Source organism: Streptosporangium sp. NPDC049078 (genome assembly GCF_040648855.1).
Taxonomy (GTDB): domain Bacteria; phylum Actinomycetota; class Actinomycetes; order Streptosporangiales; family Streptosporangiaceae; genus Streptosporangium.
This window is the reverse complement of record NZ_JBEZEL010000014.1, coordinates 158,527-244,377: the sequence shown is the minus strand read 5'-3', so window position 1 is coordinate 244,377 and position 85,851 is coordinate 158,527. Positions and strand designations below refer to the sequence as shown.

The window sequence follows — 85,851 nt, the reverse complement described above, 5'->3', positions numbered from 1 at the left end:
GCCCCCTGGGGTCACCCCCCCTCGCGGCGCCCCCCGCCGGGGGGCCGCCCCTCATCGGGCCCCCCGCCGGATGTTCTGCCGGGACTCTCTCACCAGGCGCACTCAGGAGTCGGGCCGCTCGGAACCGGCCGACCGGGCGGCGGGGCGGTCGGGAGAGGTCGGCTGCGCTGGGATCCGGTGCTCTGCGGTGCCGGGCCGCGCCGGCTCGGCACCCTCCTCGGCGTGCGACGGCGCGGGGGACGTGGGAGCCGGGTCGTCCGCGGGCGCGGGGTGGTCCGCGGTGGCCGGTCGCGCGGCGCGCCCGGGGATGACCGGCTGCGGCGGCAGGTCGGAGGTGACCGGACGGCCGGAGAGGTCGGGGGCGGACGGCTGCGGGGGGATGTCGGTGGCGAGCGTCTGTGCGGGGGTGGCGTGGGTGGGGGAGGTGGCCCCGGTGGCGGCCGGGTCGTACATGCCGGCGGACGGGGGAACCTCCACGACCATGGTGTTGGCGGGGCCGGGGGTCGACTCCAGGACGGCCCGCGCGTGGTCCAGGTGGGAGGCCGCGACCAGCACGTCGTAGCGGCCGGCGACGATCGCGCTGCGCGAGGCGAAGTCCCGCTTGCCGCCGGTGAAGAGGTGGTTGATGAACCCGAACGCGGCTCCCATCACGGCACCCCACAGGGCCGCCCAGAGCACGAGGACGAAGAACGACATCGTGGTCGAGGTGAACAGGCCGAGGAACATTCCCACCACGGCGCCGAAGGCCGCGCCGCTTCCGGCTCCGGTGAGCGCGGCCCGCCCGTTGGTCATCCTGCCGGTGACGGTCTCCTCGAGTTTCAGGTCGCTGCCGACGATCGCCACGTTCTCGACGGGGAAGCCCGCGTCGGAGAGCCCGTCCACGGTTCGCTGTGCCGCGAGGTAGTTGTCGTAGCCTGCCAGGACCCTCCGGTCCACGACGACCTGCGTGTCCAGGCCGGTGGGCGTTCCATTCATGTCCGCTCGCCTTTCGGTGGTGGAAGATGGCTCGACGAGCCGACTACCCCGTGGCGGTAGGAGGATGCGTGTCCTCTCCCGGGATCTCGCCGGTTACGGCGAGATCCCGGGGGAACGGTGGGACGGATCACCAACTCTGGTGGAGCGGCATTCCCTCGGTGTAGCCGGACGAGCTCTGGACGCCGATCACCGCGCGCTCGTGGAACTCCTCCAGGGTGGAGGCCCCCGCGTAGGTGCACGAGGAGCGCAGACCGGCCACGATGGCGTCGATCTGGTCCTCGACGCTGGGCATGGCCGGGTCGAGATACATCCTGGAGGTCGAGATGCCCTCCTCGAACAGGGCCTTGCGCGCCCGGTCGAAGGGGGAGTCCTCCGCCGTGCGCAGTCTCACCGCGCGGGCCGAGGCCATGCCGAAGTTCTCCTTGTACTTGCGCCCGTCGGCGGCGGTACGGGTGTCGCCCGGCGATTCGTAGGTGCCCGCGAACCACGAGCCGATCATCACGTTGGACGCCCCCGCGGCCAGGGCGAGGGCGACGTCGCGGGGATGGCGGACGCCGCCGTCGGCCCACACGTGGCGGCCCAGCCCGTGGGCCTCGGCGGAGCACTCCAGCACGGCGGAGAACTGCGGGCGGCCCACGCCGGTCATCATCCGGGTGGTGCACATCGCCCCGGGGCCGACGCCGACCTTCACGATGTCGGCCCCCGCCTCGACGAGATCCCGCACGCCCGCGGCGGTGACGACGTTGCCCGCCGCGACGGGCACGTCGGGGCCGAGCGCGCGGACCGCCCTCAGGGCGCTGATCATCTTCTCCTGGTGTCCGTGGGCGGTGTCCACGACCAGGCAGTCCACCCCGGCGTCGAGGATCTCCTTGGCCTTGGCGGCCACGTCGCCGTTGACTCCGACGGCCGCCGCGACGCGGAGCCTGCCCGAGTCGTCGACGGCGGGCCGGTACAGGGTGGCGCGCAGCGCGCCCGTCCTGGTCAGGATGCCGACCAGCCGGCCGTCCGCGTCCACGACGGGGGCGAGCCGGTGACGGCCCTCGTGGAGGCGGTCGAAGGCCTCGCGCGGGTCGAGCCCGGCGGGCAGCGTGAGCAGGTGGTCGGACATCACCTGGGAGAGCTGGGTGTACATGTCCACGCCCGAGCAGTCGCTCTCGGTGACCACGCCGGCCGGGCGGTTGTCCCAGTCGACGATGATGATCGCGCCGTGGGCTCGCTTGGGCAGCAGGTTGAGCGCCTCTCCGACGGTGTCGTGCGGGGTGAGCGTGAGCGGTGTGTCGTGGACGAGGTCGCGTTTCTTGACCCAGTCGACGACGTCGGCGACCACGTCGATCGGGATGTCCTGCGGGATCACGGTGATCCCGCCCCGCCGCGCGACGGTCTCCGCCATCCGCCGTCCCGCCACCGCCGTCATGTTGGCGACCACGATGGGGATGGTGGTTCCGGTGCCGTCCCGGCTGGAGAGGTCGACGGCGAGCCGCGAGCCGACGGAGGAGAGCGACGGAACCATGAAGACGTCGCTGTAGGTCAGGTCGTAGGCCGGTGCCATCTCATTGAGGAATCTCACGTTGCTCCACCTTATGCCGTGAATTGCCGGATATGAGCGTTCCCCTTTTCCCGGCCTTCGAAGAGGACTGGCAGCTCGGAGCGGGGACTAGGATCCGGTTTGCGTGAATAAGTGGATGGCCATGAGGAGGCATTGTGATCGTGGTTGATCGGCCCGAGATGCTCGTCGTAGGTCATGCCGTACGGACGTCGAACGCCGACGAGACGGAGCCCGGCCGGGGGAGGCTCGGCGCGCTCTGGGCGCGGGCGGGGTCCCCGGGGGCCTTCGCTCATGTGCCGGGACGGGTCGACGAGAACATCTACGCGGTGCTCACCGACTACGAGAGTGACCACCACGGTGCCTACACCCAGATCGTCGGGGTCGCCGTGCGCAGTGCCGCGGCGCTGCCCGAGGGGATGGTGGCGGTACGGGTGCCGGGAGTGCCGTCGCTGAAGGTCGAGGTCCGCGGGCCGATGCCGGGTGTCCTGCTGGAGGGGTGGCAGCAGCTGTGGAAGCACACCGAGTCGGGTGGCACCCCGCCGAGGGCCTTCACCACCGACCTGGAGGTGCACCACCCTCAGGGAGCCGACATCTACGCGGCGGTCCTGTCCCCGATGCGCTGAGTGTGGTCGGCTCCGGTCGGCTCGCGGTGACGCGTCCGACCGGGCGGCTCGGTGCTTTCGGCGCCCTCGGTGCCCTCGGTGTTCAGCCTTCCTGCCCCCACAGGGGCTCGGGGATCTCGAAGCCCACGTCCTGGCCCCATTGGTTGCGGTAGCTCACCTCGTGCGCGGGACGTCGGGGCGCGACACCCCAGCGCCCGGTGGGGTAGCCGAAGGTGACCGTGCAGGCCAGGGCCCAGCCCTTTCCCTCGGGCACGCCGAGCACCCGCAGCGTCTCCTCGGCGTGAAAGATGCCGAGCACGCTGGTCAGCGCGCTGCCCACTCCGTGGGCGCGGGCGGCGAGCTGCGCGCTCCACACCGAGGGGAAGATCGAGCCGCCGGACGGGTCGTTGCGGACGAACGCGAACAGCAGCAGCGGATAGCCCTCGAAGTGGTCGGCCAGGTACTGGGCCGACTTCAGGACGCTGAGCGTCCGGGTGTCGCCCTCGGCCTCGGCCTTCTCGCGCATCGGCCGGTAGTGGCCCTCGAAGAGCTGTCCGAGCGCGTCCCTGTAGAGGGGGCCGAGCCGTTCCTTCACCGCGAGGTCGTCGACGAGCAGGAAGCGCCAGCTCTGCACGTTGCCGCCGCTGGGCGCGCGGACCGCGGCGTCCAGGATGCTTCGCTGGACCTCCTCGGGGATCGGGTCCGGCCTGACCCTGCGCATCGCCCTGGTGGTGTAGAGGGCCTCGAAGACGTCCATCAGGCCAGCACCCCCGCTTCGCGCAGCCGTGCCGCGGTCTCGTCGGCCAGGCCCCAGGAGGAGAGGTCGTCCAGCCGGGTGGAGGGGGAGAGGTCCTGCTCGGGCGCGCCGAGCAGGCGTGGCGTGGGCACGGGCTGTCTGATCCCGCCGATGTCGACGAACGTGCCTCTCGCCTTGTGGTGCGGGTGATCCGCGGCCTCGCCCATCTCCAGCACCGGGGAGACGCAGGCGTCCGTACCGTCGAAAACCGCCTCCCACTCGGCGCGGGTCCTGGATCGGAACGCCTCGGCGAGCCGCTCGCGGAGCGCGGGCCACCGTGACCTGTCGTCTCGGTCGGGCAGGTCCTCCAGGCCCATCAAGGTGATCATCTCCGTCCAGAACTGCGGCTCCAGCGCGCCGACGGCCATGTATCCGCCGTCGGCCGTCTCGTAGGTGTCGTACATCGGAGCGCCGGTGTCCAGCAGGTTCGTGCCGCGCGGGCCCCAGCCGCCGGTCTGCACGCCGTGGTAGAACATCGCGAACAGCGTCGCCGCGCCGTCCACCATGGCGGCGTCGATCACCTGTCCCTCGCCGGTCCGCTCCCGCTCGATCAGCGCCAGCAGCACGCCGTACGCGAGCATGAGGCCGCCTCCGGCGAAGTCGCCGAGGATGTTGATCGGCGGGGTGGGGCGCTCGCCCGCGCGGCCCAGCATCGACAGCGCGCCGGAGACGGCGATGTAGTCGATGTCGTGCCCCGCGGTCGGGGCGAGCGGGCCGTCCTGGCCCCAGCCGGTCATCCGGCCGTAGATGAGGCGCGGGTTGACCGCGTGCAGGTCGGCCGGGCCGATGCCGAGGCGCTCGGCGACCCCCGGCCGGAAGACGTCGACGACCACGTCGGCCCGGCGGGCCAGTTCCTTGAACGCGGCGACCCCCTCGGGGGACTTGAGATCCAGGCCGACCGTCCGCTTGCCCCGGTCCATCACGCCGGCGCGCGGCCTGTCCCCGGCCTTGGCGACGACGCTCACGCGATCGACGCGCAGCACCTCGGCCCCGTGGTCGGCCAGCATCATCCCGGCGAACGGTCCGGGGGCCAGTCCCGCCAGTTCGAGCACGCGGACTCCGGCCAGCGGGCCCTTCCTGGTCACGCGCTCCATCGACATTCTCCTCGGGTGTCGCCGGTTCTCTTCGGGTACGGCATCGGCAAGCAATCACTTGGTCGTGACCGCTGCCGTCTCCCGCCACAGTAGAACAACATTCGACTTTCGATGGCAAGACACATCGCCAGGAGCCACATGAGGCCCGCGCGTGTATGGGAAACTTGCGCCCTCTCCGAATGGTACCTAGGGGTCTTACGATGACATATCCGCACAGTGAACGGGTGGTCGCTGGGCGCTATCGGTTGCTGCGAGAGCTCGGCCGGGGCGGGATGGGCGTGGTGTGGGAAGGCCACGACACCCTTCTCGACCGCTCGGTCGCCGTCAAGGAGGTGCTCCTACCGCCCAACCTCTCCCCGGCCGAGCACCAGGTCCAGCTGACCCGCACCTCCCGCGAGGCCAGGACCGCGGCGAGGCTCAACCACCGGGGCATCGTGGCGATCTACGACGTGGCGGAGCAGGACGGCCGCCCCTGGATCGTGATGGAGCTGGTCAGGGCGCGCGGGCTGGACGAGGTCGGCCCGCTGCCGGTGCGCCAGATCGCCGACATCGGCCGCCAGGTCCTGTCGGCCCTGCGCGCGGCCCACGAGGCCGGGATCCTGCACCGCGACGTCAAGCCGAGCAACATCCTGCTGGACGCCGAGGGACGCGCGGTGCTCTCCGACTTCGGCATCGCCACTGTCGAGGGCGACACGTCGCTCACCCAGACGGGCATGGTGACGGGCTCGCCCAGCTTCCTGCCGCCCGAGCGCGCCACCGGCGTCGACGCCGGCCCCTGGTCGGACCTGTGGGCACTCGGCGCCACCCTTTACGCGGCCCTGGTCGGCCGGGGGCCCTTCGAACGCCGCGACGCCATCTCCACCCTCAGTGCGCTCCTCACCGAGGAGCCCGACTTCGGTCCGGTACCCCCGGAGATGCGCGCGGTGCTCATGGGCATGCTCCAGCGGGAGCCCGCCCACCGGCTGACCGTGCGGCAGGCCGACGCGATGCTGGCGGAGGTGATCGACAACCCGTCGGCCGCGGCCCGCCGCACCGGGGAGACCGCCGTCCGCCCCGCACCGGCAGGCCGGGGGCACCGCACGGATGGTCGGGGACACCGTACGGAGGAGAGCTTCGGCCACACCGGCAGGACCGCCCAGAACAGGCACGAGACCGGGACCTCGGCCGCCTCCGGTCGTCGCGGGGGAGGGCGGCTCCCGCTGATCCTGGGTGCCGTCGTGGTCCTGGCCGCGGGTGGCGCCGCGGCGGCCGTGGCGATGTCGGGGTCCGACCAGCAGCCGGTGGCACGTTCCGTGCCCACGGTCGCCCAGACCGAGCCGACGCCGGTGGAGCAGAGCACGTCGCCGACGCCCACCCCGACCCCGACCCCCACCCAGACTCCGACCCCGACCAGAACGACGGCGCCCGCCGGCGGGCTGAAGCTGTGGCGGGCACGTGCCCCGGAGAACTGGTCGATCAGCTACCCGGCCGGATGGAGCGGCGACTGGGCGGCCGAGACGGGATACACCCAGTGGCTGCGTCGCGACGGGGCCGCCCACATGTCGGTGGAGCCGCTGGAGGGAGACGCCGACGGACTGGAGGCACTCCAGGAGGTCGTGAGGGAGAACGCGGCCCAGTGGAGTGAGATCCACTCCGAGGACACGCTCAGCATCCCCCTCGCCTACGGGTCCGGGCTCCAGTGGGAGTTCACCTGGAGTATGAAGGACGGCGGGGGAGCACCCTGGGCCAAGTCCGGGGTGACCTATCACGAGGTGCGGCGGTTCATCGCGGTGGGCAACTCGGTGCTGGTGCTCAGCTGGACCACCCACGAGGCCGACTGGGACACCCAGCGTGCCCTCATGACCCGCGTGTTCAACAGCTTCCACCCCCGCGGGGGTGAGTGACATGCCCTGGAAGGTGCTCGCGCTGCCGCCGCTGCCCGAGGATGCGGTGCGCAACCTGCTCGGCTCGCTCGGCGACCGGGTCGCCGTCTCGGTCCCCGCGACCCGAGACAGAAAGTCGCTGCTCGCCGCACTCGGCGACGCCGAGATCGTGGTCGGCGACTGGAGCGGCGGCCTCACCCTGGACGCCGAGGCCGTCCGGGCCGCGCCGGACCTGGCGTTCGTGCAACAGCCCTCCGTGGGGGTGGACGGTCACGATCTCGCCGCGCTCGCCGCGGCGGGCGTGCCGCTGGCCAACACCGCGGGGGTGAGCGCGATCGGGGTGGCCGAGTGGTGCCTCGCCGCCGCCCTCGCGCTGTCGCGGCGGCTGCTCGACGCCGACGCGGCGGTCCGCGCGGGGCGCTGGCCGCAGCTGGACCTCGGCCCCGCCGAGCTGTGCGGATCACACGTCGGCATCGTCGGGTTCGGCCCGATCGGCGAGGCCGCCGCCCGGATGTTCGCCGCCCACGGGTGCGAGGTCTCCTACTGGACCCGTACGCCGCGCGAGGTGCCCTACACCTACCGGGAGCTCGGTGATCTCGTCGCGAGCTCCCGGGTGCTCGTTCTGGTCGTCCCGCTGACGCAGGAGACCAGGGGGATGATCGACCCCTCCCTGATGCCCGCGGGCTCGCTGCTGGTGAACGCGGCGAGGGGACAGGTGGTCGACTCGGCGGCGCTGCTGGAGGCCCTGGAGTCCGGGCACCTGGGCGGCGCCGCGCTCGACGTGTTCGACACCGAGCCGCTGCCGCAGGACGACCCGCTGCGCACCGCTCCCCGGGTCCTGCTCTCGCCGCACGTGGCCGGGGTGACCCCTCAGTCGACCGGCCGCCTGATCCGCTGCGTGCTGGACAACCTGGAGGCCGCGATCGAGGGCCGCCCTGTGACGAATGTGGTCAACGGGGTTGATGCGGTGGTCGGTCGAAGATCATTGGAAGAGCGGTCGTAGAGTTTTCTCGTGTTTAACGCGTCCCACCTGGTTCCGGAGACATCCGAGATATAGCGTGCCTAGGGGCGATCTTTCTGATGAGGTCATGGGGGTGATTACCGTGCGACAGACGACAGGGATGCCGGCGCACCGGCAGGCGGTGGAACAGATCAGGGCGTCCTACGCCGCCATCCCGCAGGACGCGGCGCCCCGGCTCTCCAAGGCCACCACGAACCTGTTCCGGTTCAGGGACGGCGCCCGCTCGGCGAAGCTGTCGGCCAAGGACCTGGACCAGGTGATCGAGGTCGACCCGGTGGCGATGACCGCCGAGGTCCAGGGGATGACCACCTACGAGAACCTGGTGGACGCCACGCTCGCCCACGGGTTCATGCCGCACGTCGTGCCACAGTTGAAGACGATCACACTGGGCGGGGCGGTGACGGGGCTCGGCATCGAGTCCACCAGCTTCAGGGACGGGCTGCCGCACGAGTCGGTGGAGGAGCTGGAGATCCTCACCGGTGACGGACGGATCGTCGTGGCCCGTGACGACAACGAGCACCGCGACCTGTTCCGCGCGTTTCCCAACTCCTACGGCACGCTCGGCTACGCCCTGCGGATCCGGATCAAACTCAAGCGTGTCCAGCCCTACGTCAGGCTGACCCACATCCCGTTCGGCGACGCAGACAAGTGCATGCTCGCGATGCGGGAGATCTGCGAGCGCGGCGAGTACGAGGGCGAGCGCGTCGACTTCGTGGACGGCACGTTCTTCGAGCCCGGCGAGCTCTACATCACGGTGGGCCGCTTCGCCGACCGTGCCCCCTACCTCTCCGACTACACCGGGATGCGCATCTACTACCGGTCGATCCAGACCAGGACCCGTGACTGGCTCACCGTGCGCGACTACCTGTGGCGCTGGGACACCGACTGGTTCTGGTGCTCACGTGCCTTCGGCGTGCAGACCGCGCTGGTGCGGTCCCTGATGCCGCGCAAGTGGATGCGCTCGGACGTCTACCGCAGGCTCGTCGGTCTCGACCGCAAGTACGGGGTGATCGCCAGGGTCGATCGCTGGCGCGACCTGCCGGTACAGGAGTCGGTCATCCAGGACATCGAGGTGCCCGTCGAGCGCGGTGCCGAGTTCCTGGATTTCTTCCACAGCAAGGTCGGGATGGCGCCGGTCTGGATGTGCCCGCTGAGGTCCACGGGCGAGTGGCCGCTCTACCCGCTGGAGCCGGGACGGCTTTACGTCAACTTCGGCTTCTGGGGAACGGTGCCGCTCCCCAGGGGGCAGTTCGACGGCTATCACAACCGTCTGATCGAGAATCGGGTCCACGAGCTGGAGGGGCATAAATCGCTGTACTCCACTTCGTTTTACCCAGAAGATGAATTCTGGCGGTTTTATAACGGAACCGCCTACTGGCCGGTCAAGCGGGCATACGACGGGGGTGGCCGGTTGCTCGATCTCTACGACAAGTGTGTTCGGGGGCGTTAGTAGGAGAGGTTGTTTCTGTGTCGCTCGCAGAGATCTTCGAGAAGGTCATGGGGCCCGAGGCGGACGTGCGCTTCGTCGCCTACGACGGAAGCAAGGCCGGACCGGACGGTGCCGACATCAGCGTCGAGGTGAAAACCCCGGCGGCCGTCGCCTACCTGGCGCAGGCACCCGGAGAGCTGGGTCTGGCGAGGGCGTACGTGTCAGGACATCTCGACGTCCACGGGGACATGTACACCCTGCTGTCCCGCATGTGGTCGCTCACCGTCAACGACATCCCGGTCGGGCAGAAACTCTCGGCCATTCGAGCCATCGGGGTCCGTCCGCTGCTGACGCGAATGCCGCCGCCTCCGCAGGAGGTGCGGCGCAGCGTGCTCGCCCGGATGGGCAGCAGGCACGCCAAGCAGCGTGACGCCGAAGCCATCCACCACCACTACGACGTCTCCAACAAGTTCTACTCGTGGGTGCTCGGCCCTTCCATGGCCTACACCTGCGCGGTCTTCCCCGAGCAGGACTCCACGCTGGAGGAGGCGCAGCGCGCCAAGTTCGAGCTCGTCGCCCGCAAACTGGCACTCAAGCCCGGCATGAGGCTGCTGGACGTCGGCTGCGGCTGGGGCGGCATGGTCATCCACGCCGCCCGCGAGTACGGCGTGAAGGCGCTGGGTGTCACGCTCTCGCGTCAGCAGGCCGAGTGGGCGCAGAAGGCCATCGCCGAGGCCGGTCTCGGTGAGCTCGCCGAGGTCCGCCACATGGACTACCGCGACGTGTCGGAGACCGGCTTCGACGCCGTCAGCTCGATCGGCCTGACCGAGCACATCGGCAAGGAGCAGCTGCCCTTCTACTTCCGTTTCCTTTACGACAAGCTCGTCCCCGGCGGACGGTTGCTCAACCACTGCATCACCCGCCCGACGGGCACGGAGAAGACGCTCAACGCCGGCGGGTTCATCAACCGCTACGTCTTTCCCGACGGAGAGCTGGAGTCGGTCGGCTACCTGGCCCGCCAGATCGAGGACACCGGCTTCGAGATCCGCCACGAGGAGAACCTGCGCGAGCACTACGCGCAGACCCTCCGCTTCTGGTGCGCCAACCTCGACGACCACTGGGACGAGGCGGTCCGGGAGGTCGGCGAGGGCACGGCACGGGTCTGGCGCCTCTACATGGCGGCCTGCGTGGTCGGCTTCGAACGCAACAAGATCCAGCTTCACCAGGTCCTCGGGGTGAGGCTCCACGACGACGGCAGGGCCGGCGTCCCGCTCCGCCCCTCGACCGACTGGCCCTGATCTCCGGGACACCCGCTCACGCGCGGGTTCCGGGAGGCACGTCGCGTGCCTCCCGGAACCGGCGGCGCCGCCGTGCTCTCACCGGCCGCGGACCTCTCGTCTCTCAGCGGAGCTCGCGCTTGAGGATCTTCCCGGTCGCGGTCATCGGCAGGGTGTCACGGAACTCGATGATCCGCGGATACTTGTACGCGGCCATGTTCTCCCTGCTCCAGGCGACGAGCTCGTCCTCGGTGATCGTCGCGCCGGGGGTGCGGATGACGTACGCCTTGACCTCCTCGCCGTGCGAGTCGTGGGCGATCCCGACCACCGCCGCGAGGGAGACCTCGGGGTGGGTGATCAGGACCTCCTCCAGTTCGCGCGGGTAGACGTTGAAGCCACCCCGAATGATCATGTCCTTCACCCGGTCGATGATGGCGTAGTAGCCGTCGGCGTCGCGGGTGGCGATGTCGCCGGTGCGGAACCAGCCGTCCCGCATGACCTCGGCGGTCGCCTCGGGCCGGTTGTAGTAGCCCTTCATGACGTTGTGACCGCGGATCGCGATCTCGCCGGGCCCCTCACCCTCGATCGTCTTCCAGTCGGCGTCGATCAGCTTCATCTCCACCCCCCAGATCGGGGTGCCGATCGAGCCGGGCTTGCTGGGCCTGCCCGGCTGGTTGAAGCTGGCCACCGGGGAGGTCTCCGACAGGCCGTAGCCCTCCAGGATCCCGATCCCGAAGGTCCTCTCGAAGTCCTTGAGCACCTCGACGGGGGAGGAGGCGCCACCGGCGGCCGCGACCTTGAGCGAGGTGGGCACCTCGTCGCCGTCCGCGTGGATCTTCGACAGCATGGCCCAGTACATGGTCGGCACGCCCGCGAACAGCGTGACGTTCTCGGCGCGCATCAACTCCAGGGCCGGGCCCGGCTCGAAGCGCGGCAGGAGCACGATGGTCGCCTGGCGCCGGAACCCGGCGTTCATGACGACGGTCTGCCCGAAGGAGTGGAACAGCGGCAGCACCGCGAGATAGGCGTCGCCGCCCTCGCTCCTGGGGAACATCTCATCGGCGACCATGGCGTTGAGCAGCATGTTCTGGTGGCTGAGCTCGGCGCCCTTGGGCTGGCCCGTCGTGCCGCTGGTGTACAGGATCACCGCGGTGTCGTCGGGTGAGGTCTGCACGGTCTCGAACTCGCCGGACACGCCGTCCAGCGCCGCCCACAACGTCTCCCCGTACTCGGACTCGGTGGCGAACGCGGTGGCGGGCAGGATGAGGAGGTGTTCCGCCGAGGACTCCTCGAAGCCCGCCCTCCCGCGCTCGCCCAGTGGCAACTCGGGGGTGCCCTCGAAGCAGAACAGCGCCTTGGCCTGCGAGTCCTCCAGGTGGTAGGCGATCTCCCTGGACTGCAGCAGCACGTTGAGCGGCACGACCGTCGCGCCGGCCTTGAGGATCCCGTAGTAGACGAAGGGGAAGTAGGGCAGGTTGGGGCAGGCCAGCGCCACCTTGTCGCCCTTACCGATCCCCCGGGAGACCAGTAGGTTGGCAACCTGGTTCGCGATGGTGTCGACCAGGGAGTACGGCAGCCGCAGGTCACCGAAGACCAGTGCGGTGCGGTCGGGGGCCTCCCGGGCGCTGTCCTCCAGGGCGATCGACAGGTTGAGCATCGTTGCGTCCTCCTCCGAGTGGGCTCTGACTTGCTCATACTGGCAGCCGGAGATACCGACCGGTAGGTAGCGCGGCTACGAATTGACCGGCGAAGCGTGGGGGAGTAAGCAGATGAGAGCGCGCTTACGGGGAGACGGGCCGGTCGTCTGTGCGATGAGAGGTCATTGAGCGTGGAGTACGACGTGGAGTATGACTACGTCATCGTGGGTGCGGGGTCGGCCGGATGCGTACTGGCCAACCGTCTTTCCGCCGACCCTCATACGAGGGTCGCCCTCATCGAGGCGGGTGGTTCCGACCGGAGACTCGAAGTCCGGATGCCCGCCGGTTTCGCCAGGCTCTTCAAGACCGAGTGCGACTGGGACTTCACCACCGTCGGGCAGCCCGAGCTGTCCGGCAGGGAACTCTACTGGCCGCGCGGCCGGATGCTCGGCGGGTCCTCCTCGATGAACGCACAGATGTGGGTGCGCGGGCACCGCGCGGACTACGACGGATGGAACGTGCCAGGCTGGTCTTATGAGGAGGTCCTTCCGTACTTCCGCAGGGCCGAGCGCCGCACGGGCTCCAACCACGGAGACGTGTACGGCACGAGGGGCCCGATTCACATCTCGGAGCTGCGCTCCCCGAACCCCGCCACCGCGCTCTTCCTGCGGGCCTGCGAGGAGTTGGGCATCGCCCGCCTGGACGAGCTCAACGGCCCCTCCAACGAGGGCTGCTCGCCGACACCCGTCACTCAGCACAGGGGCCGCCGCTGGAGCTCCGTCGACGCCTACCTCGCCCCCGCGGCCGGGCGTCCCAACCTCACCGTGCTGACCTCCTCGCGGGTACGCCGGGTGCTCGTCGAGGACGGGCGGGCGACCGGGGTGGAGTACGGCGACGGCGACGGCGACGCGGCGGTGGCCCGGGCGCGGGGAGAGGTCATCCTGTCGGCCGGGGCGATCGGCTCGCCGCACCTGCTCATGTTGTCGGGCATCGGCCCGGTGGACGAGTTGCTGGCCGCGGGCGTCGGGCCGGTCCACGAACTGCCCGAGGTCGGCGCCAACCTCCAGGACCATCTCGCCTCGGGCGTCTTCCTGCACTGTCTCAAGCCGATCACCCTCGCCGGTGCCGAGTCGCCCGGCAACCTGCTCCGCTTCCTGGCCGGAGGCCGGGGCATGCTCACCTCCAACGTCGGTGAGGCCGTGGCGTTCATCCGCACCTCGGACGAGGAGCCCGCCCCCGACATCGAGCTGATCTTCGCTCCCGGGTCGTTCATCGGCCACGGCCTCACCCCGCCGCCCGGCCACGGTCTGACCATCGCCTCGATCCTGCTCCGGCCGGAGAGCCGAGGCCGCCTCTCGCTGGACGGCGAGGACGTCGTGATCGACCCCGGCTACCTGACGGCGCGGGCCGACGTCCGCCGTCAGGTGGCCGGGCTGCGCAAGGCCGGGGAGCTGTTCGCCACGGAGGCGCTCCGGCCCCTCGCGGGAGCACCGATGGACCCGTACTGGGGTCCGAGGACCGAGGAGGGGCTCGTCCGCTGGATCCGCGAACGCAGCGAGACCCTCTACCATCCGGTCGGCACCTGCCGGATGGGTGAGGATCCCGGATCGGTGGTGGATCCCGCCCTGAGGGTGCGGGGGATCGCCGGTCTGAGGGTGGCCGACGCCTCGATCATGCCGGTCATTCCCCGGGGGCACACCCACGCGCCCACCGTAATGATCGCCGAAAGAGCCGCCGACCTCGTCGCCGAGGACTCGCCGAGGCGTTGAGGCGCGAGATGCCGGGGTGTCGGGGTGCCCGGGTGTCGGGGTGCGGGGCGTTGTGACGTCGGTCACCGGGGAGTCTCCCGCGTACCGGTCGCGCGGGAGGACCGGCTTGGCCGGGCTCCGGCCTTCCTTTCGCGGGGTCGCAGGGGGGAGCATGTTCTCCAGGCCGGGCGCTTCCCACATCGGGAGTGCTCCGGGAAAGGCGACGACCTCGTTCTGCGCTGGTTGAGGTGAGGGTCCTGTGGCAGGATCCAAGAAACAGAACGCGGTTCTAGTGGAGGCTGGCGTGACGGTTTCACTCGCGGACATCGACCTGTCGGACATCTCCTTCTGGGAGCGGCCGATGGCGGAGCGGGAGGCCGCTTTCGCGGTGCTTCGCGCGCAGCCGGGCCCCGTCCTCTTCGCCGAGCCCGAGATCCCCTTCGCCCCGCCGGGTCCCGGCTACTACGCCCTCGTACGGCACGCGGACATCATCGAGGCGAGCCGCCACCCCGACGTCTTCTCCTCCGGCCGGGGGGCGACGTCCATCCAGGACCTCGGCCCCGACTTCGGTGAGTACTTCGGCTCGATGATCAATATGGACGACCCCCGGCACGCGAGACTGCGCAGGATCGTCTCCCGGGCGTTCACGCCAAAGATGATCAAGCAGTTCGAGGTCGACGTCGAGGCCGCCGCCGTGCGGATCGTGGACGATCTGATCGCGAAGGGCCCCGGCTGCGACTTCGTGACCGAGGTGGCGGCGAAACTGCCCTTGAAGATCATCTGCGACATGATGGGCATCGGACCCGAGCACTACCAGGCGGTCTTCGACGCCACGAGCATCATCCTGTCGGGCGGAGATCCTGAGTTCATCGCCGACGTCAGCCGCGCCGCCGAACTGCTCCTCGGCGCGGGGCAAGGGCTCCAGGACCTCGTCGTCTCCCTGGCCGCCGAGGGCGGGGACAACCTCACCACCGCACTGACCAGCGCCAACATCGACGGCGAGAAGCTGACGATGCAGGAGCTCGGCTCGTTCTTCATCCTGCTGGTGGTGGCGGGCAACGAGACCACCCGCAACGCCATCTCGCACGGTCTGCACCTGTTCAGCGAGAACCCCGACCAGCGAGCACTGCTGCTCGAAGACTTCGAAGGACGCCTGCCCGGTGCCGTCGAGGAGATCGTCCGCCTCGCCTCGCCCGTCGCCTGGATGCGCCGCAGCCTCACCCGCGACCACGAGATGAACGGCCACCTCTACCGGGAGGGCGAGAAGGTCCTGCTGTACTACTGGGCCGCCAACCGCGACGAGAGCGTCTTCACCGATCCGCACCGCTTCGACATCCAGCGCACCGAGGGCCCGCACATCGGCTTCGGCGGGCCAGGGCCGCACTTCTGCCTCGGCGCCCACCTGGCCCGTCGCGAGATCACCGTGATGTTCCGCGAGCTGTTCACCCGCCTGCCCGACATCCGTTCCGAGGGGGAGCCCGACCGTCTGCGCTCCAGCTTCATCAACGGCATCAAGCGGATGAGGTGCACCTTCTAGCCTTCCGTGACCTTCCGGTGCTCCCCGCCCCTCAGAACGGGAGCGGTGCTCACCGCTCCAGCGCGCGGATCGACTTGAAGACGGTGTTGATGTCGGGGAGCAACTCCTTCTTGCTGTCCGGCACCGACATGTAGACGATCGCGGGCAGGTCGGCGCCGGTGCTCACGGCGGCCACGACCATGGTCGTCTTCGAGTCGCCCGAGGTGATCTCATACGCGGCGAGCTGGCCGGGCAGGCCGTTCACCGACAGGGTCTGCTGGGCGGTCTTGCGGGCGGTGTTGCCCTCGGGGAAGAACTTGTTGCGCCCGCTGGAGGCGACCGCGTTGATCACCGGCGCGAGGTTCTCCGGCGAGGTGTACTTCGCCTTCAAACGCGGGGAGAGCGGTCCCGACATCAGCTGGGCGAACTGGGTCTTGCCCATGGAGTCCGGGCCCGCGGGGAGATACTGGCGGGTCGTGAAGCCGTAGCTGGCGGGCATGCCGGGACGCTGGTCCTGCCGCCAGGGGGCACCGAGCTGTGCCAGGGTGATCCCCGCCTGCTGGTCGGTGAGCGTACCGGCCACCGGTGAGGCGTCGCCGGTGAAGCGCGGCAGACGGCCGATGGCGGCGGGCTTGGTCGACTTCTGGGTCGCCGCGGGCTTGGGATCGGCGGGGGTCTCCTCGTCGGCCGAGGCGAGCGGCCCGGCCAGGAAGGCCCAGAGCACCGCGCCGAGCAGCGCGATGACCACGGATCCTGCGAGCGCGAAGATCCAGACCGGTCGGCCCCGCTCCCCGTCCTCCTCGTCCTCGATGGCCTGATAGTTGTCGCCGAAGACCGTGTTCCACAACTCCTGCTGGCGCTCCGGCGGAGGGGTCTTCGGGCCGCTGATCTGACCCGCGGTGACGAACGGCTTGTTCGGGTCGGACGGGTCACGACTCAGATGATGGCCGGGCTGGCCAGGCTGGTTCACCTGACCAGGCTGAGGCTGGCCTGGCTGGGACTGCCCCTGCTGGGGTCCGCCCTGTCGCGGGTCGGCTCCGGGGTGAACAGGGGGTGCTCCCAGAGCCGAGGACGCGTTGGGGGCCGCCGCGTTCGCCGCGGCCAGGGCCCACATGGCGGGGTTGTCGGGCACGCCGTAACCGCGCCGGGCGTTTTCGCCGCCGGAGTCGCCGCCGTTCTGGGGACCGTTCGGGTGGCCGCCATCGGGTGAGCTGCCGCCGAAGGGGGTGGCGCCGGGTTGGGAACCCTGAGCGGTGCCGGGGAGGGCGCCGCCGGAGCGAGCGGCCGGAGCATCACCGTTCGCCCAGGCGGGGGAGAACGTCGAGGTGGGGGCCTCGGCGAATCCCGCGTTTCCCGGGGAGGCCGGGGGCCAGGTGTCACCGCCCCCCGGAGAGGTGGGCGGCCAAGCGGTGTTCTCCGCCTGCGCCGGCGGCCACGCGTTGTTCTCCGCCGAGGGGCGACCGGAGGGCTGCCCCGGTGCGGTGGCCTGCCACGCCTCACCCGCGGCGCCGGAACCCTGCCGCTGGGCGTTCCCCTGCGGGCTGGTCGCCTGCGCCCAGCCGTCGGCCTGTGAACCGGATGCCTGCGCCCAGCCGTCGGCCTGAGGAGTGGTCGCCTGTGCCCAGCCGTCGGCCTGTGAACCGGATCCTTGCGCCCAGCCGTCTGCTTGAGAACCGGACCCCTGTGCCCAGCCGTCGTTGTTCTGCGGAGCCGAGGCCTGTGCCCAGCCGCCTGCCTGCGGGCTGGTCGCCTGTGCCCAGCTGTCGGCCTGCGGGTTCTGGGTGCGGTCGCCGTGGGGTGGGGTGGGGGGCCAGGTGTCGTCGGGAGTGGCTGCTTGGGGCCGGCCGCCGGGGGAGTCCGTCTGGGGGGCCTGGCGCTGGTCGCCGTTGTGGGACTGGGGGGAGGTGGGCTGCGGCCATCCGTTGCCGTTGCCGGGTGGGGTCTGGTGCCGGTTGTCGGTGCCCCGCGGGCCCGACGCCTGCGCCCAGCCGTCGGGCTGTGCGGCGGATCCTTGCGCCCAGCCGTCGTTGTTCTGCGGGGCCGAGGCCTGTGCCCAGCCGTCGGCCTGTGAACCGGATGCCTGTGCCCAGCCGTCTGCTTGAGAACCGGACCCCTGTGCCCAGCCGTCGTTGTTCTGCGGGGCAGAGGCTTGCGCCCAGCCGTCGTTGCGTGGACTGAAGGCATCAGGCCAGCTGTTGACCTGAGGGTTGGTCGCCTGTGCCCAGCCGTCGTTGTTCTGCGGGGCAGAGGCTTGCGCCCAGCCGTCGGCCTGCGGGCTCTGCGGGCGGCCGTCGCTCTGGGGCGGGGTGCTCTGGGACCGGCCGCCGCCGGGGAGGTCGGCCTGGGATGTGGAGGCGCGCTGTCCTTCGCCGGGTGAGGTCTGCCAGGAGGGGCCGTTGCCGCTCTGCCGCTCGTCCTGCGGGAGGGGCAGCCGGGGTCCGGTGCCAAGCGAATCGTTCGACCACGAGGGCGACGGCTCGGCAGCCTCCGGCCATGCCGAAGGCAGGTGGGACTGGCTGGACTGCTCCGAGGCCATGCTTTCCTTACCTCCCGCGCGGGTGCCCGAATTAGGCGTATTGGGCATGGTCTCACGTGAGACGGGGGGGCTCGCAGGGAAACTGGAGAACGCCCCCCTGAACTGGAGTCCGGTGGGGTCGGTCGGCGGATCCTGCATGGGCAGGCCGACCTCCATCGGATCCGGGCCCTGCCCCGACTCTGCTGAATGTGCCACGGTTAGAAGAGTAAACGCGAGAGACATACGAGGTCACAACAGGCGTATAGCCATCGGGTCTCGTTGCCCCCGGGAGAACGGGAGCCTCCATTCTGCTGACCTGGCCGGATCCTGTCTCCTGTTTGCCGTGATCGGTCCTGTTCTCGCCGGCCACGAATACGCCTTGCGGGCTGCGATAGTCTTGCCCTATGCGTGCCGCGACCCTGCTTATCGGGCCGCATCGGCCTTCCCGTCCCTGAGCGCCCTGCCGATGCGGCTGCCCTCCGCGTGAGCGGGGGGTTTTTGCATTGGGCCGGACGGGTCGGACCATCCACGCAGGCATACCCCGAGGAAGATCGACGTGAGCGAGCGAGCCGACATGCAGAGCGACGAGCAGCACTATGACCCGCAGGTCCTGCAGGTCAAGTGGCAGCGCAGGTGGGAGGAACTGGATCCCTTCCGGGCCTCCGACGACCCCGCCGACCCGCGCGAGCGGCGCTACATGCTCGACATGTTCTCCTATCCCTCGGGCGACCTGCACATGGGGCACGCCGAGGTGTTCGCCCTGGGCGACGTCATCTCCCGCTACTGGGTCCAGCGCGGCTACAACGTGCTGCACCCCGTCGGCTGGGATTCCTTCGGCCTGCCCGCCGAGAACGCCGCGATCAAGCACAACGCGCACCCGGCGGAGTGGACCTACGCCAACATCGAGACCCAGGCCAACTCCTACCGGCGCTACGCGATCTCCTTCGACTGGTCCCGCCGTCTGCACACCAGCGACACCTCGTACTACAAATGGACCCAGTGGCTCTTCAACCGCTTCTTCGAGCGTGGCCTGGCCTACCGCAAGGGTGGCCTGGTCAACTGGTGCCCGAACGACCAGACCGTGCTCGCCAACGAGCAGGTCAAGGACGGCAGGTGCGAGCGCTGTGGCGCCGAGATCGTCCGTCGCGAGCTGACCCAGTGGTATTTCAAGATCACTGATTACGCCGACCGGCTGCTGGACGACATGTCCCTGCTGGAAGGCGGCTGGTCCGAGCGCGTGCTGACGATGCAGCGCAACTGGATCGGCCGCTCCGAGGGTGCCGACGTCGACTTCGTGATCGAGGGCCGGGACGAGCCGGTCACCGTCTACACCACCCGTCCCGACACCCTGTACGGCGCCACCTTCTTCGTGGTCGCCCCGGACGCGCCGCTGGCCGAGGAGATCGTCACCGACGACCGGCGTGAGGCGTTCGAGGCATACCGGGTCGAGGTGTCCAAGCTGTCCGACATCGACCGGCTGTCCACCGAGAAGGAGAAGACCGGCGTCTTCCTGGGCCGGTACGCGATCAACCCGGTCAACGGTGAGCGCATGCCGGTCTGGGCGGCCGACTACGTGCTGTCCGACTACGGCCACGGCGCCATCATGGCCGTGCCCGCCCACGACCAGCGCGACCTGGACTTCGCCCGTACCTTCGACCTGCCGGTACGGGTGGTCGTGCACACCGGTCTGGCCGATCCCGGCGAGACCGGTGTCGCCACCACCGGTGACGGCGCGATGGTCAACTCCGGCCCGCTGGACGGCCTGGCCAAGGCCGAGGCGATCCGGAAGATCATCGAGGTGCTGAGCGAGCGGGGCACCGGTCACTTCACGGTCAACTTCCGGCTGCGCGACTGGCTGCTGTCCCGCCAGCGCTTCTGGGGCTGCCCGATCCCGATCATCCACTGCGCCGACTGCGGCGAGGTCCCCGTCCCCGACGACCAGCTGCCCGTCACCCTGCCCGACATGCGTGGCGAGGCCCTGGCGCCCAAGGGCATCTCCCCGCTCGCCTCGGCCGAAGACTGGGTCAACGTCTCCTGCCCCAAGTGCGGCGGCCCGGCGAAGCGCGACACCGACACGATGGACACCTTCGTCGACTCCTCGTGGTACTTCCTGCGCTACGTCGACCCGGCCTACGACGAGGGGCCGTTCGACGTCGAGCGCGTGCGCAGGTGGGGTCCGATCGACCAGTACATCGGCGGCGTCGAGCACGCCGTGCTGCACCTGCTGTACGCCAGGTTCTTCACCAAGGTCCTGCACGACATGGGAATGGTCGACTTCGTCGAGCCCTTCACCCGTCTGCTGAACCAGGGGCAGGTCATCAACCAGGGCAAGGCGATGTCCAAGTCGCTGGGCAACGGCGTCGACCTGGGCCAGCAGATCGACGCCTACGGTGTCGACGCGGTCAGGCTGACCGTCGTCTTCGCCGGACCGCCCGAGGACGACATCGACTGGTCCGACGTCTCCCCGGCGGCCTCGCAGAAGTTCCTCGCCCGCGCGTTCCGCGTGATGGCGGAGGCCGGCGCGGCCTCCGCGCCCGGCGTCGACGTCACCGCGGGAGACCTGAACCTGCGCAAGGTCGTCCACCACACCATCGACGAGGTCACCAAGCTGGTCGAGTCGCACCGCTTCAACGTCGCGGTGGCCCGCATGATGGAGCTGACGAGCGCGGCACGCAAGGCCATCGACTCCGGCCCCGGAGCCGCCGACCCGGCGGTCAGGGAGGCCGCCGAGACCCTCGCGGTCATGCTGTCCCTGGTCGCGCCGTACGCGGCGGAGGAGGGCTGGGAGCGGCTGGGACACGCCGCCTCGGTCGCCACCGCGGGCTGGCCGGTGGCCGACCCGGCGCTGCTGGTCCAGGAGTCGGTCACCTGCGTCGTCCAGGTCGCGGGCAAGGTGCGCGACCGGCTGGAGGTCTCCCCGGAGATCTCCGAGGCGGACCTGGAGTCGCTGGCCCTGCGGTCGGAGAAGGTTCAGCCCTTCCTGTCCGGCACGCCGCGCAAGGTGATCGTCCGCGCGCCCAAGCTGGTCAACATCGTGCCGTAGTCGTCCCGCGTGCCCTCGGGCCGCGGACGACTGAGTGACCGTCGTGGCCGCGGACGTCTCGCGGGGTCGCTACGGACTCGGGGTGCCCTTGCGAGGGCACCCCGGGTGTCGCGCGTCAACTCGGCCGGCGTGTCCCCGTGACCACTTCGGGGGAGAACCCGTGCCGCTTCAAGCGGCGGGCCTCCATCTCGGCCTCGCCGGGTGGGTTTCCGTGCCCGCCGGCGAGAGATCTTCCCGGGGATGTCCCATCACCTGAGAACGCCGGATGGGGCCCGACATCAGATGTCGGGCCCCATCCGGCGTGTCGTTCTATGGCGTGTCGCACAGAAAGCCGGAGGCGCGTGATGCCGAGCTCGCGTAACCACGGTGTGGCTCGGTCCGGACCCGCGTGCCGGGTGACGCTCTCAGACGGCGACGCCTCCACGGGCCGGAGCCCGTGGAGAGCGGTGAGGAGCCTGCGTGGGACGCTCGCGTCAGAGCTTGCGGAGGACCGCGACGACCTTGCCGAGCACGGTGGCCTCGTCGCCGGGGATCGGGTCGTAGTTGGGGTTGTGCGGGACCAGCCAGACGTGGCCGTCTCTGCGCTTGAAGGTCTTGACCGTGGCCTCGCCGTCGATCATCGCGGCGACCACGTCGCCGTTGTCGGCGACCGGCTGCTGGCGCACGACCACCCAGTCACCGTTGGCGATGGCGGCCTCGATCATCGAGTCGCCGGTCACCTGGAGGAGGAAGAGCGTGCCCTCACCGACAAGCTGCCTGGGCAGGGCGAAGACGTCTTCGATGCTCTCCTCGGCGAGGATGGGGCCACCGGCGGCGATCTGACCGACGAGGGGCACATAGGCGGCGGTCGGACGGCTGACCGGAGTCTCGTCCTCGCCGGAGTCGGGGTCAACCCACAGCACGGGCTCGCCGGGAAGGCGGACCTCCAAGGCGCGGGGGCGGTGCGGATCACGCCGCAGGTAGCCCTTGCGCTGCAAAGCCGTCAACTGGTGCGACACGCTGGAGGTGCTGGTGAGCTGCACCGCTTCGCCGATCTCCCGCATGGACGGCGGATAGCCGCGCTGCTGCACGGAATCGCGGATCACCTCAAGGATCTTCCGCTGCCTGGGGGTGAGGCCAAGGGAGTCACGCCTTCGCACCGCCAGGTCGCTGGCGGCCGAACCGTTCTCGTTGTGCTGGCTCATACGAACTCCTCGCCTCCCGGTCTGTATTTAAGACGTCGCACACAGCGACCATACCTCGGCCGAAGATCATACTCAAACAATTGTTCGAATGTCCTCGAAATCGGCGACGCCGTGGTGTACAACATCGTACGGGAGTTCGATCGACATCGTGTTCGATTCACCGATCTTTCTTCGACATGTGTTCGGCCAGGTCGAGGGGATGGGGGGCCACCGTGAAACCGACCGCGACGACACCACGATCCAGGATCGCGCCGAGGTCCCGGGCGGCGCAGCGATCACCGGGAGCGCCGCGCCTGCGGCTCGTGCCGCCCCCGAGACCGGAGCCGGAGCCCGGTCCCGCGCCGGAGCCAGGGCGGAGGTCCGAGGCGAAGCAGGGGTGGGAGGCCGTGTGGGACTCGGTGCCGGTGTCGGGACCTGTGCCGAGGGCGCGCCTCGGCCGTGAGCCGGGGCGAAGGTCCGGGGGGGAGCCCGAGCGGGTCTTCGAGCGTGAGCCCGGGCGAGGATCCGGCCGTGAGGCTGCGCGAAGGTCCGGCCGCGAGATGAGACGGGAATCCGCTCGGGAGTCCGGGCGAAAGCGTGGGCGGGAGCCGGGGCGGGCCTCGCGTGAGTCCGAGCGAAAGCCCGGCGGGGCGTCCGGGCGTGAGCCTGGGCGGAGTCCCGGACGCGAGGCGAGGCGGTCGCTCGGGCGTGGGCGGGGATGGAGCCCCGGCCGTGAGCGGGGACGGTGGTCCGGGCGTGATCCGGAACGGGGGGCCGGACGCGGGGCCGGGCCGAGGAGGGCGCCGCGATCGGCGACGGCATCCTCGGCGGGCACCCGTCGGCCGGGTGTCGGCCGGAAGGGAGCGGTTCGGCGGCCTCTTCGACTCACCCGGCGTGGAAGGATCGTCGTGGTGGCGGTGCTCGCACTGTTCAGCCTGGCGGTGCTCTGGATCGGCGGACGCATCGACATGGTCGCGGCGGACGAGCGGGCGGGCCTTGAGGGGCTGCCGCGGATCACGGTGCACGCGGACGACACGCTGTGGGAGATCGCGGACGCGTTGACGAAGGAGGCGGACACCGGCTCGGCGGTCCGTCGCATCATGGACCTCAACGGGCTGTCCGGCTCGGAGGTCCGGCCGGGGACCCGGCTCTATCTCCCGGAGGGCCTCGTCTCCGTGAGGTGAGGCCGGTCCGGGCTCCGGCGATCGGGCCGGGGCTCGTGGGACCGCTGCGGCGCCCGGCCGGCCTCCGGCGGGGCGGCCGGCGAGACGGGCGGGCCTCGTTCCGGCGGGGTGAGGCGGGTCGGCGGCGCGGGTGGGGCGAGGGGTGTGAGAGGGGATGCGAGGGACTCGTCCGACGGGTCGCCTGGGGCGACTGTGAGACGAGAGGCGTCCGGGGCGAGAGGGGTCTCGCATGGGTGGCGACACGCCGGGATGTGCGGGCTGATCAGCGACTTCGTGCCGCAAGGTCGTTTCAACTTGCGTTCATGGTCGAGCACTTCTACGGTTGGACCACAACATCTAGTGGCTGCATCGCAACACTTCACCACAGCTTGTGTTTCCATTACCGCATCTCGACTCTTCGAGATGTGTGCGCGGGCGTCTGGCCGTGCGTGTCGTGGGTAGGTGAGGTGGGTCGGCCGCTTCGGTAGGTCAAGGAGGCGACACGCGTGCATTGTCCGTTCTGTCGCCATCTGGACACGCGAGTCATCGACAGCCGGGCCACCGAGGACGGCGGGGCGATCCGCCGCAGGCGCACGTGCTCGGAATGCGGGCGCAGGTTCACCACGCAGGAGACCGTTCTGCTCATGGTGAGCAAGCGCAGCGGTGTGACGGAGCCGTTTTTCAGGGACAAGGTGATCGCCGGGGTCCGGCGGGCGTGCCAGGGGCGGTCCGTCAGTGAGGATTCCCTGGCGCAACTGGGCCAGCGGGTCGAGGAGAGCATACGGGCCACCGGATGCGCCGAGATCGCGGCCCACGAGGTCGGGCTGGCCATCCTGGGCCCGCTCCGCGAACTGGACGAGGTGGCGTACCTACGGTTCGCCTCCGTCTATCGCGGTTTCGAGACGCTGGCCGACTTCGAGGCGGAGATCGAGCGGCTCCGGGCGGAGCGCTCCACCAAGCAGGACTGATACAGACCCCGGGCGCCGGGGGTGATGCGGCGCGTTGGTGTGGTCCGATTCGAGGGTTCCACGGAGCCCCAGGAGGGGGAAGTCATGACGGAGACCGCCGGTGCGGTGACACGTGGAGGCAAGAGGCCACGTAAGGGTCTGAAGATGAAGCGCATCTTCACCACGCCAGGCGTGCATCCCTATGACGAGCTGGTCTGGGAGCGCCGTGACGTCGTCATGACCAACTGGCGCGACGGCTCGATCAACTTCGAGCAGCGCGGTGTCGAGTTCCCCCGGTCGTGGTCGGTCAACGCCGCCAACATCGTGACCACCAAGTACTTCCGCGGCGCGGTCGGCACCCCGCAGCGGGAGTGGAGCCTCAAGCAGCTGATCGACCGGGTGGTGGGCGTCTACACGCGTACGGCGGTCGAGCACGGTTACTTCGCCACCGACGAGGACGCCGAGATCTTCGACCACGAGCTCAAGCACGCTCTGGTCAACCAGGTCTTCAGCTTCAACTCGCCCGTCTGGTTCAACGTCGGCACCGCGTCGCCGCAGCAGGTCAGCGCGTGCTTCATCCTGGCCGTCGACGACCAGATGGAGTCGATCCTCGACTGGTACAAGGAAGAGGGTGTGATCTTCAAGGGGGGTTCCGGCTCCGGCGTCAACCTCTCCAGGATCCGTTCCTCCAAGGAACTGCTCTCCAGCGGGGGCACCGCCAGCGGCCCGGTCTCCTTCATGCGCGGCGCGGACGCCTCCGCGGGCACCATCAAGTCCGGGGGCGCCACCCGCCGCGCCGCCAAGATGGTCGTCCTCGACGTCGACCACCCCGACATCGAGGAGTTCGTCGAGACCAAGGCGCGCGAGGAGGACAAGATCCGCGCCCTCCGTGACGCCGGGTTCGACATGGACCTGGGCGGCAAGGACATCGTCTCCGTCCAGTACCAGAACGCCAACAACTCGGTGCGCGTCTCCGACGAGTTCATGCGCGCGGTGGAGAACGGTGAGGAGTTCGGCCTGCGTGCCCGCCTCACCGGCGAGGTCATCGAGAAGATCGACGCCAGAGAGCTGTTCCGCAAGATGGGCAAGGCCGCCTGGGAGTGCGCCGACCCCGGGGTCCAGTACGACGACACGATCAACGACTGGCACACCAGCCCGGAGACGGGTCGCATCACCGCCAGCAACCCCTGCTCGGAATACCTGCACCTGGACAACTCCTCGTGCAACCTGGCGAGCATCAACCTGCTGAAGTTCCTGAAGGACGACGACACCTTCGACATCGCGAACTTCGTGAAGATCACCGAGCTGGTCATCACCGCGATGGACGTCTCCATCACCTTCGCCGACTTCCCGACCGAGAAGATCGACCAGACCACCCGCGCCTACCGCCAGCTGGGCATCGGCTACGCCAACCTCGGCGCACTCCTCATGGCCACCGGCCACGCCTACGACTCCGACGGCGGCCGGGCGGTCGCCGGGGCCATCACCTCGCTGATGACCGGCGTCTCCTACCGCCGCAGCGCCGAACTCGCCGCGGTCGTGGGCCCCTACGACGGCTACGCCCGCAACGCCGACGCGCACAAGCGGGTCATGCGCAAGCACAACGACGCGAACGAGGCCCTGCGCACGGTCGACGAGATCGACGGTGCCATCCACCGCGAGGCCTCCAGCCAGTGGAGCGAGTGCCTCAGGCTCGGTGAGAAGAACGGTTACCGCAACGCCCAGGCATCGCTCCTCGCTCCGACCGGGACCATCGGCCTGATGATGGACTGCGACACCACCGGCATCGAGCCCGACCTCGCCCTGGTCAAGTTCAAGAAGCTCGTCGGCGGCGGCTCCATGCAGATCGTCAACCAGACGATTCCCCGCGCGCTGCGGCGGCTCGGCTACCAGGAGGAGCAGGTCGAGGCGATCGTCGAGTTCATCGCCGAGCACGGTCATGTCGTCGACGCCCCCGGCCTGCGGCGCGAGCACTACGAGGTGTTCGACTGCGCGATGGGCGAGCGTGCGATCGCGCCCATGGGCCACGTGCGCATGATGGCCGCGGCCCAGCCGTTCCTGTCCGGAGCCATCTCCAAGACGGTCAACCTTCCCGAGTCCGCGACGATCGAGGACATCGAGCAGGTCTACATGGAGGGCTGGAAGCTCGGTCTGAAGGCCCTGGCGGTCTACCGCGACAACTGCAAGGTCGGCCAGCCCCTCTCGGCCTCGGGCAAGAAGACCGAGGAGAAGGAGGAGCCCGCCGAGCCGGCGATCCAGGTCGTGGAGATCAGCCGCCCGACCCGCCGCCGGATGCCCAACCAGCGCCCCAGCACCACCACCCGCTTCACCGTGGGAGGCGCCAAGGGCTACATGACCGCCTCGTCCTATCCCGACGACGGCCTCGGTGAGGTCTTCCTGAAGATGTCCAAGCAGGGATCGACCCTCGCGGGCGTCATGGACGCGTTCTCGGTGGCCATCTCCATCGGCCTGCAGTACGGGGTGCCGCTGGAGACGTACGTCGGCAAGTTCGTCAACATGCGCTTCGACCCGGCCGGTATGACCGACGACCCGGATGTCCGTATCGCCGCCTCGGTGATGGACTACATCTTCCGCCGTCTGGCCCTGGACCACCTGCCCTACGACGACCGCGCCGCCCTCGGGATCTTCTCCGCCTCCGAGCGCGCCGCGCAGCAGCGCGGTGAGGACCCGGCCCCGATCCACAGCGACGAGGTCATCGCCGAGCTCGCCACCTCGGCTCCCATCGAGGAGCCGCAGTCCCGCCCCGAGGCGGCACCCGCGGAGACCCCGCGCCGCACCGGCTCCCTGGAATCCCACCAGGGCCGCACCGCCGACGCGCCTCTCTGTATGACCTGCGGCACCAAGATGCGTCCCGCCGGCAGCTGCTACGTCTGCGAGGGCTGCGGCTCCACCAGCGGTTGCAGCTGATTCCGGGCAGAAAAGCAGCGTTGGGTACGGAAGCCAAACCTGCGTAATGCTCGCCAGGAAGGAGGGCCGGAATTGATTCCGGCCCTCCTTTCGGCGTTTTCAGAAGGTCGTAGCGACGAAAGCAGGGGCAGGCGATGGCCGATGTGGACGGTCGGAGAGAAGCGCGAACGGTCGAGCAGGTGCGAGAATACCTGTTGACTCATATCAATTTTGCTCTTTGTCGGCCAGGCGTGTTCGGTGGAGAGATCGCCCTAAGAATTTACTTCGACGCAATGGCGTTCACGGACGATCGTGAACAAGTCTGGAATGAGAAACAAGATTCTCTTCGTGCTCGGAGGGCTTTTCTCTCCACGGGAGTTCGGGGAGCCTTCGAGTCTCTCTGGGGTGCCGGAACCTATGACATGGCCGCGTCCGTCTATGCCGAGTTCGCCCATCGTCACGGATGGCTCCGGCCGGACCGTATCCTGTCGCGGGACGGGTACGACAAGCTGATCGGTGCCAAGAAGGCTTGGTGTGAGCGCGATCGAACCCTCGAACAGACCCTCGATATGTTCGGGCCGCCGTCTGTCTACTGCGGTGGCACGAGCCCATACTTTCCCAAGACCTTGGTATACGCGACGGGGCACCCTCAGGATTCTTTGCTCTGCTTCCATTTCTGGAACGAGTTCCTTCATTTGCGTACGGATCAGACCGCATTGTACGGCGAGCCCATGCTTCTGGCCGTCCGGGGAGAGGGTTCCGACTTCGCCGACAGCTTCACTTTCACGCCTGTCGGTACGAGCCGGTGCCAGGGAGCCCGGAGGAGCGATCAGCTTTCCGAATAGGTGTCCTGCACTCCAGCGGACAGGCGGTAGTCGTCGAGGAGGGCGACACGACATGAGACGGCTATCTATGGCGAGTGTGGTCGAACGACGGATCCTGGTGAACTACCGGGTCGATCCAGAAATCGCCGCACGTTTGCTGCCGATGCCACTGCGGCCTCAGCAGGTCGGAGGATGGGCGGTCGCCGGAATCTGCCTGATCCGCCTCGGGCGGGTCCGACCCACGTGGCTCCCGAATGGTCTGGGGCTGCGCAGCGAGAACGCCGCGCATCGCATCGCCGTGGAGTGGGACGGGCCGCGAGGTCCTGAGACGGGGGTGTACATCCCGCGCCGGGACAGCGGATCGATGGTCACGGTGCTGGTCGGCGGCCGGTTGTTCCCCGGTGTGCACCACCGGGCGTCGTTCGATGTGCAGGAGACTGCGGAGGACCTCCGCGTGGCCTTCGGCGGCCGTGACGGCCTGGTCAGCGTGAGCGTGCACGTTCGCACGGCAGAGCTGTTCCAGGGCAGCGAACTGTTCGCCGACCTGGGTGAGGCATCGGAGTTTTTCCGTCACGGCTCGACAGGTTTTTCCGCTACCCACGATGAAGGGCGTCTTGACGGGCTCAAACTCGGGACCGGCTCATGGCGTGTGCGGCCCGTCGATGTCCACGCTGTCCGGTCCAGCTATTTCGACAACCAGGATCGGTTCCCGCGAGGCAGCGCGAAGCTCGACTGCGCGCTGCTGATGCGCGAGGTGCCGGCAACATGGATCCCGGTGCAGCCAATGCGGGTTACGACGCCGGACCGCAGGCACGCCGGAAACACCGAACCTTCCGAATAAGCGCACTCCCTCAGTACCCTCGGCGCTGCCGAGGAATGAAATACCTGGTCAAACGGGACCTGTTGGGTTCCACTCCTGGCTTCGGCCGATATGACCTCCCATTGTTAATGTGATTGATGCAGCTGGTGCTTGCCTGGTGAAATCGGCAGATGATTGGAAAGACGCTGTGGGAGCGGCAGCTTCATCAGAGGGGGTCCGCTTCGGCGTTGGCGGTGACGGAAGACCGCGTCGTTCTCCATGAGCGCCACACTCGGCTTGTCTGCCTGGACCGCCACGACTGCTCGGTCCGTTGGGACGTCCCGATAGGAACCTGGCCGCGTGCGGTCGTGGTCGCCGGTGATCGTTGCCTGGTTCTGCCGCAGGACACCGATCAACTGTTCTGTCTCGATCTCACTGCGGGATCTGTGGTGTGGCGCGCCGGGTTGCCGCAATACTCGGGGCATGTCGTGGCTACCGCGGAGACGGTCGTCGTCGGCGGCTGGCGTGGTTACACGCCCATGTCTGCTTTCGACCTGAAGGACGGACGGCCTCTGTGGCGGACACGGCGGCGCATGGCCACGGTGCTTCCTCTGCCCTGGGATGGCGGCGTGCTGTTGGGAGACGGCTCGGAAGCGTGGCTGATCGATCCACGAGATGGCAGGGAACTGGACCGCTGGCGGTTGCCGGAGTCGCTGGTCGAAACCGACGGTCATCCGGCGTTCACCATGATCGGCCCTGACCGTTGCCTGGTGCCGTGCGGCCTGCGATCCGTTGTAAGCATTCGATTGTCATCGGGTCTCGTCGAGCGCTTCTTCCGTCACGATGCCGACCTCTCGTCCTCGGCCGCCCAGTTCACCGGTGGTGTGGTGTGGTTGCGAGAACGAGGTGCCGGCTATCTCGCCATCGACCCCGAAGACGGATCGGTGTTGTGGAACGTGGACGTCAGGCAGCCACTCGTCGGTGAGGTGGTCCGAGACAGCGAGGGGTTCGTAGTGGCCGGCGCGGGCGGCCTGCTCTTCCGCCTGCGGTCTGATGGGCACGTCCTGGAGCGGTCCTCATCGGTTACCAGGGTGGCTGCACTGCGAGACCTTGGAGCAGGGGAGATGCTCATGGTGACCAAGGGAACCTTGAGGATGATCGCCATCGACCCGTACCGGCGAGGTGAATGACGCAGGAATACCGCAGCCCACGAATAAGTGCTCTGCCCCGATATTCAGAGCTGATTCAGAGCAGAAAAGCAGCGCTGGGTAAGAAAGCCGAACCCGCGTAACGCCCACCGGAAAAAGGGAGGCCGGAGTCGACTCCGGCCCCCTTCTCTGTTCTCGGACGCTCTGGGACTGTGCAGTGAGAACACCGTGATCGCCCGTCGTTTTCCCGGCCGGTAGGGTCGCCGGGGACATCTTGCGGTTGAAGGGAACGTCTCATCGTGGATGCGGGCATCATCGGGCAGGCGATGGGGTTGTTCGCTGTAACCAACATCGACGACATTTTGATCTTGGCGTTGTTCTTCGCCCAGGGCGCCGGACGGCGCGGAGCCGCCGCGCGGGTGGTGGCCGGTCAGTATCTCGGCTTCCTGGGCATCTTGGCCGTGGCGGTGGCCGCGGCTTTCGGTGCCACCTTCCTCCCCGAGCCGGTCCTGCCCTACCTGGGCCTGCTCCCGCTGGTCTTGGGCGTCAAGGCGGGTCGGCAGGCGTGGAAGGCCCACCGCGATGGGCGCGACGGAGCCGGGGAGACGGCGGAGGAGCATGCCGGTGGGCCGAAGGTCCTGGAAGTGGCCGCGGTCACCTTCGCGAACGGCGGCGACAACATCGGCGTGTACGTCCCCGTCTTCGCCACCGCGGGCGTCGGCTCGATGGCCGTCTACGTCACCGTCTTTCTGACCTTGGTGGCCGTGTGGTGCCTTGCCGGGCGGTTCTTCGCCACTCGACCGATCGTCGCCAGGGCACTGAGCCGGTGGGGACACATTCTGCTGCCGGTCGTGCTGGTCGGGATCGGCCTGCTCATCCTGATCGAGGGCGGCGCCTTCGGCCTGTAGAGCTTCGTCACGAAGCGGCGCCTGTGGAGCGGCTGGGCACCGAAGGGAGATCGAGGCCGGTCCCCCTTCGGCGTTCTCAGGACGTCGCCCGCGAGGTTGACGGCGAACGAATCGCCTGATTTCTGCATCTCACCCATCGGATGACAGTCGCTATCAAGGCCGGTCCCGGTGATGGGGGACGGCCGATGGCGGGTACGTCTGAGCCGGGTGCTCACCGCCGACGGCCGAGTGACGGCACCGGCCTCTCACAGGCGGTAGACCCGGCGGGCGGTGGCGGCGAACACGTTCTGGACGGTCTGGGGGGACCGGCGGGCGAGGACCTCCTGCCAGGTGGAGACCAGGGTGGGAAGGTCGGTCCAGATCTTCTCGATCGGGAAGTTGCTGCCCCACATGCAGCGGTGGGAGCCGAAGGCCTCCAGGCAGGTGTCCGCGACCATCTCGATCAGCGAGCGGTCCACGCGGTGCACGAACGTGCCCTGACCGGTGAGCTTCACCACGACGTTGGGGCGCTCGGCCAGCAGCCTCAGGCCGCGTTTCCACTCCGCCACCCGGGACGCCCCGGACTCTTCGAGCATCCCCGCGTGGACCAGCACGAACGTGACGTCGGGGAAGTCGTCCACGAAACTCGCGGCGTCGGCCATCTGGTCGGTGAACACCTGGAGCTCGAACAGCCAGCCGAGATCGGCGAGCGAGGCGATGTTGCGCCGGAAGACGGGATCCTTCATGCGGTCGGGGGCGGAGGCGAAACGGAACTCGGGCCGCTCGTGCCAGTGCAGTTGCAGACGGGTTCCCCTCATGAGAGGGGTGAGCGCGGCCTGGCGGCGCATCACGTCGGCCGCGCCCTCGTCGAAGAGGTCCGCCGAGCCGATCACGGCCATCGGCCAGCCGGTCTCCGCGTGGGTGTCGCGCAACCAGCGCACCTCGTCCAGGCAGCGGTCGAGAGACCAGTTGGCCTGGACGTAGACCGAGGAGGTGATACCGCAGCCGGTGGCCTCCTCGACGTACTCCGACACCGGGTAGTCGCGGCGGATCGACTCGTAGGGACCGAAGATGCGCGGGATCATCTCCCCCTGGAGCCAGGGCAGGTCGGCGGCGCGCCAGATGTGGTGGTGCGCGTCGACGATCCCGGCGAGAGCCGGACTGGCGGTGGTGTCGTTCATCGAATACCTCCGGCGTGGGGACCTCCGGCTTCGGCCCCGGGGAGGGGACGCGGGACCGTGAGGCATGTCATGGACGGGTTCCCGTGGGTCGTGGGATGGGCCACCGCCTGGCCGCCGCGCCCCGGGGGCCGGACAGGACCGCGGGGAGGCGGCGGACCTCCGCGAGAGCGGTGGGCAGGTCGCGCACGCCGCCGAGGTGGTCCAGGTGGGGGAGCTGGGCGGCCATGGCGCGCGTGACCGGGCTGTAGTCGGGGGAGCACGCCAGCGGTGACCACCAGACGAGCCGGTGGCCCAGGCGGGACAGGCGGGCGGTCGCGCGGACCATGGGGACGTGGTCGCCGCGTTCGAGCCCGTCGGAGAGCACGATCACGAGAGCGCCCCTCGCGAGCGCCACGAACCGGGGGACTCCCAGGAACTCGTGCAGCGCCGCCCCGATCGCGGTGCCGCCGTCGGCGTCGGTGACCAGCTCGGACACCGCGCGCAGCGCCCGGCCGGGGTGGGGGTGTGACAGCACGGAGGTGATCCGGGTGAGCCGGGTGCCGAAGGTGAAGACCTCGGTACGGGCCGGCGCCGCGCGCAGGGCCGTGTGCGCCAGACGGAGCAGGTCGGGGGTGTGTCGCCGCAGCGAGCCCGAGACGTCGACCAGGATGAGCAGGCGGCGCGGGCGCGGGGGGCGGGCACGCAGGCGCAGCTCGATGATCTCCCCGTCGTGGCGGCGCGCCCGACGCCAGGTGTGCCGCATGTCCAGCCGGTCGCCGGAACGCGCCGGGCGCCGCCGCCTGGACGGGGTCGGGGGCAGTGCGGCGGGCCAGGCTGCCTCCAGTGCGCGGACGACCGAGCGCCACCGGTCGTCGGCCGCGTCGAAGTCCCGCCTGCCGTACGTGCTGAGCGTGCTGGCCTCGACGCCGTCACCGGGCAGCACCTCTCGCGGGGCGGGGTCGTCCTCGCCCGGCCCCTGGGGGGAGGGGGCCTCGCTCTCCCCCGCCGGGGGTGGCGGTACGGCGTCAGGAGGGCCGCCCTGCCGGAACCACGCGGTGAAGACCCGGTCGAAGGCGGCGAGCTCGCCGATGTCGTGCAGCAGGGTGATCCGGGCGTACCAGTACAGGGCGGTCAGGTCACGCGGTGGTGACGCACCGACAATCCGCAGCAGGTCGGCCTGTTTCGGCAGCGCGGTGGTCACGCCGGCGGCGCGCAGCGAGGACAGGAATCCCCACAGATGACGCGCGGCGAGGGCGCCGGGCTCGGAGTCGTCGTACGGCTCCCTTGACGGGACGGCGGCTGTGGGGAGAACGGCTTCGGAGCCTGGGGACGGGCTTCCCGCGACGGCGGCGGGATCAGACATCGCCGAACAGCTCCTCCGCGTGCCCGGCGAGCAGCCGGGTGTCCTCCTCGTCCTTGATGAGCAGGCCGAGGGCACGGCGCAGCGCCACGGGCCACGGGCTGCCGCCCTCGGCGAGGGTCACCGCCCCCCTGGCCCACTCCACGGACTCGGCGATACCGGGCCGTTTGAGCAGAGGCAGCCCGCGCACCCGCTGGACGGCGCGTACCAGCCCTTCGGCCGCTGTCTCCTCCAGGCCGGGTACGGCCGCGCGCAGGATCGCCCGCTCGCGGTCGACCTCGGGGAAGGCGATCCAGTGGTAGAGGCATCGCCGTTTGAGGGCGTCGTGCAGCTCGCGGGTCCGGTTGGAGGTGAGCACCACGATCGGGGGCGTGCGCGCCCGGATGGTTCCCAGCTCGGGGACGGTGATCTGGAAGTCGCCCAGGAACTCCAGCAGGAACGCCTCGAACTCACTGTCGGCGCGGTCGATCTCGTCGATGAGCAGGACCGCGCCGCGATCCGACTCCAGGGCGCGCAGCAGTGGCCGTCGCAACAGGAACTCCTCGCGGTAGAGGTCGCCGACCTCCTGGCCGCGACTCTCCGCCACCCGGACATGCAGGAGTTGCTTGGGATAGTCCCATTCGTACAGTGCCTGTCCGGCGTCCAGCCCCTCGAAGCACTGAAGCCGGATGAGCTCCCGGCCGACGACGCGCGAGAGCACCGCGGCGACCTCGGTCTTCCCGACTCCCGGTTCTCCCTCGAGCAGCAGCGGCCGGTCCAGCCGTAGCGCCAGGTGGACGGCGGTGCGAAGACCCTCGTCGGCGAAGTACCCCTCCCGTTCGAGCGCGGCGGCGAGCGCGTGCTCGTCCGGCGGGCAGGTCGCTGCCGCCCCTCCGTCCGTCGCCTCTCCGCCGTGCGCCGCCCCTCCGCCGGCCGCCGGGGAGGACCCGGCCGCCGAGGAGGACTTGTCGGCGGGGAAGGCCCCATCGGCCACCGGGAAGGACCCACCGGGCGCGGAGGGGAACCCGCCGGACACCGGGGACGCCCCGCCGGACATCACAGCTGGGCGTGCTCGGTCGTGAGCAGGTGGACCCGCTGGGTGGTGTGCGCGGCGGCGTCGGCCGCGGCGGCCTTGCCGTGCTCGGAGCCGAACGCGGCGGCGCGGGCGTCCTCGTCGTCGAAGTAGAGCTCGTTCACCGAGTCGAACGGCGCGTCATCGCCGTTGCTGACGCTCACCGTGTACTTGCGCAGCCCGGGAAGCTTCTTGGCGAACTCGACGTGGTCCTCCACGACCCACTTCGCGAACTCCTCGTGGGACAGGTGCTCCGCGCGCTTGAGCAGCGAGACGACTTTCAGCATGGTTATCGGTTCCTTCGGATCGGGTGGGTGTTCCGGGTGTTCAGGTGCCCTCGTGCGAGGGCACCTCGTGCGGGGCGTCTCGCGCGAGGGCGTCCAGCCCGCGCAGGACGCGTTCGGGGGTGAAGGGCATCGCCGTGATACGCACGCCGCAGGCGTCGTAGATGGCGTTGGCGATGGCGGGGATCGGCGCGTTGGCGGTCATCTCGCCGATGCCCTTGGCGCCGTAGGGGCCGTTGCCGGCGGGGCGTTCCAGGAACAGGCTGTGCTGTACGGGGATGTCGGCCGGGCCCGGCATGAGGTAGTCGGCGAAGTCGCGGGGCCCGTGGTCGCGCCGCGGGTAGTAGGGCTCGGTGGTCTCGAACAGGGCGTGCGACACGCCCATCCAGGCACCGCCCTCGACCTGCTGGGTCGCCATGGCCGGGTTGAGCGCGCGGCCGATCTCGTAGGCGTTGTACAACTCCAGCACCTCGACCACCCCGGTCTCGTCGTCCACCTCGACGACGGCGACCGTGCACGCGTGCGCCTGGCACGAGTCGGGGTCCATCTCTCCCGTCTCGGGCACCGGCACGCTCGGCTCCTTGAGGAAGATGCCGCGCCCGGAGATCGTACGGCCGTGCTTGAAGTGCGCGGCCATGGCCAGCTCGGTGATGTGGATGCTCGGCTCGTCGGAGCCCTTGAGCTTGATGACGCCGGTGCCGTCGGTCTCCAGGTCTCCGGCGTCGACCTCCAGCTCCTCGGCGGCGACCTCCAGCATCACGCCGCGCGCCTCGGCCGCCGCCATGATGACGGCGTTGCCGACGCGATGGGTGCCCCGGCTGGCGAAGGTGCCCATGCAGTGCGGGCCCGTGTCGGTGTCGGCGGTGTTGACCAGGACGTTCTCGATCGGCAGGCCGAGCGTCTCGGCCGCGCACTGCGCGGCGATCGTCTTGATGCCCTGGCCGAGGTCCACCGAGGAGAGCGTGATCACGAAGGTGCCCGTGGTCGTGGAGTGGATCAGCGCCTGTGAGGGGTCGCCGCCGAGGTTCATGCCGGTCGGGTAGTTCACCGACGCGTATCCGCGCCCGCGCAGCCTGGCCATGGCCTACAGCCCCTCTCGTGTCGTCGAGGACATCCGGCGGTACGCCTCGGGCAGTTCGTGCCCGGACATCTCCGCGGCCTTCTGGATCACTTCGACCAGCGCCGTGCCCTCGGCGACCTTGCGGTGGGCCTTGAGGTCGCCGTCGCGGTAGGCGTTGAGCAGCCGCAGCCGCAGCGGGTCCATCGAGAGGGCCCTCGCGATCCGGTCCATCTGCGACTCCAGTGCGAAGTCGCCGATGGTCACGCCGAACCCGCGCATCGCGCTGGAGGGCGTGCGGTTGGTGAACACGCAGTGGCAGTCGGCCCACACGTTCGGGATCGAGTACGGTCCCGGCAGGTGGGCCGCGGCCTTGGTGGTGCCGTACGGGGTGTGCCGCGCGTAGGCGCCCGAGTCGACGTACAACGTGACCTTGCGGCCGATGATCCGGCCGTCGCCCATCACGGCGTCCTTGATGTAGATGCGTTCGGCGGCGCGCGGCGAGGAGACCTGCATCTCCTCGTACCTGCCGTAGACGAACTTGACCGGGCGGCCGGTCGTCATGGCGGCCACGCACGCGACCGGCTCGACGACGACGTCGACCTTGCCGCCGAAGCCTCCGCCGACCGTCCCGCCGACGATGCGCAGCTTGTTGAACGGGGTCTGGAGGATGAGCGCGGTGTTGTCGAGGGTGAAGAAGCACGCCTGGGTGTCGGAGTGGATGCGCAACCGGCCGTCGGCCTGCGGGACCACCACGCAGCCGGTGGTCTCGGTGGGAGCCTGCTCGATCGGCGCGGACTCGTAGCGCCACTCGAAGATGTGGTCGGCCTGCGCGAACGCCTTCTCCACGTCGCCGAACCGGATCCGTCGGCAGTGGTGTCCCTCGTACGTGAAGAAGTTGCGGCCGTGGTACTCGTTGACCAGTGGCGCCCCCTCCGCGAGGGCCTCCTCGACGTCGAAGACCGCGGGCAGGTCCTCGTAGTCGACCCTGATCCTGGCCACCCCCTCCAGGGCCGCGGCCTCGGACTCGGCGACCACCGCGCAGATCGGCTCGCCGAGGTAGCGGACCTTGTCCACGGCGAGGATCGGCTCGTCGTCCGGCCCGACGCCGATCAGCTTCAGCGGGGTGTAGAGGTTGTTCGGGATGTCGGCGTGGGTGAGGATCCGGGTGACGCCGGGCACCTCGAGGGCGGCGGTCAGGTCGACGCCCCTGATCCTGGCGTGGTGGCGGGCCGAACGGTGCATCTTCAGGTGCAGCATCCCCGGCGGGGCAACGTCCTCGAAGAACTCGGTCCTGCCGGTGACGTGCCCCAGCGCGTCGGAGCGCTGGACGACCGAGCCGATGACGGTGAAGTCGTCCTCGCGCTCGGCGGCGAACGAGTCCTTGTCGATGGGGGCGAGCCGGTAGGTCATCGCGACACCGTCTCTTCCCGCGACACCGTCTCCTCCGAGGCCGGTACCGGCTTCGGAGACTCCCCGCGCCTGCGTCTGGCCGCGTCCAGGATGGCGATCATGATGGGCTGGTAGCCGGTGCACCGGCAGACGTTGCCCGAGATCGCCTCGGCCACGTCCTCCTGACTCGGGTCCGGGTCGCGGTCCAGCAGGGCCTCGGCGACCATGATCATGCCCGCCGTGCAGAAGCCGCACTGGGTGGCGAAGTTGTCGACGAAGGCGCTCTGCACCTCGTCGAGGTCTCCGCCCGCGGCCACCCCCTCAAGGGTGCGGACCGAGGCCCCCGAGACCGTTTCCACGGCGATCAGGCACGCCGTCACCGGCCGGTCGTCGACGAGCACGGTGCAGGTGCCGCAGCTTCCCTGCGCACAGCCGCGCTTGGCCGCGGTGAGCCCCAGCGAGTCGCGCAGGACCGCCAGGAGTGTGGTGCCCGGTTTGGCGATGAACTCCCGGGGCTCGCCGTTGACGACGAGCGAGACGATCTGTGACGACATTGTCCGGCCCTTTCTGGGGGTGGGCGGGCTTTTCATGAGGTGAGGGGTGTCTGGTGGACGCGGCGGCACCGCTAGCCGGTGAAGGCCCGGCGCAGGTGCACGGGCAGGACACGCGCCCGGTACCAGGCGCTGGCGTAGGCGTCGTCGAAGGGCGCCGCGTCGGAGCGGGCGGCCTCTCCGGCCTCGGTCAGGACCTCGGGGCTCAGCGGGCGGCCCAGCAGCAGCCGCTCGGCCGAGACCGCGCGTACCGGGCGCGGGGCGACACCGCCGAGGGCGATCACGGTCGAGGTCACCACGCCGTCCTCGGTCCGCGTCACGGACGCGACGGTCACGATGGAGGCCGAGTTCAGTCTGCGGCGCATGGCCTTGTGGTAGTACCAGGTTCCCGGTTCCGGCAGTGCGGTCACCACCGCCGTGACGAACTCGCCGTGGTCGACTCCCGAGGCGAGCACGTCGGCCACCGGGGCCTCGCGCCGCCCGCCGGGACCCGCGATCTCGCACACCGCGCCGAGGGCGAGCAGGCAGACGGCGAGGTCGCCGTACGGCTGCTCGACGAACAGGTTGCCGCCCACGGTCGCCAGGTTGCGGATCGTGGGGGAGGCGATGCTGCGCATCGCCGGGCGCAGGAAACCGAGGCCGGGATGCTCCTCGACGGAGGACAGGGGGGCCGCCGCGCCGATCCTGGCCTGGCCGTCGCGGACCTCGATCCCCGAGAGTCCGGCCCGGCGCAGGCTGATCAGCTCGCCTCCGGGCGCGGCTCCGCCGGTGACCAGCGGCATCACCACGGTGCCGCCGCCCATGATCTGGCCGCCCCTCGCCGAGTGGACCGCCACGGCCTCCGCGGACTCGGGCACGTGGACTGCCTGGATCATCATGTCCGGCCCCCTGCGTTACGAATGGGTTAATTATCGATAATTGATTATCGGCACCGTAAGCTGGGTGTCACCCCGGAGTCAAGAGGAGATCGATGAGCGAGAATCGATGCTCGGTAGGATGCGCTCCATGACCGAGGAGCCCTCCAAGCTGCCGAGGCTGACGTTGTCGCGGCAGATCCGCGACTCACTGGTCAGCCGGATCATCTCCGGCCGGCTCGGACCCGGTGAGCGCCTGGTGGAGACGCGTCTCGCGGCGACGTACGGCACGAGCCAGGCCCCGGTCCGCGAGGCGCTGCGCGAGCTGGAGGTCATGCGGCTGGTGGAGACCCAGCCACGCAGGGGCACCTTCGTACGCCCCTTCGTCCACGAGACGCTCAGGGAGAGCTACGTCGTGCGGGCCGCGCTGGAGGAGACGGCGATCCGCCTGGCCCTGCTCGCCGGGACCGTCCCGCTGGAGGCGCTCGCATCGGACGTGGAGGCGATGCGCGTCGCCGCCGCGGAAGGCGACGGCGAGGCGTCCGCGCGAGCGAGCGTGTCCTTCCACCGGCGCATCGTCGAGGCCTCTCGCAACGAGCTGCTCAGGCTCTCCTGGGAAGGGCTGCAGATCGAGGCGCGCACCTCGGTCACGATGCTCGCGACCGGCGTGAACCTCGACGAGATCGCCCGCGACCACGCCGAACTGCTCGCGGTGATCGAGCGCGGCGACCTGGAGACGGCCTGCAAGCACGCCCGCGACCACCAGTGGCACTACGCCGACCTCCCGCACGACGCCCACGGCCGGGTCCGCGACACCGCCGCCGGTTGAGTCACCGCGCGGGTGGACACGCGGGGAAAGCCCTCGTCGGGGGCGAAGGTACCGACCGGTCCGAACGGGGGAAACGAAGAAAGACCCGCCGTGGCGGGTCTTTCGCGAGGAGGCCGGACGTGGGGTCGTCCGACGGTGACGGGGGTCAGGCGGCGGACGTGGGACCGCTCGTCCGTGGAAAACGCAGGACGTTGCGGCCCGTGTAGGCGCTGAGGTCGACGACCTTGGCATCACCGGTCGCGCCACGGCGTGTCACGGAACGAATGTCCCTGATCTTCAGCCGCGCGACATATGGTGGCACGACCACAAGTCTCTTCATTGAGCCCCCCGGCGTGATGGTTCCGTTATGAGAAGTATCTACAGATCGCCGCATAAGGCTGCCGTAAAGACCAGGTCAACAGGGGTGCCCTGAGGGAGGCCGCGGATCCTCACCCGGGGTGCGGGCGGGGCGGCACCGGATGATCCGAGTGGGTCGACGCATGATCCGCCCCCTTCCCCGGCTCGCCGTGCTCCGCGTCCTGTGACACCGATCCGCCGGACGCTCGCGCGTCCGGCTCGCACGGGCAACCGTGCGAGCCAAACCTAGTGCGCCCCACCCCTCCCGATCAACCGTTTTGGCTACGCAGGGTTCCTGGAACCACACGTGTGGTGACGACGATCCGGTTCCACGCGTTGATCGTCGAGATCGTCACGACCAGCGCGGCCAGCACCTCGGGCTCGTAGTGCCTGGCGGCCTCCTCCCACACCGCGTCCGGCACCCTCTCACCGTGGACGGCGAGCAGGGTGGCCTCCTCGGCCAGGGCGAGGGCCGCCCGCTCGGCGTCACTGAAGAAGGGCGCCTCCCGCCAGGCCACCACGGAGAACAGCCGCTCGTCACTCTCCCCGGCCGCCTTCGCGTCATGGGCGTGCATGTCGACGCAGAAGGCGCAGCCGTTGATCTGGCTGACCCGTATCTTGACCAGTTCCCTCGTGGTGTGGGGCAGCCCGCTGCCGGCCAGGTATTTCTCCAGCCCCTGCATGGCCCGGTAGGCCTCGGGGGCGAGTTCGCCGATGTTCATCCGCTGCTTCATCGGACACTCCTTAGTTTCTCCGGGTTTCTCACGATGTCGATCCCGGTGATCCGGCCCTCGGAGACGGTCAGCCCGTAGACGGAGAGCCCGTCTCCCGACGTTCGCAACAGCCCGGCCCGGCCGTTGACCGTGGTCACGGCCAGCCGGTCGGCGCGGCCGATCCTCCTGGCGATGCCGAGCAGGAAGCGGGCGACCCGCTCGGAGCCGTGGACAGGACGCCTCGCCGCCCCCACCACCCCGCCGCCGTCGCTGCGCAGCACCACGTCGGGGTCGAGCAGCGCCATCAGCGCGTCGATGTCACCGTCGATGTCACCGTCGCCGTCCCCGCCTCGGATGACCCGCGCGAACGCCTCGACCACCCTGCGGTGCTCGGCCTCGTCGACCTCGAAGCGGGGCGCCCGCGCCGCGACGTGCCCGCGGGCACGGGCGGCGAGCTGCCGGCACGCGGCGGCCGAGCGCCCGACCGCGCGCGCGACCTCCCCGAACGGCAGCCCGAACACGTCGTGCAGGACGAAGGCGGTGCGTTCGGCGGGGCTGAGCGACTCCAGCACCACCAGCATCGCCATGCTCATCGACTCGTCCAGGGTCACCCTGTCGGCGGGGTCGCCCTCGCCGACCACCGGCTCCGGCAGCCACGGCCCGACATACTCCTCGCGCCGCACGCGCGCCGAACGCAGTACGTCCAGCGCGAGTCTCGATACTGTGACCACCAGCCAGCCCGTCACGTCGCCGATCTCCGAACGCTCCGCCCTGCCCAGCCGGAACCAGGCGTCCTGGACCACGTCCTCGGCCTCGTCGACGCTGCCGAGCAGGCCGTAGGCCACGCCGACCAGCCGTGGCCGGATGGCATCGAACTCTGCCGCGAGAGCTTCGTCACCGTTCACGTAAGGAGGACGAGACATGTCCCGAGTCTGTGACATCGCCCGAACCTCACCGTCCTCCGGGGCGTCCAATCCACCGGAGAACGGAGCGTGAGTTGAGTACGGCACTTATCGATGGTGATCCGCAGCGGCTGGGCGGCTACTGGCTGGCCGGGCGGCTGGGCGCGGGCGGCCAGGGCGTGGTCTACGAGGCGTACGACGCCGAGGGCACGCGCGTCGCGGTGAAGGTCCTGCACGGTGACGCGGGGACCGACCCCGAGCTGCGCGACCGGTTCGGCCGCGAGGCCGCCGCCGCCCGCCGGGTGGCCTCCTTCTGCACGGCGGGCGTGCTGGACGCCGATCTCGACGGGCCCAGGCCGTACATCGTCAGCGAGTACGTGGAGGGGCCCAGCCTGCGCAGGGCCGTCGCCGAGGGGCGCCGCTTCACCGGGGGTGACCTGCACCGTCTCGCGGCCGCGATCGCCACCGCGCTCACCGCCGTCCACGAGGCGGGGGTCGTCCACCGCGACCTGAAACCCGACAACGTGCTGCTCGGCCCGGACGGCCCGCGGGTGATCGACTTCGGTGTCGCCCGCACCGAGGACATGTCACTGACCGCGACCGGCATGGTGGCGGGTACCCCGACCTACATGGCCCCCGAGATCTTCATGGGCCTGCGCGCGACCGCGGCCGTCGACGTCTTCGCCTGGGGCGGGATCATGGTCTTCGCCGCGACGGGCGCCGACCCGTTCCGGGCGGAGAGCCTGGGCGGGGTCATGCACCGCGTGCTGTCGGTGCAACCCCAGCTGGACATGCTTCCCGAGCACCTGCGGCCGTTGGTCGCGGCCTCGCTCGCCAAGGACCCCGAGTCCAGGCCGACCGCGAGGGACCTGCTGCTCGCCCTGGTCAGCGGCGGCAGGACCTTCGACACCCCGAGGCTGCTCGCGGTGGGCAGCGACGCCGGGTCCCAGGTCCGCGCGACCTCGACGGACCCCGCGCTCGGCACTCTCGCCGAGGACGCCTACGCCGCGCTCGGCCCCGCCGAGCGGGAGCTCGCCCCCGAGATCTTCCTGCGGCTGGTCACCGTGACCGACGACGACCAGCTCGTCGTACGCCGTGCGCAGTGGGGCGAGCTCCTCGACGGGCGAGGGGAGGGGGAGGCCGCCGCCGTACGGCGCCTGATGGAGGTCTTCGCGTACCTGCTGGCTCACGACGACCGGGAGGTGTGGCTGTCGCGGCCCGCGCTGCCGCGGGCCTGGCCCAGGCTGCGCGGGTGGGTCCAGGCCAACCTGGACGGCCTGGCCGTGCACCGGGGTATCCTCACCGCCGCGCGGCGCTGGCAGGTCCAGGGGCGCAGGGACGGAGACCTGTTCCAGGGCGGCAGCCTGGAGAACGCGATGCGCTGGGCGGCCACCGGGCGCCGCAACATCACGCTCAGCCCGGTCGAGCGTGACTTCCTGGAGGCCGGTGCCGCTCTCACCCGGCGCCGGGCGCGCAGGGGCAGGGTGCTCTCCGGCACGCTGGCCGTGCTGCTCGTCGTCGCGCTGGCCGCCGGGGCGTTCGCCGTGTGGCAGGGCAGGGTGGCCGACGCGCGCAGTGCCGTCATCGCCTCCCAGCGCGACCAGGCGACGGCCGCCAGGCTCGCCGCGACGGCGGAGACGCTCCGCAGCTCGGAGCCGGTCACGGCGATGCTGCTCAGCGTGGCCGCCTGGCGGCTGGCGCCGGTGACCGAGGCGAGGGCGAGCCTGACCGGTTCGCTGGCCCAGCGGGAGTCCGCGGCCTTCCACGACCCGGCCACGGGGATACAGACCCTCAGGGCGCTGAGCGCCGACGGGCGCATGCTCGTCAGCGTGAGCGACGGCGAGGTGCGTGTCTGGGACGTGCGGACCGGCAGGCGCACCGGGGGCTTCACCGGGATCGGCGGCGACCTGCGCGGGATCGCGTTGAGCCCGCGAGGCGGCCGGCTCGCCGTGATCAGCGGCCTGAGGCTGAGGATCTGGGACATGCGGACCGGCAGGCCGACGGGTGCCGTCCTGGAGGTCCAGGGGCCGAACGCGGGTGGCGACACCACCGCGTCCTTCGGGCAGTCGGAGGACTGGCTCATGGTCGGCCAGGGGGAGGGTTTCACCGCCTGGAACATCGTGACCGGGCAGAGGCTCTTCCCGCTCAGCGGGGCCCTCGGCGGCGACATCTCCGCGGACGGGCGCGGGTTCGCGTCCTGGGACCTCAACGGTGATGTGGCGGCCTTCGCGCTGGACGGTCTGCGCAAGGTTCCGCTGGGGAGCCGCTGCAACGCCTGCGAGCGGAAGAGTTTGGCCTACGGCCCCGATGGCGCGACCATCGCCGTCGCCAGGGGCAGGACCGTCGAGCTACGCGACGCGTTCACCGGGGCGAAGCTGGACAAATTCTTCGAGGAGGGCGCGACCGGCAAACTCGTCTTCAGCCCCGACGGGCGCTTCCTGGCCTCGGCGTTCGACACGACCCTGCGGCTCTGGCGGGTCGAGGACGGCAGGCTGCTGCTCACCCAGAAGATCGACGCCTACGACCCCGTCGTGGCCTTCGACCCGGACGGGCGCACCCTGCGCTACCTCGCGGAGGACTCGGTGACGAGCCTCGACGTCTCCGCGCTGACCAGGCCCGTCACGCTGAAGGGCTCGGGGACCGACCGGGCGGTCCTCAGCCCCGGCGGGCGGCTCCTCGCCTCAGTGGACGGCGAGGCGAGCGAGGTCGTGATCCGAGATGTCCGCCGCCGCGCACGCGTGGGCTCGCTGAAGATCGGCCCCGGTGACGCGGACCGCTCCTTCACGATGGCCTTCAGCGCCGACGGCGGGCGGCTGGTGGTCAACGACGGCGGGAAGAGCTCCGGGCTGACCGTCTGGGACACCTCCACCTTCAAGCGGATCACCACGGCCACCCTCGCCCGCGACGGCGATGTGTCCGCCGTGGCGATCAGCGCCGATGGCACCGCCGCGGCCTCGTTCACCCGTTACTACGACTCCGGGGTGGAACCGGAGGGGGAGATCCACGTCTGGGACGTGCCCAGTGGCCGGCTCCGCTGGTCGCGGCCCCAGGTCGTCGTCGAGGGGTTGGTGTTCACCCCGGACGGCAGGGCGCTCGCGGTCGTGGGCGGTGAGCACCGGTTGCTGGACGCGGGCACCGGCGAGCCGTTCGGAGACACCTACGGCTCGCCCACCGCGAGCATCCCGGCGATCGCGCTCGCCTTCGACCGGAAGGGTGACCGCTTCGCCGTCGCCGACCATGTGGGGCGGATCTCGGTGCTGGAGACCCGGGGCAGGAAGCGGGTGGGCGCCGTGATCCGGGGCGGAGCGGGAACGGGGGCCAACCTGACGTACTCGCCCCGCGGAGACCTCATCGCCGCGGCGGTGACCGCGCGGTCGGTGGGGATATGGGACGTCGAGACCGGGCGCCGCCTCGGCCAGCCGATCGTCGCCCAGACCGGCGACCTGCGGGCGCTGGCGTTCAGCCCCGACGGTGCCCGGCTGATCGCCGTCGACGAGGCCGGCACCCTGAGCGAGTATCCGGTCGCGCCCGAGGCGGTGGCGCGGGCGGTCTGCGAGCGTGCGGGCCGCACCCTGTCGCGCGAGGAGTGGCGCACCTACCTGGGGGATCTGGCCTACCGGGACGTCTGCCCCGCCTGAAGCCTGAAGAGGGTCTCCTCAGGGCGCGTCGCGGACCGTACGAGATCGGTAGGGAGCCGGTCGTGGGCCCGGGGCGGTCGGTGCGAAGGTTTCGGCCATGCCTGTGATGCCTGTGGTGTCCACCTCGCCCGCGAGGGCGGTCGCGACGGCGCGGGTTGTCTGACCTGCGGATACCTGGGTAGGACCCTCACCGGAAAAGCCACGAGTTTTCGGGGGGAAACATGGCGATCTGTGAAATGTGCGGAAACGACTATGACATGAGCTTCGAGGTGCACGCCCAGGGCACGGTGCACGTCTTCGACAGCTTCGAGTGCGCGATCCAGCGGATGGCGCCGATCTGCGAGCACTGCGGGGTCCGCATCGTCGGGCACGGCGTCGAGGCCGACCGGCGCTGGTTCTGCTGCGCGCACTGCGCGCGCAAGGAGGGGGCGGACAGGATCGTCGACAGGGTCGGCGCGCAGGTGTGAGTCGCGGGAGGCCGGCGGCGCGTCACGCCCCCGGCCGACGCGGCGACGATGTGTGACGGCGCGTGGCGCCACGCGGTGCCGGTGCCGTCGCGGCCCGGGTTCGACGCGCGGTGACGGCGGGCGGCGCCGCGCCGCGGTCCCGGTCCGGCGCGCGGTGACGGCGCGTACCGCCCTGCGGACGCTGGGGATATTACGGCCGTGTGGCGGTGTGAGGCGGTATTAACGAGACTGCCATGATCTGGTATTCCGTGAGTCTGGCTGAGACCGTCTCCTGCCTGCACACTGGGGCCTATGAGGGATTTTGATGTCCTTGTTCTTGGTTCCGGACCGGGTGGACAGAAAGCCGCGATCGCCGCGGCGAAACTCGAACGGCGTGTCGCGCTCGTCGAGCGGCGCAACATGCTCGGCGGGGTGTGCATCAACACCGGCACCATCCCCTCCAAGACGCTGCGCGAGGCCGTGCTGCACCTGACCGGTCTCAACCAGCGGGGTATGTACGGCCAGAGCTACCGGGTGAAGGACGAGATCACCGCGGCGGACCTGGGGATCCGCACCCAGCACGTGATCGGCCGGGAGATCGACGTGATCCGCAGCCAGCTGTCGCGCAACCACGTGACGACGCTCAACGGGCACGGCCACTTCGTGGATCCGCACACGGTCGGCGTCGTCGACGAGCACGGCCACGAGACCAAGGTCACCGCCGACAAGATCGTCATCGCCACGGGCACCAGGCCCGCCCGGCCCGACACCGTGGAGTTCGACGGCCACACCATCATCGACTCGGACGGCATCCTGCAACTGCAGGACATCCCGGACTCGATGGTGGTCGTGGGAGCCGGGGTGATCGGCATCGAGTACGCCTCCATGTTCGCCGCCCTGGGCACCAAGGTGACCGTGGTCGAGCGCCGCGACCGGATGCTCGACTTCTGCGACCTGGAGATCGTCGAGGCGCTCAAGTACCACCTGCGCGACCTGGCGGTGACCTTCCGCTTCGGCGAGACCGTCGCCGCCGTCGAGCGCCGCTCCCGGGGCGCGCTGACCGTGCTGGAGAGCGGCAAGCGGATCCCCGCCGAGACGGTGATGTACTCGGCCGGACGCCACGGCATGACCGACGAGCTCGCCCTGGAGGCCGCGGAACTGGCCGCCGACGCCCGGGGACGCATCCAGGTCGACGAGCACTACCGCACCGTCGTGCCGCACATCTACGCGGTCGGCGACGTCATCGGGTTTCCCTCGCTCGCGGCCACCTCCATGGAGCAGGGCCGCATCGCCGCCCACCACGCCTGCGGCGAGCCGCTGGGCGGCATCCACCATCTGCAGCCGATCGGCATCTACACCATCCCCGAGATCAGCTTCATCGGCCCCACCGAGGACGAGCTGACCGCCTCCCACGTCCCCTTCGAGGTCGGCATCGCCCGTTACCGCGAGCTGGCCAGGGGCCAGATCATCGGCGACACGTACGGCATGCTGAAGCTCCTGGTCTCCCCGGAGACCCGCGCCCTGCTCGGGGTGCACGTCTTCGGCACCGGCGCCACCGAGCTCATCCACATCGGCCAGGCCGTCATGGGCTGCGGCGGCACCATCGACTACCTGGTCGACGCCGTCTTCAACTACCCCACCCTCGCCGAGTCCTACAAGGTCGCCGCACTGGACGCCATGAACAAACTCCGCCGCGTGGCCCGCTTCGAACTCTGACCGCGGGACATCGCGGCCGGTACGGGAGGCCGCGATGTCCCGCGGCTTCTCCACGGCGCCGTTCTCGCGGGCCGGGAACCACGGTCCGCGAACGGCGGCCTCGCCGCGGTCACCCGGGCCACGACCTGTGGATCCGCCCTGGGTGGTCAGCCCCGATCGCCGAAGGCGTACCTCAGCGGTGGCAGCACCGCACGGGCGTCCGCGCCGCCGACCCACAGACCGATCATGAACGCCGCGGTCGCCTCCAGCAGGCCCGCGCGTTCCAGGCCGCCGCCGTCGACGGGCTCGCACCCGAGATCGGTGACGAGGGAGCGTACCGCGGCCAGCGCGGCGGGGTCGTCGCCGCAGAGGGGTACCGCCAGCGGGACGCCGTCGAAGGCGGGCGGCGTCATCCGCCACACGTCCTCATGGCAGAGGTTGAACGCCTTGACGACGTGCGCGCCGGTGCTCTCCGCGACGCGCCGCGCCATCGAGGGGCCGCCCTCGGTGGCGAGGGTGAAGCGTCCCTGGACGACCGGATTGACGCAGTCGGCGAGCACCCGGCCGTCCAGCGTCCCCCGGCCGCCTCCCGCGGCCTCCAGGACCTCGGTCACGGCGTGGTCGCGGACGGCGAGCAGCGTCACCTCGCCGAAGACCGCCGCCTCCTCCCAGGTGCCCGCCCGCGCGGCGGGCCCGAGCCTGGCCGCCAGGGCGGCGGCCTTGACCGGGTTTCGGCCGCTCACCGTCAGTTCGTGGCCCGCGCGGGCCCAGTGCGTTCCGAGCGCGTCCGCCATGCGGCCCGCGCCGAGGATGCCGATGCGCATCCGTCCTCCCCTGCTCGACTGCTGCTGTGGGACGAAGGTAGAGAATTCATCGGGCACCGTTCGGTGCGTGACGTCTCGGAGAGACTGGAGGACCCGGCGTGTTCCTCGCCGACTGCCGCGCCCGGCTCGCGTTCGACCTGATCGGCAACACCTGGAACGCCGTCGTCGTCTGGGCACTGCGCGCCGGTCCCCGGCGTCCCGGCGAGCTGCGCGAGGAGATCGGTGGGATCAGTGCGAAGGTGCTCACCGAGACCCTGCGCAGGCTGGAGTACAACGGCCTCGTCTCCCGCCGGGCCTACGCCGAGGCGCCGCCCAGGGTCGAGTACGGGCTCACCGACCTGGGCCGGACGCTGGTGCCGCTGATCGGGGCGTTCGGCGAGTGGGCCTTCGACCACGGCGACGAGGTCCTCGACGCCCAGGACCGTGCCGAGGGGCTCACCGGGTGAGGTCGTGGCGGTCCGCGCGGGGGGCGGCGGGGGGGCGGGCATGACCGCGGGGAGCGCCCGCGGCCGATCGAGGACCCCCGGCCTCGGCGGCCCGGCCGGATGACCGGGCGCCGGGGTCGTTCAGCTCCCCGAGGAGGGGCGCTCCTTCTTCCCGGCCACGAGGGTGTCGGAGGTCTTGCCGGGCGCGGGGGGCCCGACCGGCGTGGGCGCGGTCGCGGGGGTCGCCGGGGGTGTGGACGTCGCGGCGCCGGACGGAGGCTTGCGGGTGCGCGTACGAGGACGGGGGGCGGCGGGGAACTCCGCGGTGTCCGTGGTGCTCTCCGAGGCGGATCCCTCCGGCTCTGAGGCGGGCGGGGACGCCTCGTCGGGCTTCTTCCCCGAGGTGGGACGGGCGAGGGCGGGCGCCGCGTGGGTCTCGGGCTCGCGCAGCGAGGCGATGACGTCGTGGGCCTCGTTCTCGGCGGCGAAGTCCTCGGCGGCCTCGGCCTCACGGCGCTTGATCACCACCATGTGGTCGACCGAGAGGCGGCCCGCGCCGCCGACCGCGAGCAGGATGGAGGCCGCGCCAAGGGCCACGATCAGCTTGGCGTCGCCACCGGTGAGCGGCAGGCCCACCTCGCCGCTGGCCAGGATGAACACGGCGAGGGCCTCGGCGAACAGCAGCAGCCCGCAGGCGGACACGGCGAGCCCCGCGACCAGCAGCGCGCCGCCGATGAGTTCCGTGAGCATGGTGGTCGCGGCCCACACGTAGGGCCCGGAGGCGCCCAGGCTCGTGAACTGCTCGGCGGTGGCGTTCAGGCCCGCTTCGAGCTTGTGCCAGCCGTTGGCGAAGAAGATCCCGCCCACGCCAAGTCTGGCGGCCAGGGAAGCAAGATCATGAAGGGTTTGTCGCACGGTTCCTCATTCTGGTTAGATTCCCCGTTCCTGCCCATGCTTGACCGATAGATGACCGAGCGGGGGCCGTCCAAACCCTCGGCGACCCTCGGTGCCCCTTGGTGACCCTCGCGACCCGTCACGAACCTCCACGAGGGGCGTCCCTCTCTTCGCCGACGGGGCGGCGGGGCACCAGGAGTGTCACGGCCAGAGCGGTGGCGGCGAGCAGGAACACGCTCACCGCCACCGTCGTGTGCAGACCGGAGACGAACGCGACGCGGGCCGCGTCGAGCAGGGCGTCTCCCACGCCGCCGCCGATCTCCCGCGCCACGTGGGCGGCGGAGGCGAGCGACTGGCGGGCCTGCTCCATCATCGCGGGCGCGACACCGTAAACCGGGGGCAGCGAGGGGGCGTACACGGCCGTGGTGATCGTGCCGAGCACCGCGACACCGAGTCCGGCGCCCAGTTCGTAGGCGGTCTCCTCGATCGCGGCGGCGCCGCCCGCGTGGGACTCGGGGGTGGAGGACATGATCGTGTCGGAGGCGGCGAGCAGGGTGACCTGGATGCCGAAGCCGATGCCGATGAAACAGAGCGTGAGGGCCACCGGATGTCCCTCGGTGTGCCAGGTCAGGGTGGGCGCGAGGGAGAGGGCGGTCAACGCCAGCCCGCCGCCCATCGTGGCGCGCAGCCCGAACCAGCGCAGCAGCCGCGCCCCGGCCAGACCGCCCGCGATCGCGGCGATCATGAGGGGGAGCATCCGTACGGCCGCCTGGATCGGGCTGTGACCCAGGACCAGCTGGAGATACTGGGCGAGCATGAGCTGCAGCCCGACCAGGGCGAAGACCGTGAGCAGCACGCCGCCCACCCCCGCGCAGAAGGCCCGCCTCCGGAACAGGCTCAGGTCCAGCAAGGGGACGGCGAGTGAGCGCTGCCTGCGGACGAACCACACCAGCAGCCAGACCCCGCTCAGGAACGCCACCACCCCGCCCGGATGCCCGGCCCCCGCCTCCTTCAGGCCGAAGGCCACCCCGAGGATGCCCAGCACCGACAGCGCCGCGCTGAGCGCGTCCCACGGCTGACCGGTGCGCCTGCGGGACTCGGGGAGGATCCTGGCCGCGGCGGGCATCAGGACCAGCAGGATGGGGACGTTGATCAGGAAGACGGCGCCCCACCAGAAGTGTTCGACGAGCACCCCGCCGATGATCGGGCCGACCGCGGCCCCGGCCGCGGCCACCGCGCTCCACACACCCAGCGCGATCGCCCGCTCGTGCCGGTCGGTGAAGACCTGCCGGATGATGGAGAGCGTGGCGGGCATGATCATCGCTCCGCCGAGACCGAGCAGTGCGCGTGCGGAGATCAGCGCGAGCGGGGTCGGCGCGAACGCCGCCGCGGCCGAGGCGACGCCGAAGACCAGGTATCCGGCGAGCACCAGGCGCTTGCGCCCGTAGCGGTCACCGAGCGTGCCGAAGGTGAGCAGCAGCGGCGCGACCATCAGCGAGTAGACGTCGATGATCCACAACAGCTCCACGGAGGACGGCTCAAGGGCGGCCGTCAGCGCCGGTACCGCGATGTGCAGCACCGTGGCGTCCACCGTGATCAGCAGCAGACTGAAGCAGAGGACGGCGAGGACCGACCACCGGCCGGTCCCGGATGCCCGTGGGTCGCCGTCCGCGCGTCTGGCCATGACGGTGGTCATGAGCCGCTCAGGATCTGTCGGCCTGGACGAACATGCGTCGCAGCTTAGGCGAAGCCGGGCAGTGCCCGGGGCTGCATTGGGTGATTGATTCACAGGGGAATGTCCGTTTTATGCCCCGAGTGGGGCGGTGTTCGGCGGTTCTCTGGCCACTGCGAGCGACCTCTCTAGAGAGATACAGGCATATACCGACATCTAGGCAAAAGGTGATCTCGCACCGACCATGGCGATCGTGGGGAGCCAGCGCGAGGCCCGTGAGCCGCCGTGGTGAGCGGGTCCGGCGGGGATGACCCCGCCTCGATCCCGCCACCGCGGGACCCTGTCGATTCTCGGTCCGGGAACGCCCTCGGCCGGGTCACCGCGTCGCCGCGGGACCTCCATGGCTCCCGGTCAGGGAACGACCTCGCCTCGGGGCCCGTGCCGCCGCCGCGGGACCCCGCCGACCCCCGGCAGTGGTGCGCGGTGGCCGCCGCGTGGCTGGCCCGTGACCGGCCCGAGGCCGCGCTGGAGGCCGCACGCAAGGCGCTGGACCTCGACCCCCGGTCCGAGTCCGGCGCCGACTGGGGATACCGTCTCGCGAGCCTCGCGTTCGAGCGGCTCGGCCGCGACGCGGAGGCCGTGGCCGCGGCAGAGGAGGCCGTACGCCTCGCACCGGGTTCCTGGGCCGCGCGAATGCGGCTGGGGGCCGCGCTGCGCAGGGTGCCGGGACGCTGGCGCGAGTCGCGGGCGCAGGCGGCGAGGGCCGTACGCTACGCGCCGGAGGAGCCGGACCCGCACGTTCTCGCCGGTGACCTCGCGCTGCTGCGGGGTGAGTACGCCGCCGCGGAGGCCGCCTACCGCGAGGCGCTGCGCCTGCTGCCCGGCCACCCGGGCGCGAGGGTGAACCTCGGCCTGGCACGGCTGCGCTGGGAGCGCCCGCGCGCCCACCACGACCCCGCCTGGCCGGTCGACCCCCGCGAGACCGGCCGGGCCAGACGTGCCCTGGCGACATGGTCGCGGCAGATCCGGATCCTGCTCGCCGTCGCCCTCGTCGCGGTCTGCGCGACCGAGTTCGGGTTCGGCCTGGCCTCCGTGGCGAGGATCGGCGGCGGGCTGGTGTTGCTCGCCGTCCTGGCGATCACCCTTAGGCGGGCGCAGCGGGTCAGGCTCTGGTCGTACGTGCCGGGCATGCTCGCCCGCGACCTGTGGCTCAGCACGTCGGTCTCGATCACCCTGGTCGCCGTGGCCGCGTACGTCGCGGTCGTCGCCATCCTCCCCGCGGAGATCCCGCCGCCCCCCTCCGGTCCGGTGCCGGGTGCGCTCTGGGCGAGTCTCGCCGGACTGGTGCTCCTCAACGGGATGGTGCTGCTCGTCCTGCGCGTCCTCGTCGAGGCGTGGCGCGGGCGGCCGGTCAGCGCGCTGGCCGAGTTCGCCGCCGCGGGCGACGATCGCACGGCCAGGCGCGACGTGAACGTGACGCTCTGGCTCGTCGCGGTCAGGGTCTGGTCGGTACCGGCGGCGGTCACGGTGGCGGTGATCGTCCTGGACGAGCGGAGCTGGGCACTGGCCGCCCTCGCCGTACCGCTCGCGCTCGGCCGGCTGCGAGTCCGGGTGGGTCCGCCCCTCGGACTCGCCCGCGCGTCGGCCTCCGACCGCGCGCTGGTGGCGGTCCTGGCGCTGTCCGCCTCGGCGTCGGTCCTGCTCGGCGTGGCCGGAGCGGCACCGGCTCTCGGGCTCGACCCGCCGGGAGAGTGGGCCTGGTGGGCGGGAATCGCGCTGCTCGCCGTACCGGTGGCGGTATTCGCCACGAGATCGGTGCGGGCGTGGTGGCACGGCGCGCCGGGGCCGTGGCGGGCCTCGCTGGTCATGTGCGACGGCTGCGGGAGCCGCCTCCCCGGCGACGCGGGAGCGCCGGTGGGTCTCAGCGGGGAGGTGCGCGCGGCCTTCACCTACGCGCGGGGCGTGGTGCTCGCGTACGCCGATCCCAGCGGTCCGCGCGCGCTCGCCGTCGGCGCGGTCAGCTCGGTCGGCCCGAGCGGCGAACTGCGCCTGATCGCCGCCTCCGACGCCTGGGAGGCCGCCGAACGCGACCCCAGGGTGGCGGTCTTCGTCGCCGACCCGCTCGACCGCCGGTTCTGGGCCGAGGTACGGGGCGTCGCCGTCGGCGACACCGAGGCCGACCTGCTGAGAATCACCCCCAAGGAGGTCGTGGTCGGCGAGTATCCCGGCCGCCACCAGGGCCGAGCCCGCCGCGGCTGAGGGGTCCTCCCCGGAGCGCGGGACCGTCCTGCGGTGCGCGAGGCGGCACGTGCCGGGATCCGGTTCTCCCCGGAGCGCGGTGGATGCCCTCGCCGGGAACGCGACCCGCCCGGGGAGCCATGCCGGGACCGGGGCGTCCAAGGGCCACGTGACCCGCGGGGCGCGGAGCCGTGGACCGTCTTGCCGGGCGGTGACATTTCCCTGCCCGCGAGGCCCGCGACCCGGCATGGCTCCCCGGGCGGGCGAACGGCGGGGGCGGCCGGGACCGGGCCGTACCGCCCCGGGGGAACGCGGGCGAGGGGCGCCGCGCGCGGGGCGCGGGGGCGGCACAGGGAGAGGCGTGGCCGGAGGGACCACGCGGAAAGAGCTTGCTACCTCGAACGTTGGTTTCATCCGCTCTCATCCGGATATCTGATCCTGCCCACACGACGGCGTGGCGCGACCCTCAGGCACGCGCAAACGCCCCCTTGTTGCGGTATAACCAGGGGCGGACCGGGGAGGCGTGATGCGGGAATCCAGCAGGGCCCGTCCGGCGGGGCGCGCGGCGGCACGGGATCTGTTCGAGCAGGTTCGGCTGGGCTACTTTCGGCTCTCGCCGCCCCTGCGCAGGCTGATCTACGTCGCGGTGCTGGTCGGAGCGGTCGCGCTGGCGTTCGGACTCGGCTGGTCGGTCCTCAACACGTTCTTCTCCACCCTGGTGCTGCTCGGCTTCGCGGCGCTGACCCTGAGCTTCCCCCGCGCCGCGGCGACCCTGCTCGTGGTGCTCGGCTGGCTGGGGGGAGTCCTGATCTTCCGGGCCGTCCTCTTCGGACCGAACTCGCCGGTCCCGTCGGCGCTGATGCTCCTCGGCCTCCTGGTCGCGGGGGCCGCCCACCTCATCCGCTGGGTCCCACCGTGGGCGACCACGGTCATGGCACTGGTGCCCGCGGGGCTGACGGCCGTCCTGCTCGACGTGGTCATCACCGGGTTCGTGCCCGCCGTCGCCGTCTGGGCCGCGTACGCCGTGGCGGCCGGGGTGCTGGTCCACCGGTTCCTGCAGGCCCGCCGGGTGCGGGCCGCGCTGGAGGCGGGGGAGCGGCGCCAGAGCGGGCTCCGGGTCCGCGAGGGCGGCCACCCCACCCCCGCCCAGAGCGCCGGCGAGCGCGACGATCCCCCGCCCATCTCGGTGGAGGAGGCGCTCGGCGAGCTGGACGCCATGATCGGCCTCGCCCCGGTGAAGGAGCAGGTCCGCTCGATCGCCGCCTCGATCGAGGCGGCCAGGCTGCGCAGGGAGGCCGGATACTCCACCGAGCCGCCGATGCGGCACTTCGTGTTCGTCGGCCCTCCCGGCACCGGCAAGACCAGCGTGGCCAGGACCGTCGCGAAGATCTTCTACTCCTTCGGCCTGCTGGAGACCCCCTACGTGGTGGAGGCCCAGCGGGCCGACCTGGTGGGGGAGTTTCTCGGCGCCACCGCGATCAAGACCAACGAGCTGGTCGACCGGGCGCTCGGCGGGGTGCTGTTCGTCGACGAGGCGTACAGCCTGATCAACTCCGGTGACGGCCAGCCCGACAGGTTCGGCACCGAGGCCGTGCAGACGCTGCTCAAGCGGGCCGAGGACGACCGCGACCGGCTGATCGTCATCCTGGCCGGATACGAGAAGGAGATGGGCACCTTCCTGTCGTCCAACCCCGGCCTGTCCAGCCGGTTCTCCAGCAGGGTCCGCTTTCCCAGCTACGCTCCCGACGAGCTGCTCCGGATCACCGAGCTGCTGCAGCGGCGCAGGGGCGACCGGATGGCGCCCGAGGCCGCGTCCGCCCTGCTCGCCCGCTTCGAGGACATCCACCGGCGCGCGATCGTCGACGACCTGGGCAACGCCCGGTTCGTCCGCAGCCTCGTGGAGGCCGTCGCGCAGGCCAGGGACGTGCGCGTGGTGGGAGCGGGCGGCGCGCCCACCACCGAGGACCTGGTCACCACGATCGAGGCCGACGTCGTCAAGGCCTTCGACGAGCTCACCGCCCGCTACCGGGGCTACCAGGCCGCCCCCTCCCTTGAGGAGGCGCTCGCCGACCTCGACCGCATGGCGGGGCTGGAGCCGGTCAAGCGGCAGGTGCACGCGATCGCCGCGCAGCTCAGGGTGGCCAAGATGCGCGAGGAGCGCGGGCTGCCGACCCCGCCGCAGATGCGGCACTTCGTCTTCGCCGGACCGCCGGGAACCGGTAAGACCAGCGTGGCCCGCATCCTGGGCCGCATCTTCGCCGCGCTCGGCCTGCTCACCCAGCCCGACGTGGTGGAGGCGCAGCGGGCCGACCTGGTCGGCCAGCACCTCGGCGCCACCGCGATCAAGACGAACGAGCTGGTCGACCGGGCGCTCGGCGGGGTGCTGTTCGTCGACGAGGCGTACAGCCTGGTCAACTCCGGCTACAGCGGGGGCGACGCCTTCGGCACCGAGGCCGTGCAGACGCTGCTCAAGCGGGCCGAGGACGACCGCGACCGGCTGGTGATCATCCTGGCCGGATACGAGCGGGAGATGAACGCCTTCCTGGCCTCCAACCCGGGCCTGGGCAGCAGGTTCAACCAGCGGGTGCAGTTTCCCTCGTACTCGCCGGGGGAGCTCACCGAGATCGCGGTGCTGCTCGCCGACTCCTCGGGAGACCGGTTCGACGACGACGCCCGCCGCGACCTGGCCGAGGTCTTCACCTGGGTCTGCGACGAGGGCCTGATCGACGGGCTCGGCAACGGCAGGTTCGCGCGCTCGCTCTTCGAGCGCGCCGCGATGCGCAGGGACGTCCGTCTCGCCGCCCTCGGCGGAGCCACCGCGAGCGCCGCCGACCTGACCACCATCACCGGTGCCGACCTGCGCGCGGCCGTCGACGAGCTCGCGGGGAAGTGACCTCGGCTCCGCCATCTCCCATCGAGATCCCTCCGACTCGGTACGCTGTGCAGTCCGTCGGTCGCCGAGTGTAGCAAGATGGTCACCGACAGCGGCGGGGCTCCGGAGGAGGAAAGATGGCGGGATTCCTTACCCGCAGGCTGCTCAACTATCTGGTGCTGATCGTCGTGGCCACCAGCCTGGCCTACATGCTCGCCGCCTCCGCGCTCAACCCGCGCTCCAACTACGAGGGCCGCAACCCCCCGCTCCCGTCGGCCGTCGTCGACGCGCACCTCACCGACCTCAACCTGAACGACCGCACCCCGCTGTTCGAGCGCTACCTGACCTGGGCGGGAGGCGTCGTGCGCGGAGACTTCGGCAAGACGGTGGGGGGAGGGTCGGTCAACGACGACCTCGGGCGCCGCGTCGGCGTCACCCTGCGCCTGATCACGATCGGACTCGTTCTCGGCAGCGTCGGAGGTGTGCTCATCGGAGCCTACGCCGCGGTCAGACAGTACGGCCTCTTCGACCGATCGGTGACCGTCCTGTCCTTCGTCGTGCTCGCGATCCCCACGGTGGTGCTGGCCAACATGCTGATCATCGCCGCCATCCGGCTCAACGAGGCGGCCGGTACCCAGATCGTCCTCGTCAGCGGAGAGGCGACCCCCGGCCTTGAGGGAGGGCTCGCCGCCGCCGTGTTCGACAGGATCAGGCACCTGGTCCTGCCCACGCTGTCGCTCTCGCTCGGACTGGTCGCCGTCTACAGCCGTTACCAGCGCAACATGATGCTCGACGTGCTCGGCGCCGACTTCGTCCGTACGGCCATGGCCAAGGGGCTGAGCCGCAGGGCCGCGCTGACCCGGCACGCGCTGCGCACCGCGCTCATCCCGGCGGTCACCTACTTCGCCTTCACCTTCGGGGCGCTGCTGGTCGGCACCACCTTCACCGAGAAGATCTTCGGCTGGCACGGCCTGGGGGAGCAGCTGGTCGACTCGATCTCCACCAACGACGTCAACACCGTCGCGGCGATCAGCTGCTTCGCCGCGCTGGCCGTGTTGCTGGCCGCGCTCGCCTCCGACATGCTCCACGCCGTCCTCGATCCCCGTGTCCGGGTGGGGTGATCCGGAGATGGCCATCGCCGACGAGGAGCTCGCCGAGCAGCAGTCGTCCGTCGACAGGATCAAGGCACCCTCGCGGCTGCGGGTGGTCGCGGGCCGTCTCCTGCGCTCGGGGCGGGGCAGGATCGGCCTCGCCCTGCTCGTGCTGATCTTCCTGCTCGCCTTCGCCGGGCCGCACCTCACCCGCTGGACGTACGTTTCGAAGGACTACACGGCCTTTCTCGCGCCTCCCTCCGCCGAGCACTGGTGGGGGACCCTGCAGACCGGCGCCGACGTGTACGCGGTCACGTTGCGCGGCCTGCGCAGGTCCCTGATCGTGGGCCTGCTCGCCGCGGTGGTCGGCACCGCGCTCGCGGCCGTGGTGGGCGCCTTCGCCGGATACTTCGGAGGCTGGACCGACCGGGCGCTGACCTGGCTGACCGACCTGCTGCTCGTGCTCCCGGCCTTCCTCATCCTGGCGATCATGTCCCCGCTCTTCGCCGGGAGGCAGTGGCCGGTGTTCGTGCTGGTGCTGGCGCTCTTCCTCTGGATGGTCACCTCGAAGATCGTCCGGAGCATGACCATCTCCCTCAGGGAGCGGGAGTTCATCCACGCGGCCAGGTTCATGGGCGTGCCCCCGACGAGGATCGTCTTCCGGCATGTGATCCCCAACATGTCCTCGCTGCTGGTCGTCGACGCCACGCTCAATGTCAGCGCCGCGATCCTCACCGAGACGTCCCTGTCCTACTTCGGTTTCGGCATCCAGCCGCCCGACGTCTCGCTGGGCAGCCTCATCGCCGACGGCGCGCGGACGGCCCTGTACGCCCCCTGGACGTTCTGGTTCTGCGCGGGGCTGCTGATCGTCACCGTGCTCGCGGTGAACCTGGTCGGCGACGCCCTGCGCGACGCCTTCGACCCCACGTCCCACGGGGCGGGTGACCGATGACGGGCGAGCGATTCTCGGGCACGACGTCCAGGGCCGGCGAGCGCGAGCCGGTGCCCGGCCCGATCGCCCCCGTGCTAGAGGTGCGTGACCTCGACGTCACCTTCGGCTCGGGGCCGGGGGCGGTCCGCGCGGTCAGGGGCATGGGTTACGCGGTCCGTCCCGGCGAGGTGCTCGGTGTCGTCGGGGAGTCCGGCTCCGGCAAGTCGGTCACCTCGCTCGCCGTGATGGGCCTGCTCCCGGCGCACGCCCGCGTCACCGGCTCGGTCCGGCTGCTCGGGCAGGAGATCCTGGGCGCCCCGGAGAGGACGCTCACCGCGTTCCGCGGCAAGACCGTCTCCATGGTCTTCCAGGATCCGCTCTCCGCGCTCACCCCCGTGTACCGGGTCGGCGACCAGGTCGCCGAGGCGATCCGCGTCCACCAGCGGGTGGGCGCCGCCCAGGCGGCCAGGCGTGCGGTCGAACTGCTCGACCTGGTCGGCATCCCCGACGCCGCGCGGCGGGCCAGGGCGTTCCCGCACGAGTTCTCCGGTGGCATGCGCCAGCGCGCGGTGATCGCGATGGCGATCGCGAACGACCCCGACGTGATCCTCTGCGACGAGCCCACCACCGCGCTCGACGTGACCATCCAGGCGCAGGTGCTGGAGGTGCTGAAGACGGCGCAGCGTGAGACCGGCGCGGCGATCGTCGTCATCACCCACGACCTGGGGGTGGTGGCGGGGTTCGCCGACCGGGTCCTCGTCATGTACGCCGGGCGCCCCGTCGAGGTCGGCTCGGTGGACGAGGTCTACTACCGCAGTCGCATGCCGTACACCATGGGCCTGCTCGGCTCGGTCCCGCGCCTCGACCGCGGCAGGGGACGCCCGCTGGTGCCCATCGAGGGCGGCCCGCCGTCACCGGCGGCGCTGCCGCCGGGCTGCCCCTTCGAGCCGCGCTGCCCGATCGCCGTCCCGGCGTGCTCCGAGACCGAGCCGGAGCCGGAGCCCGTGGACTCGCCGGGCCACCTCGCGGCGTGCGTGCGCTCCGGCGAGATCGAGGCGGCGGGATGGTCGCCGGACCAGGTCTACGGTGTGCGCGGACCGGCCACGGGCGCCGCCACACGTGCCGCCGCCGCTCCCGCCCGGCGCCCCGCGAGCCCTGTGAGCCCCACCGACTCCGCTGCCTCCACTGCCTCCACTGCCTCCATCGACTCCACCGGCCTCGCCGCTCCCGGCGTCGAGGAGCCGCCGCGCCCGCGCGAGGAGCGCGCCGTGGTCCTGCGGGTCGAGGGCCTGGTCAAGCACTACCCCCTGGTCGCCGGGACGCTCCTGCGGCGGAGGGTCGGCACGGTCCGCGCGGTGGACGGCGTCGGCTTCGACGTCCGCGAGGGCGAGACGCTCGGCCTGGTCGGCGAGTCGGGCTGCGGTAAGACCACCACCCTGATGGAGATCCTCGAACTGGCCGCACCGCAGCGCGGCAGGATCACGGTGCTGGGCCACGACACCTCAAGGATGAGCGCCCGCGACCGGATGGCCGTGCGGCGCGACATGCAGGTCGTCTTCCAGGATCCGCTCGCCTCGCTGGATCCGAGGATGACCGTCTACGACATTCTCGCCGAACCGCTGCGCGCGCACGGCGAACGGGACCCGGGGCCGAGGATCGGCGAGTTGCTCGACCTCGTCGGCCTGGAACCCGGCCACGCCGCCCGCTACCCGCAGGACTTCTCCGGGGGCCAGCGTCAGCGCATCGGCATCGCCCGTGCCCTCGCCCCGCGGCCCCGGCTGGTCGTGCTGGACGAGCCGGTCTCGGCGCTCGACGTGTCCATCCAGGCGGGGGTGCTCAACCTGCTGGAGGGGCTGAGGAGCCGCCTGGGCCTGTCGTACCTCATCGTCGCGCACGACCTGGCCGTGGTCCGGCACATCGCCGACCGGGTCGCGGTCATGTATCTGGGGAGGATCGCGGAGATCGGCCGGGTCGGCGCCGTCTACGACACCCCACTGCATCCCTACACGCGGGCTCTGCTGTCGGCGGTCCCGCTTCCCGACCCGCTGCTGGAACGCTCCAGGAAACGCGTCCTGCTGGAGGGGGACCTGCCGAGCCCCGCCGCCCCTCCCTCCGGGTGCCGTTTCCGGACCCGCTGCCCCCTGTTCAAAACCCTCGGCGAGACCGACCGGCGACGCTGCGTGGACGAGGAGCCCTTGATACGGCAGGTCGGGGACGACCACGGCGTCTCATGCCACTTCGCCGAGAGGGCCGACGCCGGATGACCCAGCCGTATGCACCGGGAGGAACACCGTGATACCAATCCGGCGCGTGGGCGCGCTCGCCGCCGCGCTGGCCGTGGCCTTGGCCGTCGCACCGGGTCTCGCCGGATGCGGGGGAGGGGGGAGGCCGGGCGGGCCGGTCTCCGTGATCAAGGCCTACGACGTCAACCCGGTGCCTCGCGAGCGGGTCGCGGACGGGGGTGTGCTCCGGTGGGGGATCAACGAGTATCCGTCCAACTGGAACCTCAACCACATCGACGGCAACCTGGCGACGGTCAAGAGGGTCATGGACGCCCTCATGCCCGCCCCCTTCCGCTCTGACGCCAAGGGGACGATCTCCCCGAACACCGACTACCTGTCCGAGGGCAGGGTCACCGCGCACGAGCCGGAGCAGGTGGTCACGCTGACCCTCAACCCGCGTGCCAGGTGGTCCGACGGCACCCCGATCACCTGGGAGGACTACCGCGCCCAGTGGCAGGCTTTGAGCGGCCGCGACGCCGGCTACCGGGTGGCGAGCACCACCGGTTACCGGAACATCGAGAAGGTCGACAGGGGCAGGGACGACCACCAGGTCGTGGTGACCTTCGCCAAACCCTTCGGCGACTGGCAGTCGCTGTTCGCGCCGCTGTATCCCCGGAGCACGAACGCCACCCCCGAGGCGTTCAACACCGCATGGCTGAACCGCGTCCCGGTGACCGCGGGCCCGTTCGAATTCGTGGCGTTCGACCCGACCGCCAAGACCGTCACGATCGCGCGGGACGAGCGCTGGTGGGGTGATCGGGCCAAGCTCGACCGGATCATCTACCGATCCCTGGAGAGCGACGCGCTGGTCGGGGCCTTCAGCAACGGCGAGCTCGACACCTTCGACGTCGGCCCGTCCGCGCCCGACTACGCGCGGGCCAGGAGCACCCCGGACGCGGTCGTGCGGCAGGCGGCGGGCCCCGACTTCCGGCACATCACGATGAACGGCGAGAGTGCCCTGCTGTCCGACCAGAAGGTCCGCAGGGCCGTCGCGATGGGCATCGACCGTCAGGTCATCGCCCAGTCGGACCTCCAGGGCCTCGACTGGCCGATCGTGCTGCTCAACAACCACTTCTTCATGAACACCCAGGAGGGATACCAGGACAACGCCGGTGAGATCGGCACGTACGACCCGGGCAGGGCGGGGAGGGAGCTGGACGCCGCGGGCTGGAAACTGGAGGGCCGGACCCGCAGGAAGGCGGGGAGGGAGCTGAACCTGCGTTTCGTCCTGCCGTCGGGCCTGCAGCTCGCCAAATCCGAGGCCGAGCTCGTCCAGGACATGCTCGGCCGTATCGGGGTCGGGGTCACCCTGCAGTCGGTACCGACGGATGACTACTTCACCAAATACATAATTCCCGGCAATTACGACATCACCGCGTTCGCGTACGTGGGCACGCCCTTTCCCGTCTCCAGCTCCTACGGCCAGTACGCCGACGCCGTCAGGCTCCCCGACGGCACCAGGCAGTGGAACGCCAACCTCGGCCGCATCGGGTCCCGGCGGATCGACGCCGCCATGAACAAGGCGACCGCCGACCTCGACCGCGCGAGGGCCGTCGCCGACACCAACACCGCGGACAAGCTCATCTGGCAGGCGGTCAACGTGGTGACGCTCTACCAGCGACCGCAGATCGTCGCGGTCAAGAGCGATCTCGCCAACTTCGGGGCCCGAGGCTTCTATGACCTGAAATATCAGGACATCGGCTTCGTTCGTTGACGCTCGTTCCCCCCCGAAGGCCGGTCGACGCCCGTCTCGCCCCGCAGGACGGAGACGCCCGGGTACGGCGATCGGACGACGGAGTCACGAAGGCCGGAGCGTCGGCGCCCGTTCCCGTGACCACGGGCGGGTCGCGTTCTGTCGGGGAGGACGTGTAGAAGTCGGTCATGGCTATCTCGGTGACCTGGCCCCAGGTGCTCGCCTGGCGGCTGAAGCGGCAGTTCGTCGATCCGGCGGACGGACCCGACGCGGTGTCCGTCGTGCGCAGGCTCACCGGGGTGCAGGCGCAGGTGGCCTCCTCGGCCGAGCTGGCGGTGGCCGTGCGCAGCGCGCGGCCCGATCGCGGTGAGATCGACCGCGCCCTGTGGCGAGATCGCACCCTGGTCAAGACCTGGACGGCACGCGGCACCCTCCACCTCGTCCCCGGCGACGAGCTCGCCTCCTACGCAGCGGTCCTCGGCTCGTTCCGCAACTGGGACAAAGGCTCCTGGCAGCGCGGTCACGGCGTCACCGCCGCCGAGGTCGCCGCCATCCTCGACGCCGTCCCCAAGGCGCTCGCGGGGCGCGTCCTCACCCGCGAGGAGCTGGTCGACGGCGTGATCGAGGTCACCGGCGACGCACATCTGAGGGAGGCCCTCACCTCCGGCTGGGGCGCCCTGCTCAAGCCGCTGAGCTTCCTCGGCGAGCTCTGCCACGGTCCGCCGCGCGGGGGCCGGGTGACCTTCGCCCGCCCTCGCGACCAGGTGCCCGGCTGGCCCGACGTGCTCCCCTCCGCGGAGGAGGCCGGGGTGCGCCTGCTCCGTTCCTTCCTCGGTGCCCACGGCCCCGGCGCCCCCGAGACGTTCGACGGCTGGCTCTACCGGGGAGCCGCCCGCAAGGCGACGCTGCGCGGCTGGTTCCGCGACCTCACGCCCGAGCTGGCCGAGATCGAGGTGGAGGGCCGGCCGATGGTCGTGCTCGCCGAGCACCTCGGCGACCTGGCCACGACCCGGCCCGCGACCGGGGTTCACCTCCTGCCCGGCTTCGACCAGTACATCTTGGGAGCGCCCCGCGACCTGGAGCCCCTCCTGCCCGCCGAGGCGAAGTCGAAGGTGAGCCGGGCCGCCGGCTGGATCTCCCCGGTCGTCGTCCACCAGGGCCGGGTGGCCGGGGTCTGGGAGGCGAAGGACGGGAAGATCACCGTCGACCTCCTGGAGGAGGTCCCCGCCGCCGCCCTCGCCGCCGAGATCGAACGGGTCTCCGCTCTCCTTCGCTGACCACGGGGAGGTGGACGAACGCCTCCCGGCGAGGTCGGGCTCATCGTCTGACCGCCCCGGAGTAGAGCCCTACAGGGGTTTCGCGAACTCCCAGCCCTGCTCCAGCAGGGCGTCCACCGCCCGTACGGTCCGCGCCAGCCGGACCTCGGGCGGGCCGGTGACGACCAGGTGGGGCAGCCTGTCCGCGATCAGCCTCTCGCGCAGGCGGGCGTCCATCCGGTGCCGGATCGCCTCCCCGTCGCGCCAGCCGTCCTGCTCGAAGGGCACATCCCGCACCGAGGTGTGGATCCACAGGTCGTGCCGGGCACGGCAATGCACGGCGGTGACCTCCTCGGAGGGCTCGCCGAGATAGCGCTCGTGCCACAGGGAGGTGGTGAAGGCGTCGGTGTCGCACACCAGCAGCGGCGATCCCGTCCTGGCTGCGGCGTCCTCCCACGCGAGCTGGCGCTCGGCGATCACGCCGAACTCCGCCGACTCCCACCCCAGGTCGTCCAGCCACGGCTCGGGCAGCCCGCCGAGCTTGGCGTGCCGCCGGGCCAGGGCGAGCTTCTCCTCGCAGTACGTCCTGCCGTACTCGGGCACCCAGCGCGTCGCCGCCCACGGTCCGCCGCGAGCCGCGTAGTGGGCGGCCAGCGATCTGGCCAGCGTGGTCGTGCCGCTGGACTCCGCGCCGACGACCACCACGCGTCGGGCCAGATGGCCGCGTACGGCGGGGGAGAGACGGTCCCAGCACGACACCGGGTCGTCTCTCACCATCCTCCCGCTGACCGGGAACCGTTGCCGGTCCGGGTCGACGCCGACATGGGCGGCGCCGAACCGGCGGGCCAGCTCGGGTCCGTACGCCTCGGAGGAGAACACGGCGTCGATCTCCGGGACGTGGCCGTACGCCTGGGAGAGACCGTGCCGGAACACCTCGACGTGCGCCGACCAGATCTCCGGGTCGTCGTAGTCGATCTCGACGTCGTCGACCACGGGGGCGATCGTCACGTGGGCCTGCGGGTGCGCCTCGCGCAGCCAGGCGGCGCGCAGTGCCGGCGGGATGCTCTCCACGGTCGACGCGGCGATCACGACGCTCACCCGGGCGCATCGCGAGGCGGCGGTGTCGATCAGGTGGTGGTGTCCCGCGTGCGGCGGATAGAACTTGCCGATCACCAGCCCGTGGGCGAAGGTCCCGTCGCTCATCGGCGCGCCCTCCCGCCCGGGACGCCCGTCCTCGGCGCACCCGGGACGGAGCGGGACGCGAGCTCCGCGCGCCAGGCCCGCAGACCGGCGACGCACAGCGCCAGGAAGACCACGTACAGGACGGCTGTCAGATGGAGGCCCTTGTAGGCGTAGAGAGGTATGTAGACCACGTCGGCCGCGATCCACAGCCACCACGACTCGACCAGCTTCCGGCTCTGCCCGTAGGTCGCCGCCAGGGACAGGGCGGTCGTCAGGGCGTCCCAGACCGGTACGGTCGAGTCGGTCCAGGTGGCGAGGGCGAAGGAGAGGCCGGCGGTGGCCGCGACCCCGAAACCCGCCAGCGCGGCCCACTCGGCGCGTCCCGTGCGACGGATCACCAGCGGGGTCCGCCCCACCCCGCCGTACAGCCATTGCCACCACCCGTACAGACCCAGTGCGATGTAGACGATCTGCAGCGCCGCGTCCGCGTAGAGCCCGACGGTCAGGAAGACCGCTCCGAGCAGGGTCACGTTGGCGATCCCGATCGGCCAGTTCCAGACGTTCCGGCGGACCACCAGCCAGACCGTGAGGACGCCGGTGGCGAATCCCAGAAGTTCCGCCCAGCTGGTCGGGGTCCCCGCGACGGTGAACGCCGGCCGCAGGAGGGGGGCCAGTATCTCGGCGAGCGACATGCGGTCTCCTCAATCGTCGCGATGACGATAATCGGTCGCCCCGGTCCGGTCACACGGGGGCACCCCGCACGAGGCCCGACCGCCTCCGCTCCGGTGACACGTACGCTCGCCGCGGCCTGTGACCGGCCGGACCGCCGTGGGCGGGTCAGTCGCGGCGGAATCGTACCCGGTCGCCGGGGCGGAGCTGGGCGGCCCGGGCGAGGCTCGCCGAGGTCAGGACGGCGATGACCGGGTAGCCGCCGGTCGGCGGGTGGTCGGCGAGGAACACGATCGGCTGGCCGCCGGGCGGCACCTGGACGGCCCCCGCCACCATGCCCTCACTCGGCAGTTCCCCGCTCCTGGCCCGTTCCAGGTGGGCGCCGCGCATTCGCACGCCCACCCGGTTGCTGTCCTGGCTGACCTCGTACGGCCCCGCGCACAGGGTGGCGAGGGCTCCGGGGACGAACCAGTCGTCGCGAGGACCGGGAAGAACCCGCAGGACGCCCCTCCCGAGCTCCGGCGAGGGCGCCGCGTCCACGGTGATCGGCGGCAGGTCTCCGGTCGGCCCCACGGGCAGTATCGTCCCGGTGCGCAGCGGGGGAGGCCCCAGCCCGGACAGGGAGTCGGCGGACCGGCTTCCCATCGTGATGGGAACGTCGACGCCGCCCCGGACGGCGACGTAGGTGCGCAGACCGGCCCTGGGCGTCCCCAGGCGCAGTTCGCCCCCCGGGGGAACCCAGAAGGGCGCGCACATCGCCTGCGGCACCGTCACTCGCCGGATCCTCCCTTGCGGAGAGGCCTCGCCGGCGGAGATCCCGCTCGTGGGCGTCCCCGCGGGGGAGGATCGGCCCGTGGACGCAGGAGCTCCGCCCGGAGAGACCGGGCCCGTCCCGCCGGGCGCCGTCTCGTACGGTCGCACGAGGTCCAGTGGGCAGGCGGCGCCGGCGACGGCGGTCCAGGCCCCGGTGGTGAAGCGAAGCCGGGCCCCGCCGAAGGTCAGCTCGATCCCGGCGGCGTTCTGCGGGTTGCCGACCAGGCGGTTGGCCAGTCGCAGGCTCGGCTCGTCCGCCGCACCCGAGCGGGGCACCCCGAGGTGGGCGTACCCCGGACGGCCGAGGTCCTGCACGGTGGCGTAAGGGCCGGGCGCGATCACCTCGATCATGACTCGCCGACCGCGAGGAAGCGCACCCGCGTCCCCGGCGTGAGCAGGGCGGGCGGGTCGGCGGCCACGTCCCACACCGCGGTCGCCGAGCGGCCGAGCAGCCGCCAGCCACCGGGTGAGGCCGAGGGATAGACCGCCGAGTAGGGGCCGGCGACGGCCACCGCCCCGGCGGGCACCGAGGTCCGCGGGGTGTCCAGCCGGGGGACGTGCAGAGCCGGGTCCAGCCCCGTGAGGTAGGCGAAACCGGGGGCGAAGCCCAGCCAGCCCACCACCAGCTCCCGCCCGGTGTGCCGCTCGACCACCTCCTGCGGGGAGAGGCCGCTCAGCGCGGCGACCTCGTGGAGGTCGGCGCCGTCGTACACGACGGGGAGGGTCACCTCCTGCGTGCCCGCGGCCACCGCGGCGTCCGCGGCGGCCACCGCGGCGAGCAGGCGGAGGAGCTCGTCCCGCAGACGAGCGGGATCGGCCCCCGGCGCGGTGACGAGGACCGTGACGGGGCCGGGCACGATCTCGACCACCCCTCGGGGCCGGTCGGCCCGCAGCAGCGCGTCCAGCCGGTGGGAGATCTCCAGCGAGCCGGTCTCCACCAGCAGCGCGTGCTCCCCGGCCCGCCGGACGCTCACGCGAAGGACCTCAGCGTCACTCCCGCCTCCACCAGGCCGTCGCGCACGGCACGGGCCATCAGCACGGCGCCGGGGGTGTCGCCGTGCACGCAGATCGAGCGCGCCTCGACGGGCACCCGCGAACCGTCCACCGCCTCGACCACCCACTCGGTCGCCATCCGCACGGCCCGGTCCGCGACCGTGCCCGGGTCGTGCAGCACCGCGCCGGGGGAGCGGCGGGAGACCAGCGCTCCCGTGCCGGTGTACGCGCGGTCGGCGAAGGCCTCGACGACGGTGGTGACCCCCTCCCCGGCGGCGATCTCGTGAACCACGGAGCCGGGCAGGGTGAGCAGGGGCAGATCCCGGTCGTAGTCGGCGACCGCCGCCACGACGGCCCCGGCCTGCTCGGGATCGCGGCAGATCCGGTTGTACAGCGCGCCGTGCGGTTTGACGTAGGAGACCCGGCCGCCCATCGCCCTCGCGATGCCGTCCACCGCTCCCAGCTGGTAGAGCACCTCGGCGCAGAGCTCCTCGGGATCGACGTCCATCTCGCGGCGGCCGAACCCGGCCAGGTCCCGGTAGGAGACCTGGGCACCGATCGTCACTCCGCGGTCGACCGCCGCCGCGCACGTGCGCCGGATGTTCAACGGGTCGCCCGCGTGAAACCCGCAGGCGATGTTGGCGCTGGTCACGACGTCGAGGAGGGCCTCGTCGTCGCCCAGCCTCCAGATCCCGAAGCTCTCACCCAGATCGGCGTTGAGATCGATCACCATGGCTCACCTACACCGGAGGTTCGTCGGGAATGTCCGCGATGTCATCGAGGGCGATGGCCAGTTCCTCGGGGTCGTCCCCGATGCGCTCGGCGATCTCGATCAGCACGTGCAGCACGTCGTGCCGGTCGTGACCCAGGTCGAGCAGCCGCTGCGCCGCCTCCCACAGCTGCGGAGGATCGCCCTCCCAGAGCCTGGCGGCGATCTCCTCGTGCCAGGCGAGGTGCTCGTCGTAGTCGCGCCGGTCGAGCTCTCCCGCGTGGTCGATGCCCAGCAGGATCCGCCGGTCGGTGTCGTCGGCGGGGTTGAGCAGGCTGAGCTTGATCTCACCGTGCGTACCCTGCAGGAAGGGGAACGCGAACACCCGCCTGGCCAGCGCCGACAGGTCGCCGTCCGGCAGCAGCCGGTCGAGCAGGTCGCGGTCGAGCCCGAAGGTCGTCGGGTCGCGGTAGGACTCCGCGAACTTGCCCGTCGCCTCCCAGATCGCGTCGAGCGTGGCCCGCAGCCCCTCGTCGGGCAGTCCGGTCCTGCCGGCGGCGAACCGCGCCCACGCGCCCAGCACGTGCGGTACCGCCTCCTGCTCGGTGGTGCTGAGCATCACCTTGCGCGGCAGCCAGTCGAGGAGGAACGTCTCGCACTTGGTCGGGCTCACCCGGAGCGGGCGGCCGAAATCCTGGTCGCAGCCGTAGTCGATGATGTGGTCGGCGCACCGGGAGGCCGCCGAGGGGTCGGACAGGTGCTCGGCCGCGTCCGAGGAGAGGAACTCGGCCGCCAGCATCGCCCGGCGGTCGCGGCTGTAGGGGGCCTCGCTGTGCAGCGGGGCCGGCCGCTTCCTGCCTGGCGGCAGAGCCTTGATCCGGGACCTGGCGAAGGCGTGGTAGGCGCTGTAGCTGTCGCTGACCGGCACGGTCGTCCTGCGCTGGCCGTACTCGGCGGTGGCCTTCATGGCCGATTCGAGCAGCGCCCTGGCCTGCTGAGGTTCGATCTCCCCGAACCTGAGCATCGGGTTGCCCTCGGCCTCGGCCCTGGCCTGCTCCAGCAGCTTGTCGACGTGCGAGGAGACCCAGGCGTCACGGGCGATGCCGCGCATGTTGTAGTCGACGATCACCACCAGCGCGTGCCGCTCCTCGACGCTGTCGGCGCCTCGGTAGCCGAAGGTGCACACCACGGTGTCCTGGTCGCCGTACGCGTCGCGGGAGACGAAGCAGCCGGTCGTCTTGACCACGCCCAGCCGGTCGGCCCAGCGCGGCCTGGCCACGTCGCGCTCCATGAGCGCCAGCGCGGCGCCCTCGGCCTTGGCGGCCTGGCGGGCCGTGCCGAGGTAGGCGAGCGCGATCAGCAGGGTGAGCGCGGCGGGCGAGCCCGCCTTGGCCGCGTAGTCGACCAGGCCCTCGCCGAGGACCTGCTCGGCGTCCCCTCGGCGCAGCCGGCGCCCCCACCAGGCTCCGATCATGTCGGAGACCATGAGCTCGGCGTCCAGCGGGCTGCGTACGGCCAGTAGCTCGCGAGCGGCGAGCAACATCTCGGCGAAGACCGCCTCGGGGGACTGGCTCTCCCTGAGGTCTCGACGATGTCGCCGGCTCAAGCAGCCTCCCCCGTCGGGCGATTCAGCCCATCACGGGCGCCGCCGCGTCGATCGGCCCGCTCGCTTCCCTCGCTCACGTCCCAACCTTCTCGCATTCCCGGGCCAAACGGTGCGTAGAAGACGGCCGGGTGCTCCCGATGTTACCGGGGACCGCGGGATGGCGGCGCGGAGTTGACAAGGGCGAGCAGATGCTCGCGGGCGACGCGCTCGACGATCTCGGCCGTCGGCTCGATGCCGAGATGCTCGGCGCAGGCGCGGACCTCGGCCACGCACCTGTCGACGGTGTCGAGGGAGATCGTCGGGAACTCGGCGGCCAGGTGAGAGGTGACCGGCTCGTGGAGGGCCGCCTCGGGCACAGAGGACGCCGAGGACGCCGGGGACGCCGGGGACGCCGGGGACGCAGCGAGGGTCGTCACGGAAGGCCCGCCGAGGCGGGTGGCAAGAACGGGCATGGAAGTCGCATTCCTCCGGAGTTTCCCGGGGGCATCCCCCGGATGTGTCGGCGAGGACGTGCGTTTTCATTTCACAACTTATCTCGGGACTGTCAACCCTTGGCGCCGTGATATGGAAAGCTGAACCCGTGTCTTGACTGAATCCTGCAACAGTCGAGTAAGCGAGTGTTACCGAACAGGGAGCCGAATTGACGGCGAGTCAGTAGCCTGATCTCGCCTGCAAGCCCTACGGAGATGAGGTGGGCAGTTGCCGGGACGGTCCGGCCCGATCCTGCTATGGTCCTGGCCGCAAACGTTCGGAGACGCGGTGCCGCCCGGTCGGCGCCCGTGTGGAAGCCCCCTCGCATCGGCGCGAGGGTTCCGGTCGTCGGAGCGGCGGCGTTCCCAGGGTGCGCTGACCGCATCCTGGGCGGGGCTTCCGTCCACACCTGCCCATCGCCGATGATGTACTCCAGGATCCGGTCCCCCGGAGCCGCGCTACGCCAATTCGCAAGTTTGGAGATGTGCCTCGTGGGAGACCCTGGCACGCGACGGAGGTGCCGACCATGAGCGCCGAAACCTCCGTGCCCCGTCCCCGGGAGTCGGGTGTGGACATCTCAGACTCCGGCCTGCTGCAGGGCCTGCTGTCGCAGTCGCCGTTCGCCTTCGCGTTCTTCGACCCCGACGGCCGTTTCGAGCGTGTCGACGAGGTCTTCGCCGACGTGGTCGGCCTGCCCGCCGAGCGCCTGGTCGGCCGCCTCCCCGGTGATCTGCTCTCCGCCGACCTGACCGCCCTGATCCAGGGCTCGGTCCGCGGCATCGTGGCGGGGGCCGAGGTCGAGGGCGACCAGCGGATCCGGGTGCGCACCGCCGACGGCGCGACCCACCACTGGTCGCTGACCTTCTCCCCGATCCACGACGACAAGGGCACGCTCCAGGCGATCTGCCTGGTCGGCGTCGACATCACCGACAGCAGACAGGTCGAGGAGAAGCTCAGGCGCAGCGAGGAGCGCTATCGCTCGCTGGTCGAGGCCCAGTCCCAGCTCGTGTGGATCACCGCGCCCACCGGCGTCGTGGAGGAGGACGCGCCGCAGTGGCGGGCCATCACCGGTCAGAGGATCGATGAATACCTCGCCCACGGCTGGCTGGAGGCCGTCCACCCCGACGACCGCCCGCACACCGAGGAGGCGTGGCGTGAGGCGTTGCGCGGCCGGACCATGTTCGAGTGGAGTTACCGGGTCCGCACCCGGGCCAGCGGCTACCGGCACTTCGAGGTGCGCGCCGTCCCGATCATTCGGCACAACCGGGTCGTCGAGTGGGTGGGCGCCAACACCGACGTCACCCCGCAGCGCGAGGCCGAGGAGATGCGCGGCCGCCTGACCGACCAGCTCGGCGCCGCGGCTCTGCGGACCGCGCGCCTGCAGGGCGCCACGGCGATACTCGCCGAGGCGCTCACCGTCGAGCAGGTGGTCCAGGTGATCATCGACGTGGGGCGTACGGCCCTGGCGGCCGACCGCTCGGCCGTGGCGCTGCTCGATGTCGACCGGGCCGCGCTGAAGCTGGTCAACAGCGGAGGCATCCCCGACGTCCCCGGCGCGCCCGGCGAGGAGATCCCGCTTTCGCACTCCAGCGTGATGACCATGGCGGTCAACAGCCGGCGCCCGGTCTTCGCCGAGTCGCCGGAGAGCCTGAGGGCCCAGCTGGTCGACGCGGGTGGCGACAGCGAGGAGATCACCGGGTTCATCGACCACAGCGACGAGCGGGCCTGGGTGGGCCTGCCGCTGCTGGCCGCGGGGCGGGCGCTCGGCGCGCTGAGGTTCTCCTTCACCCGCCCGCAGAAGATCTCCCAGGAGGACGGGGTGTTCCTGGAGGCGCTCGCGGGTCAGTGCGCCCTCGCCGTCGAGCGGGCCACCCTGTTCGAGCGCGAGCACCGCACGGCGGAGACGCTCCAGCGCAGCCTGCTGCCCGACCGTCTGCCGGTGGTCCGGGGCCTGGTCCTCGCCCAGCGGTTCCGCTCGGGAAGCCGCCACGTGCAGGTCGGCGGCGACTGGTACGACGCGTTCGTCCTCCAGGACGGCCGGGTCGCGGCGGTGGTCGGCGACGTCATGGGCAAGGGCGTCAAGGCCGCGGCGGGAATGGGGCGCATCCGCAACGCCATGCGGGCCCTGGCGCTGACCAACCCGCCGCCCGCCGCGGTGCTCACAGGGCTCGACAGGGTCTTCGAGGCCACCGAGGAGGAGGAGCAGGTCACGACTCTCGCCTACATGGTCGTCGAGCCGGGCACCGGGGAGGGCACGCTCGCGCTCGCCGGTCACCCGCCTCCGCTGCTGGTCTCCCCGCAGGGCGTGCCGCTGCTGTGCGACGGCGAGCCAGGCACCCCGCTGGGCTGGCCCACGAGCCGCCGGCAGTTCAGGTTCTGTGTCCCGCCGGGCCACACCGCTGTCCTGTATTCGGACGGTCTGGTGGAGAATCGCAAGCGTGGCCTCGATGCCGGGCTTGCCGATCTTTGTTCTGTTGTGAACGAAGCGCCCGCCGAAGTGGTGGGAAGCCCGCACATGTTGCTAGATTTTCTTGTCGATCGCATGCTGTCCGGATATGAGCAGGATGACGACGTCACGGTGCTCGCGATCCACGTTCCCCTCGCCACGAAGAGTGACTGAATGAAACAGTCATAACGGTTGCTTTCGGGTATCGGTGCCTCGCTTCCGTACGCACTACTCTCTTGGTCGGCCTAGGGTGGAGGGCAACCGCCAGGAGGCGGCCGTATGGATCACGGTGTCATGCCACAATGCTGGACAGGTGCGTCGCGGTTAGCGCGGCCTCGCTAATCACAACTAGAGGCATAACTGCCCCTGGTTGGGCATCTGGGTCCATTCTCGTCACGCTTTCCTTCGAGAGGTGTTCGTGTCGCCTGCAAGTTCGACTCGCTCGAAGCCATCCGAGCTGAACGAGCCCGTCATTCAGCAGCTGATGGAGCGGGGGCGCTCGCAGGGGTTCCTCGAGTCCGAGGATGTCCGCAAGGCCGTCGAGGAAGCGGACATTCCGATGGCGCAGGTCGCTGGAATCCTGCGAAGCCTTAGCAAAGAGGGCATCACAGTACGGCTGACCGCCGAGGACTCCGCGGCTCCCAAGAAGCCCCGCACTCCCGCCAAACGCCGCACCGCCCCGGCCACGCCCGCCGCCGTCAAGAAGACCAAGACCGCGGCGGCGGCCAAGGAGCAGCCGGAGACCGTCACCGCGGTCGTCAGCGGCTCCGAGCCCGCCGCGGCCGCGGCCAAGAAGCCGGCGGCCCCGGTGAAGGCGGCTTCGGCCAAGACGGCTCCGGCCAAGAAGGTCGCCCCGGCCGCCAAGAAGCCGGTTCCCGCCCCGCCGCCGAAGAAGGCCGGTCCCGCAGCCGCGGTCCCGGCTCCAGCGTCCGCGCCGAAGCCGGTCACCGGTGACGACGACGAGGTCATCGACCTCGAGGACGTCGAGATCGAGGACTTCGACCTGGAGGCCGTGGCCGAGGTCGAGGTCGAGGTCGAAGTCGAGGTGGAAGCCGAGGCCGAGACCGAGACCGAGGAGGAGCCCAAGGTCGAGGTCGTCGAGGTGAACGAGGACGAGGTCCTCATCCTCACCGACGACGACGATGACGCCCCGGTGCCTCAGGTCGCCGCCGCCGGTGCCACCGCCGACCCGGTCAAGGACTACCTCAAGCAGATCGGTAAGGTCCCCCTGCTCAACGCCGAGCAGGAGGTCGAGCTCGCCAAGCGCATCGAGGCCGGTCTGTTCGCCGAGGAGCAGCTCGGCAGCGACGGCGAGAAGCTCCCGGTCGACGTCCGCGCCGAGCTGGAGTGGATCGCCGAGGACGGCCGCCGGGCCAAGAACCACCTGCTGGAGGCGAACCTCCGCCTCGTGGTCTCGCTGGCCAAGCGCTACACGGGACGCGGAATGCTCTTCCTGGACCTGATCCAGGAGGGCAACCTGGGCCTGATCCGCGCGGTCGAGAAGTTCGACTACACCAAGGGCTACAAGTTCTCCACCTACGCCACGTGGTGGATCCGGCAGGCGATCACCCGCGCCATGGCCGACCAGGCGCGGACCATCCGCATCCCGGTCCACATGGTCGAAGTGATCAACAAGCTGGCCCGTGTCCAGCGGCAGATGCTCCAGGACCTCGGGCGCGAGCCCACCCCGGAGGAGCTGGCCCGCGAGCTCGACATGACCCCCGAGAAGGTCGTCGAGGTCCAGAAGTACGGTCGCGAGCCGATCTCCCTGCACACCCCGCTGGGTGAGGAGGGAGACAGCGAGTTCGGTGACCTCATCGAGGACTCCGAGGCCATCGTTCCTGCGGACGCGGTCAGTTTCACGCTTCTGCAGGAGCAGCTCCACTCCGTTCTGGACACGCTGTCCGAGCGCGAGGCGGGCGTGGTCTCGATGCGCTTCGGCCTGACCGACGGTCAGCCGAAGACGCTGGACGAGATCGGCAAGGTCTACGGGGTGACGCGCGAGCGCATCCGGCAGATCGAGTCCAAGACGATGTCCAAGCTCCGCCACCCGTCCCGGTCCCAGGTCCTGCGCGACTACCTCGACTGAGACTTCCTGACAGGGGGGCCGCGCCATATGGTGCGGCCCCTCCTGTCGTTAACGAGGGCGTAACAGATCGGTAGCACGTCATGTGAAGCAGCCTCCTAGGCTGCCGCCTCATGGGTGTGGCCGAAGTCGACAGAGTTCGCGCACGAGGACTGCGGTTGATCGTCGATCGTCCGTGGGCGGACGCGATGCTCGATGAGGCGGTCGTCGCGGTGCGCCGGAAGATCTTCGAAGCCGGTACGGTCGCGATCGGCGCGGCCCGCGGCGATCCGGAGGGCCGTGCGCTGAGGATCGAGGCGCTGGCCAAGGCGGCCGTCGGTCACAGCCGTGCCATAGAGGCGTTGGCGGCCCGTGACCGGGCCAACCCCGACCTCTGGCTCTGGCTCGGGCGCACCCGCATCGAGGAAGCCTGGACGATCAAGCCGGATGTCAAGGCGCGGGCCGTGCAGGCGCAGCGCACACAGGCGTTCCAGGGAGCGATGGAGTCGGCCAGGATGCCGCTTTTCGCCGCGGTCTCGCTCGCGCCGTCCGATCCGGTGCCCTGGGAATCGATCATTTGGCTCTATCTCGGTCTCGACCGGCCGCGTCAGGAGAAGGACGCGGTCTGGTACGAGGCCGTTCGGCGTTATCCGACGCTGTTCCCGGCCCACGTGGCCCGGCTCATGACGTTGTCCCCCGCCTGGGGCGGCAGTGCCCAGGAGATGCTGGAGTTCGCCAGGCAGGCCGTCTCGCGGGCACCCGACGGGGATCCGATGGCGTCCCTGGTGCCGCTGGCCCACTTCGAGCAGGTGGCCGCGGGGCGGTCGCCGATGTCGCGCGGCGGCTGGTTCTCCGACGGGGCGCTGCGGGAGGTCGTCTCGCATTCGGGGCGCTGGCTGGGAAATGACAGCCATCCCCGATCGATCGAGGCGCACAACCTGTTCGGGGCCGCCTTCTATCTGGCAGACCTTCGGCGGCCCGCGCGCGGGCACCTGATGCGGACGAAAGGCAGGGGGAGCACACTGCCCTGGTCCTATCTCGGAGATCCCGCCCAGCAGTTTCAGCGGGCCTGCGGGCGGCTGCACCTCGTCGCGGCGTGAACCCGGGGCCCCTCCCGCGCGGGGCTCCCGCCCGTCCACCGGCTCGATCACCGGCTGGTCGTCCCGGTGCCCTCCCGCGCGGGGTGCCCGCCCGCCACGTCCTCGTCACGGCCCGGGGAAAGGAGCCCGCGGCGCGTCATGTCACGATGTCGAGTGTCCACGAACGGTTCCCCGTGGGCGGGGCGTGGAGGACGACGGAGTGGCCGAGGTGATCCAGAACCTTGACGAGCTCCTCGGGGCTCTCCGGATCGGCTCCGCTTTCCAGCAGGGAGCGGGCGATCATGCCGCGGGTGGCCTTGGCCATGTGGCTGACCACCTTCCCGTCCCTGAGCACCCGTACCGCCACCGCCCGGCCGCCTGGCCGCCACGCGGCCGCGTACGTGCTGGAGCGCAGGTCCACGACGAGGCCGGGTTCGGTGTCGAGCAGGGGGGTGACCGACCGGCGCCAGAAGGCGCCCAGGCCGCCGAGCGGCGGCAGCCGCACCCCCATCGACAGCCGGTAGGGCGGCACGCGGTCGCCGACCCGCAGCAGGCCCCAGAGGCCGGAGAAGATCAGCAGGCTCTCCGAGGCCCGCGCCGCCGCCTGAGAGGAGAGCGAGGCCAGGCCGAGGTTGTCGTAGAGCACGCCGGTGTACAGGTCGGCCGCGGCCAGTGCCGGCGCGGTCCGCAGAAGCAGGTTTCCGCCGACCTCACCGGCCTGTCCCGGCGACAGGCCGAGCACATCCCGCGCGGCCGGTCCCCGGCACAGCGCGATGAGCGCTTCCAGGACGAGTTCCCTGGGCGGGCCGAGGGCGGGAAAACTCAACCGGGACAGGTCGAGGGCGGGGCCGTCGCCCCGCGCGGCCTTTCCCTCGGATGGAGGCAGCAGAATCAGCACAGTCGCCGAGCGTAGTGGGGCGATCGGGGAGTTAGGATCCTTCAGCATGATCGATGAGGCCTTCGACCGGCTGGTCGACCAGGCATGGCCGGCGCTCCAACGGGTGGAGGCCGGGTGCTGGACGCTGCGCGCCGCGAACGGGGTGACCAAGCGGGCCAACTCCGTGCTGCCGCTGGGCGAGCCCGGGGACCTGGAGGCGGCCATCGAGGGGGCCGAGAAGTTCTATGCCGACCGAGGGCTGCCCTGCGTCTTCTCCGTGGGAGGCGGGGCCACGCCGGGTCTGGACGCGTCGCTGGAGGCGCGCGGCTACGGGGTGGTGGATCCCACACTGGTCATGACGGCGCGCCTCGGGCCCGGGGGAGGGTCCGAAGAGGGGGTCGAGCTCGCTGAGATGCCCTCACAGGCGTGGTTGGACGCCTGGTGGAGCGTGGACGGGAGGTTCGGTGGCGACGGTCTGCCGACGGCCGCGCGAATCCTCACCGGCGTGCCCGCGGTATACGCCTCGCTCGGCGGAGATGCCGTCGGGCGGGGTGTGGTCCAGGGGGAGTGGTTCGGGATCTACTCCATGGCTGTGATGCCGCACGCGCGGCGCAGGGGCCATGGACGGAGGGTGTTGCGTGCCCTGCTCTCGCATGCGCGGGCGCAGGGCACACAGCGGGCATATTTAGTCGTCGTGGAGTCGAACACCGCTGCCAGGACGCTCTACGAGCGGCAGGGCTTCACGGTGGCGGCCCGATATCACTATCGGGTCCGATGATGGCTCCATTCGTCTGGTTATCGTTCGTCGTTGCCTGCCGTTGCCGGGGTGTCGCTGAGACGAGCGGACTCGTCCTGGATGATGGCGCCCTTGTCTCTCAGCACGGCCACGTGCTGCCGCCCGTGATGGGCGCAGAACAGCAGCTCCCCGCCCACGGGCAGGGTCGCGCGGATGTAAGCCTGGGCGCCGCACCGGTCACAGCGGTCAGCAGCTGTGAGCTGCTTGGCGGGGGCGAGGGTTCCAGTCACGTATCGCCTTTCAGGTCATCCCCTGAGGTGGAGGATCTGGCGTCAGTCACTTGAGAGAACATCTAACCCGATACGAACGTTCCCAACCGACCCCCTGCTACGCCCAGAGCGGAAAGTGTCCGAAAGTAACGATGATCACACCGGATGTAACGTACGAACCCACCGGATGGCAAGCTTGTACCCGTCGCGGTGGGAAGAACGGTAAGCTGCGCACACGTGTTCGACAGAGTGGGAGTGGGCGTGACCGCAGTTAGCGCGGAGACGGGCTATACGGCCCGCCACCTGTCGGTGCTGGAGGGTCTCGAAGCCGTCCGCAAGCGTCCAGGCATGTATATCGGGTCGACCGACAGTCGCGGTCTCATGCACTGCCTCTGGGAGATCGTGGACAACGGGGTCGACGAGGCCCTGGCCGGTTACTGCGATCGCATCGAGGTCGAGCTTCACCCCGACGGCTCCATCGAGGTCCGCGACAACGGCCGGGGCATCCCGGTCGACATCGAGCCCAAGAGCGGCCTGGCGGGCGTGGAGCTCGTCTACACCAAGCTCCACGCGGGCGGGAAGTTCGGCGGCGGCTCCTACGGCGCCTCGGGCGGTCTGCACGGCGTCGGTGCCTCCGTCGTCAACGCCCTGTCCTCGCGGCTGGACGTGGAGGTCGACCGCGAGGGCCGGATCCACGAGATCAGCTTCCGCAGGGGCGTCCCTGGCGTCTTCGACGGCGACGGCCCCAAGGCCAAGTTCAAGAAGAAGTCCGGGCTGCGCGACGGCGGCAGCGTGGCGAAGAAGGTCACCGGCACCCGCGTGCGCTTCTGGGTCGACCACCAGATCTTCCTCCCCGAGGCCGAGGTCTCCCTCGACGAGATCCACGTCCGCCTCCGCCAGACCGCGTTCCTGGTCCCCGGCCTGACCCTGGCCGTGCGCGACAGCCGCGGAGAGGAGGTCGCCGAGGAGGAGTTCCACTTCGACGGCGGCATCTCGGAGTTCACCGAGTTCCTCGCCCGCGACGAGGCCGTCTGCGACGTGCTGCGCCTGCAGGGCGCCGGTCACTTCCGCGAGACCGTCCCGGTCCTCGACGACCTGGGGCACATGACCCCGACCGAGGTCCAGCGGGAGCTCACCGTCGACGTGGCGGTGCGCTGGGGCAAGGGCTACGACAGCACCGTCCGTTCCTTCGTCAACGTGATCGCCACCCCCAAGGGTGGCACCCACGTCAACGGCTTCGAGCGCGCTCTCGTCCGCACCCTGAACGAGCAGCTGCGCGAGACCCGCCTGCTCAAGAACGGCGACGCCCCCGTGACCCGCGAGGACATCATGGAGGGGCTCACCGCCGTGGTGACCGTCCGGGTGCCCGAGCCGCAGTTCGAGGGGCAGACCAAGGAGGTCCTGGGCACCTCGGCGGCCTCCAGGATCGTCGCCCACGTCGTCTCACGAGAGCTCAAGGAACTGCTCGCCAACCCGCCGCGCAACGCCAAGGCGCAGCTCCGCGCGGTCCTGGAGAAGATCGTCGCGGCGGCCAAGGCCCGCATCGCCGCTCGGGAGCACCGCGACAACCAGCGCCGCAAGACCGCCCTGGAGAACTCGGCGCTCCCCGCCAAGCTGGTCGACTGCCGCAGTGACGAGGTCGACCGCAGCGAGCTGTTCATCGTCGAGGGCGACTCGGCGCTGGGCACCGCCCGCGCGGCCAGAAACTCGGAGTTCCAGGCGCTGCTGCCGATCCGGGGCAAGATCTTGAACGTGCAGAAGGCGTCCGTCGCCGACATGCTCAAGAACGCCGAGTGCGCAGCGATCATCCAGGTCATCGGCGCGGGTTCCGGCCGATCCTTCGACATCGAGGCCGCCCGCTACGGCAAGGTCATCCTGATGGCCGACGCCGACGTCGACGGGGCGCACATCCGCTGCCTCCTGCTGACGCTGTTCCACCGCTACATGAAGCCGATGGTCGAGGCCGGGCGCGTCTTCGCCGCCGTGCCGCCGTTGCATCGCATCGAGGTCATCAACCCCACGCGCGGTCACGGCAAGTACGTCTACTGCTACTCCGACGCCGAGTTGCACCGGGTGCTGCGCGACCTGGAGCGCCGGGGCAAGCGCTGGAAGGACCCGGTCCAGCGCTACAAGGGCCTGGGTGAGATGGACGCCGACCAGCTGGCCGAGACGACGATGGAGCCCCGCCACCGCACCCTGCGCCGGGTCCGCATCGAGGACATCGAGGAGGCCGAGCGCATCTTCGCCCTCCTGATGGGCAGCGACGTGGCACCGCGCCGGGAGTTCATCGTGAGCAGCGCGGCCGAGATCGACCGCGACCACATCGACGCGTGATCATCGCCGAGGGGTGATTTTCAGGGGGAATGTCCGGGCGGGGGCCCGGATCCACACCGGTCGGGTGATCGGTCCCCCGTCGGCAGGACGCGCCGGCGGTAGGCCGATCGTGCCCCGGGTCTTCGAGAGGCCGCGGACGGGGCGGAATCGCGAAACCGGCATCAGGCCCCGGCCGGTTCCCGTGCCGGGGCCTGATGCCGACGCGTCGATCCGGGCCGGCGACGGCTTCCCGCGCCGGGGCCGGATCAGGAGGGCCTGACCCCGGCCCTCAGATGTCGACCGGCATCAACTTGCCGGTGCGCACGTCGTAGACGGCTCCGCCGACCGGCATCCCCACGGGCAGGAACGGACTCGTCCTGATCCGTACGAGATCATGGCGGAGCGCCGCGTCCTGGTCGGGGACGGTGTGGAAGTCCAGGCTGCGGGTGTCGACGCCGCGCCGGGCGGCGATCGCGTGCACCTCGTCGTCGGTGACCTTGGTCATGCCGCAGTCGGTGTGCGGCATGACCAGCACCCGCTCCACCCCCAGCAGGTTGACCGCCAGGACGAGCGTGCGCAGGACGTCGTCGGTCACCCTCGCCCCGGCGTTGCGGAGGATCTTGGCGTCCCCCGGCTTCAGGCCGAAGAGCCCCAGCGGATCGATCCGCGAGTCCATGCAGGTGACCACGGCGAGACCGCGGGCGGCCCTACCGGTCAGCTCGGTGTCGGTAAAGGCGGCGGAGAACTCCTCGTTGGCGGTCAGCAGGTCGTCAAAAGCACTCACGTACGCACCCCTCGGTCGGCGCAGTCAACGGACTAATGATGCTTCATGCCCGTTTCCTGAGCGTTGCCGGGGCCGCACCGGGTGAGGACTTCACCAAGATCCCACCACTGTCGCTCACACTCGGTCATGATGTCGTCACCCGAAGTCCGGATGTGTGGGGAGGGCGAATGAGCAGGATCGAATCCCTGGCCGACTATCTTCGTGACCAGGGCAGGCGAAAGCTGGACCGGGTCGAGGCGAGGGACGGGGGGCGCAACGCGCGCTCGGCGTTGTCCCTGCTCGACGCGGCGGTTTACGCCCGATCACTGAAGGACGACGACCCGTTCGTGGCCGTCCTGGTGGAGGCGGGGTGTTTCGGCCCGGAGGGGACCGGTGAGTTCGAGCCGACGGATCGGGTGGCCAAGGTCGTCCGCTTCTGGGAGTCCGGTGAACCCTGGCAGTTGCTGATGGCGATCCGGTTCGCGCTCCAGGGAGCGCTCATCTGAGGTGCCGGGTTTCGGTCCGCCTGTGGAGGAAAGACGGAACGGGCCCGAGGGGCGGGACGCCGGGCCGGCGTCCCGCCCCTCGGGCCAGGTCGGCACGAAACGCACTTGAAGCCTCCGATGAGACCGCCATAAGGTCTTCACCGGTGTCAAGATCGGGAGGAATCATGGGAATCGCGCGGCTGAGGTCGATCGTTCTCGACTGTCCAGATCCCAGGCGGCTGGCCGACTTCTACAGTGCCCTTCTGGGCTGGAAGGTCACCGGGGTCGAGGACGACTGGGTGGTGGTCACCGGGGACGGGCCGGGACGGCTCTGCTTCCAGCGGGTCCCCGACTATCGGCCACCGGAGTGGCCCACCGCAGAACGGCCCCAGCAGTTTCACATCGATGTGACGGTCGAGGACTTCGACGAGGCGGAAAAGGGGGTGCTGGCGCTCGGCGCGTCCAAACACCCCTACCAGCCGGGCGAGGACGAGGGTTTCCGGGTCTTTCTCGACCCCGCCGGGCACCCGTTCTGCCTGTGCGTCGACTGACCGTCCTGAGCGATCTCAGGGCCTCCGCGCCGATCGTGTCTCCTCCTGCGGAAGGACTCCGCGCCACTGCTCTCGCGTGACGCGGGGGGCTTTTCGCGGGGGAGACCTCGCCGGCCGCCTCGTGGGATCACGCGGAAACCCCGGAGCCCTCCGTCAGGCGGGGGCTCCGGGGCCTTTTCGCGGGCGGGGGTCACTCCTGCGGGGGAGTCGTCCCGGAGCCCTCCTCGCCGCCTGCGGAGCCGAGAGCGCCGCCCACGGCCGACACGGTGTGGGTGAGCCGTACGCCGGAGCCGTCACGGCGGCCCAGCTCCTCGGGGAGCGGCACGGGCTTGCCGACGGCCGAGACCGCGCGGGCCGGGCCGGGACCGGCCCAGGCGAGCAGCAGGATGTCTTCGCCCTTGAGGAAGCGCTGGACGCGGACCCCGCCGGTGCCTCTGCCCTTCGGCGGGTATTCGGCGAAGTCGGAGATCTTGGCGCCGCCGATCTGGGTGCCCGGAAGCGCCGTGGAGGAACCGGCGATCGTCACGACCTGTGACTCGCGGGCGGGATCGACCGCGCCGAACCAGATCACCACGGCGTCGCCGTCCAGCCGTACACCGGCCATGCCGCCCGCGGGGCGGCCCTGCGGGCGGACGACGGAGGCGGAGTAGCGCAACAGCTGGGCCTCGGAGGTGATGAAGACGAGATCGTGGTTCTCGCTCTCCAGCTCCACCGCGCCCACCACGGTGTCACCCTCCTTGAGGGTGATCACCTCGAAGTCGTCGCGATTGGCCGGGTAGTCGGGGACGACCCGCTTGACCACCCCCTGCGCCGTGCCCAGGGCCAGGCCGGGCCCCTCGGGATCGAGCGAGCCGATGCCGACGACCGTCTCGCCCGGATTGAAGGTGACGTACTCCGCGACCGGGTGGCCGCCCGACAGCGACGGCGGGTTGTTCGAACGGGGCAGTGTGGGCAGGTCGACCACCTGGACCCGGATCATCCGCCCCTGGTTGGTGACCACGCCCACCTCGCCTCTGACCGTGCTCCGCACGACGGAGACCAGCACGTCGTGGGCCGAGCGGTCGCCGTCACCGGCCAGCGGCGAGGCGTCGGACGTGCGGGCCAGCAGGCCGGTGGAGGAGAACAGCACCAGGCAGGGGTCGTCGGCCACCTCCAGGGGGACCGAGACGTTTCTCGCGATCCCCGAGGACTCCAGCAGCACCGTGCGGCGCGGGGTGCCGAAGGTCTTGGAGACCTGGGCGAGCTCGTCGGAGACGACCTTGCGGAGCCTGTCGTCGGAGGACAGGATCGCGGTCAGCTCGGCGATCTCGTCGCGCAGGGTCTGGCTCTCGCGGTCGAGCTCCAGCTTGTCGTAGCGGGTCAGGCGGCGCAGCGGGGTGTCGAGGATGTAGTTGGCCTGGATCTCCGACAGCTCGAAGATCTCCATCAGGCGCTCGCGGGCCTGGGCGGAGTTGTCGGAGGAGCGGATGACCTGGATGACCTCGTCGATGTTGAGCAGGGCGACGATGAGGCCCTCGACGAGGTGCAGGCGCTCCTCGCGCTTGCGCCGGCGGTGCAGCGAGCGCCGGCGGACCACGTCGATGCGGTGGTCGACGTAGACCTGGAGCAGCTCGCGCAGGCCCAGCGTGCGCGGCTCACCGTCGACGAGGGCGACGTTGTTGATGCCGAAGGTCTCCTCCATCGGCGTGAGCCGGTAGAGCTCCTCCAGCACGGCCTCGGGAATGAAGCCGTTCTTGATCTCGATGACCAGGCTGAGGCCCTTGTGCCGGTCGCTGAGGTCCTTGAGATCGGAGATGCCCTGGAGCTTCTTGGCGGTGACCAGCTCCCTGATCTTGGTGACCACCCGCTCGGGACCGACGTTGAAGGGCAACTCGGTGACGACGATGCCCTTGCGGCGGGGGCTGACCTGCTCGATGGCGCACTTGGCGCGCATCCGGAAGGTGCCCCTGCCCTTGGCGTACGCGTCGCGGATGCCGTCGAGACCGATGATCGTGCCGCCGGTGGGCAGGTCGGGGCCGGGGACGAACCGCATCAGGTCGTCGAGCGTCGCGTCCGGCTTCTTGATCAGGTGGCGGGCGGCGGCGACGACCTCCACGAGGTTGTGCGGAGCCATGTTGGTGGCCATGCCGACCGCGATGCCGGTGGCACCGTTGACCAGCAGGTTGGGGAAGGCCGACGGCATGACCGTGGGCTCGGTCTCCTGGCCGTCGTAGTTGGGCTTGAAATCGACCGTGTCCTCGTCGATCGACTGGACCACGGCCATCGCCGCCGAGGCGAGCCGTGCCTCGGTGTAGCGCATCGCGGCGGGCAGGTCGTCGGGGGAGCCGAAGTTGCCGTGCCCGTCGATGAGGGGCAGGCGCATCGAGAACGGCTGGGCCATGCGGACCAGCGCGTCGTAGATGGCGGTGTCGCCGTGCGGGTGCAGCTTGCCCATCACGTCGCCGACGACGCGCGAGGACTTGACGTGGCCCCGGTCGGGCCGCAGGCCCATCTCGCTCATCGAGTAGAGGATGCGGCGCTGGACCGGCTTGAGGCCGTCTCTGGCGTCCGGCAGCGCACGCTGGTAGATGACCGAGTATGCGTATTCGAGGAAGCTGGTGCGCATCTCGGTGGAAACGTCGATGTCGACGATCCGCTCCTCGAAGCCCTCGTCTGTCGGGGGTGTGGTCGTCCGTCGAGCCATCTGATTTCCTGCGCGCGCGCCCCGGCCGTCAGGCGGGGGGAGGCGCATCCTCCTTCTGTCTTCGTGGTCCAACCGTTGGCGCCGGCTCCCCGGGGAGCCTTGACCGGGATGTCCGGCGGGAGACCGGTGACGGGGGCGACCGGGTATCGTACCGGGACTCGATACGATACCCAGCCCATCCGACACTTCCGGGCCTTGCGGCCTGCCCGCGGGTGTCAGAGCCGTTCCGGCCGGTCCGCCCGTAGGTGCTGGGGCCGTCCCGGCGGGTTGCCGAGGGCGGCGGGAAGAACGCGGGTCCGAGGACCGGCTCCCGGCCAGGGACCGGGGGTCTCGCCCTCGTGTTCGTCGCCGGGCACGTTCACCCTGGTGTCGTAGACCCTGAAACCGCGCGCCCGATAGTTCGCGAGAGCCACCGGGCTGTCAAGTGAGCAGGTGTGCAGCCACACCCGCCGGGTCGGCTCCCGCTCCGGCTGCCGGTCGGCCAGGTCCCAGGCCCTGGCCGTGCCGACCTCCAGCAGGTGACCGCCGATGCCCTGGCCGATCGCCCACGCCAGGAGGCCGAAGGAGGTGATCTCGACCGCCGCGTCGTCCTGGGGGGCGAGTTCGACGAAGCCCGCGGGGGTGCCGCGATGGTAGGCCACCCAGGTCTCCACGCCCCCGGCTAGCCAGTCGGCCCACTCGTCCCAGGTCCACGGAAGCTTGTTGGTCCAGTGCCAGTCTCCGCCGACGGCCGTGGTGAGGAACCGGCTGAACTCGGGCGAGGGCAGCTCGGCGCGGACGATGTCGACCTCGACCGACGGAGGTTTGGCGGGCAGCAGGTCCGAGCGGGAGGTCTGTTCGAGATACCAGGTGGTGACGTCCATAGTGGATGCATCAAATCACGGCGCGGAGCCCGTCAGGTCCCCAGCTCCCGACCTCGCGCGACGGCACGCGTGTGTCGTACCGGGGGAAAACAGTCGGCGAGACCTGGTACGAATGACCGGGTGAGCGAAGAGCTGATGCTGCGGGAAGAGGCCGAGGAGCGGCTGCGGGCGCTCGCCGGGGAGCACGCCCGGCTGCGCGAGGACCAGTGGGCGGCGATCAAGGCGCTGGTGATGGACCGGCGCCGGGTGCTCGTGGTGCAGCGCACCGGCTGGGGCAAGTCGGCGGTCTACTTCATCGCCACCGCGCTCCTGCGCGAGCTGGGCGAGGGGCCGACCGTCATCGTCTCACCGTTGCTGGCCCTGATGCGCAACCAGATCGCCGCCGCCGAGCGCGCCGGAATCACCGCGGTCACGGTCAACTCCGCCAACCCCGAGGAGTGGGAGCAGGTCTACAACCAGGTCGCCGAGGGGGCGGTCGACGTGCTGCTCGTCAGTCCCGAGCGGCTCAACAACCCCGACTTCCGCGACCACGTGCTGCCCGAGCTGGCCGAGAGCGCGGGCCTGATCGTGGTCGACGAGGCCCACTGCATCTCCGACTGGGGTCACGACTTCCGTCCCGACTACCGGCGGTTGCGCACGCTGTTCGAGGAGCTCACCGAGGGCGTGCCGATCCTCGCGACCACCGCCACGGCCAACGCCAGGGTCACCCGCGACGTCGCGGAGCAGATGGGCGAGGAGACGCTCGTGCTGCGCGGCGCGCTGGAGCGCGACAGCCTCCACCTGGGGGTGGTGCGCCTGCGCGGCGCCGAGCAGCGTCTGGCCTGGCTCGCCCAGACGCTGCACGAGCTCCCGGGCTCCGGCATCGTCTACACGCTCACCGTGGCCGCGGCCCAGGAGATCGCCGCCTACCTGCGTGAGCAGGGCCATGAGGTG

Annotated in this window: 68 protein-coding genes (1 of these 68 only partly in view); 35 read left to right on the top strand and 33 right to left on the bottom strand. The window is 70.6% G+C overall.

The genetic code is table 11. The features are described from left to right. Positions 1-102: 102 nt before the first annotated feature. Both AB0B90_RS25015 and AB0B90_RS25010 read right to left on the bottom strand, forming a co-directional pair. Positions 103-975, bottom strand: a complete 873-nt coding sequence (locus tag AB0B90_RS25015) for a general stress protein (RefSeq protein WP_362925042.1) — start codon at positions 973-975, stop codon at positions 103-105. A 127-nt stretch (positions 976-1,102) separates the two neighbouring features. Further along, complete coding sequence (locus AB0B90_RS25010) at positions 1,103-2,542, bottom strand: GuaB1 family IMP dehydrogenase-related protein (protein ID WP_362925040.1); 1,440 nt, start codon at positions 2,540-2,542, stop codon at positions 1,103-1,105. A gap of 134 nt (positions 2,543-2,676) precedes the next feature. On the opposite strand from AB0B90_RS25010, the gene AB0B90_RS25005 reads away from it, so the two are divergent. Beyond that, positions 2,677-3,144, top strand: coding sequence for a GyrI-like domain-containing protein (locus AB0B90_RS25005; RefSeq protein WP_350945907.1), 468 nt, complete (start codon positions 2,677-2,679; stop codon positions 3,142-3,144). Positions 3,145-3,226: 82 nt separating this feature from the next. On the opposite strand, the gene AB0B90_RS25000 is transcribed toward AB0B90_RS25005, so the two are convergent. Continuing rightward, the gene (locus AB0B90_RS25000) at positions 3,227-3,880 is read right to left on the bottom strand and encodes a nitroreductase family protein (protein WP_350945908.1); all 654 of its coding nucleotides are present in this window, start codon (positions 3,878-3,880) and stop codon (positions 3,227-3,229) included. Then, the gene (locus tag AB0B90_RS24995; protein ID WP_350945909.1) at positions 3,880-5,013 is read right to left on the bottom strand and encodes a CaiB/BaiF CoA-transferase family protein; all 1,134 of its coding nucleotides are present in this window, start codon (positions 5,011-5,013) and stop codon (positions 3,880-3,882) included. Before AB0B90_RS24995 ends, AB0B90_RS25000 begins: the two co-directional genes overlap by 1 nt. Before the next feature lie 200 nt (positions 5,014-5,213). Here AB0B90_RS24995 and AB0B90_RS24990 point away from each other — a divergent pair, with 200 nt between their 5' ends. The 4 genes from AB0B90_RS24990 to AB0B90_RS24975 all read left to right on the top strand — a co-directional run bounded on the left by AB0B90_RS24990 (position 5,214) and on the right by AB0B90_RS24975 (position 10,623). Continuing rightward, positions 5,214-6,896 carry a serine/threonine-protein kinase gene (locus tag AB0B90_RS24990; protein WP_350945910.1) on the top strand — a complete coding sequence of 561 codons (1,683 nt, stop codon included), beginning with the start codon at positions 5,214-5,216 and terminating at the stop codon, positions 6,894-6,896. A 1-nt stretch (position 6,897) separates the two neighbouring features. Continuing rightward, complete coding sequence (locus AB0B90_RS24985) at positions 6,898-7,878, top strand: NAD(P)-dependent oxidoreductase (RefSeq protein WP_350946104.1); 981 nt, start codon at positions 6,898-6,900, stop codon at positions 7,876-7,878. Positions 7,879-7,996: 118 nt separating this feature from the next. Continuing rightward, entirely contained in the window at positions 7,997-9,346 is a 1,350-nt protein-coding gene (locus AB0B90_RS24980; protein WP_350946105.1) for an FAD-binding oxidoreductase, read from the top strand. Positions 9,347-9,363: 17 nt separating this feature from the next. After that, positions 9,364-10,623, top strand: a complete 1,260-nt coding sequence (locus tag AB0B90_RS24975) for a cyclopropane-fatty-acyl-phospholipid synthase family protein (RefSeq protein ID WP_350945911.1) — start codon at positions 9,364-9,366, stop codon at positions 10,621-10,623. Between the two features lie 103 nt (positions 10,624-10,726). Here the strand turns inward: AB0B90_RS24975 and AB0B90_RS24970 are convergent, their stop codons facing one another. Next, the gene (locus AB0B90_RS24970; RefSeq protein ID WP_350945912.1) at positions 10,727-12,259 is read right to left on the bottom strand and encodes a long-chain fatty acid--CoA ligase; all 1,533 of its coding nucleotides are present in this window, start codon (positions 12,257-12,259) and stop codon (positions 10,727-10,729) included. A gap of 171 nt (positions 12,260-12,430) precedes the next feature. On the opposite strand from AB0B90_RS24970, the gene AB0B90_RS24965 reads away from it, so the two are divergent. Together AB0B90_RS24965 and AB0B90_RS24960 are read left to right on the top strand one after the other, a co-directional pair. Further along, positions 12,431-14,008 carry a GMC family oxidoreductase N-terminal domain-containing protein gene (locus AB0B90_RS24965; RefSeq protein ID WP_362925086.1) on the top strand — a complete coding sequence of 526 codons (1,578 nt, stop codon included), beginning with the start codon at positions 12,431-12,433 and terminating at the stop codon, positions 14,006-14,008. A 340-nt stretch (positions 14,009-14,348) separates the two neighbouring features. Next, positions 14,349-15,524, top strand: coding sequence for a cytochrome P450 (locus tag AB0B90_RS24960; protein WP_350946107.1), 1,176 nt, complete (start codon positions 14,349-14,351; stop codon positions 15,522-15,524). Between the two features lie 49 nt (positions 15,525-15,573). Here AB0B90_RS24960 and AB0B90_RS24955 read toward each other — a convergent pair whose 3' ends face one another. Next, positions 15,574-18,234: a hypothetical protein gene (locus tag AB0B90_RS24955; protein WP_362925036.1), complete on the bottom strand. Its 2,661-nt coding sequence runs from the start codon at positions 18,232-18,234 to the stop codon at positions 15,574-15,576. Between the two features lie 358 nt (positions 18,235-18,592). On the opposite strand from AB0B90_RS24955, the gene leuS reads away from it, so the two are divergent. Further along, positions 18,593-21,061 carry a leucine--tRNA ligase gene (gene leuS / locus AB0B90_RS24950; RefSeq protein WP_350946108.1) on the top strand — a complete coding sequence of 823 codons (2,469 nt, stop codon included), beginning with the start codon at positions 18,593-18,595 and terminating at the stop codon, positions 21,059-21,061. A 473-nt stretch (positions 21,062-21,534) separates the two neighbouring features. On the opposite strand, the gene lexA is transcribed toward leuS, so the two are convergent. Then, entirely contained in the window at positions 21,535-22,245 is a 711-nt protein-coding gene (gene lexA / locus AB0B90_RS24945; RefSeq protein ID WP_350945914.1) for a transcriptional repressor LexA, read from the bottom strand. Positions 22,246-23,135: 890 nt separating this feature from the next. Here lexA and AB0B90_RS24940 point away from each other — a divergent pair. The 7 genes from AB0B90_RS24940 (at position 23,136) to AB0B90_RS24910 (ending at position 30,920) form a co-directional block, all read left to right on the top strand. Beyond that, positions 23,136-23,408, top strand: coding sequence for a LysM peptidoglycan-binding domain-containing protein (locus tag AB0B90_RS24940; RefSeq protein ID WP_350945915.1), 273 nt, complete (start codon positions 23,136-23,138; stop codon positions 23,406-23,408). A gap of 485 nt (positions 23,409-23,893) precedes the next feature. Beyond that, positions 23,894-24,355, top strand: a complete 462-nt coding sequence (gene nrdR, locus AB0B90_RS24935) for a transcriptional regulator NrdR (protein WP_350945916.1) — start codon at positions 23,894-23,896, stop codon at positions 24,353-24,355. Positions 24,356-24,439: 84 nt separating this feature from the next. Beyond that, positions 24,440-27,262: a vitamin B12-dependent ribonucleotide reductase gene (locus AB0B90_RS24930; protein ID WP_350945917.1), complete on the top strand. Its 2,823-nt coding sequence runs from the start codon at positions 24,440-24,442 to the stop codon at positions 27,260-27,262. Between the two features lie 134 nt (positions 27,263-27,396). Next, positions 27,397-28,086 (top strand): hypothetical protein, encoded by a 690-nt coding sequence (locus AB0B90_RS24925; protein WP_362925033.1) that lies wholly within the window; start codon positions 27,397-27,399, stop codon positions 28,084-28,086. Positions 28,087-28,153: 67 nt separating this feature from the next. After that, positions 28,154-28,906 carry a DUF2071 domain-containing protein gene (locus tag AB0B90_RS24920; RefSeq protein ID WP_362925031.1) on the top strand — a complete coding sequence of 251 codons (753 nt, stop codon included), beginning with the start codon at positions 28,154-28,156 and terminating at the stop codon, positions 28,904-28,906. Positions 28,907-29,055: 149 nt separating this feature from the next. Further along, positions 29,056-30,054, top strand: a complete 999-nt coding sequence (locus AB0B90_RS24915; RefSeq protein ID WP_362925029.1) for a PQQ-binding-like beta-propeller repeat protein — start codon at positions 29,056-29,058, stop codon at positions 30,052-30,054. 284 nt (positions 30,055-30,338) lie between these two features. After that, the gene (locus tag AB0B90_RS24910) at positions 30,339-30,920 is read left to right on the top strand and encodes a cadmium resistance transporter (protein ID WP_350946109.1); all 582 of its coding nucleotides are present in this window, start codon (positions 30,339-30,341) and stop codon (positions 30,918-30,920) included. Between the two features lie 245 nt (positions 30,921-31,165). On the opposite strand, the gene AB0B90_RS24905 is transcribed toward AB0B90_RS24910, so the two are convergent. From AB0B90_RS24905 to AB0B90_RS24870, 8 genes are all read right to left on the bottom strand, one after another. Next, positions 31,166-32,080: an amidohydrolase family protein gene (locus tag AB0B90_RS24905; RefSeq protein ID WP_350945918.1), complete on the bottom strand. Its 915-nt coding sequence runs from the start codon at positions 32,078-32,080 to the stop codon at positions 31,166-31,168. 67 nt (positions 32,081-32,147) lie between these two features. Beyond that, on the bottom strand, positions 32,148-33,422 hold the full coding sequence (locus AB0B90_RS24900) for a VWA domain-containing protein (RefSeq protein ID WP_362925027.1): 1,275 nt from the start codon (positions 33,420-33,422) through the stop codon (positions 32,148-32,150). Further along, positions 33,415-34,392, bottom strand: a complete 978-nt coding sequence (locus tag AB0B90_RS24895) for a MoxR family ATPase (protein ID WP_362925025.1) — start codon at positions 34,390-34,392, stop codon at positions 33,415-33,417. The genes AB0B90_RS24900 and AB0B90_RS24895 overlap by 8 nt, the downstream gene beginning before the upstream one ends. A 62-nt stretch (positions 34,393-34,454) precedes the next feature. After that, positions 34,455-34,757: an EthD family reductase gene (locus AB0B90_RS24890; RefSeq protein ID WP_350945921.1), complete on the bottom strand. Its 303-nt coding sequence runs from the start codon at positions 34,755-34,757 to the stop codon at positions 34,455-34,457. A 40-nt stretch (positions 34,758-34,797) separates the two neighbouring features. Further along, complete coding sequence (locus AB0B90_RS24885) at positions 34,798-35,835, bottom strand: molybdopterin cofactor-binding domain-containing protein (RefSeq protein ID WP_350945922.1); 1,038 nt, start codon at positions 35,833-35,835, stop codon at positions 34,798-34,800. A 3-nt stretch (positions 35,836-35,838) separates the two neighbouring features. After that, positions 35,839-37,224, bottom strand: coding sequence for a molybdopterin cofactor-binding domain-containing protein (locus AB0B90_RS24880; RefSeq protein ID WP_350945923.1), 1,386 nt, complete (start codon positions 37,222-37,224; stop codon positions 35,839-35,841). Then, positions 37,221-37,757 carry a (2Fe-2S)-binding protein gene (locus AB0B90_RS24875; RefSeq protein WP_362925021.1) on the bottom strand — a complete coding sequence of 179 codons (537 nt, stop codon included), beginning with the start codon at positions 37,755-37,757 and terminating at the stop codon, positions 37,221-37,223. The genes AB0B90_RS24880 and AB0B90_RS24875 overlap by 4 nt, the downstream gene beginning before the upstream one ends. Positions 37,758-37,828: 71 nt before the next feature. Next, complete coding sequence (locus AB0B90_RS24870; protein WP_350945925.1) at positions 37,829-38,632, bottom strand: FAD binding domain-containing protein; 804 nt, start codon at positions 38,630-38,632, stop codon at positions 37,829-37,831. A 127-nt stretch (positions 38,633-38,759) separates the two neighbouring features. Between AB0B90_RS24870 and AB0B90_RS24865 the strand changes: the two genes are divergently transcribed. Continuing rightward, the gene (locus AB0B90_RS24865; protein ID WP_350945926.1) at positions 38,760-39,437 is read left to right on the top strand and encodes a GntR family transcriptional regulator; all 678 of its coding nucleotides are present in this window, start codon (positions 38,760-38,762) and stop codon (positions 39,435-39,437) included. A gap of 145 nt (positions 39,438-39,582) precedes the next feature. Here the strand turns inward: AB0B90_RS24865 and AB0B90_RS24860 are convergent, their stop codons facing one another. From AB0B90_RS24860 to sigJ, 3 genes are all read right to left on the bottom strand, one after another. After that, positions 39,583-39,756 carry a hypothetical protein gene (locus AB0B90_RS24860; protein ID WP_350945927.1) on the bottom strand — a complete coding sequence of 58 codons (174 nt, stop codon included), beginning with the start codon at positions 39,754-39,756 and terminating at the stop codon, positions 39,583-39,585. A 286-nt stretch (positions 39,757-40,042) separates the two neighbouring features. Next, positions 40,043-40,507 carry a carboxymuconolactone decarboxylase family protein gene (locus tag AB0B90_RS24855; protein ID WP_350945928.1) on the bottom strand — a complete coding sequence of 155 codons (465 nt, stop codon included), beginning with the start codon at positions 40,505-40,507 and terminating at the stop codon, positions 40,043-40,045. After that, a complete protein-coding gene (gene sigJ / locus AB0B90_RS24850) occupies positions 40,504-41,409 on the bottom strand; it encodes an RNA polymerase sigma factor SigJ (protein WP_350945929.1) in 906 nt (301 codons plus the stop codon). The genes AB0B90_RS24855 and sigJ overlap by 4 nt, the downstream gene beginning before the upstream one ends. A gap of 74 nt (positions 41,410-41,483) precedes the next feature. Here sigJ and AB0B90_RS24845 point away from each other — a divergent pair, with 74 nt between their 5' ends. The 3 genes from AB0B90_RS24845 (at position 41,484) to sthA (ending at position 47,188) form a co-directional block, all read left to right on the top strand. Beyond that, a complete protein-coding gene (locus AB0B90_RS24845; RefSeq protein WP_362925018.1) occupies positions 41,484-45,026 on the top strand; it encodes a serine/threonine-protein kinase in 3,543 nt (1,180 codons plus the stop codon). Between the two features lie 221 nt (positions 45,027-45,247). Continuing rightward, positions 45,248-45,493, top strand: a complete 246-nt coding sequence (locus tag AB0B90_RS24840) for a hypothetical protein (RefSeq protein WP_350945931.1) — start codon at positions 45,248-45,250, stop codon at positions 45,491-45,493. A gap of 291 nt (positions 45,494-45,784) precedes the next feature. Continuing rightward, the gene (sthA, locus tag AB0B90_RS24835) at positions 45,785-47,188 is read left to right on the top strand and encodes a Si-specific NAD(P)(+) transhydrogenase (protein WP_350945932.1); all 1,404 of its coding nucleotides are present in this window, start codon (positions 45,785-45,787) and stop codon (positions 47,186-47,188) included. 146 nt (positions 47,189-47,334) lie between these two features. Here sthA and AB0B90_RS24830 read toward each other — a convergent pair whose 3' ends face one another. Continuing rightward, positions 47,335-48,048 (bottom strand): NAD(P)-binding domain-containing protein, encoded by a 714-nt coding sequence (locus AB0B90_RS24830; RefSeq protein ID WP_362925015.1) that lies wholly within the window; start codon positions 48,046-48,048, stop codon positions 47,335-47,337. Between the two features lie 41 nt (positions 48,049-48,089). Between AB0B90_RS24830 and AB0B90_RS24825 the strand changes: the two genes are divergently transcribed. After that, positions 48,090-48,437 carry a helix-turn-helix domain-containing protein gene (locus AB0B90_RS24825; RefSeq protein WP_350945934.1) on the top strand — a complete coding sequence of 116 codons (348 nt, stop codon included), beginning with the start codon at positions 48,090-48,092 and terminating at the stop codon, positions 48,435-48,437. 120 nt (positions 48,438-48,557) lie between these two features. On the opposite strand, the gene AB0B90_RS24820 is transcribed toward AB0B90_RS24825, so the two are convergent. Beyond that, positions 48,558-49,331 carry a DoxX family protein gene (locus AB0B90_RS24820; protein WP_350945935.1) on the bottom strand — a complete coding sequence of 258 codons (774 nt, stop codon included), beginning with the start codon at positions 49,329-49,331 and terminating at the stop codon, positions 48,558-48,560. Between the two features lie 118 nt (positions 49,332-49,449). Continuing rightward, positions 49,450-50,994: an MFS transporter gene (locus AB0B90_RS24815; protein WP_362925013.1), complete on the bottom strand. Its 1,545-nt coding sequence runs from the start codon at positions 50,992-50,994 to the stop codon at positions 49,450-49,452. A 426-nt stretch (positions 50,995-51,420) separates the two neighbouring features. Here AB0B90_RS24815 and AB0B90_RS24810 point away from each other — a divergent pair, with 426 nt between their 5' ends. From AB0B90_RS24810 to AB0B90_RS24780, 7 genes are all read left to right on the top strand, one after another. Continuing rightward, positions 51,421-53,241: a tetratricopeptide repeat protein gene (locus tag AB0B90_RS24810; RefSeq protein ID WP_362925011.1), complete on the top strand. Its 1,821-nt coding sequence runs from the start codon at positions 51,421-51,423 to the stop codon at positions 53,239-53,241. Positions 53,242-53,746: 505 nt separating this feature from the next. Further along, entirely contained in the window at positions 53,747-56,113 is a 2,367-nt protein-coding gene (locus AB0B90_RS24805) for an AAA family ATPase (RefSeq protein WP_350945938.1), read from the top strand. Between the two features lie 116 nt (positions 56,114-56,229). After that, on the top strand, positions 56,230-57,213 hold the full coding sequence (locus tag AB0B90_RS24800) for an ABC transporter permease (protein WP_362925009.1): 984 nt from the start codon (positions 56,230-56,232) through the stop codon (positions 57,211-57,213). 7 nt (positions 57,214-57,220) lie between these two features. After that, positions 57,221-58,135: an ABC transporter permease gene (locus tag AB0B90_RS24795; protein WP_350945940.1), complete on the top strand. Its 915-nt coding sequence runs from the start codon at positions 57,221-57,223 to the stop codon at positions 58,133-58,135. Further along, on the top strand, positions 58,132-60,378 hold the full coding sequence (locus AB0B90_RS24790) for an ABC transporter ATP-binding protein (protein ID WP_362925007.1): 2,247 nt from the start codon (positions 58,132-58,134) through the stop codon (positions 60,376-60,378). Before AB0B90_RS24795 ends, AB0B90_RS24790 begins: the two co-directional genes overlap by 4 nt. Before the next feature lie 28 nt (positions 60,379-60,406). Continuing rightward, positions 60,407-62,110, top strand: coding sequence for an ABC transporter family substrate-binding protein (locus tag AB0B90_RS24785; protein WP_362925005.1), 1,704 nt, complete (start codon positions 60,407-60,409; stop codon positions 62,108-62,110). A 167-nt stretch (positions 62,111-62,277) separates the two neighbouring features. After that, positions 62,278-63,366, top strand: coding sequence for a winged helix DNA-binding domain-containing protein (locus AB0B90_RS24780; protein WP_350945943.1), 1,089 nt, complete (start codon positions 62,278-62,280; stop codon positions 63,364-63,366). 69 nt (positions 63,367-63,435) lie between these two features. On the opposite strand, the gene AB0B90_RS24775 is transcribed toward AB0B90_RS24780, so the two are convergent. The 7 genes from AB0B90_RS24775 to AB0B90_RS24745 form a co-directional block, all read right to left on the bottom strand. Beyond that, on the bottom strand, positions 63,436-64,548 hold the full coding sequence (locus tag AB0B90_RS24775) for an AAA family ATPase (protein ID WP_362925003.1): 1,113 nt from the start codon (positions 64,546-64,548) through the stop codon (positions 63,436-63,438). Continuing rightward, positions 64,545-65,219: a nicotinamide riboside transporter PnuC gene (gene pnuC / locus AB0B90_RS24770; protein ID WP_350945945.1), complete on the bottom strand. Its 675-nt coding sequence runs from the start codon at positions 65,217-65,219 to the stop codon at positions 64,545-64,547. Before pnuC ends, AB0B90_RS24775 begins: the two co-directional genes overlap by 4 nt. A 145-nt stretch (positions 65,220-65,364) precedes the next feature. Further along, a complete protein-coding gene (locus tag AB0B90_RS24765) occupies positions 65,365-66,360 on the bottom strand; it encodes a biotin-dependent carboxyltransferase family protein (RefSeq protein ID WP_350945946.1) in 996 nt (331 codons plus the stop codon). Beyond that, positions 66,357-66,983 carry an allophanate hydrolase subunit 1 gene (locus tag AB0B90_RS24760; protein ID WP_350945947.1) on the bottom strand — a complete coding sequence of 209 codons (627 nt, stop codon included), beginning with the start codon at positions 66,981-66,983 and terminating at the stop codon, positions 66,357-66,359. The genes AB0B90_RS24765 and AB0B90_RS24760 overlap by 4 nt, the downstream gene beginning before the upstream one ends. Then, positions 66,980-67,735: a 5-oxoprolinase subunit PxpA gene (locus AB0B90_RS24755; protein WP_350945948.1), complete on the bottom strand. Its 756-nt coding sequence runs from the start codon at positions 67,733-67,735 to the stop codon at positions 66,980-66,982. Before AB0B90_RS24755 ends, AB0B90_RS24760 begins: the two co-directional genes overlap by 4 nt. Before the next feature lie 7 nt (positions 67,736-67,742). Beyond that, positions 67,743-69,254 (bottom strand): hypothetical protein, encoded by a 1,512-nt coding sequence (locus AB0B90_RS24750; protein WP_350946110.1) that lies wholly within the window; start codon positions 69,252-69,254, stop codon positions 67,743-67,745. A 203-nt stretch (positions 69,255-69,457) separates the two neighbouring features. Then, a complete protein-coding gene (locus tag AB0B90_RS24745) occupies positions 69,458-69,769 on the bottom strand; it encodes a hypothetical protein (protein ID WP_362925000.1) in 312 nt (103 codons plus the stop codon). Positions 69,770-70,314: 545 nt separating this feature from the next. Between AB0B90_RS24745 and AB0B90_RS24740 the strand changes: the two genes are divergently transcribed. The 3 genes from AB0B90_RS24740 to AB0B90_RS24730 all read left to right on the top strand — a co-directional run bounded on the left by AB0B90_RS24740 (position 70,315) and on the right by AB0B90_RS24730 (position 75,399). Beyond that, on the top strand, positions 70,315-72,408 hold the full coding sequence (locus tag AB0B90_RS24740; RefSeq protein ID WP_362902381.1) for a SpoIIE family protein phosphatase: 2,094 nt from the start codon (positions 70,315-70,317) through the stop codon (positions 72,406-72,408). 244 nt (positions 72,409-72,652) lie between these two features. After that, positions 72,653-74,323 (top strand): RNA polymerase sigma factor, encoded by a 1,671-nt coding sequence (locus tag AB0B90_RS24735; protein WP_362924998.1) that lies wholly within the window; start codon positions 72,653-72,655, stop codon positions 74,321-74,323. Positions 74,324-74,478: 155 nt separating this feature from the next. Then, positions 74,479-75,399 carry a hypothetical protein gene (locus AB0B90_RS24730; RefSeq protein WP_350945951.1) on the top strand — a complete coding sequence of 307 codons (921 nt, stop codon included), beginning with the start codon at positions 74,479-74,481 and terminating at the stop codon, positions 75,397-75,399. Between the two features lie 136 nt (positions 75,400-75,535). Here AB0B90_RS24730 and AB0B90_RS24725 read toward each other — a convergent pair whose 3' ends face one another. Further along, positions 75,536-76,276: a peroxide stress protein YaaA gene (locus tag AB0B90_RS24725; RefSeq protein ID WP_362924996.1), complete on the bottom strand. Its 741-nt coding sequence runs from the start codon at positions 76,274-76,276 to the stop codon at positions 75,536-75,538. Positions 76,277-76,322: 46 nt separating this feature from the next. On the opposite strand from AB0B90_RS24725, the gene AB0B90_RS24720 reads away from it, so the two are divergent. Next, entirely contained in the window at positions 76,323-77,033 is a 711-nt protein-coding gene (locus AB0B90_RS24720) for a GNAT family N-acetyltransferase (protein ID WP_350945953.1), read from the top strand. A 17-nt stretch (positions 77,034-77,050) separates the two neighbouring features. Here the strand turns inward: AB0B90_RS24720 and AB0B90_RS24715 are convergent, their stop codons facing one another. Next, positions 77,051-77,281, bottom strand: a complete 231-nt coding sequence (locus AB0B90_RS24715) for a hypothetical protein (protein ID WP_350945954.1) — start codon at positions 77,279-77,281, stop codon at positions 77,051-77,053. 240 nt (positions 77,282-77,521) lie between these two features. On the opposite strand from AB0B90_RS24715, the gene AB0B90_RS24710 reads away from it, so the two are divergent. Continuing rightward, on the top strand, positions 77,522-79,594 hold the full coding sequence (locus AB0B90_RS24710) for a DNA topoisomerase IV subunit B (protein WP_350945955.1): 2,073 nt from the start codon (positions 77,522-77,524) through the stop codon (positions 79,592-79,594). Between the two features lie 268 nt (positions 79,595-79,862). Here the strand turns inward: AB0B90_RS24710 and AB0B90_RS24705 are convergent, their stop codons facing one another. Beyond that, on the bottom strand, positions 79,863-80,357 hold the full coding sequence (locus AB0B90_RS24705; RefSeq protein ID WP_350945956.1) for a carbonic anhydrase: 495 nt from the start codon (positions 80,355-80,357) through the stop codon (positions 79,863-79,865). A gap of 167 nt (positions 80,358-80,524) precedes the next feature. Between AB0B90_RS24705 and AB0B90_RS24700 the strand changes: the two genes are divergently transcribed. Together AB0B90_RS24700 and AB0B90_RS24695 are read left to right on the top strand one after the other, a co-directional pair. Continuing rightward, positions 80,525-80,842 carry a hypothetical protein gene (locus AB0B90_RS24700; RefSeq protein WP_350945957.1) on the top strand — a complete coding sequence of 106 codons (318 nt, stop codon included), beginning with the start codon at positions 80,525-80,527 and terminating at the stop codon, positions 80,840-80,842. Between the two features lie 164 nt (positions 80,843-81,006). Then, positions 81,007-81,372, top strand: coding sequence for a VOC family protein (locus AB0B90_RS24695; RefSeq protein ID WP_350945958.1), 366 nt, complete (start codon positions 81,007-81,009; stop codon positions 81,370-81,372). 190 nt (positions 81,373-81,562) lie between these two features. On the opposite strand, the gene AB0B90_RS24690 is transcribed toward AB0B90_RS24695, so the two are convergent. Beyond that, a complete protein-coding gene (locus AB0B90_RS24690) occupies positions 81,563-84,055 on the bottom strand; it encodes a DNA topoisomerase IV subunit A (RefSeq protein WP_350945959.1) in 2,493 nt (830 codons plus the stop codon). A 215-nt stretch (positions 84,056-84,270) separates the two neighbouring features. Then, positions 84,271-84,918 (bottom strand): GNAT family N-acetyltransferase, encoded by a 648-nt coding sequence (locus AB0B90_RS24685; protein WP_350945960.1) that lies wholly within the window; start codon positions 84,916-84,918, stop codon positions 84,271-84,273. 135 nt (positions 84,919-85,053) lie between these two features. Here AB0B90_RS24685 and AB0B90_RS24680 point away from each other — a divergent pair, with 135 nt between their 5' ends. Further along, positions 85,054-85,851, top strand: the 5' portion of a protein-coding gene (locus AB0B90_RS24680) for a RecQ family ATP-dependent DNA helicase (protein ID WP_350946111.1). Its footprint extends 1,272 nt past the window's final position; 798 of the gene's 2,070 nt are visible here — the first part of the coding sequence; its start codon is at positions 85,054-85,056; its stop codon lies off the right edge, out of view.

Coding starts and splice junctions, on each gene's coding strand:
- AB0B90_RS25015 (WP_362925042.1), bottom strand. CDS start 975: ATGAATGGAACGCCCACCGGCCTGGACACGCAGGTCGTCGTGGACCGG.
- AB0B90_RS25000 (WP_350945908.1), bottom strand. CDS start 3,880: ATGGACGTCTTCGAGGCCCTCTACACCACCAGGGCGATGCGCAGGGTC.
- AB0B90_RS24995 (WP_350945909.1), bottom strand. CDS start 5,013: ATGGAGCGCGTGACCAGGAAGGGCCCGCTGGCCGGAGTCCGCGTGCTC.
- AB0B90_RS24990 (WP_350945910.1), top strand. CDS start 5,214: ATGACATATCCGCACAGTGAACGGGTGGTCGCTGGGCGCTATCGGTTG.
- AB0B90_RS24985 (WP_350946104.1), top strand. CDS start 6,898: ATGCCCTGGAAGGTGCTCGCGCTGCCGCCGCTGCCCGAGGATGCGGTG.
- AB0B90_RS24980 (WP_350946105.1), top strand. CDS start 7,997: ATGCCGGCGCACCGGCAGGCGGTGGAACAGATCAGGGCGTCCTACGCC.
- AB0B90_RS24970 (WP_350945912.1), bottom strand. CDS start 12,259: ATGCTCAACCTGTCGATCGCCCTGGAGGACAGCGCCCGGGAGGCCCCC.
- AB0B90_RS24960 (WP_350946107.1), top strand. CDS start 14,349: ATGGCGGAGCGGGAGGCCGCTTTCGCGGTGCTTCGCGCGCAGCCGGGC.
- leuS (WP_350946108.1), top strand. CDS start 18,593: ATGCAGAGCGACGAGCAGCACTATGACCCGCAGGTCCTGCAGGTCAAG.
- lexA (WP_350945914.1), bottom strand. CDS start 22,245: ATGAGCCAGCACAACGAGAACGGTTCGGCCGCCAGCGACCTGGCGGTG.
- AB0B90_RS24930 (WP_350945917.1), top strand. CDS start 24,440: ATGACGGAGACCGCCGGTGCGGTGACACGTGGAGGCAAGAGGCCACGT.
- AB0B90_RS24925 (WP_362925033.1), top strand. CDS start 27,397: ATGGCCGATGTGGACGGTCGGAGAGAAGCGCGAACGGTCGAGCAGGTG.
- AB0B90_RS24920 (WP_362925031.1), top strand. CDS start 28,154: ATGGCGAGTGTGGTCGAACGACGGATCCTGGTGAACTACCGGGTCGAT.
- AB0B90_RS24915 (WP_362925029.1), top strand. CDS start 29,056: ATGATTGGAAAGACGCTGTGGGAGCGGCAGCTTCATCAGAGGGGGTCC.
- AB0B90_RS24910 (WP_350946109.1), top strand. CDS start 30,339: ATGGGGTTGTTCGCTGTAACCAACATCGACGACATTTTGATCTTGGCG.
- AB0B90_RS24905 (WP_350945918.1), bottom strand. CDS start 32,080: ATGAACGACACCACCGCCAGTCCGGCTCTCGCCGGGATCGTCGACGCG.
- AB0B90_RS24900 (WP_362925027.1), bottom strand. CDS start 33,422: ATGTCTGATCCCGCCGCCGTCGCGGGAAGCCCGTCCCCAGGCTCCGAA.
- AB0B90_RS24890 (WP_350945921.1), bottom strand. CDS start 34,757: ATGCTGAAAGTCGTCTCGCTGCTCAAGCGCGCGGAGCACCTGTCCCAC.
- AB0B90_RS24885 (WP_350945922.1), bottom strand. CDS start 35,835: ATGGCCAGGCTGCGCGGGCGCGGATACGCGTCGGTGAACTACCCGACC.
- AB0B90_RS24880 (WP_350945923.1), bottom strand. CDS start 37,224: ATGACCTACCGGCTCGCCCCCATCGACAAGGACTCGTTCGCCGCCGAG.
- AB0B90_RS24875 (WP_362925021.1), bottom strand. CDS start 37,757: ATGTCGTCACAGATCGTCTCGCTCGTCGTCAACGGCGAGCCCCGGGAG.
- AB0B90_RS24870 (WP_350945925.1), bottom strand. CDS start 38,632: ATGATGATCCAGGCAGTCCACGTGCCCGAGTCCGCGGAGGCCGTGGCG.
- AB0B90_RS24865 (WP_350945926.1), top strand. CDS start 38,760: ATGACCGAGGAGCCCTCCAAGCTGCCGAGGCTGACGTTGTCGCGGCAG.
- AB0B90_RS24860 (WP_350945927.1), bottom strand. CDS start 39,756: ATGAAGAGACTTGTGGTCGTGCCACCATATGTCGCGCGGCTGAAGATC.
- AB0B90_RS24855 (WP_350945928.1), bottom strand. CDS start 40,507: ATGAAGCAGCGGATGAACATCGGCGAACTCGCCCCCGAGGCCTACCGG.
- sigJ (WP_350945929.1), bottom strand. CDS start 41,409: ATGTCTCGTCCTCCTTACGTGAACGGTGACGAAGCTCTCGCGGCAGAG.
- AB0B90_RS24840 (WP_350945931.1), top strand. CDS start 45,248: ATGGCGATCTGTGAAATGTGCGGAAACGACTATGACATGAGCTTCGAG.
- sthA (WP_350945932.1), top strand. CDS start 45,785: ATGAGGGATTTTGATGTCCTTGTTCTTGGTTCCGGACCGGGTGGACAG.
- AB0B90_RS24815 (WP_362925013.1), bottom strand. CDS start 50,994: ATGGCCAGACGCGCGGACGGCGACCCACGGGCATCCGGGACCGGCCGG.
- AB0B90_RS24805 (WP_350945938.1), top strand. CDS start 53,747: ATGCGGGAATCCAGCAGGGCCCGTCCGGCGGGGCGCGCGGCGGCACGG.
- AB0B90_RS24800 (WP_362925009.1), top strand. CDS start 56,230: ATGGCGGGATTCCTTACCCGCAGGCTGCTCAACTATCTGGTGCTGATC.
- AB0B90_RS24795 (WP_350945940.1), top strand. CDS start 57,221: ATGGCCATCGCCGACGAGGAGCTCGCCGAGCAGCAGTCGTCCGTCGAC.
- AB0B90_RS24790 (WP_362925007.1), top strand. CDS start 58,132: ATGACGGGCGAGCGATTCTCGGGCACGACGTCCAGGGCCGGCGAGCGC.
- AB0B90_RS24780 (WP_350945943.1), top strand. CDS start 62,278: ATGGCTATCTCGGTGACCTGGCCCCAGGTGCTCGCCTGGCGGCTGAAG.
- AB0B90_RS24775 (WP_362925003.1), bottom strand. CDS start 64,548: ATGAGCGACGGGACCTTCGCCCACGGGCTGGTGATCGGCAAGTTCTAT.
- pnuC (WP_350945945.1), bottom strand. CDS start 65,219: ATGTCGCTCGCCGAGATACTGGCCCCCCTCCTGCGGCCGGCGTTCACC.
- AB0B90_RS24765 (WP_350945946.1), bottom strand. CDS start 66,360: ATGATCGAGGTGATCGCGCCCGGCCCTTACGCCACCGTGCAGGACCTC.
- AB0B90_RS24755 (WP_350945948.1), bottom strand. CDS start 67,735: ATGGTGATCGATCTCAACGCCGATCTGGGTGAGAGCTTCGGGATCTGG.
- AB0B90_RS24750 (WP_350946110.1), bottom strand. CDS start 69,254: ATGTTGCTCGCCGCTCGCGAGCTACTGGCCGTACGCAGCCCGCTGGAC.
- AB0B90_RS24745 (WP_362925000.1), bottom strand. CDS start 69,769: ATGCCCGTTCTTGCCACCCGCCTCGGCGGGCCTTCCGTGACGACCCTC.
- AB0B90_RS24740 (WP_362902381.1), top strand. CDS start 70,315: ATGAGCGCCGAAACCTCCGTGCCCCGTCCCCGGGAGTCGGGTGTGGAC.
- AB0B90_RS24720 (WP_350945953.1), top strand. CDS start 76,323: ATGATCGATGAGGCCTTCGACCGGCTGGTCGACCAGGCATGGCCGGCG.
- AB0B90_RS24700 (WP_350945957.1), top strand. CDS start 80,525: ATGAGCAGGATCGAATCCCTGGCCGACTATCTTCGTGACCAGGGCAGG.
- AB0B90_RS24695 (WP_350945958.1), top strand. CDS start 81,007: ATGGGAATCGCGCGGCTGAGGTCGATCGTTCTCGACTGTCCAGATCCC.
- AB0B90_RS24690 (WP_350945959.1), bottom strand. CDS start 84,055: ATGGCTCGACGGACGACCACACCCCCGACAGACGAGGGCTTCGAGGAG.
- AB0B90_RS24685 (WP_350945960.1), bottom strand. CDS start 84,918: ATGGACGTCACCACCTGGTATCTCGAACAGACCTCCCGCTCGGACCTG.